General features: G+C 38.0%; 111 protein-coding genes (1 of these 111 running past the window's edge). 61 read left to right on the forward strand and 50 right to left on the reverse strand.

What is annotated here, in order from left to right; genetic code table 11:
• The first annotated feature begins 440 nt into the window (after positions 1 to 440).
• Positions 441 to 920 (forward strand): hypothetical protein, encoded by a 480-nt coding sequence (locus tag ESV24_RS02460; RefSeq protein ID WP_111814995.1) that lies wholly within the window; start codon positions 441 to 443, stop codon positions 918 to 920.
• A 49-nt stretch (positions 921 to 969) separates the two neighbouring features.
• On the opposite strand, the gene ESV24_RS02465 is transcribed toward ESV24_RS02460, so the two are convergent.
• Positions 970 to 3,810, reverse strand: coding sequence for a WD40/YVTN/BNR-like repeat-containing protein (locus tag ESV24_RS02465; protein WP_111814997.1), 2,841 nt, complete (start codon positions 3,808 to 3,810; stop codon positions 970 to 972).
• A gap of 1,006 nt (positions 3,811 to 4,816) precedes the next feature.
• Between ESV24_RS02465 and ESV24_RS02475 the strand changes: the two genes are divergently transcribed.
• The 12 genes from ESV24_RS02475 (at position 4,817) to ESV24_RS02530 (ending at position 17,102) form a co-directional block, all read left to right on the forward strand.
• Positions 4,817 to 5,251 carry a hypothetical protein gene (locus tag ESV24_RS02475; RefSeq protein ID WP_111815001.1) on the forward strand — a complete coding sequence of 145 codons (435 nt, stop codon included), beginning with the start codon at positions 4,817 to 4,819 and terminating at the stop codon, positions 5,249 to 5,251.
• A gap of 73 nt (positions 5,252 to 5,324) precedes the next feature.
• The gene (locus tag ESV24_RS02480; RefSeq protein WP_111815003.1) at positions 5,325 to 6,509 is read left to right on the forward strand and encodes a TolC family protein; all 1,185 of its coding nucleotides are present in this window, start codon (positions 5,325 to 5,327) and stop codon (positions 6,507 to 6,509) included.
• Between the two features lie 18 nt (positions 6,510 to 6,527).
• Entirely contained in the window at positions 6,528 to 6,815 is a 288-nt protein-coding gene (locus ESV24_RS02485) for a hypothetical protein (RefSeq protein ID WP_111815005.1), read from the forward strand.
• 20 nt (positions 6,816 to 6,835) lie between these two features.
• Positions 6,836 to 8,338, forward strand: coding sequence for an efflux RND transporter periplasmic adaptor subunit (locus tag ESV24_RS02490; RefSeq protein ID WP_111815007.1), 1,503 nt, complete (start codon positions 6,836 to 6,838; stop codon positions 8,336 to 8,338).
• A 28-nt stretch (positions 8,339 to 8,366) separates the two neighbouring features.
• Positions 8,367 to 8,720, forward strand: a complete 354-nt coding sequence (locus ESV24_RS02495) for a four helix bundle protein (RefSeq protein ID WP_111815009.1) — start codon at positions 8,367 to 8,369, stop codon at positions 8,718 to 8,720.
• 36 nt (positions 8,721 to 8,756) lie between these two features.
• Entirely contained in the window at positions 8,757 to 11,837 is a 3,081-nt protein-coding gene (locus ESV24_RS02500) for an efflux RND transporter permease subunit (RefSeq protein WP_111815011.1), read from the forward strand.
• Positions 11,838 to 12,365: 528 nt separating this feature from the next.
• Positions 12,366 to 12,896 (forward strand): DUF421 domain-containing protein, encoded by a 531-nt coding sequence (locus ESV24_RS02505; protein WP_111815012.1) that lies wholly within the window; start codon positions 12,366 to 12,368, stop codon positions 12,894 to 12,896.
• A 62-nt stretch (positions 12,897 to 12,958) separates the two neighbouring features.
• Positions 12,959 to 13,951, forward strand: a complete 993-nt coding sequence (locus tag ESV24_RS02510; RefSeq protein WP_111815014.1) for an endonuclease/exonuclease/phosphatase family protein — start codon at positions 12,959 to 12,961, stop codon at positions 13,949 to 13,951.
• Positions 13,952 to 14,028: 77 nt separating this feature from the next.
• A complete protein-coding gene (locus ESV24_RS15425) occupies positions 14,029 to 14,250 on the forward strand; it encodes a ZIP family metal transporter (RefSeq protein WP_200829511.1) in 222 nt (73 codons plus the stop codon).
• 373 nt (positions 14,251 to 14,623) lie between these two features.
• Positions 14,624 to 15,916 carry an aminopeptidase P family protein gene (locus tag ESV24_RS02520; RefSeq protein ID WP_111815016.1) on the forward strand — a complete coding sequence of 431 codons (1,293 nt, stop codon included), beginning with the start codon at positions 14,624 to 14,626 and terminating at the stop codon, positions 15,914 to 15,916.
• A 78-nt stretch (positions 15,917 to 15,994) separates the two neighbouring features.
• Entirely contained in the window at positions 15,995 to 16,309 is a 315-nt protein-coding gene (locus ESV24_RS02525; protein ID WP_111815018.1) for a DUF3784 domain-containing protein, read from the forward strand.
• Positions 16,310 to 16,331: 22 nt separating this feature from the next.
• A complete protein-coding gene (locus tag ESV24_RS02530) occupies positions 16,332 to 17,102 on the forward strand; it encodes an alpha/beta fold hydrolase (RefSeq protein WP_111815020.1) in 771 nt (256 codons plus the stop codon).
• Positions 17,103 to 17,486: 384 nt separating this feature from the next.
• On the opposite strand, the gene thiL is transcribed toward ESV24_RS02530, so the two are convergent.
• Positions 17,487 to 18,542, reverse strand: coding sequence for a thiamine-phosphate kinase (thiL, locus tag ESV24_RS02535; RefSeq protein ID WP_111815022.1), 1,056 nt, complete (start codon positions 18,540 to 18,542; stop codon positions 17,487 to 17,489).
• 201 nt (positions 18,543 to 18,743) lie between these two features.
• Between thiL and ESV24_RS02540 the strand changes: the two genes are divergently transcribed.
• The 15 genes from ESV24_RS02540 (at position 18,744) to ESV24_RS02610 (ending at position 32,390) form a co-directional block, all read left to right on the forward strand.
• Positions 18,744 to 20,153: a choice-of-anchor B family protein gene (locus tag ESV24_RS02540; protein ID WP_111815024.1), complete on the forward strand. Its 1,410-nt coding sequence runs from the start codon at positions 18,744 to 18,746 to the stop codon at positions 20,151 to 20,153.
• 20 nt (positions 20,154 to 20,173) lie between these two features.
• The gene (locus ESV24_RS02545) at positions 20,174 to 21,532 is read left to right on the forward strand and encodes a hypothetical protein (RefSeq protein ID WP_111815026.1); all 1,359 of its coding nucleotides are present in this window, start codon (positions 20,174 to 20,176) and stop codon (positions 21,530 to 21,532) included.
• Between the two features lie 31 nt (positions 21,533 to 21,563).
• On the forward strand, positions 21,564 to 22,478 hold the full coding sequence (locus ESV24_RS02550) for an MbnP family protein (protein ID WP_111815028.1): 915 nt from the start codon (positions 21,564 to 21,566) through the stop codon (positions 22,476 to 22,478).
• A gap of 8 nt (positions 22,479 to 22,486) precedes the next feature.
• Positions 22,487 to 23,590 carry a cytochrome-c peroxidase gene (locus ESV24_RS02555; RefSeq protein ID WP_200829512.1) on the forward strand — a complete coding sequence of 368 codons (1,104 nt, stop codon included), beginning with the start codon at positions 22,487 to 22,489 and terminating at the stop codon, positions 23,588 to 23,590.
• Between the two features lie 153 nt (positions 23,591 to 23,743).
• Positions 23,744 to 24,073 (forward strand): HesB/IscA family protein, encoded by a 330-nt coding sequence (locus ESV24_RS02560; protein ID WP_111815030.1) that lies wholly within the window; start codon positions 23,744 to 23,746, stop codon positions 24,071 to 24,073.
• A gap of 65 nt (positions 24,074 to 24,138) precedes the next feature.
• Positions 24,139 to 25,587 carry a Fe-S cluster assembly protein SufB gene (gene sufB / locus ESV24_RS02565; RefSeq protein ID WP_111815032.1) on the forward strand — a complete coding sequence of 483 codons (1,449 nt, stop codon included), beginning with the start codon at positions 24,139 to 24,141 and terminating at the stop codon, positions 25,585 to 25,587.
• A 43-nt stretch (positions 25,588 to 25,630) separates the two neighbouring features.
• Positions 25,631 to 26,038, forward strand: a complete 408-nt coding sequence (locus tag ESV24_RS02570; protein WP_111815034.1) for a hypothetical protein — start codon at positions 25,631 to 25,633, stop codon at positions 26,036 to 26,038.
• Position 26,039: 1 nt separating this feature from the next.
• Positions 26,040 to 26,789, forward strand: coding sequence for a Fe-S cluster assembly ATPase SufC (gene sufC, locus ESV24_RS02575; RefSeq protein WP_111815492.1), 750 nt, complete (start codon positions 26,040 to 26,042; stop codon positions 26,787 to 26,789).
• A 66-nt stretch (positions 26,790 to 26,855) separates the two neighbouring features.
• Positions 26,856 to 28,169 carry a Fe-S cluster assembly protein SufD gene (gene sufD, locus ESV24_RS02580; RefSeq protein WP_111815036.1) on the forward strand — a complete coding sequence of 438 codons (1,314 nt, stop codon included), beginning with the start codon at positions 26,856 to 26,858 and terminating at the stop codon, positions 28,167 to 28,169.
• Between the two features lie 94 nt (positions 28,170 to 28,263).
• Positions 28,264 to 29,481: an aminotransferase class V-fold PLP-dependent enzyme gene (locus ESV24_RS02585; protein WP_111815038.1), complete on the forward strand. Its 1,218-nt coding sequence runs from the start codon at positions 28,264 to 28,266 to the stop codon at positions 29,479 to 29,481.
• Between the two features lie 58 nt (positions 29,482 to 29,539).
• Positions 29,540 to 29,980: an META domain-containing protein gene (locus ESV24_RS02590; RefSeq protein ID WP_111815040.1), complete on the forward strand. Its 441-nt coding sequence runs from the start codon at positions 29,540 to 29,542 to the stop codon at positions 29,978 to 29,980.
• 9 nt (positions 29,981 to 29,989) lie between these two features.
• On the forward strand, positions 29,990 to 30,415 hold the full coding sequence (locus ESV24_RS02595) for a SufE family protein (protein ID WP_111815042.1): 426 nt from the start codon (positions 29,990 to 29,992) through the stop codon (positions 30,413 to 30,415).
• Positions 30,416 to 30,419: 4 nt separating this feature from the next.
• Positions 30,420 to 30,743 (forward strand): iron-sulfur cluster assembly protein, encoded by a 324-nt coding sequence (locus tag ESV24_RS02600; RefSeq protein ID WP_111815044.1) that lies wholly within the window; start codon positions 30,420 to 30,422, stop codon positions 30,741 to 30,743.
• 104 nt (positions 30,744 to 30,847) lie between these two features.
• Positions 30,848 to 31,354 (forward strand): DUF2480 family protein, encoded by a 507-nt coding sequence (locus ESV24_RS02605; protein WP_111815046.1) that lies wholly within the window; start codon positions 30,848 to 30,850, stop codon positions 31,352 to 31,354.
• Between the two features lie 109 nt (positions 31,355 to 31,463).
• Positions 31,464 to 32,390: a DUF3078 domain-containing protein gene (locus ESV24_RS02610; protein WP_111815048.1), complete on the forward strand. Its 927-nt coding sequence runs from the start codon at positions 31,464 to 31,466 to the stop codon at positions 32,388 to 32,390.
• A gap of 72 nt (positions 32,391 to 32,462) precedes the next feature.
• Here the strand turns inward: ESV24_RS02610 and hflX are convergent, their stop codons facing one another.
• Positions 32,463 to 33,674, reverse strand: a complete 1,212-nt coding sequence (hflX, locus tag ESV24_RS02615; RefSeq protein ID WP_111815050.1) for a GTPase HflX — start codon at positions 33,672 to 33,674, stop codon at positions 32,463 to 32,465.
• An 87-nt stretch (positions 33,675 to 33,761) separates the two neighbouring features.
• Here hflX and ESV24_RS02620 point away from each other — a divergent pair, with 87 nt between their 5' ends.
• On the forward strand, positions 33,762 to 34,085 hold the full coding sequence (locus tag ESV24_RS02620) for an endonuclease/exonuclease/phosphatase family protein (RefSeq protein WP_111815052.1): 324 nt from the start codon (positions 33,762 to 33,764) through the stop codon (positions 34,083 to 34,085).
• Between the two features lie 52 nt (positions 34,086 to 34,137).
• Positions 34,138 to 35,061: a PorP/SprF family type IX secretion system membrane protein gene (locus ESV24_RS02625; RefSeq protein WP_111815054.1), complete on the forward strand. Its 924-nt coding sequence runs from the start codon at positions 34,138 to 34,140 to the stop codon at positions 35,059 to 35,061.
• Positions 35,062 to 35,089: 28 nt separating this feature from the next.
• Here ESV24_RS02625 and ESV24_RS02630 read toward each other — a convergent pair whose 3' ends face one another.
• Both ESV24_RS02630 and ESV24_RS02635 read right to left on the reverse strand, forming a co-directional pair.
• Complete coding sequence (locus tag ESV24_RS02630) at positions 35,090 to 36,532, reverse strand: DUF5689 domain-containing protein (protein ID WP_146743131.1); 1,443 nt, start codon at positions 36,530 to 36,532, stop codon at positions 35,090 to 35,092.
• Between the two features lie 21 nt (positions 36,533 to 36,553).
• Entirely contained in the window at positions 36,554 to 39,388 is a 2,835-nt protein-coding gene (locus tag ESV24_RS02635; protein ID WP_111815058.1) for a carboxypeptidase-like regulatory domain-containing protein, read from the reverse strand.
• Positions 39,389 to 39,507: 119 nt separating this feature from the next.
• On the opposite strand from ESV24_RS02635, the gene ESV24_RS02640 reads away from it, so the two are divergent.
• Positions 39,508 to 40,569, forward strand: a complete 1,062-nt coding sequence (locus ESV24_RS02640; RefSeq protein ID WP_111815060.1) for an endonuclease/exonuclease/phosphatase family protein — start codon at positions 39,508 to 39,510, stop codon at positions 40,567 to 40,569.
• A gap of 86 nt (positions 40,570 to 40,655) precedes the next feature.
• On the opposite strand, the gene ESV24_RS02645 is transcribed toward ESV24_RS02640, so the two are convergent.
• The 10 genes from ESV24_RS02645 to uvrC form a co-directional block, all read right to left on the reverse strand.
• Positions 40,656 to 41,096, reverse strand: coding sequence for a hypothetical protein (locus ESV24_RS02645; RefSeq protein ID WP_111815062.1), 441 nt, complete (start codon positions 41,094 to 41,096; stop codon positions 40,656 to 40,658).
• Positions 41,097 to 41,191: 95 nt separating this feature from the next.
• Positions 41,192 to 43,825 (reverse strand): TonB-dependent receptor, encoded by a 2,634-nt coding sequence (locus tag ESV24_RS02650; RefSeq protein WP_111815064.1) that lies wholly within the window; start codon positions 43,823 to 43,825, stop codon positions 41,192 to 41,194.
• A 186-nt stretch (positions 43,826 to 44,011) separates the two neighbouring features.
• Entirely contained in the window at positions 44,012 to 45,235 is a 1,224-nt protein-coding gene (locus ESV24_RS02655) for a M23 family metallopeptidase (RefSeq protein WP_111815066.1), read from the reverse strand.
• 29 nt (positions 45,236 to 45,264) lie between these two features.
• On the reverse strand, positions 45,265 to 46,038 hold the full coding sequence (locus ESV24_RS02660) for a DUF3108 domain-containing protein (protein WP_111815068.1): 774 nt from the start codon (positions 46,036 to 46,038) through the stop codon (positions 45,265 to 45,267).
• Between the two features lie 105 nt (positions 46,039 to 46,143).
• Positions 46,144 to 47,304, reverse strand: coding sequence for a 4-hydroxyphenylpyruvate dioxygenase (hppD, locus tag ESV24_RS02665; RefSeq protein ID WP_111815070.1), 1,161 nt, complete (start codon positions 47,302 to 47,304; stop codon positions 46,144 to 46,146).
• An 83-nt stretch (positions 47,305 to 47,387) separates the two neighbouring features.
• The gene (locus tag ESV24_RS02670; RefSeq protein WP_111815072.1) at positions 47,388 to 47,621 is read right to left on the reverse strand and encodes a DUF2442 domain-containing protein; all 234 of its coding nucleotides are present in this window, start codon (positions 47,619 to 47,621) and stop codon (positions 47,388 to 47,390) included.
• A complete protein-coding gene (locus ESV24_RS02675; RefSeq protein ID WP_111815073.1) occupies positions 47,602 to 47,835 on the reverse strand; it encodes a DUF4160 domain-containing protein in 234 nt (77 codons plus the stop codon). Before ESV24_RS02675 ends, ESV24_RS02670 begins: the two co-directional genes overlap by 20 nt.
• Positions 47,836 to 47,872: 37 nt before the next feature.
• Positions 47,873 to 49,033, reverse strand: a complete 1,161-nt coding sequence (locus ESV24_RS02680) for a homogentisate 1,2-dioxygenase (protein WP_111815075.1) — start codon at positions 49,031 to 49,033, stop codon at positions 47,873 to 47,875.
• A gap of 107 nt (positions 49,034 to 49,140) precedes the next feature.
• The gene (locus ESV24_RS02685) at positions 49,141 to 51,375 is read right to left on the reverse strand and encodes a patatin-like phospholipase family protein (RefSeq protein ID WP_111815077.1); all 2,235 of its coding nucleotides are present in this window, start codon (positions 51,373 to 51,375) and stop codon (positions 49,141 to 49,143) included.
• A gap of 138 nt (positions 51,376 to 51,513) precedes the next feature.
• Positions 51,514 to 53,307, reverse strand: a complete 1,794-nt coding sequence (gene uvrC / locus ESV24_RS02690; protein WP_111815079.1) for an excinuclease ABC subunit UvrC — start codon at positions 53,305 to 53,307, stop codon at positions 51,514 to 51,516.
• A 134-nt stretch (positions 53,308 to 53,441) separates the two neighbouring features.
• Here uvrC and ESV24_RS02695 point away from each other — a divergent pair, with 134 nt between their 5' ends.
• The 7 genes from ESV24_RS02695 to ESV24_RS02725 all read left to right on the forward strand — a co-directional run bounded on the left by ESV24_RS02695 (position 53,442) and on the right by ESV24_RS02725 (position 58,113).
• Positions 53,442 to 54,314 carry an ATP-grasp domain-containing protein gene (locus ESV24_RS02695; protein WP_111815081.1) on the forward strand — a complete coding sequence of 291 codons (873 nt, stop codon included), beginning with the start codon at positions 53,442 to 53,444 and terminating at the stop codon, positions 54,312 to 54,314.
• A gap of 122 nt (positions 54,315 to 54,436) precedes the next feature.
• A complete protein-coding gene (locus tag ESV24_RS02700) occupies positions 54,437 to 54,862 on the forward strand; it encodes an ATP-dependent zinc protease family protein (RefSeq protein ID WP_111815493.1) in 426 nt (141 codons plus the stop codon).
• The gene (gene rimK / locus ESV24_RS02705) at positions 54,859 to 55,731 is read left to right on the forward strand and encodes a 30S ribosomal protein S6--L-glutamate ligase (protein WP_111815083.1); all 873 of its coding nucleotides are present in this window, start codon (positions 54,859 to 54,861) and stop codon (positions 55,729 to 55,731) included. Before ESV24_RS02700 ends, rimK begins: the two co-directional genes overlap by 4 nt.
• A gap of 2 nt (positions 55,732 to 55,733) precedes the next feature.
• Positions 55,734 to 56,735, forward strand: coding sequence for a succinylglutamate desuccinylase/aspartoacylase family protein (locus ESV24_RS02710; RefSeq protein ID WP_111815085.1), 1,002 nt, complete (start codon positions 55,734 to 55,736; stop codon positions 56,733 to 56,735).
• An 82-nt stretch (positions 56,736 to 56,817) separates the two neighbouring features.
• Complete coding sequence (locus ESV24_RS02715; protein ID WP_111815494.1) at positions 56,818 to 57,387, forward strand: 5-formyltetrahydrofolate cyclo-ligase; 570 nt, start codon at positions 56,818 to 56,820, stop codon at positions 57,385 to 57,387.
• Positions 57,388 to 57,425: 38 nt separating this feature from the next.
• Positions 57,426 to 57,713, forward strand: coding sequence for a CD225/dispanin family protein (locus tag ESV24_RS02720; protein WP_111815087.1), 288 nt, complete (start codon positions 57,426 to 57,428; stop codon positions 57,711 to 57,713).
• Positions 57,703 to 58,113, forward strand: a complete 411-nt coding sequence (locus ESV24_RS02725) for a DUF2752 domain-containing protein (RefSeq protein WP_160110588.1) — start codon at positions 57,703 to 57,705, stop codon at positions 58,111 to 58,113. The genes ESV24_RS02720 and ESV24_RS02725 overlap by 11 nt, the downstream gene beginning before the upstream one ends.
• Before the next feature lie 3 nt (positions 58,114 to 58,116).
• Here ESV24_RS02725 and ESV24_RS02730 read toward each other — a convergent pair whose 3' ends face one another.
• The 5 genes from ESV24_RS02730 to ESV24_RS02750 form a co-directional block, all read right to left on the reverse strand.
• On the reverse strand, positions 58,117 to 58,728 hold the full coding sequence (locus ESV24_RS02730; RefSeq protein WP_111815091.1) for a lipoprotein signal peptidase: 612 nt from the start codon (positions 58,726 to 58,728) through the stop codon (positions 58,117 to 58,119).
• A gap of 95 nt (positions 58,729 to 58,823) precedes the next feature.
• Positions 58,824 to 59,399 carry a DUF4097 family beta strand repeat-containing protein gene (locus ESV24_RS02735; protein WP_146743132.1) on the reverse strand — a complete coding sequence of 192 codons (576 nt, stop codon included), beginning with the start codon at positions 59,397 to 59,399 and terminating at the stop codon, positions 58,824 to 58,826.
• A 121-nt stretch (positions 59,400 to 59,520) separates the two neighbouring features.
• Positions 59,521 to 59,904, reverse strand: coding sequence for a TraR/DksA family transcriptional regulator (locus ESV24_RS02740; RefSeq protein ID WP_111815095.1), 384 nt, complete (start codon positions 59,902 to 59,904; stop codon positions 59,521 to 59,523).
• Between the two features lie 3 nt (positions 59,905 to 59,907).
• Entirely contained in the window at positions 59,908 to 63,336 is a 3,429-nt protein-coding gene (gene ileS / locus ESV24_RS02745; protein ID WP_111815097.1) for an isoleucine--tRNA ligase, read from the reverse strand.
• Between the two features lie 173 nt (positions 63,337 to 63,509).
• Positions 63,510 to 64,025: a hypothetical protein gene (locus tag ESV24_RS02750; protein ID WP_111815099.1), complete on the reverse strand. Its 516-nt coding sequence runs from the start codon at positions 64,023 to 64,025 to the stop codon at positions 63,510 to 63,512.
• A 352-nt stretch (positions 64,026 to 64,377) separates the two neighbouring features.
• Here ESV24_RS02750 and ESV24_RS02755 point away from each other — a divergent pair, with 352 nt between their 5' ends.
• The 6 genes from ESV24_RS02755 to ESV24_RS15430 all read left to right on the forward strand — a co-directional run bounded on the left by ESV24_RS02755 (position 64,378) and on the right by ESV24_RS15430 (position 70,444).
• On the forward strand, positions 64,378 to 66,450 hold the full coding sequence (locus ESV24_RS02755) for a protein-disulfide reductase DsbD family protein (RefSeq protein WP_111815101.1): 2,073 nt from the start codon (positions 64,378 to 64,380) through the stop codon (positions 66,448 to 66,450).
• 64 nt (positions 66,451 to 66,514) lie between these two features.
• Positions 66,515 to 68,005, forward strand: coding sequence for an aminotransferase class V-fold PLP-dependent enzyme (locus ESV24_RS02760; protein WP_111815103.1), 1,491 nt, complete (start codon positions 66,515 to 66,517; stop codon positions 68,003 to 68,005).
• A gap of 33 nt (positions 68,006 to 68,038) precedes the next feature.
• Entirely contained in the window at positions 68,039 to 68,959 is a 921-nt protein-coding gene (locus tag ESV24_RS02765; RefSeq protein ID WP_170227855.1) for a DUF6268 family outer membrane beta-barrel protein, read from the forward strand.
• Between the two features lie 46 nt (positions 68,960 to 69,005).
• Positions 69,006 to 69,359 (forward strand): DNA gyrase inhibitor YacG, encoded by a 354-nt coding sequence (locus ESV24_RS02770; protein WP_111815107.1) that lies wholly within the window; start codon positions 69,006 to 69,008, stop codon positions 69,357 to 69,359.
• Between the two features lie 142 nt (positions 69,360 to 69,501).
• Complete coding sequence (locus tag ESV24_RS02775) at positions 69,502 to 70,035, forward strand: lipid-binding SYLF domain-containing protein (protein WP_111815109.1); 534 nt, start codon at positions 69,502 to 69,504, stop codon at positions 70,033 to 70,035.
• A 154-nt stretch (positions 70,036 to 70,189) separates the two neighbouring features.
• Positions 70,190 to 70,444 (forward strand): hypothetical protein, encoded by a 255-nt coding sequence (locus tag ESV24_RS15430; protein ID WP_200829513.1) that lies wholly within the window; start codon positions 70,190 to 70,192, stop codon positions 70,442 to 70,444.
• A gap of 106 nt (positions 70,445 to 70,550) precedes the next feature.
• On the opposite strand, the gene ESV24_RS02785 is transcribed toward ESV24_RS15430, so the two are convergent.
• The 4 genes from ESV24_RS02785 to ESV24_RS02800 all read right to left on the reverse strand — a co-directional run bounded on the left by ESV24_RS02785 (position 70,551) and on the right by ESV24_RS02800 (position 74,134).
• Positions 70,551 to 70,988: a hypothetical protein gene (locus tag ESV24_RS02785; protein ID WP_111815111.1), complete on the reverse strand. Its 438-nt coding sequence runs from the start codon at positions 70,986 to 70,988 to the stop codon at positions 70,551 to 70,553.
• Positions 70,989 to 71,130: 142 nt separating this feature from the next.
• Positions 71,131 to 72,072, reverse strand: coding sequence for a YeiH family protein (locus tag ESV24_RS02790; RefSeq protein WP_111815113.1), 942 nt, complete (start codon positions 72,070 to 72,072; stop codon positions 71,131 to 71,133).
• Positions 72,069 to 73,199, reverse strand: coding sequence for a mechanosensitive ion channel family protein (locus ESV24_RS02795; protein ID WP_111815115.1), 1,131 nt, complete (start codon positions 73,197 to 73,199; stop codon positions 72,069 to 72,071). Before ESV24_RS02795 ends, ESV24_RS02790 begins: the two co-directional genes overlap by 4 nt.
• Positions 73,200 to 73,213: 14 nt before the next feature.
• Positions 73,214 to 74,134: a DMT family transporter gene (locus tag ESV24_RS02800; protein WP_111815117.1), complete on the reverse strand. Its 921-nt coding sequence runs from the start codon at positions 74,132 to 74,134 to the stop codon at positions 73,214 to 73,216.
• 581 nt (positions 74,135 to 74,715) lie between these two features.
• Here ESV24_RS02800 and ESV24_RS02805 point away from each other — a divergent pair.
• Complete coding sequence (locus ESV24_RS02805) at positions 74,716 to 76,806, forward strand: amino acid carrier protein (RefSeq protein ID WP_111815120.1); 2,091 nt, start codon at positions 74,716 to 74,718, stop codon at positions 76,804 to 76,806.
• A 71-nt stretch (positions 76,807 to 76,877) separates the two neighbouring features.
• Here the strand turns inward: ESV24_RS02805 and ESV24_RS02810 are convergent, their stop codons facing one another.
• The 4 genes from ESV24_RS02810 to ESV24_RS02825 form a co-directional block, all read right to left on the reverse strand.
• Positions 76,878 to 77,294 (reverse strand): DUF2141 domain-containing protein, encoded by a 417-nt coding sequence (locus ESV24_RS02810; protein WP_111815122.1) that lies wholly within the window; start codon positions 77,292 to 77,294, stop codon positions 76,878 to 76,880.
• Between the two features lie 32 nt (positions 77,295 to 77,326).
• Entirely contained in the window at positions 77,327 to 78,142 is an 816-nt protein-coding gene (locus ESV24_RS02815) for an META domain-containing protein (RefSeq protein ID WP_111815124.1), read from the reverse strand.
• 184 nt (positions 78,143 to 78,326) lie between these two features.
• Complete coding sequence (locus tag ESV24_RS02820) at positions 78,327 to 79,484, reverse strand: MFS transporter (RefSeq protein ID WP_111815125.1); 1,158 nt, start codon at positions 79,482 to 79,484, stop codon at positions 78,327 to 78,329.
• Positions 79,485 to 79,533: 49 nt separating this feature from the next.
• Positions 79,534 to 80,304, reverse strand: coding sequence for a TrkA C-terminal domain-containing protein (locus tag ESV24_RS02825; RefSeq protein WP_111815127.1), 771 nt, complete (start codon positions 80,302 to 80,304; stop codon positions 79,534 to 79,536).
• Positions 80,305 to 80,498: 194 nt separating this feature from the next.
• Between ESV24_RS02825 and ESV24_RS02830 the strand changes: the two genes are divergently transcribed.
• Entirely contained in the window at positions 80,499 to 82,067 is a 1,569-nt protein-coding gene (locus ESV24_RS02830; RefSeq protein ID WP_111815495.1) for a serine hydrolase, read from the forward strand.
• 44 nt (positions 82,068 to 82,111) lie between these two features.
• On the opposite strand, the gene ESV24_RS02835 is transcribed toward ESV24_RS02830, so the two are convergent.
• Entirely contained in the window at positions 82,112 to 82,783 is a 672-nt protein-coding gene (locus tag ESV24_RS02835) for a DNA alkylation repair protein (protein ID WP_111815129.1), read from the reverse strand.
• Positions 82,784 to 83,212: 429 nt separating this feature from the next.
• Here ESV24_RS02835 and ESV24_RS02840 point away from each other — a divergent pair, with 429 nt between their 5' ends.
• Positions 83,213 to 83,665, forward strand: a complete 453-nt coding sequence (locus ESV24_RS02840; protein ID WP_111815131.1) for a Na(+)-translocating NADH-quinone reductase subunit F — start codon at positions 83,213 to 83,215, stop codon at positions 83,663 to 83,665.
• Positions 83,666 to 83,727: 62 nt separating this feature from the next.
• On the opposite strand, the gene ESV24_RS02845 is transcribed toward ESV24_RS02840, so the two are convergent.
• The 3 genes from ESV24_RS02845 to ESV24_RS02855 form a co-directional block, all read right to left on the reverse strand.
• Complete coding sequence (locus ESV24_RS02845) at positions 83,728 to 84,228, reverse strand: pyridoxamine 5'-phosphate oxidase family protein (protein WP_111815133.1); 501 nt, start codon at positions 84,226 to 84,228, stop codon at positions 83,728 to 83,730.
• Between the two features lie 122 nt (positions 84,229 to 84,350).
• Complete coding sequence (locus ESV24_RS02850) at positions 84,351 to 85,631, reverse strand: PQQ-dependent sugar dehydrogenase (protein ID WP_111815135.1); 1,281 nt, start codon at positions 85,629 to 85,631, stop codon at positions 84,351 to 84,353.
• A 33-nt stretch (positions 85,632 to 85,664) separates the two neighbouring features.
• Positions 85,665 to 87,059, reverse strand: a complete 1,395-nt coding sequence (locus ESV24_RS02855) for an NAD-dependent succinate-semialdehyde dehydrogenase (protein WP_111815137.1) — start codon at positions 87,057 to 87,059, stop codon at positions 85,665 to 85,667.
• A 122-nt stretch (positions 87,060 to 87,181) separates the two neighbouring features.
• On the opposite strand from ESV24_RS02855, the gene ESV24_RS02860 reads away from it, so the two are divergent.
• Positions 87,182 to 87,760, forward strand: a complete 579-nt coding sequence (locus ESV24_RS02860) for a GNAT family N-acetyltransferase (RefSeq protein ID WP_111815140.1) — start codon at positions 87,182 to 87,184, stop codon at positions 87,758 to 87,760.
• Positions 87,761 to 87,782: 22 nt separating this feature from the next.
• Here ESV24_RS02860 and recO read toward each other — a convergent pair whose 3' ends face one another.
• The 3 genes from recO to gdhA form a co-directional block, all read right to left on the reverse strand.
• The gene (gene recO / locus ESV24_RS02865) at positions 87,783 to 88,502 is read right to left on the reverse strand and encodes a DNA repair protein RecO (protein WP_111815142.1); all 720 of its coding nucleotides are present in this window, start codon (positions 88,500 to 88,502) and stop codon (positions 87,783 to 87,785) included.
• Positions 88,502 to 90,799, reverse strand: a complete 2,298-nt coding sequence (gene porZ, locus ESV24_RS02870) for a type IX secretion system anionic LPS delivery protein PorZ (protein ID WP_111815144.1) — start codon at positions 90,797 to 90,799, stop codon at positions 88,502 to 88,504. The genes recO and porZ overlap by 1 nt, the downstream gene beginning before the upstream one ends.
• A 132-nt stretch (positions 90,800 to 90,931) precedes the next feature.
• Positions 90,932 to 92,275 (reverse strand): NADP-specific glutamate dehydrogenase, encoded by a 1,344-nt coding sequence (gdhA, locus tag ESV24_RS02875; protein WP_111815146.1) that lies wholly within the window; start codon positions 92,273 to 92,275, stop codon positions 90,932 to 90,934.
• Between the two features lie 258 nt (positions 92,276 to 92,533).
• On the opposite strand from gdhA, the gene ESV24_RS02880 reads away from it, so the two are divergent.
• A complete protein-coding gene (locus tag ESV24_RS02880; RefSeq protein ID WP_111815496.1) occupies positions 92,534 to 93,334 on the forward strand; it encodes a THC0290_0291 family protein in 801 nt (266 codons plus the stop codon).
• Positions 93,335 to 93,406: 72 nt separating this feature from the next.
• Here the strand turns inward: ESV24_RS02880 and ESV24_RS15470 are convergent, their stop codons facing one another.
• From ESV24_RS15470 to ESV24_RS02900, 5 genes are all read right to left on the reverse strand, one after another.
• The gene (locus tag ESV24_RS15470) at positions 93,407 to 93,670 is read right to left on the reverse strand and encodes a T9SS type A sorting domain-containing protein (RefSeq protein ID WP_235003990.1); all 264 of its coding nucleotides are present in this window, start codon (positions 93,668 to 93,670) and stop codon (positions 93,407 to 93,409) included.
• 29 nt (positions 93,671 to 93,699) lie between these two features.
• Positions 93,700 to 94,113: a hypothetical protein gene (locus ESV24_RS15475; RefSeq protein ID WP_235003991.1), complete on the reverse strand. Its 414-nt coding sequence runs from the start codon at positions 94,111 to 94,113 to the stop codon at positions 93,700 to 93,702.
• Between the two features lie 3 nt (positions 94,114 to 94,116).
• Positions 94,117 to 95,067 carry a T9SS type A sorting domain-containing protein gene (locus tag ESV24_RS02890; protein ID WP_111815148.1) on the reverse strand — a complete coding sequence of 317 codons (951 nt, stop codon included), beginning with the start codon at positions 95,065 to 95,067 and terminating at the stop codon, positions 94,117 to 94,119.
• Between the two features lie 60 nt (positions 95,068 to 95,127).
• Complete coding sequence (locus ESV24_RS02895; protein ID WP_111815150.1) at positions 95,128 to 95,562, reverse strand: hypothetical protein; 435 nt, start codon at positions 95,560 to 95,562, stop codon at positions 95,128 to 95,130.
• A 132-nt stretch (positions 95,563 to 95,694) separates the two neighbouring features.
• Positions 95,695 to 96,837 carry a cystathionine gamma-synthase gene (locus ESV24_RS02900; protein WP_111815152.1) on the reverse strand — a complete coding sequence of 381 codons (1,143 nt, stop codon included), beginning with the start codon at positions 96,835 to 96,837 and terminating at the stop codon, positions 95,695 to 95,697.
• 159 nt (positions 96,838 to 96,996) lie between these two features.
• Between ESV24_RS02900 and ESV24_RS02905 the strand changes: the two genes are divergently transcribed.
• From ESV24_RS02905 to ESV24_RS02915, 3 genes are read left to right on the forward strand one after another with little or no spacing between them, the layout of a single operon-like run.
• Positions 96,997 to 97,755, forward strand: coding sequence for a DUF3298 and DUF4163 domain-containing protein (locus ESV24_RS02905; RefSeq protein WP_111815154.1), 759 nt, complete (start codon positions 96,997 to 96,999; stop codon positions 97,753 to 97,755).
• Positions 97,756 to 97,764: 9 nt separating this feature from the next.
• Positions 97,765 to 98,121 carry an arsenate reductase family protein gene (locus ESV24_RS02910; protein ID WP_111815155.1) on the forward strand — a complete coding sequence of 119 codons (357 nt, stop codon included), beginning with the start codon at positions 97,765 to 97,767 and terminating at the stop codon, positions 98,119 to 98,121.
• Positions 98,118 to 99,020 carry a DMT family transporter gene (locus tag ESV24_RS02915; RefSeq protein ID WP_111815157.1) on the forward strand — a complete coding sequence of 301 codons (903 nt, stop codon included), beginning with the start codon at positions 98,118 to 98,120 and terminating at the stop codon, positions 99,018 to 99,020. The genes ESV24_RS02910 and ESV24_RS02915 overlap by 4 nt, the downstream gene beginning before the upstream one ends.
• Here ESV24_RS02915 and ESV24_RS02920 read toward each other — a convergent pair.
• The gene (locus ESV24_RS02920; RefSeq protein ID WP_111815159.1) at positions 99,017 to 99,490 is read right to left on the reverse strand and encodes an acyl-CoA thioesterase; all 474 of its coding nucleotides are present in this window, start codon (positions 99,488 to 99,490) and stop codon (positions 99,017 to 99,019) included. The two genes, ESV24_RS02915 and ESV24_RS02920, sit on opposite strands and share 4 nt — an antisense overlap.
• Positions 99,491 to 99,576: 86 nt before the next feature.
• Here ESV24_RS02920 and ESV24_RS02925 point away from each other — a divergent pair, with 86 nt between their 5' ends.
• The 5 genes from ESV24_RS02925 to ESV24_RS02945 all read left to right on the forward strand — a co-directional run bounded on the left by ESV24_RS02925 (position 99,577) and on the right by ESV24_RS02945 (position 104,002).
• Entirely contained in the window at positions 99,577 to 100,533 is a 957-nt protein-coding gene (locus tag ESV24_RS02925; RefSeq protein WP_111815161.1) for a YheT family hydrolase, read from the forward strand.
• Positions 100,534 to 100,612: 79 nt separating this feature from the next.
• Complete coding sequence (locus ESV24_RS02930; protein ID WP_111815162.1) at positions 100,613 to 101,470, forward strand: YicC/YloC family endoribonuclease; 858 nt, start codon at positions 100,613 to 100,615, stop codon at positions 101,468 to 101,470.
• On the forward strand, positions 101,471 to 102,082 hold the full coding sequence (gene gmk, locus ESV24_RS02935; protein WP_111815164.1) for a guanylate kinase: 612 nt from the start codon (positions 101,471 to 101,473) through the stop codon (positions 102,080 to 102,082).
• 65 nt (positions 102,083 to 102,147) lie between these two features.
• On the forward strand, positions 102,148 to 102,738 hold the full coding sequence (nadD, locus tag ESV24_RS02940; protein ID WP_111815166.1) for a nicotinate (nicotinamide) nucleotide adenylyltransferase: 591 nt from the start codon (positions 102,148 to 102,150) through the stop codon (positions 102,736 to 102,738).
• Positions 102,739 to 102,997: 259 nt separating this feature from the next.
• Positions 102,998 to 104,002 (forward strand): NAD(P)H-dependent glycerol-3-phosphate dehydrogenase, encoded by a 1,005-nt coding sequence (locus ESV24_RS02945; protein ID WP_111815168.1) that lies wholly within the window; start codon positions 102,998 to 103,000, stop codon positions 104,000 to 104,002.
• Between the two features lie 48 nt (positions 104,003 to 104,050).
• Here the strand turns inward: ESV24_RS02945 and ESV24_RS02950 are convergent, their stop codons facing one another.
• The 7 genes from ESV24_RS02950 to ESV24_RS02975 all read right to left on the reverse strand — a co-directional run bounded on the left by ESV24_RS02950 (position 104,051) and on the right by ESV24_RS02975 (position 110,316).
• Positions 104,051 to 106,213, reverse strand: coding sequence for a prolyl oligopeptidase family serine peptidase (locus ESV24_RS02950; RefSeq protein WP_111815170.1), 2,163 nt, complete (start codon positions 106,211 to 106,213; stop codon positions 104,051 to 104,053).
• 114 nt (positions 106,214 to 106,327) lie between these two features.
• Entirely contained in the window at positions 106,328 to 106,708 is a 381-nt protein-coding gene (locus tag ESV24_RS02955) for a DoxX family membrane protein (RefSeq protein WP_111815172.1), read from the reverse strand.
• Positions 106,709 to 106,824: 116 nt separating this feature from the next.
• Positions 106,825 to 107,814 (reverse strand): aspartate-semialdehyde dehydrogenase, encoded by a 990-nt coding sequence (locus ESV24_RS02960; protein ID WP_111815175.1) that lies wholly within the window; start codon positions 107,812 to 107,814, stop codon positions 106,825 to 106,827.
• Positions 107,815 to 107,979: 165 nt separating this feature from the next.
• On the reverse strand, positions 107,980 to 108,159 hold the full coding sequence (locus tag ESV24_RS15615; RefSeq protein ID WP_317046788.1) for a large conductance mechanosensitive channel protein MscL: 180 nt from the start codon (positions 108,157 to 108,159) through the stop codon (positions 107,980 to 107,982).
• Positions 108,160 to 108,200: 41 nt separating this feature from the next.
• Positions 108,201 to 108,389, reverse strand: coding sequence for a large conductance mechanosensitive channel protein MscL (locus ESV24_RS15620; RefSeq protein ID WP_317046789.1), 189 nt, complete (start codon positions 108,387 to 108,389; stop codon positions 108,201 to 108,203).
• 78 nt (positions 108,390 to 108,467) lie between these two features.
• On the reverse strand, positions 108,468 to 109,577 hold the full coding sequence (alr, locus tag ESV24_RS02970; protein WP_111815177.1) for an alanine racemase: 1,110 nt from the start codon (positions 109,575 to 109,577) through the stop codon (positions 108,468 to 108,470).
• Between the two features lie 79 nt (positions 109,578 to 109,656).
• Entirely contained in the window at positions 109,657 to 110,316 is a 660-nt protein-coding gene (locus ESV24_RS02975) for a thymidine kinase (RefSeq protein WP_111815179.1), read from the reverse strand.
• Between the two features lie 184 nt (positions 110,317 to 110,500).
• On the opposite strand from ESV24_RS02975, the gene ESV24_RS02980 reads away from it, so the two are divergent.
• From ESV24_RS02980 to rsmI, 3 genes are read left to right on the forward strand one after another with little or no spacing between them, the layout of a single operon-like run.
• Positions 110,501 to 111,292 (forward strand): hypothetical protein, encoded by a 792-nt coding sequence (locus ESV24_RS02980; RefSeq protein ID WP_111815181.1) that lies wholly within the window; start codon positions 110,501 to 110,503, stop codon positions 111,290 to 111,292.
• An 11-nt stretch (positions 111,293 to 111,303) separates the two neighbouring features.
• Positions 111,304 to 111,660, forward strand: a complete 357-nt coding sequence (locus ESV24_RS02985) for a DoxX family protein (RefSeq protein ID WP_111815183.1) — start codon at positions 111,304 to 111,306, stop codon at positions 111,658 to 111,660.
• A 3-nt stretch (positions 111,661 to 111,663) separates the two neighbouring features.
• Complete coding sequence (rsmI, locus tag ESV24_RS02990; RefSeq protein WP_111815185.1) at positions 111,664 to 112,338, forward strand: 16S rRNA (cytidine(1402)-2'-O)-methyltransferase; 675 nt, start codon at positions 111,664 to 111,666, stop codon at positions 112,336 to 112,338.
• A gap of 61 nt (positions 112,339 to 112,399) precedes the next feature.
• On the opposite strand, the gene ESV24_RS02995 is transcribed toward rsmI, so the two are convergent.
• Together ESV24_RS02995 and ESV24_RS03000 are read right to left on the reverse strand one after the other, a co-directional pair.
• The gene (locus ESV24_RS02995; protein WP_111815187.1) at positions 112,400 to 112,990 is read right to left on the reverse strand and encodes a carboxymuconolactone decarboxylase family protein; all 591 of its coding nucleotides are present in this window, start codon (positions 112,988 to 112,990) and stop codon (positions 112,400 to 112,402) included.
• A gap of 130 nt (positions 112,991 to 113,120) precedes the next feature.
• Positions 113,121 to 114,602 (reverse strand): T9SS type A sorting domain-containing protein, encoded by a 1,482-nt coding sequence (locus ESV24_RS03000; RefSeq protein WP_111815189.1) that lies wholly within the window; start codon positions 114,600 to 114,602, stop codon positions 113,121 to 113,123.
• A gap of 154 nt (positions 114,603 to 114,756) precedes the next feature.
• Between ESV24_RS03000 and recJ the strand changes: the two genes are divergently transcribed.
• Positions 114,757 to 115,343, forward strand: partial view of a single-stranded-DNA-specific exonuclease RecJ gene (recJ, locus tag ESV24_RS03005; RefSeq protein ID WP_111815191.1) — the 5' end (the start) only. Its footprint extends 1,105 nt past the window's final position; the window shows 587 of its 1,692 coding nt (coding positions 1-587); its start codon is at positions 114,757 to 114,759; its stop codon lies off the right edge, out of view.

Consider the following 115,343-nt stretch of genomic DNA (forward strand, 5'->3'; position numbering starts at 1 on the left):
ATGCGAACCGGATGATTCTCTGGAACAAGATCATCATAACTTGGAGGGAGAAGACTCAGTTGGTTCTGGCTATTGGTCTTCCAAACTACGTTGCTTTTCATAGCATGAAAGTACAAAATTTCACGCTGTTGTCAAAATTATAAAACATAAAAAAGGCTGCCCTTTTTAGACAGCCTCTTTTTTTTTATCCCTATTTTAATTACTTCAAAAATAGCATGAGCTGTTTTGCTTTCGGCTGTATCACTAAAACGTGTTCGGCAACATTGGGCAATTCCTTCGAAAACACTTCCCCAATTTTCGCCTTTATTGAAGGAAAAATAGTTGTTTTCCACAATCAAAAAACTGTTAGGTTTTTTATAAAATAAAGTTAATTGGTTAAATATTAACCACTTACTTTGATTGGAAAGAGTAGGTTTATTGAAAAACTAAAAAAGAGAACTATGAAACCACTCCGAACACTTTTAATTGCCTCTTTTGCAACCGTGTTTTTTTCTTGCGGAAATTCACAACAAGCAACAACTGCCAGTATAAACAACACGCCATATACAAAAGGAACCATCCGCGAGGTGGCCAATATGGAGGGCAACAGCTGGAACAATGAAACAAATGAGACAGCATCTACTGATAATGACATTGAGCTCTATTGGATAGAGCTGAATAAAAAAGATTGGATAAAGCTGAAGAAAAAAGATATGACGCCCATGTATGATTATGTTAACATGAGCGAAGACCAAATCCTGAAATATCAACGCGGATATGTGGGCTATATCAACAATATGCAAAACAAGCATATTAGAAAGACCTTAGACCAAAAAGACTTATTGAAGCTGCAAGATGGAATTTTATATGATATTTTAATACCAGCACAGTATGATAAGTATCAGGAATGGAAAAGAAAAAATCAAATTACTAAATTATAGTTTTACCATTTAAAAATTTAAAAAGTAGCTCACGCCTCTTTTTTTATCCCTATTTAACTTCAAAGGTAGCATGAGCTGTTTTGCTTCCTAAATTTAAATAAAGACCGTATTTGCCCTTCGGCAGATAGTATTTTCCGTTTTCGGCCTTCTTTATTTTGGTGTCGGTTTTATCAAAGATTTTACTGCCTTTTTCAGTAATAGACAGATCATATTCCAACTCATTCACACCTTTTGTAGCTTCCACAGTGAGCTGTTGCAGTTCTTTTCCATCTTCGGTTTTGATGGTTATTGTTGCCTTTCCACTTTGTGGGCTGTTAAACTGAAATTTTGCTTCCGGCTCATACACTTCGCCCCAAGTACTCCATTTGCTTCCCCAACGGGGTGAGAAATTTGCAGATTCCATTTCAGAAATAACAACTTCATTTTTATTTTTTTCATTTAGTTTTTGTAGCAAGGAAATATCTGCAACATAAAGTGATCTTCCGTGGGTTCCCAAAACCAAATCCTTTGCTTCGGGCTGTATCACTAAATCGTGAACCGCAACGTTGGGCAAATCTTTTGAAAAAACTTCCCAACTTTCACCGCGATTGAAGGAAACATAGGCGCCATTATCGGTTCCTAAATACAACAGATTTTCATTTACGGGATCTTCTTTTATAACGTTTACTGGCGAAGCTGGTAAATTACTACTGATGTCCTTCCAAGTGGCGCCATAATTTTCGCTCACATACACATAGGGCTTAAAATCATCCCAACGATAACCGTTCAGTGAAACATACACCCTTTCTTTTTTATGCGAAGATGCAATCACACGGCTAACCCAAAGATCTTTTGGGAAACTGTCTGAAATCTTGATCCAATTTGCACCTGCATCCTTTGAAACATAGACCAATCCATCATCACTTCCTGTGTATAACAATCCGAATTGAAAAGCCGATTCGCTGATTGTTGTAAGCGTTCCGTAAGCTACATTGCCCGGTTTTCCGCCCTGCGTTAAATCTGCGGAAATGGCATTCCAGTCATCCCCTTGGTTCATGCTTCGCATTAATTTATTTCCACCCAAATAGAGAATGTCTTGATTGTGCTTGCTCAGCAAAATAGGCGTCTGCCAGTTGAAACGATACGGATTGTCACCCAAATCGTGTTTCGGCTGTATATAGACAGGCTCACCGCCATCTCTGTTCAATCTATAGTAATTACCAAACTGAAATCCGGAATAAACAATTTTACTGTTTCGGTTATCGATTTCCACCTGCATACCGTCGCCACCAAAGAGAAATTCATACGGATATTTTCCATTCTGCAACCAACCTGTGTTTGCCTCATAATCATGCGGACCTACCCAAACGCCGTTGTCCTGCAAACCGCCATAAACGTTATACTCTTTTTCGTGATCTACATTCACCGCATAAAACTGGCCTACTGCAGGGGTATTGTTCTTTATCCACGTTTTACCATCATCATAACTTATGTTTACGCCGCCGTCGTTACCATCAATCAAATGCCCAGATATTTTGGGGTTTATCCATAGCGCGTGATGGTCTACGTGTACGTTATCTGCATCTATGCTTGTTAAGGTTTTTCCGCCATCGGCAGATTTTAGGATTGGTACGCCGTACACATATATTTTGTTGGCATCGCTGGGATCAACGTGTATTTTTCCGAAGTAATAGCCGTAAGAATAATATAAATCATCCAAGAAACCTTCGTGAGTTTTATTCCAAGTTTTTCCGCCGTCTGTGCTTTTGTAAACCTCTGCGCCAATTACGGGCGTATCAAAAAGTGCGCTATTGGCATTTTCGAGATATTTTGAAACATCTTCAGGTTTTATGGTGCCTACACGTATCATTTGCTTTATGTTTTCAGCACGGTATTTTTCCTGAAAACCGTTCATTTTTAGAAATTGGTTCAGCTTCTTATCATCTAAATTTAGAAAGGCCGCAACATCCATTTTCTTGAAATCGTCTTTGGTGAGGATGTCGGTTTCTTCTTTTTTTGTTTCTTCTTTTCTGTGGAATTGATTGTCAACAATTAAATAAACCGTGTTATCGTCCACCACGGCAGTGCCCATCCGGCCCATTCCCTTGCCTGTTGGCAAGCCGCTATTTTCAGTAGAAATCTTGGTCCAAGTACTGCCTGCATCGGTGCTTTTATAAACACCGCTACCCTCGCCGCTACCTTCAAAATTCCATGCTTTTCGGTCTTTATCCCAAGCGGTTGCATACATTGTGTTGAAATTTTTAGGGTTTGTGGAAATTTCAATAATTCCTGTTTCATCGTTAATAAAAAGTGTTTTGTTCCAAGTTTTACCACCGTCCACCGTTTTAAAAACACCACGTTCGGCATTGCTGGAATATAAATGCCCAACAGCACCTACGATTATCTCATCGGAATTTGATGGATTTATAAGAATACTGCTTATATGGTGGCTGTCCATTAGCCCTACATTTTGCCAAGTTTTACCTTTGTCTTCGCTTTTCAGCAAACCAATACCTGCGTATGAAGAACGGGAGGCGTTCACCTCGCCCGTGCCAACCCAGATGGTGCCGCTTTGCCAATCTACCGCAACGCAACCCACATTTTGGGTTGGGCTATTGTCCATTACTGGTGTGAAGGAAGTGCCGTTATTAATGGTATGCCAAAGTCCGCCACTGGCGTAGCCCACGTAAAATTCTATGGGATTGTTGGGGTTTACCGCAAAATCTACCACGCGGCCGCTCATAATGCTGGGGCCAATACTTTTAAAAGGCAGGTTTTCAACAGGAGAAGCTTGTGCCAGCTGTACTTTTTGTTGCAGTCCAGTCTCTAAAGCTGCTGAAGAGGTGGCTGGTTGTTGCGAAAAAGTTACTGCCGTGGCAAGGCAAAGTGCTGAAAGTAAAAGGTTTTTCATAGAAGTGGTTTTGAAAAGGGAAAGTTACTTAAATGGGGCGGGTTTTGCAATGGGTTAGTTTAGGGATGAGGAATTAGCGATTAGCGAAGAGGGGAGGGTTTTTTGGTATGTTTGGATTGAATTATATAAAAGGGGGTAAATGCTCTCGGTTATTATCCATGTATAGCAATGTTCTAAAAAAGTTGATATGAATAATGAAATTTTAATTGAACACTCCCATAAAAAAACTAGATTTTCAAATCTTATATTGGACATTGTAAGTTTTTGGGTTCTATGGATTTTACATGGCATTCTATTTGAAAATTGGATAAAATCCATAACTGGAGAAGGTTCAGTAACAAACAATATTATTTATTTCTTTGTATTTTATTTTTTATACTACTTCATCATGGAATTTCTTTTTGGGCGAACAATCGGAAAATTCTTAACTGAAGAAGCCTAATTTTAAGACTTTACTAGTAAGAAATCTATGTAGGTTAATTCTTTTTGATGCATTTTCATACCTAATTTCTGAATCTGGTTGGCATAATACGATCTCAAAAACCACTGTAATAAACACATAAAAAACATTTGCTAACAAACAATTAAGCTAAAACAAAACCTTTCTTCAATATCTCGACCCAGCTTCATCCCAACTGCTTGGTTTATCATGAACGTACTCGAAGGGTCAGTACCAAGTTTTGTCGTTATTCATTTTTTAAAGGTTTTCGTGAATGCTCTGCATTTCTTCAGGCCTAGTCCTCATGGATAGCAAACCTTGAGGCTTTAAGGGTTCAAGCCTGTCCTTAGATTAGTCGAAGGATTACCACTGCACCCTCTAGTAATTATTTATCTTTCGGTAAAAAGATGTGCTTGCTGGGCACACTCAGTAAATAAGCTATAGCTGAATCTGTGCCCACTTCAAATTTGAACTATAATCAAAAACCCGAACTGAAAAACGCCACCTCAGAAACAGCTCGCATTCAGAAAACAATAAACCAATTATAAATTATTACATTTGCAACCGATGCAAAAACACAATCACATAAAAGCACTTTTCTTTTTAGGCATATTCAGCCTATTGTTGCTGCATCAGGTTGTGCCTCATTTTCATCATCAGCATGAAGTTGAACACTCGCATAATGCTGTTTCAAATAGTGACAGTCATAGCCATCATCACGATGTTCCAGAAAAAGAAAGCTCTAAAAAAGGACTTTTAGATTTATTTTTGGAAGTTCACATACATTCTTTAGTATCTAATGAAATAGTAGTAACGCACGAAAGTAGTGTAAAGAAACACAACGTTCAAAAGGATGTAAAAACCGCTATTCCTGTTAATCATTATAGCATTCCTATATACTATGATGAAGCCGAAAAGGTAGCGGTCTATCAACCACCCAATACGTATTTCAATCCATATCTCTCTTGCCTCGATTCACGAGGCCCACCCACGTTAGGTTAATCGTTTAGGAATACATTACCTCTGCGTAAGTATTCCATTTTACAAATTCAGATTAAACCTAAAATTTCAAACAATGAATAAATACATCGTATTCGCAATTTGCGGGTGCCTGTTCTTTGTTAATAGTTACTCACAGACTAACAATATTGAGGAACTGTTAAACGAAATCGAACAGAATAATACAGAGCTAAAAGGTTATCAAGCGTTTATTGAAAGCCAGCAACTCGAAAACAAGAGCACAAACAATTTGCCCGACCCACAGCTTTCTGGGTATTATTTGCCTTTTGGCGATAATGCAACGGGAGATTATACCGAATATCAAATTTCACAATCTTTTGAATTTCCTTCGGTTTATGGGGCACGTGGCAAATGGAACGCATCCAAATCGGAGCAATTAGCATCAGCTTATTCGACAAAAAGACAAGAAGTCTTATTGCAAGCAAAGGGCATTGCTTTAGAACTCGTTTTCTTGCAAAAGCAAAAAGTGATTGTTACCGAAAGAAGAACCCAAAGTAAACAGGTTTTTGACCAAATTCAGGAGCTATTTGATAAAGAACAAGTAGGGATTTTAGATTTGAACAAGGCTAAAATTGCTTGGATTCAAGAACAATTTGTAGTTCAACAGATTGAAAGCGAAATCCAAATTCAACTGTCTAAACTCAAAACTTTGAACGGTGGAAATCCTATTGACGGAACTTCATCACAAATAGTTTTGCCCGCTGAAATTGGAACAATTGAAAATCTTTGGCAGGAAAAATTGACAACTGACCCTCGATTGCAAGAATTGAAAGCCAATGAAGAAGCTTCGCTTCAAAAAATAAAATTGGAGAAAAACAAGGTGTTGCCCAATTTAGCACTAGGATATAATTATCAGGGTGTCAGCGGCAGCAACTATTCAGGGTTTTACGGTGGTGTCTCAATTCCATTATGGAGTAGTAAAAATAAGGTAAAGGCTGCCGAAGCAAATTATGAGTATCAGCAATCCAATACCGAAGTAATAACTTCCTCGCTTTACACACAGTTTCAAGAAACCTATAATCAATACGAGTTGATGTTCGAAAAATACAACGAGTATCAAACCACAATGGGCAATTTAGATAGTGAGCAATTACTGTTTAAGGCTTATCAATTGGGCGAGTATTCGTTTATGGATTATTATCTGGAGCTTCAGTTTTATCGCAATGCTTCAGATAAAATGTTGCAAATGGAAAAAGACCTACAACTACTTCAAGCGCAAATATTAAAACATCAATTATAAATTTTAAAACATACACTAATGAAAATTTCAAAAATAATATTTACAATAGCAATAGCATCAACTTTTTTGGTAAGCTCTTGTAGAGATACAAAAACCGAAGCAACAGACGACCACGGTCACGAACACGATGCCGATGGCGGTCATATGGATGAAGAAGATGTGGAACAGGAAGAATTTGAAGTAGGAAAAGATTCTATGGAAATAAAGACAGAGGAACACGGTCACGAACACGATACCGACGGTAATCACTCAAATGATTCTGAAACTCACAAACACGATGACGATTCTGAACACCACGACCACTAAAAAATAAAAAGATATAAAAGATGAGATATATACTAATAGTGCTCGCCTTTTTGGCGATGTCTTGCAACAACAAGGCAGAAGATGCACACGCACACAACGAAGATGGAACTCACGCTGGAGAAGAAATTCCTCGATTGGACCACACCATTTGGACAAATAAAACCGAATTATTTGTAGAATTTCCTGCCTTAATTGTTGGTAGTCCCAGCAGGTTTGCAGCCCACTTTACGGCGTTGGATAAACATCAACCTATTCGCGAAGGTTCGGTTACAGTAAGTTTGATAAAAAACGATAAAGGCTTGCGCAATACTGCGGAAGAACCCTCATCACCAGGCATATTTTCGCCAACAATTCAACCTAAAGAAGCGGGAACATACCAACTTGTTTTTGAATTGAAAACCCCTGAATATTCAGATAAAATCACGATAGATGATGTTACTGTTTATGCCAATACCGACGATGCAATAAAAGCATTAGGTATTGCCGAAGAAGATGGAAGCATATCATTTTTGAAAGAGCAGGCTTGGAAAATCGATTTTCAAACTGCACCTGTAGTTTCAGGTAAAATTTATGATGTCGTGAACACTTCTGGTGTATGGATGCCCTCGCCAGGTTCTGTAAAATCGTTGGCAGCAAAATCCAATGGTGTGGTCGATTTTAAAGTAAATAATCTCACGGAAGGCACAGCAGTAAAACAAGGTCAACTTTTAATGAGCTTGAATAGTCAAGGTCTGGCTTCCAATAATTTGAGTACAGGTATCGCTTCAGCGAAAGCGAAATACCAACAAGCCAAATCTGAATTTGATAGAAAGAAAGAGTTGTACGACTCTAAAATTGTCCCAAAATCTGAATTTGAAAAAGTGGAGAGCGATTTTGAGATAGCAAAAGCGAACTACCAATCACTAACATCAGGTGTTTCAGGAGGAAGTAAACAAATTCGCGCACCTTTTGACGGCTTCATTAAGTCCATTACAGTTTCCAATGGCGATTATGTAGAGCAAGGTGTGGCGTTGGTATCAATAGGTACACATCAATCCAAAGTGCTGAAAACACAGTTAGCACCCAACTATGGACTTTCAATGGAGAATGTACAAGGCATTTGGTATCAAACCAAAGATGGACAATGGGCAAACGTAACCGATGCCGAAGGGGAAATTCTCTCTATCGGTAAAGATGTGGAGCGTGAAAACCCATTGATTTCAGTTTTCGCAAAAGTGAATGTAGAGGTCGATATGCCAGAGGGAAGCTTAACGCCTGTTCAAATAGCGATGGGAACTGCCACCCAAAACACTATGATTCCTGTGAATGCCTTATTGGAAGATTATGGAAGTTATTCGGTTATCGTCCAGCTTTCAGGTGAAAGCTTTGAAAGAAGACCTGTGAAAATTGGAAAGCGCAATGGCGAAAATGTAGAAATACTTCAAGGTCTGGAAGTGGGCGAAGTAGTTGTCACAACAGGAGCATACCAAGTTAAAATGGCTTCTATGTCGGGTTCAACTCCTGCTCACGGTCACGAACACTAATGAAATGTTGAATTATAAATTTTGAATGATGAAAAACGAAAAAGACAATATCATTTTAAATAAGTCCTTTGAATTTGCATTGCAAATTATTGAGCTTTATAAACAAATGAAAGCTCAAAATGAATATGTGCTTTCCAGACAGCTATTAAGAAGTGGGACAAGTATTGGAGCCAATGTGGAAGAAGCGACTGCAGCCATTTCCAAAAAAGATTTTACAGCCAAAATGTCTATTTCATCAAAAGAAGCAAGAGAAACAAGGTATTGGTTGAAATTGATTGATAAAAGTAATCTCGTCGATGTGAATGTAAAACTTCATTTAAACGAAGTGGAACAACTCATCAATATACTTACCGCAATTGTCAAAACTTCTCAAAATAAATAATTTAACATTTAAAATCTAACACTTAAAATTTCTTATATGTTAAACAAAATATTATCAATTTCACTTCATAATAGATTGCTCATTCTGTTGGGAGCAGTTGCATTGAGCGTGTTGGGTATTTATTATGCCCGAACAATGAACGTAGATGTATTCCCAGACCTTACAGCGCCAACGGTAACTATTCTTACCGAAGCGCACGGAATGGAGTCTGAAGAAGTAGAAAAATTAGTTACCTATCAATTGGAAACAGCCTTAAATGGTTCGCCAAATGTGCGAAGAATTCGTTCTTCATCTGCATCTGGAATTTCCATTGTTTGGGTAGAATTTGAATGGGGAACCGATATTTATCGGGCACGGCAAATTGTAAGTGAGCGCATCCCGATGGTTCGTGAAAATTTACCCGAAGGTATTGGCGCACCAACAATGGCGCCTATTTCATCCATTATGGGAGAAATTATGCTCTTGGGTGTCACGTCCGATAGTTTGTCGCCAATGGAGTTAAGAACCCTTTCCGATTGGACAATCAGACCACGTATAAAAGCGATTGGAGGTATTGCAAATGTTGTAGTTATTGGTGGCGATTATAAGCAATACCAAGTATTTGCCAACCCTGAAAAGATGAAGCATTACAATGTAAGTCTTTCAGAACTGGTAGAGCACGTTAAGGAAGCAAACACCAATGCGCCAGGAGGCGTCATCAATCAATATGGAAATCAATACATTATCAAGGGAAGCGGTAGAGCTTATGCGTTAGAAGATTTACAGGAAGCAGTTTTAAAACAAGTCAATGGCCAAACCATAAAAATCAAGGACGTGGCAACCGTTCAAATTGGTGCTGCCGATAAAATTGGAGATGGTTCATTAAATGCAAAACCAGCAGTTATTTTAACCATTTCAAAACAACCCGAAGTTAACACCTTAGAATTGACAGACCGCTTGGATGAAGCGATTACCGACCTGGAAAAGACCCTACCAAAGGGCGTCAACATCAAAAGTCAAATCTTTAGGCAGTCCGATTTTATTGATGCTTCTATTAGTAATTTGAACCAGACCTTATTGGAAGGAGCATTCTTTGTAATGATAATTCTTTTCATCTTTTTAATGAATTGGAGAACCACCTTAATATCCTTATTGGCAATTCCTATTTCATTATTGGTGTCTATCATCATTTTAAAATGGTTGGGTTATACCATCAACACAATGAGTTTGGGCGGAATGGCAATTGCAATTGGTGCTTTGGTGGACGACGCCATTATTGATGTGGAAAATGTCTATAAACGCTTGCGTGAAAATATTAGAAAACCAAAAGCAGAACGCGAATCAACTATAACGGTTGTTCGTGATGCTTCTGTAGAAATACGAAGTTCCATCATTATTGCAACTTTGATTATTATCGTATCCTTTATTCCGTTATTCTTTTTAAGCGGAATGGAAGGACGATTATTACAACCGTTAGGGATAGCATTTGTCACTTCGGTCTTGACATCGTTGATTGTTGCAGTAACAGTTACACCTATTTTATGCTCCTATTTATTGAACAACGAAAAGTTGTTGAACAAACAAGCAGACGGCACACGTGTGGAGCGTTGGTTACAAAAACATTATGGCAACCTCTTGGAACGAGCCACTAAAATTCCCAAAACCATTATTGGAACTACAGTAATTGCCTTTATCATCAGTCTTTTGGTTTTAACACAATTGGGGAGAAGTTTTTTACCTGAATTTAATGAAGGCTCTTTGGTTATTAGTGTTGTTGGCCCACCCGGAATGTCTTTGGAAGAAAGTAACAAAACAGGGAATTTAATAGAGACCATATTATTGGATTTACCCGAAGTGGAAGTTGTTACCCGAAGACAAGGGCGTGCCGAATTGGACGAACACGCACAGGGTGTAAATGCTTCCGAAATTGATGTGCCATTTGTTTTAAATGACAAAACCAAAGAAGAATTTTTCGAGGAAGTCCGAAACAAATTGAGTATTGCACCAGGTGTTAATATTACCTTGGGACAACCTATTGCGCACCGAATTGACCATATGCTTTCAGGTACACGAGCCAATATTGCAATTAAGATATTCGGTTCAGATTTGCAACGTTTGTTTGAAGTTGGTAAAAGCGTAGAGCAAAATATTAAAGACATTAATGGATTGGCAGATGTTGCGGTTGATCAACAAATTGAAGTACCACAAATACGCATCCAACCCAAACGTCAAATTCTTTCAGCTTATGGAATGACAGTTGGTAATTTAATGGAGCAAGTAGATATTGCTTTTGCAGGCGAAGAAGCAGGCGAGATTTATGAAGGACAGCAGTATTTTGATTTAGTGGTTCGCTATGAAAAACCGTTTCGAGATGATATAGAAAACATCGGCAATGCTTTAATCAGTTTACCAAAAGGTGGTCAAACCACTTTGGGCGAACTGGCAACGGTAGCTTCTGTAAGCAGTCCAAATACGATTAATCGAGAAGATGTACAACGTAAAATTGTAGTGGCTGCCAATGTTCAGGGCAGGGATTTACGTGGAGCAGTAAACGAAATAAAGGAAGTTGTTGCAAATAACGTGAATATGCCAGAAGGCTATCGAGTGCAATATGGTGGACAGTTTGAAAGCGAGTCTAAAGCATCACAGTTGCTTATGATAACCGCAATCATTGCAATAGCTATTATATTTTTGTTACTATACTATGAATTTAAAGATGTGAAATTGGCTTTTGTCGTATTGATAAATCTGCCCTTGGCTTTGATTGGAGGAATCTTGATAGTGTATTTTACATCAGGTATCATCAGTATTGCAGCAACAATTGGTTTTATTAGTTTGTTCGGTATAGCAACCCGTAATGGAATCTTATTAGTTTCTCGTTATGAGGATTTGAGAAAAGAAGGAATGAAAGGATTTCAGCTAATCAAAACAGGAGCATTGGACAGATTGAATCCAATCCTAATGACAGCCTTTACAACAGGTTTGGCATTAATACCATTGGCATTGAAAGGTGGCGAACCAGGAAGTGAAATACAAAGCCCAATGGCTGTGGTTATTTTGGGTGGTTTGTTATCGGCTACGGTGCTAAACTTGGTAGTTATTCCTTGTGTGTATCAGTTGGTAATTAGAAAAAAGTAGTTTTTATTACACAATAAAATTTAAAACAGGGCTGTTGAAAATGTAACAACAGCCCTAATTTTTTAACCGATTTTAAAACAATCTGATAACCTAACTTAAATAGACCATTTACGAAATAATTTAGTTTGACAAAGCCAACGCTAAAAGCAATACACATTTGCAATTATTCACGAATTTAATAGTGGTTCTGGTGTTAGTGAATATTTCACATTTCGCTCAATGCCAACGCTACAACAAATATTGCAAAAGAGTATATCTTGCCAACGCTCAAATCAATAATTTTTAATTGTACCTATGACGCTGGGTGCTTTAGGATATTATGTTATGTCAATTAAAAAAATTTATGAAAAAAAGCTATTGTTTTCAATTATATTCGGAATTGGTGGAATTTTAATTATTACACTTTTAAGTGGCCTTTATAGAAATTTTATAAATTTGATTTCACTAGCACTTTTGTAAAGTATGTGACTTTAACTTTTAAACGTTGTGCCTTTGCGGGCATAAAAGATAAATATTTAAATAAACAATATGAATTGGATATATAGTAGCAACGACCCGCTTTTTCAGACCTTAATAGGTTGTTTCATTATTTTTGTGGTCATCATAATTTTTACCAGGATCAGCGGTCTTAGAGCCTTTGCAAAATTTACCGCTTATGATTTTGCTTTTACCGTGGCTATTGGTAGTATTATTTCATCAACACTAACCTCATCCACATCTTTGGCTCATGGTGCTATTGCAATTGGGGGTCTTCTATTAATAACATTAATCTTTTCTTACCTACAACGAAAATTCCCAGCTTTAAGTAGATTAATATCAAACGCAGCTTTGCTTTTAATGGATGGCAACACAATTTTGCATGAGAATTTAAAAAATGCCCGAATAGAAGAGAATCAGTTAATTACTAAATTACGTGAGGCCAATGTACTCAACTATGACCAAGTTTTTGCCGTTGTGCTTGAAGCTACGGGAGATATCTCGGTGTTGCATGCAGCCGACAGTAATAAAAATGAGCGATTCGACAAAAAATTACTTTCAGGTGTGAGAAAAATACCATAATATAATTGGTTGTCCTTTACATCTATAAATAACGAAATGCGCGGTCGTAAGTTTAAGAAAAAATGAGAAAAATTCTACTTATCATATTTTATGTGATTGCAATAATTTCTGCGATTGGCTCTATACTTTCCATACTTAGGAATGCGGAAATTCGCTATTTAAAGATGCTTGATTTTCCACGCATTCAATTATTCATCGCTTCACTAATATGTTTGATAGCACTCTGGATAATTATAAAGAAGTGGAAATGGTATGATTATCTAATAATTTTCGGGCTGTTAAGTGGATTGTTTATTAATAGTACCTTCTTAATCAATTATACAAGCATAGTTCCCGTAGAAGTACCTTGGGCAAAAGATTTAAAATCTTCTAATGACCAATTCAGTCTTTTATTAGCGAATGTAAAGATGTCCAACAAAAATGCACAGCCCTTAATTGAATTGATCGACCTAAAAAAACCTGATTTGATTTTGGCAATGGAAGTAGATGAGTGGTGGAACGAAGAACTGAAAGTTCTGAAAAATGAATTTCCCTATTCTCAACACACAATCAACGAGGTTGCTTACGGCATGGTTTTGTACAGTAAATTTCCGTTAAAAGAGGTAGAAGTAGATTATTTAAACAATAAAAAAGTGCCTTCTTTTGAGACTACCATTACGCTCGTTAATGGTAAAAATATCAGTTTCCATTCGGTCCATCCTGTTCCACCTACGCATTTTAAGGACCTGCCCGACAATGCAGGTCAACAAGCAACTGCGCTACAAAAATTGGGCAAAGAAATTAAGGGTCGCAAATTCCCGACAATCGTAGCTGGAGATTTAAACGATGTAGTTTGGTCTTACGTAGATGACTTGACGGGTACAGAAAATATACTTTATGACGTTAGAGTGGGAAGAGGTTTCTTTAATAGTTATAACGCAAAGAGCTTTATAATGCGATGGCCGTTAGACCACGTTTTTGTAACCGAAGAATTTCGATTGCAAAAATTGGAACGTTTACCAAAAATTGGTTCAGACCATTTTCCAATGTTTGTGAAATTGCTATTAAAAAAATAGTTTGCCCCGAATGGTTTAAGCAAAATGTAATGCGCTTAATAAATAAAAAGAATAATTGATAAAAATCCACTAGAAAAATGATGGCAATTATTGTAGTTGCACTTATCGGCGCAAGCCCATTATCGGTTGCCGCGTTGTCAGGTTCTATACTATTATCAAATTTACCAGAAGCCGCAGGTGGAGCCAAAGAGATGTCAAAAAACGATAATTCAAAAAAGAAGGTTCTTATGTTTTGGATAGGTATTGCACTAATACTCTCCGCATCTGCGCTATTGGGCTATTGGGCTATTATTTATTAGCAGATGTTTCCCAAGAATATTTGAATTATATAAAATGTTTTGCAGGCGGAGCGGTTGTTGCATCACTAGCTTTGGAAGTTTTTCCGAAATCTTTTAAAAAGGATAAATATTAGACAGGATTAGCAACAACAATTGGTTTAATTTTGGCATTATACTTAAACACTTTAGCCCAATAAAATACTGCCGGCAAAAAGGTATCCCATAAAAGTACAGCACCTCTAACATCTCCCGTAATTAATACACTTTTAACCCTTTCCCTCGCTTCAATAACTTTGAAATAATTAATTTTGTATTTCGACTGCGCTCAGCAACCCCCATATGGTAAAGTTTAATGATTTAACAGCTAACATTATTTATTAAAAAAACACTACAAATGAAGTACGATCAAATACCCAGCAAACTCTTTATAAAAAACCGCAAAAACTTTATGGCACAGATGAAGCCCAAGAGTGTTGCGGTTTTTAACAGTAACGATATATACCCAATAGGTGCAGACAGCACCATGCCCTTTCAGCAGGCGCGCGATATTTTTTACTTAACCGGAGCTGACCAAGAGGAAACGATATTGGTTCTTTTTCCAGACGCACCAAATAAAGACCATCGCGAAATGCTCTTTGTACGTGAAACCAACGACCACATTGCCGTTTGGGAAGGTGAAAAACTAACCAAAGAAAAAGGCACTGAGGTAAGCGGAATAAAATCGGTTTACTGGTTAAAGGAATTCGACAAGATTTTCTTTGAAGTAATGACGCAGGCCGAACGCGTTTATTTCAACACTAACGAGCATTACCGACAAAGTGTGGAAACCGAAACCCGCGAAGATCGTTTCATTAAAAACACAAAAGAAAAATTCCCTGCGCACAGCTGGGAGCGCAGCAATCCAATCCTTCAGGCTTTGCGCGCCGTAAAAGATCAAGTTGAAATTGATTTAATACAGACAGCTTGCGATATTACTGAAAAAGGACTTAGAAGAGTTTTGAATTTCGTAAAACCAGGCGTTTGGGAATACGAGATTGAAGCCGAATATATGCACGAATTTTTAAGAAACCGTTCGCGCGGTTTTGCCTATACACCTATTGTAGGTAGTGGAAACAATGCAAACGTTTTACACTATGTGGTTAACAATCAACAATGTAAAAAGGGTGACTTAATATTGATGGACGTAGGCGCAGAATATGCAAATTACGCTAGCGATATGACCCGAACCATTCCCGTGAGTGGAAAATTCAGCAAACGCCAGCGCGAAGTTTATGATGCCGTAAAACGTGTAAAAGACGATGCAACAAAAATGCTTGTGCCAGGAAATTATTGGAAAGAATTTCATGAAGAAGTAGGGAAATTGATGACCAAAGAACTGCTAGGTCTAAAACTATTGGACAAGGCCGATGTTAAAAACGAAGATCCAAAATGGCCTGCCTATAAAAAATACTTTATGCACGGCACCAGCCACCATATGGGTCTTGATACGCATGATTACGGAGTGCTTTGGGAAAAAATGACCGACAATATGGTTTTCACCGTTGAACCGGGAATCTACATTCCAGAGGAAGGTTTTGGCATTCGCTTGGAAGACGATGTGGTTATCCAGAAAAAAGGCGAGCCTTTTAATTTGATGCGTAATATTCCCATTGAAGCCGAAGAGATTGAGGAAATTATGAATAAATAAAATTTAGAAAAAAGAGTGAAGAATAGAGACCTACACAGTTTATTAAGCTTGTAGGTCTTTTTTTCAAAAACAACAATTATGGACACCTCTTTTCTTTATGTTGGTATTTTTATAATCCTACTCGGAATAGTGGTAAAGCATTTCAAACTTTATTTCCTCATTGCAGGCTACAATACAATGAGCAAAGCCGATAAGAAAAAAGTGAAGATTGAAAAAGTAGCTACGCTATTAAGAAATGTATTTACTATTATAGGTGTGTCAATTATTTTATTGGGGATTACAAGTTCATATTTGGAAAACCCTGAAATGGCTAGCTATCTGTTTTTTCCAGTAGTAATAGTAAGTGTTATATACATGTTAGTCAAATCTAATTCTAAAGCCTATAAAAATTAGGTTTAATAAGCCTTTTCAAAACATGACTTTTTTCTTCAAAAACATTCCAATCTATTACAACACCTTTGGGAAAGGGCCGGCAATAGTATTGCTTCACGGATTTCTGGAAAGTTCCACTATGTGGAAACCATTACTGCCACAATTAACAGCGAATAATTTAGTGGTTACAATTGACCTACCCGGCCACGGAAAGAGCGGTGTTATTTCTGAAATCCACACTATGGAATTAATGGCTGAAGTTGTAAATGAAATATTGGAGCATTTGCAAATTACCTCGGCCACCTTCATCGGTCATTCCATGGGCGGTTATGTTGCTTTGGCCTATGCGGAACTATTTTCAGAAAAAGTGAAAAAATTAATTCTTCTCAATTCAACACCCGAGGCAGATTCTGAAGAAAGACGAGAAAATCGTAACCGGGCCTTAAAAGTTATTGATCAAAACCCAAGCGCTTTTTTTAGTATGGCTATAGGAAATCTATTTGCTGAAGCTTCAAGAGAAAAATTTAAAACTGAAATTGAAGCTTTAAAAACAGAAGCTTATTCCTTTCCCCTAGATGGCGTGAAGGCAGCAATAAAAGGTATGCGCGACCGAAAAGAACGGACAGCGATTCTGAAAAATTTTACGAAAGACAAACATTCAATTCTGGCAGACGAAGATCCTATTTTACCACTTATAGAAGCAAAGCAGTTGGCTGAGCAATGCGGGGTTTCAGTAAAAGTTATTGAAGGAGGACATATGAGTTTGATAGAAAATGTAGACCCTGTAATGGAATATTTACTTTTTATCGGATAAAACTTGCCGTTTGTCTAAAAAAACCTTATTATTGAGGTATTAATCCCAATTAATTTAACATAGATGGATAAAGTTATGCCCCAAAGCCGACCTCCAATCTTGAGCCTTATATGCACTGCATTTGGCCACGATTACATCGTAACCCGAAAAATTACAGATCACATTAGCGAATACAAATGCACCTGTTGTGGCAGGGAGGTATCAAATAGTTATTCTGGTAAATTTGAAACACTAACTTATAAGCGACGCGAAGTGAACGAATGTTTATATTCTTTTTTCAGAAAAAAGAAAAGGCTATCAATACATTAAAAGTACGAAGCTCTACTTCGAGAACAACTTTCCTTTAAATAAAGGAAACAAGGCTCGTTTGTTCATTCCGGAATTTTATTCGTTATTATTAAGCGCATTCCAACCTCTTGCAATTATAGGTATTTTGGTTCCTGCCCGGCTAATTAAATGTACTCCTTCCTTTTCGTCAGTTATATGACCAATTATAGATAGGTGTGGATTTGCTTTAATTTTTGGGAAATCTTCCGATTTAACAGTAAACAGCAATTCATAATCTTCGCCACCGCTCAAAGCTATAGTGGTACTGTCAAGATTGAACTCTTCGCAAGTAGAAATGACCTGTGGATCTAGCGGAATTTTATCTTCATATAAATTACATCCCACTTTAGAACTTTTACAGATATGTAATATTTCCGAAGATAAGCCGTCGCTAATATCAATCATCGCAGTAGGTTTCACGTCCAGTTCCTTCAGTAAATTAGGAATATCCTTCCGTGCTTCGGGTTTTAGTTGGCGTTCTACCAAATAAGAATACGGCTCCAAATCTGGCTGCGAATTAGGATTTACTTTAAACACTTCCTTTTCGCGCTCTAAGATCTGCAAACCCATATAAGCCGCGCCAAGATCGCCGGTAACTACCAATAAGTCATTTTCTTTTGAACCACTTCTGTAAACAGCTTCTCCTTTTTTCACGGTCCCCAATGCAGTGATACTTATTAACAAACCTGTGGTCGATGAGGTAGTGTCGCCACCTACTACATCTACATTATATAATTTTGCGGCGGCTTCAATACCTGCATAAAGTTCTTCTAAAGCTTCCACAGGAAATCTATTTGATGCCGCAATACTTACCGTAATCTGTTGGGGCTCGGCATTCATTGCATAAATATCAGAAAGGTTTACGATTACAGCTTTGTAGCCTAAATGTTTTAAAGGCATGTAGCTTAAGTCGAAATGCACTCCTTCCAAAAGCAGGTCTGTTGAAACAACTAGTTCCTTTTTAGAATCGCAGGCAATCACCGCAGCGTCATCGCCAATGCCTTTAACGGTTGACTTTTGTTTTATTATAAAATTTTTGGTTAGGTGGTCAATCAGACCAAATTCACCCAAATCTCCGATACTTGTGCTAGCATTATCTTTGTTCTCAAACATTTTGAATATCTATTGCTGTTTTCGGCAAAAATACACCATCACTACCAATAAAAAGAAGCTTGAAGAAGTTTTTAGAAAATACAGATTCAATAATTTAATTTTGCATACTTCTAATACTATACTAATATTTAACCTTTTGCGTTTGTAGGTTAGGTTATAATATAGTTACATTTAGCCCCTTTTAAACCTTAAACACTACAAATGAAAAGAATTTTACCAGTTTTCGTAATGCTACTAAGTACAATAGTCTTCGCACAAACACCTTGTGAAAATGGCATGGCAGGACCATATCCTTGCAATGGCTTAGACCTTTTATCTCGATTAAGCCTTAATGTTCTCGGTTCTGACAGAGGAAACGATTCTTGGGGATGGACCGATCCACAGGATGGAAAAGAATATGCCATAATGGGCTTGGGAAATGGAGCAGCATTTGTTGACATTACAGATCCTGTAAACCCAATATACCTAGGCAAACTACCAACACATACTGACCCAAGTACTTGGAGAGACATAAAAGTATACAACAACCACGCTTTCATAGTAAGCGAAGCCAGCGGTCATGGAATGCAGGTTTTTGACTTAACCCGCTTGCGCAGTGTTTCCAATGCTCCAGAAACTTTTACTGAGGATGCTCACTATAGTGGCTTTGGCAATTGCCATAATATTGTTATCAATGAAGAAACGGGTTATGCTTATGCAGTTGGAACCAGCACTTTTAGCGGAGGTCCACATTTCGTCAATATCCAAGATCCTTTAAACCCCGTTGCGGCTGGTGGTTTCAACGAAGACAATTATTGTCACGACGCACAAGTAGTTATTTATAACGGTCCTGATACAGATTATACAGGGCGCGAAATCTTTTTCGGAAGTAATGAAGACAGAATTTCTATCGTAGACGTAACAGATAAAAGTAATCCAGAAGGTATTTCAGTAGGTTTCTACGGGAGTGTGGATTATACACACCAAGGATGGCTTACTGAAGATCAGCGATATTATATAATGGGAGATGAACTAGACGAATCAACTTTCGGGTTCAACACTAGAACCATAATTTTTGATTTACTTGATTTGGACAATCCAGTGGTACATTTTGAATATGAAGCAGATGTTGCAGCAATTGATCATAACGGATACGTTAAAGGAAACGATTTTTATCTTTCCAGCTACCGCGCAGGATTGAGAATAATTGACATTAGTGATATTGACAACAGAAATATGGTTGAGACTAAATTTTTTGATACATATCCCTCTAGCAATTCTGCACGTTTTGACGGTGCTTGGAGTGTTTACCCATACTTCGCAAGCGGAAGTATAGTAATAAGCGATATCGATAGAGGTTTGTTTATTGTTAGGGATTCTACGCTAGGAATAAACGACGTTTCAACTTCCAGCTTTGCCGTTTATCCAAACCCTGCCAGTGATATGGTAAACATTACATCTAAAGGAGAGCCTATCGTTCAAGTTGAAATTTTTAATATGCTCGGACAAAAAGTGATGGATCAAAATTTTGACGAAAAACTTTCCGAAAACGTTGATGTTTCAAACCTTCAGTCGGGTATGTATGTAATGAAAATCAATTCAACTACGACTAACCGTTTATTGATAAACTAAAAAACAACTACATATCCCCTATGCTACAAGTTAAATTACAGAATTTAAAAACATTACCATTTCTTTTTGCCTTTTCCATAATTATTTTCTCCTGTGGAAAAGACGACCCTATAGACAGTCCTGAAGAACCCGAAATTAGTGGTGAAATAGAGTTTGTTAAAACCTACGGCGGAAGCGGAATAGACGAAGCCGTTTCAACGGTTGAGGCAAATGATGGAAACTACATGGTTTTTGGTACAACAAGAAGCACTGATGGAGATGTTTCTGGCAGAAGCGGGAATGATAGTGACTATTGGTTGGTTAAACTAACTAAAACTGGAGATATTATTTGGAGCAGAACTTATGGCGGCAGTGATGACGAAAGCGGCTCGCGCATTACCAAAACCAATGATGGTGGCTATCTACTTAGCGGTTATACAACAAGTGATGACGGCGACGTTTCAAACAACGCAGGATTCCAGGATTACTGGGTTCTTAAAGTAGATTCCGCCGGTAATAAGCTGTGGGACAAAAGCTTCGGATATTCTGGGAGCGATCAAGCCTATAATGCTTTTCAGACTTCAGATGGCGGATATTTCATTACAGGTTATTTTGACGTTTCAGCAAGTGGTGGAGATGGCAACGATGTTCAAAAAGGAGTGCTCCACGGGGTTGGCGAATTTTGGGGAATAAAACTAAAGGCCGATGGTACCAAAGAATGGAGACGTTACTTTGGTGGCAGCAATAATGATAGAAGCTATGATGCTATAGAAACAGCAGATGGCGGCTTCTTAATGACAGGCACTTCAGAAAGTGAAGACTTTGATAAAACAGATTCAAAAGGAAGCTACGATTATTGGGCAGTTAGGTTAACCGCTTCTGGTGATTTGGTTTGGACCAAATCTTTTGGAGGTGACGAAATTGACAATTCCTATGCTTCCATAAAAACACAAGATGGCAACTATATTATGGTTGGTGATGCCCGAAGTAGTGACCAAGACGTAACCTCTCCTCGGGGCAATGCCGATGCCTGGTTAATAAAATTTGATGACAATGGAAACAAGATTTGGCAAAAATCTGTCGGAGGAACACAATTTGATACCGCACAGAGTATTGTTCAGCGCACAAATGGAGATTATATTCTTTCTGGCCACAGCCGAAGTAACGATGGCGACTTACTAAGCAACAATGGTTTTAATGATGCCTGGATATTTGTAGTTGATGCAAACGGTGGCTTAAAATTTCAAAAAAGTGTGGGCGGTTCTGGACTTGATTTCCTTTCTGAAGCCATTGAAACAACTGACAACAAAATTTTAGCTGTGGGTAATTCAGAAAGTAATGATCTTGATATTCCTTTAAACCAAGGCTCCAAAGATTTTTTAATAGTCAAATTAAAATAAATTTAACAACTTACATCGATTCATTCAATCTATGAAAAAAATAGCTTTTTTACTCATCTTGGCATTTGGCATCTTTGGTTGTAGCAGTGACGATGATTCACAACAAGAAGTTCTAGGTTGTACCGACCCGCAATCATTAAATTACAATATATCCGCTACCAAGGACGATGGAACTTGTGAGTATGAGGTTTTAGGATGCACAGATCCCGCATCTTCAAATTATAATCCAGCCGCCAATACTGACGACGGTTCTTGTATTTATAATAAGAATGTTACCTTCAATTTTACCCAAAATTGGGATGGACAATCTGTTACCAATGCAGATTTTAATAATACAGTTTACACAAATGAATCTGGAAATTTTCTAAACATTTCAAAACTTCGTTATTTAATTTCAAGAATCTCGCTTCAGAAGGCAGATGGAACAACCGTTAATTTTGAAGAATATAAATTAATTGATTTGACAGATCCAGCTTCTCTGAACCTTACGCCAGCATTAATGGCATCCACCGGTGATTATACAGGTATTTCATTTGTTTATGGTTTTAATGAAGCAGACAACACCAGTGGTGCTTATCCAGATTTAAATGCCGCAAACTGGAACTGGCCATCTATGCTAGGCGGTGGTTACCACTTTATGCAGATGGAAGGCTCTTTTGATGATACTAGCGGCGCGCCACAACCTTACGCCTATCACAATGGGACTGCCCGTGTGAGCAATGGGGTTTTTGAGCAAAATTTTATCGCTTTTGATTTTAACCAAAATTTTACAATTACCGACGATGCTACCATTGAAATTAAAATGGACATTTCAGAATGGTACAAAAACCCACTACTATGGGATCTTAACGATCGCAGTGTAGATTTAATGATGAATTATTTGGCTCAAAAAGATATGCATAGAAATGGTGCAACCGTTTTCAGCATAGGAGCGATTACACAATAATTTTTAAAATGAAGGAACGGTCAAGAAAAATATATTTTTTATTGATGGCACTTTTGGCAATAGGTCTTTTTCCCTCCTGTTCTTCAAACGATCCAGATATTGTGGAGCCCAGTGAAGAATACGTGCCAACCCCCAAACCTTTGACCGTTCCTCCCATTTTTGCAAGGCTGTTACCTCCGCCGAATATACCGGCTGACAACCCCCAGACTGAAGAAGGAGTAGCTCTGGGAAGAAAATTGTTTTTTGACCCTATACTTTCCGGAAATGGAACACAGGCCTGCGCCTCTTGCCACAAACCGAGCAATTCTTTCACAGACGACTTGCAATTTAGCGTTGGCATAGATGGTATTGCAGGCACTCGCAATTCCATGCCAATTTATAATTTGGCCTGGAGTATAAACAATAAACTTTTTTGGGATGGCCGCGCCCAAGGCGCTGAAATTCAAGCGTTGGAACCAGTTACCAACCCAATAGAAATGCACAATACTTGGGAAAACGCCGTTGCCAGTTTACAAAGCCATGTTAATTACCCAGAACTTTTTAAAAAAGCCTTCGGAACAAATAGTATAACCAAAGAATTAACCGCCAAAGCGCTTGCACAATTTGAGCGAACACTTATTTCTGCCAATTCGCCATTTGACAAATATGTATTAAATGAAGGCACGATCACACCTCAAGAACTGAACGGTTTTCAGATATTTATGGATGAATCCCGAGGCGATTGTTTCCATTGCCACGGAAACGAGAACAGCCCGTTGTGGACCGATAATATTTTTCACAATAACGGTTTAGATGCAATTATTACAGACAAAGGCCTAGGTAATGTAAGTGGCGACCCTAATGATGACGGCTTGTTCAAATCTCCATCACTCCGCAACCTGGCCTTTACTGCGCCGTACATGCATGACGGTCGTTTTGCTACTTTAGATGATGTTATAAATCATTACAGCGAAGGTCTTGTGTATTCCAGAACAATTGACCCGTTGATGAAAGCGGTATCCCGGGGTGGAGTTCAATTAACGGCATCAGAAAAAGCCGATTTAAAAGCATTTCTTCTTTCACTTTCAGATCCATCCTTTATCAACAATCCAGATTTTCAAAATCCCAATTAATTTTAAAGTTTTTTCCGCTTCAATAAACCAATTAAAATTGGTATGTTAATTATTGTTTAAAACTATCGCTTCATAGTTTTAAAATCCCGCATCCGTATGGTTGAAAGTGCTAATTGATGTATATTTGCCCTCTAATTTAGAATTAATCTACATATGATTAAGATAAGTGAAAATGCCAAATCAAAGATTGCACAATTAATGTCTGAAGAAGGCTTCAATATTGTGCAGGACTTTGTACGAGTTGGCGTTAAAAGCGGTGGCTGCTCTGGCTTGAGTTATGAATTGAAGTTTGATCACAGCCTAGGCGAAAACGATAAGCTTTTTGAGGAGGACCAAGTAAAAATAGCCGTGGACAAAAAAAGCTTTCTATACCTAGTAGGAACAACCCTTGAATACAGCGGTGGACTGAACGGAAAAGGATTTGTTTTCAAGAATCCAAACGCTAATCGCACTTGTGGATGTGGCGAGAGTTTTTCGCTATAAAAAGTACCCCTAACCCACGTGGTAGGAACTGAATATTGATTTACTGAATACTGAATACAAACTAAATGACGAAATATACCGAAGACGATCTAAAAAAAGAATTGGAAACCAAAGAGTACGAATATGGTTTCTATACCGATATTGAATCTGACACCTTTCCCGTAGGATTGAACGAAGACATAGTTCGCGCTATTTCAATGAAAAAAGAAGAACCTGAATGGATGACTGAATGGCGCTTGGAAGCTTTTCGTTATTGGCAGACAATGGTGGAGCCAGATTGGGCTAATGTGCACTACACGAAACCGAACTTTCAAAACATATCTTACTATTCTGCTCCAAACAAAAAGCCTAAATATGATAGCATTGACGACGTAGATCCAGAGCTTTTGGATACCTTTAAACGTTTAGGGATTTCTTTGGACGAACAAAAGAAACTGGCCGGTGTCGCTGTGGATATTGTAATGGACTCCGTTTCTGTGGCAACTACGTTTAAAAAGACTCTTGGGGAAAAAGGAATCATTTTCTGCTCTATTTCCGAAGCTATAAAAGAGCATCCAGAATTAGTTAAAAAATATTTGGGAACTGTTGTTCCTCAGCGCGACAACTTTTACGCGGCTTTAAACAGTGCCGTTTTTAGTGATGGTTCTTTTTGCTACATTCCAAAAGGCGTTCGTTGCCCAATGGAACTTTCTACCTACTTCAGAATTAATCAAGCAGGAACGGGACAGTTTGAAAGAACGCTAGTTATAGCTGACGAAAGTAGCTACGTAAGTTATCTGGAAGGATGTACGGCTCCAAGCCGTGACGAAAACCAACTGCATGCGGCCGTTGTAGAATTGATTGCTTTGGATGGTGCCGAGATAAAATATTCAACGGTTCAAAACTGGTTTCCTGGTAATAAAGAAGGTAAAGGTGGTGTTTATAATTTTGTGACCAAGCGTGGAATTTGTGAGAAAAACGCAAAAATCTCTTGGACACAAGTGGAAACCGGAAGTGCTGTAACTTGGAAATACCCGAGTTGTATTTTAAAAGGAGATAATTCTATCGGTGAATTTTACTCCATTGCAGTAACCAATAATTTTCAGCAAGCAGATACGGGAACAAAGATGATACACATTGGAAAAAACACAAAAAGCACTATTATTTCCAAAGGTATTTCAGCAGGAAAATCTCAGAACAGCTATCGTGGTTTAGTAAAAATTCTGCCAAATGCCGACAATGCCCGAAACTTTTCACAATGCGATTCATTGTTGATGGGCAATAGTTGTGGTGCACACACCTTCCCCTATATTGAAGTAAAAAACAAAACCGCCCAAATAGAACACGAGGCCACGACCAGTAAAATTGGTGAGGATCAAATTTTCTATTGTAACCAACGCGGTATAGATACTGAAAAAGCCATTGCACTAATAGTGAATGGTTTTAGCAAAGAGGTGCTGAATAAACTTCCGATGGAATTTGCCGTAGAAGCGCAAAAGCTATTGGAAATCAGCCTTGAAGGATCTGTTGGATAATTTATAGTCTCAATATTTTTATAATCTAAATCAGCTATCAATTATGAAAAAAATCATTTTGTTGTTAATGCTTTCAGCAGTAGTTCTTTCTTGTAAGAATTCAGAAGAAAAAAATGAGGATGCTACAGAAGTTACTACTGAAACAGTAGAAAAACTAACAGCCTATAAAGGAGATTTTATTGATTCCAACGGCGCAATGGTGCTAATGGGAAATAATTTTATTTATGGCGTAAAACGCAACTTGCTATCTGAAGAACTTTCTAAGCAAGTGGCGGGAGTAACAAAGAGTGATTTGGACATGGTTAGTGTAATAGTTCGCGGATCAGTCTCAAAAAACACTGAAAACGACAGCGAATGGGAAGAAATATTGACAATTACTGAAATTATGAGAGTTGCCGACAAACCATCTGAAGAAGTTATTAAACTAAATGAAACAGCAAAGAAAAATTAAAATGTTAAAAATAAAAGATTTATACGCCGGAATTGAGGGAAAAGATATTCTACAGGGAATAAACCTAGAAGTGAAAGCCGGTGAAGTACACGCAATAATGGGACCCAACGGTTCTGGAAAAAGCACATTGGCATCTGTAGTTGCGGGAAAAGAAGAGTTTGAGGTTACAAGAGGCTACATCACTTTTGATAACGAAGATATTTCAGAGTTAGATCCAGAAGAGAGAGCGCACAAAGGCATATTTCTTTCGTTTCAATACCCTGTGGAAATTCCCGGTGTTTCGGTTACCAACTTCATAAAAACGGCAATTAACGAAACCCGAAAATCAAAAGGGCAGAAAGATATGCCAGCTTCTGAAATGTTGAAAATGATAAAAGAAAAGGCAGATATGCTGGAAATAGACCGAAAGTTTCTTTCGCGTTCCCTAAACGAAGGTTTTTCTGGAGGTGAAAAGAAACGCAACGAAGTATTCCAAATGGCGATGCTTGAGCCAAAACTAGCCATTCTTGACGAAACCGATTCAGGATTGGATATTGACGCGTTGAAAGTTGTAGCTAACGGCGTGAACAAACTGAAAAGCGAAGACAACGCAGTAATAGTTATTACGCACTATCAGCGCCTCTTGGATTATATAATTCCCGATTTTGTACACGTAATTATGAACGGAAAAATAGTAAAATCTGGCACCAAGGAACTTGCTTACGAGCTTGAAGAAAAAGGTTACGATTGGATTAAAGAAGAATTAGTTTAAAAATAGTTATAGCCTATGGTTTGTGTTTTTTCATAACCCATAACTCATAACTCATAACTGAAAAAGATGAGTTTTAAAGACAAATTATTATCATCATACATTGCTCTCGAAGATTACCTAGAGTTTGATTCGCCATTACACGATGTGCGGAACAACGCCATTAAAATCTTTGAGGAAAAAGGTTTTCCTACAAAAAAGGAAGAAGCTTGGAAATATACTTCGCTCAATTCACTGCTGAAACCAGATTACAGCGTATATTCAAACAAAGAACGAAATGTTGAGCTTAAAAATGTACGCAAGTATTTCCTTCATGAAATAGACACCTACAAACTTGTTTTTGTAGATGGGGTTTACAATTCCTTCCTTTCAGAAACCACGCACGATTCGCTGGATGTTTGCTTAATGTCCGCAGCACTTAACAAAAGCAAATACAAGCCAATCATTGAAACATATTTCAACAAAGCAGCAAAGAGCGACAGCCTAACTTCGCTGAATACAGCTTTCACCAAAGAAGGCGCATATATTCACATTCCGGCGCATAAAGAAGTTGAAAAGCCTATTGAAATAATCAATTTTTCTACTGGTAATGAAGCCGCGATGTTTCTGCAGCCAAGAAATTTAATCGTGGTTGGGGAAAATGCCCACGTTCAAATTATTGAGCGTCACCAAAGCCTTTCCAGCAATGAAGTTTTGACCAATTCGGTGACAGAAATTTTCGCTGAAAAACGCGCTTATGTGGATTACTATAAAATTCAAAATGACGAGCCAACTGCTTCTTTGATAGACAGTACATTTATCTCGCAGCAACGCGATACGGTTTGCCGGGTGCATACCTTCACATTTGGCGGAAATTTAGTTCGCAACAATCTCAACTTTTATCAAAACGGTGAACATTGCGATTCTACGTTAAAAGGAATTACAATTATTGAAAGAAAGCAGCACGTAGACCACAATACTTTGGTACATCACATTGCGCCAAACTGTGAAAGTCATCAAGACTACAAAGGGCTGTTTGCAGAATCATCTACAGGTGTTTTCAACGGAAAAATTGTAGTTGAAAAAGATGCCCAAAAAACAGATGCTTTTCAACAGAATAATAACATCCTTATTGACGATAAAGCCACGATTAATGCGAAGCCACAGTTAGAGATTTTTGCAGACGATGTAAAATGTTCGCACGGCTGCACTATTGGCCAATTTGATGAAGACGCTTTATTTTACTTGCGAAGCCGCGGCATCGGTTTAAAAGAAGCCAAGGCATTATTGATGTACGCTTTTGCAAACACCGTTTTGGAAAGTGTAAAAATTCCAGAACTAAAAGTGCGAATCAACAAGCTTATCGCTAATAAAATTGGGGTTAGTTTGGGGTTTCAGCTTTAAAAAAACAGCCGCGAATTCACGAATAATATAATTTATAACTCGTGAATTCGTGGCAAACCATAAGCCCTGAATTACAAATTCATAAAAATTTTAAATGCCCTTCAACATTCAAAAAATACGTAACGATTTCCCAATCCTTTCCCGAAAGGTAAATGGCTATCCGTTAGTCTATTTGGACAATGCTGCTACTTCACAAAAACCGCAGCAGGTAATTGATAGCATCGTGGATTATTACAGCAATTACAATGCAAATATTCACCGTGGTGTTCATACACTTTCACAGGAAGCTACGGATGCTTATGAAGGAGCGCGACAAAAAATCCAAACTCATTTCAATGCCAAGGAAGCCTACGAAATCATTTTCACCGCAGGAACAACGCACGGAATAAATCTAGTTGCAAACGGTTTTTCAGAAATTCTAAAAAAGGGAGATGAAATAATCGTTTCGGCGATGGAGCATCACAGCAATATTGTGCCGTGGCAAATGCTTTGTGAAAAAACTGGAGCTATTTTAAAAGTGATTCCGATGAACAAGGAAGGCGTTTTGATTTTTTCAGAATACGAAAAATTGCTTTCGGAAAAGACGAAACTTGTTTTTGTAAACCATATTTCTAACGCATTGGGAACAATAAATCCGATTGCTGAAATCATTGAAAAAGCGCGCCAAGTTGGAGCTGCTGTTTTAGTTGACGGCGCACAATCCTGTTCGCACGTAAAACCTGATTTACAAAAATTGGATGTAGACTTCTACGTTACTTCAGCACATAAAATGTGCGGGCCAACTGGCGTTGGAATTCTCTATATGAAAGAAGAATGGGGCAACAAACTACCTCCCTACCAAGGCGGTGGAGAGATGATTGCCGAAGTTACTTTTGAAAAAACTACGTATGCCGGTCTTCCGCATAAATTTGAAGCTGGAACGCCCAATATTTGTGGCGTAATTGCTTTTGGAGCCGCGATTGATTATCTAAACGCTATCGGTTTTGAGGAGATTGAAAAGTACGAGAACGAGCTTTTAAAATACGCCACCCAAAAATTATTGGAAATAGAAGGCTTGAAAATTTACGGCACAGGCCCTGAAAAAACCTCGGTAGTTTCTTTCAATATTGAAGGCATCCATCCCTATGATATCGGGACGATTGTAGACAAATTGGGTATTGCTGTGCGTACAGGCCACCACTGTGCTCAACCTATTATGGATTTTTATAAAATTCCCGGAACGGTCCGGGCATCCTTTGCATTTTACAATACTTTGGAAGAAGTGGACGCATTGGTAAACGCCGTAAAAAAAGCCAAAATGATGTTAAGTTGACGAATAGCACACATTTAAAACTTGAACTTTGAATTCTTAAACTTTAAATTAGAAACTCATGAAAACACTTGCCACATTATCCATTCTCATTTTTACAATATTTTTTACAAGCTGCGATGAAACCAAAAAAGTAATCGACGTTGCCGGAAGCGTTCAGTTAACGGGCAGTTATACCGTTTCTTCAATAAATGGAAAGAAACTTACCAATACCACAAATCCAACTTTTACGATGTCAGCTTTGGATAACTCCTTCCGAGGGACCACGGGTTGCAATTCAGTTTTTGGAAACTATACCCTTGATCTTTACAGCATCGGTTTTGGCGATTTAGCGGTTAGTGAAAAAATGTGTATGGACAAAAATATTATGAAAACCGAAAGAGATTTTTTGGACGCATTGAATAATACTGGATCTTACGATTTACAAAATGGAGTTCTAACATTTTATTCTAAAACAGACCGCAGTGTTGTGCTCAGTGCTACCAAAGACACAAACAACTAAAAAAGAACTATGACGATTGAGGCAATACAGGAAGAATTAATTGACGAGTTTTCAATGTTTGAAGACTGGATGCAGCGCTATGAATATATGATAGATCTTGGCAAATCACTTCCGCTGATTGACGAAAATTTAAAAAACGACGATAAATTAATCAAAGGCTGCCAAAGCAAAGTATGGCTAAATTCTGAATTGAAGGAGGATAAAATCATTTTCACCGCAGATAGCGATGCCATTATTACTAAAGGAATAATTGCGGTTTTGGTACGTGTTTTCTCAGATCAAAAACCACAGGCAATACTTGATGCAAATACTGATTTTATTGATGAAATAGGTTTGAAGGAGCACCTCTCGCCTACCCGTGCAAACGGTTTGGTTTCTATGATAAAACAAATGAAAATGTATGCCTTAGCGTACCAAACACAACTTAAAAATTAAAAAAATGGAAACAGAAATAGATATGGCCGAGTTGGGCGAAAAAATAGTCGCAGTTATAAAAACCATATACGATCCCGAAATTCCTGTAGATATATACGAGCTAGGATTAATATACGATGTATTTGTAAACGAGGACATGGAAGTTAAAGTACTGATGACTCTTACAACTCCAAACTGCCCAGTAGCCGAAAGTCTGCCAATGGAGGTAGAAGATAAAATTAAATCAATGAAAATGATAAAGGATGCCGAAGTAGAAATTACTTTCGATCCGCCGTGGAGCCAAGAACTTATGAGCGAAGAGGCAAAGCTGGAATTGGGGATGCTTTAAAAAAAGTGTTCAGTGTTCAGTACGCAGTATTCAGTAAATGTGAGGAGTTAAAATGGCAGGCTGAGGGTAAACTAAAGTCGAAGCCCTTGCGAGACTTAAACAATATGAACGAAGAAATAATAAATCGCGTAGCGAACAGCAAACTTGTAACATTTAATCTTGAGGAACTATACCTAAAAGGTGAGCGGGTTTCTTTTGATATTTCGCAGTGGTTGCTGGAAGGAATTGTGCTTCGCGAAAGTGAATTTCGTGAAAATGCAAAGGAGTACGACTGGACCCAATATCAAGATAAATTTGTGGCTCTTTATTGCAGCACAGATGCCATTATTCCCGGTTGGGCTTATTTACTTTTATCACTTCATTTAGCTCCTTTTGCCGCAAAAGTTACCGTTGGAAACTTGGAAGAATTGGAAAGCATACTTTTTGCAGAATTACTTCAGAATTTGGATGTTTCAGAATTTAAGGGCAAATCAATAATCATAAAAGGTTGCGCCCACAAACCCATTCCGCAGAATGCTTATGTGCTCTTGGCTCAAAAACTACAGCCCATTTCTAAAAGTATTATGTACGGTGAAGCCTGTTCTTCTGTCCCTCTCTTTAGGAGGAAGTAGGAAATCAATTTTTTCCTTTTAAGATTTCATAAAAAAATTGAATTGACTCATTTCTTTGTCAATTTTTCAAAAGAGTGAGTATTTTTGCACAAACAAAACTCCATTAAATATGAATAAACTTCTACTTCTTGCAGTTCTTTTAGCTGCACCATTGGCACTACTTGCCCAAGAAGAAGCTCCAAAAGATACAATCCCAAATGGCTGGACACGCACTGGAAATCTTTCATTATTGTTTAATCAAGCAGCTTTCAATGCTGAATGGACCGGCGGTGGAACTTCCAATTATTCTGGAAACCTTTCACTAACTTATGATTTTAATTACAAGCAGGATAAGCTTTCATGGAATAACCGCTTAACCGGGGAATATGGCATCACCAAAAACAAGGATGATAAATATTCGCGTAAGACAAACGACCGTTTGGAGTTCAATTCCATTTTAGGAAGACAGATTAAAGAAAGCAATTGGTATTATTCTTTGTTTTTGAACTTCAAAACTCAATTTGCAAAAGGGTATGAATTCAATGAAGATCTTAATCCAGACAACGAAGGTTATCGTACGGAAACCACACATATTTTATCTCCAGCATATATTCAGTTTGGCCCCGGTATATTGTGGAAGAAAAGCGACAATCTGTATGTGAACATTTCACCTGCCACTGCAAAATTTATAATGGTTGATAAAGATTTTACAACTGTAAATGAAAGTGTTCCGGGTGCTTTGGATGCTTATAACAAAAATAAATACTTTGGAGTGGACGCTAATGAAACCACCCGATTTGAGTTTGGTGCTTCAATTTCTGGGTATGCAAAATTTAATATAATGGCGAATATTTCCGCAGAGAACATTTTGAATCTTTATTCAAACTACTTGGAAGATCCACAAAATGTTGATATTGACTACACCTTTAATCTTGTGATGAAAGTAAACAAATACATCACTTCAAACGTAACTTTTCAGGCTATTTATGATGACAATGCCGTGCAGGGTTTCCAGATTCGTGAAGCTTTGGGCGTTGGGGTAACGTACGGTTTCTAGAAAAATATAACACGAAAAAGAGCCGATTAAAATAATTGAATGGCTCTTTTAACAGCTTTACGTGCGAAAGACCTACTCCTCCTCGGTATATTCATCGTACAAAAAGCTGTTGTACGGAAAGCGGGTGGTGTGTATTTCTTTCACTTTATCATAAACAAGCTTTCTGAATTCACTAAAATTTTCTTTATTCAATGCTGAAATAAAGATAGCATCGCCGTTCAGTTTTGCCATCCAGGTTTGTTTCCATTCTTCCAGAGTGTAATGTGCTTTGGTTTTTTCGGTCATTAAATCGTCTTGTTCAATCTCCTCAGCTTCGTAAACGTCAATCTTATTGAAAACCATTATTGTAGGTTTATCGGCGCTTCCTATTTCTTCTAGAATCTTATCTACGGAATCAATATGATGTTCAAATGACGGGTGTGAAATATCCACAACATGTAACAGCAAATCTGCCTCGCGAACCTCATCCAATGTGCTTTTGAAGGATTCCACAAGTTGCGTTGGCAATTTTCTGATAAAACCTACCGTATCTGTAAGCAGAAAAGGAAGATTCCCAATAACCACTTTCCGAACGGTAGTATCCAAGGTTGCAAAAAGTTTGTTTTCTGCAAAAACATCACTTTTGCTTATTACGTTCATCAACGTAGATTTTCCCACGTTTGTATAACCCACCAATGCTACGCGCACCAAAGCGCCACGATTGCCACGTTGCACTTCCATTTGACGGTCAATTTTTTTTAACTTGTCTTTTAGCAATGCAATTCGGTCACGAACAATACGTCTATCGGTTTCAATTTCTGTTTCCCCCGGACCGCGCATCCCGATTCCTCCACGCTGGCGTTCCAAGTGAGTCCACATACCTGCAAGCCGTGGCAACAAATATTGATATTGTGCAAGTTCCACTTGTGTTCGGGCATAGCTTGTTTGTGCTCGCTGAGCAAAAATATCTAGAATTAAGTTGGTACGATCCAATACTTTACAATCCAACGATTTTTGAATGTTTTTTTGTTGGCTGGGCGAAAGCTCATCATCAAAAATAACTACACCCACCCCGTGTTCTTCCACAAAATTTTTCACTTCCTCCAACTTTCCGGTACCAATAAATGTTTTGGGATTGGGAACTTCCATTTTTTGTGTAAATCGTTTCAGTACTTCCCCTCCTGCAGTGTAAGCCAAAAACTCAAGTTCGTCAAGGTATTCTTCAGATTTTATTTCGTCCTGAAATTGTGTTATCAGCCCAATTAAAACTGTTTTTTCGTATGAAATGTCCGTTTGCTCTATCATAAAGTAATTTATAGAACAAATGTACAAAACACATAGCAAGAGTTTTTCGTACTTTACAAGCAATTAACACCTTTTCACTATTTAGGAATGAAAAAACTTTACACCGCAGCATTTTACAATCTTGAAACCCTTTTTGATACTATGACAGCAAAAATATTGGATGATGATTTTACGCCAAATACTGAAATAGACTGGAAAAAGCATTACAATAAAAAGCTGAAGAAACTGGGAAGAATTATTTCGCAGATCGGTTTCGCCGAGACTACACATCCTGCCGTACTTTCATGTGTTTCCAAAGTAGAAAACGAACCTGTGGTTCTGCACACTTCGATTCACTATACGAACGAGGAATTGATACCGCGCTCCTTTTCCGAAGAAATTATTTTGAAGTTTTGTAAAATAAAACAATGACCTTATTCTATTAAAAATTTAATAAATTAAGCCTTTAAAAATATTAACACCAATGAAAGGAAAACAACACATATTCATCTTACTAATGTTGATGTTTGTGTTTTCTATTCTTAAAACCCAAGCGCAGCAAGACCCGCAGTACACACAATATATGTACAATATGAATGTGGTTAATCCTGCATATGCGGGCTCCAAAGAAAGCCTTTCCCTTACTGCACTTTACAGAAACCAGTGGTCTGGTCTGGAAGGTAATCCTGTGACGTTTACCTTTTCGGCCCATTCTCCCATCACTAAAAAAATAGGGCTTGGGCTTTCGGCAATAAAAGATGAATTGGGTCCATTTCGCGAAACAAATTTGTTTGCCGATTTTTCTTATACGCTTCAGTTGGCGAGTAGCGTAAAAGTAGCATTTGGTCTTAAGGCTGGGGTAACCTTTCAGGATGTTGGGCTGGTAAATTTAGAAGTGCAGGATCCCAACGACCCGCTCTTTTCGCAGGATATAAATAATACGTATCCCAATATTGGCGCTGGTGCTTTTCTGTATGGCGAAAAATTTTATGTAGGTTTATCTGTTCCGAATATGTTGAAATCTGTTCATTTAGACGAAAACGGCATCAAGTACGGCTCTGAGACGAATCATTATTTTATTACTGCAGGATACGTTTTCCAACTTTCTGAAAACGTCAAGCTGAAACCATCTATTATGGTGAAATCTGCTTTTAATGCGCCAGTTTCTTACGACGGAAACCTGAACGCACTATTTTATGAGAGGTTTGAACTTGGGGTATCCTACAGATTGGACGATTCCTTCAGCGGCTTGGTTGGGTTTCAGATTACCCCGAACATTCGTGTGGGATATGCTTATGACCGTGTAATTTCAGATTTGAAAGCAGAAGGCCCACATTCTCATGAAATAATACTAACTTTTGATGTTTTCTTTAGTCCGCCATCAATAATTTCACCTCGGTTTTTCTAACCAAAATTTGCTTTTCAGCAGCCGGATTTTAATTTGAATTGATAACTATTTCATCAAATTCATAGGTTCCGTCAAAATCTTCCTCACCACTTCCCACATACTTTAAAGCTATGTATCCACCACCTGTGATACACTCCAAAGAAACGTTGCCAGAAGGAAACCATCTTGCAAAAGGATCATCGTCCTGTGTAATGTATGCCGCGGACAATAAATCCCAAGTTGCAGAAGTAATATTATCTGGATTTCCGTCCCAATCACTTGAAAATAGTAATTCCAAAGTACTTCCATCAGCAAAACTGTTTGAGGTTTTAAAATTCAAGGTTTCCCCATCTTGGGCATCAAAATTTACCTGCGGTGTAATAAGCCAAGCAATATTTCGGTCATCGCCAGAGTTGAACGCCTGCATTCTCGCCGAAATACCTAAGGAAGGGTTATTTCCGCCAGCGGTGTATGCTTCCCAAGTTTCAGAGCCAGCTTCCACGTAATTGGTCCATCCATTTCCCGTAATTGGATTTCCAGGGGATTGGGTTTCAAAGAAATCGCTAAATAGAACGTTGTTTCCCGTTGAAGACGCCAAACCACAATCAATTTCCGATGGGTCGCAACGGTCTTCATTATCAAAATTTATCGTGGAAGGATCATTTACCACAACATTGAAGATTTCTCCGAAGAAATTATAGGTGAGTATGCCATCTAGAGAGCCTCTTCCGTTTGGGAGAAGCAGTGCTTTAAAATCTGCAAAAGTGCTGGTACTGAAAACGGCTGTTGCCCCAGTGACGCAACTTTCCAAAGTGCGCTCTCCATCAAACTGGTCTGATGGTTCAGCTGCAAAGGTTTTCCGGTTATTGCCCACGGCATCATTGCGGTTAAACTGCACATCGTTAAGCCTGATGTACAGATTGGTTTTTAAATCAGTAAAATCTGAAATGTTTATTGGCAAGGGTTCAATTGCTGCCACATCCACATCGCGAATCAGAAAAACGAACATTGTAGATTCCGCGATTTTCTCGATATTATTTCCGTCTCTAATTCCTAAAGTGAGTACACCGCTATCAATACCCACAGTTAGGTTATTGAGCTTCACATAAACCTTTCTTCCAAATTCGAAGGTTGTGAAAAGTGGGCTCACATCTATTAAAACCTTAACGCCTGCGCTTGGATTTGAAACGCTGTTTTGAATAATCAATTCCTCAAAAAAGTTTCCGCCCTCATCGTTGGAAATTACGTATCCAGTAATATACTTGTCGTTTTCTTCAAAAGTTAAAATGGCGTCTGGGTTGCCGGTCGCGGTCTGCTCTTGTTCCAACAAATCGCGCAAGGCTGAAATTTCAATGACATCATTTTGGTCAATATCTGGTGGGACCACTTCAGTAATTGGCACATCGTAATCATCGTCTTTCACACAAGACAGTACCATTATCAACACAAAGAATAATAGTGCGCAGAGCTTATAGAGATTTCTTGTTTTCATAATAATGGTTTTATATATCATTTAAAATCGAACATATAGGTTTAAGTAATATGTAGTTCCGTAACCAAAGAAATAACGAGTTCCGAACACTGGAGTATCCCTGTTTTGTTCTTCCCGCACCGAATGATAATCTGCCAATCGCGAATCTTCAAAACCCCCCGTTTTGTAGCTTTGATCTAAAATATTACTTACGGTTGCGAAAAAGCCAAGAAAATAATTCCTAATTCTCCACGATTTTCCACCCACCACATTTATGAGCATATAGTCCTCAAATTCTTCTTGTTTCAAAAGTGTTTTTGCGATTTCGGGATCGTAATCGTTAAATGTTTGCCCATCAGCATCAAATGTAAAAGCGTCCGACCTTCTTAAAGTACTTACATCCACATAGGCATTTGAGAAATAGTTTCCCGTTACCCCAAACCACCAAAAAGCTGGGTCGCGATATTCAAAGCCTACTTGATATGCCCTTTCTGGGCCACCGGCAAGGTGATAATCTTTCAGTTTTGTTGTTCCATCGCCAAAAGTAAGTATCTCAAAATCTTCGCTTGTTAAATACTGTTTTGGATTGTTTGTATATACGTTTTGACCAAAAGCGGCGGCGGCTTTCAGTTTAATTGTGGGCGTTATTTGTGCTTCCAAGCCAAGCTCTGCCCCTAACTTTCTTGAGTTTATACCATTAATCACCTCTTGTACAAAAGCATTGCCGTCTTCAAAACCCTGAGCAGATTCAGTAAAGAAAAAGTTGATTTCGGTCTGCTCTTGGATTGTGTTGTAATAGCCGGTTAATCGGGCTTTCACAATCGGAGAACGGAAAATATAGCTAAAATCAACGTTCTGAAATTTTTCATCTTCCAAACCAATTACAACAGTATTATTTTGCCTAGAGTTGCTGAAAGAATTTCGAAGCGATGGAGCTTTTGTGAAATATCCTGTGTTGAAATCAAGCAAATGTCTTCCGGTTACTTTAAAGGTAGCTCCTGCTTTTGCGCCAAAGTTGGTGAAGCTCAGTTTTTCACTTTCACCAAGTGATAGCTTTCCGGGGTAGTTTCCGTTTTCAAATAAACCGTTTCGCTGATAGCTGGTTTGGGATGCCGTCGCAGCTATATAAAAGTCTATCTTGCTGTATTTGAACTGTCCCTGGGCAAATCCCGAAAGTACGTTTGCATTAAGTTCAAAATTATATTTATAGCGATCGCCTTCAGTAACTATTCTGTTTCTGTTTCGCAAATCGCTTTGAGAAACATCGCCCACGATGGTATTATTCGCTCCTTCGGCAAAATAGTCTACATCTAAATAACCGGTTCCTCCCAAAAGGTCTTTCATTTCAGCAAAATTTTCGCTTTTCAGACTTCTGTAACTCGCATTGGCGTTTAAGGTGATATTTTCTGAAATGCGACTATTGAAAATGGTATTTGCGGTAAATTGTGTATCATCAGTTCTGTCCTCTTGAATAGCATAGATTGAGTTTCCGCCAGAACTTCGTGCAATGCGGTTTGCTTCATAAAGTGAATTCCAGTCCAATTGTCCATCATTTATAAATTCCTGCTCAGCCAAATATGCCAATTGATAATCATAAGCAGTTAGATCTTCAAATCGCAAAAAATAACTTGGAAGCTTTTGATAATAATTGGGAGAAGGATTTCTGGCGCCGCCAATATAGGTCTGCTGTCCATCCACTTCAACCAAACGGGTACCGCCATTGTCGATGCGGGTATTTCCAATTTTTCCAGTTTGATACCCCAAATTAGTATTCAAAGAAGTTCTATTATTAAATTGCCAATAGTGATTCAGCATAAATACAGGTTCTTTTACTTCTTTTATACGCGAGTTCCTAATCTCATCATCTTGATAGCCCCAGTTAGGATTATAACCTATCCCCTTCAAACCTTTTACTTCATCGGTAATTGCCGTTGATTTTCCCCTGCGATTTGGCGTGTAAAAAGCAGATAAATTAAGGCTGTGATTTTCATTAAGCTTCTTTTCTGCGGAAGCAAAAAAAGAATTTGCGTCGTAAATAGTTCCTTCTTGAAAACCACCCTCGCCAAAACGTCTTGAAAGCAGCACGGAATAGGCCCAGCCATTTAGCAAAAGACCACTACTGTAAGAGGCCATTACCCGACCGCGATAACTTCTGTTTGAAGTAGCGTAAGAAACTCTACCTCCCTTGCGATATTGTGAAGCGCGCATAATAATATTTGTGGTTCCAGCCACATCACCAAAAGTATAATCGTTAGCCTGAAGACCCATTGAAAATTCCTGGTTACGCTGCAAATCATTGAGTCCGCCCCAATCTGCCCATTGTGGACGACCATCGTATTGCTTGTTCATTTCTATACCGTTAATGAGCACTTTGCCGTTGGCATTGTCAAAACCACGCGGATTGAAAAAAGTAGCGCTAAAATCATAAGCCGCAGCGTTTAGAAAAGCATCGTCTGAGGCTTGCAAGAGTCCCGAAATATTATAGGATGTTCCCTCATCGTCATTAAGCTCATTATCTGAAAGGCTAATAACGCCTATTTGTTGCTCCACCTCACTCAGGTCGATTGTCATTAAGATAGGATCAAGATTGATTGGGACATCGTCCCGTATAATTATTGGAAGTTTTAAAGTTATGTAGCCCGATTTTGAAACTACCAAAATTTGTTGTCCTTGCGGAAGATTTTCCTGTAGGAAATAGAACTCGCCCAAAGCGTTAGTTACGGTATTGAAGATAGTGGTATGAATGTTCATTTCAACATCCGGAATGGGCTCATAGGAATTGGTTTCCAGCACCCGCCCTTTCACAATGACTTCTTGGGCAAATGAAGATATTTCACCCAAAAAAACCACAAAACCGATAAAAATGAAGCGTTTCATCTTTAAACTTGATTTTAATATCGGGGAGAATTTAATGGGAAGAATATAAAATTAATAAAAAAATTATTATATCTATATAAATATTATTAACTTTTTACATTATAAATTTTATTTATCTTATGAGGAAGCCTATTCAGTATTTTATTTTTCTGTTCTTGTTTTGGAGCAGCTGTGCATTTTCACAAACAGAAAAAGAGTACAAAATAATCACGATTGCTTTTTACAACCTTGAAAATCTTTTCGATTACGAAGATGATCCACTAACTTTTGACGATGACCGCACGCCGGAAGGAAAAGACCACTGGACCCAGGAAATTTATGAGGCAAAGCTGGCCAACATGGCTAAAGTACTTTCAGAAATTGGAGAAGACATTACGGGAACTTCACCAGCATTAGTTGGGGTAAGCGAAATAGAAAACCGCAGAGTACTTGAAGATTTGTTGAACCAAAAACCCTTAGTAAATAAAGACTACGGTATTGTGCATTTTGATAGCCCAGATCGCCGAGGCATTGACGTAGCGCTCCTTTATCAGAAAAAACTTTTTACACCCACCAATTACAAAGCGTATGAACTTTTAATTTTTGATGATCAGGATCGCAGCAAGCGTGTCTATACCCGCGACCAACTTTTGGTTAGTGGCATGCTCGATGGTGAAAAAATTCATATTCTTGTAAACCATTGGCCTTCGCGAAGCGGTGGTGAAGCCCGCAGCCGGCCCAAACGAATGAAAGCTGCAGCACTCAACAAAAAAATAACGGATTCATTATTCAGCGAAGATCCTTATGCTAAAATTATAACCCTGGGTGATTTGAATGACGACCCAACCAGCCCCAGCATTAAGGGTGTGCTAAAGACCAAAAATGAGCGTGAGAATATGAAGATGAAAGAATGGTACAACCCAATGGAAGAAATGTTTAAAAAGGGAATGGGAACCTTAGCGTATCGTGATGGCTGGAACCTTTTTGACCAAATTATAATTTCCACCGAATTGACAAAAAAAGACTTTTCAAGCTATCGTTTTTATAAGGCTGGGATCTTCAATAAAAATTATTTGGTAACACCCCGTGGCCAATATAAAGGTTATCCTTTCAGAAGTTTTGTTAATGGATATACGGGTGGATATAGCGATCACTTTCCAGTATTTCTTTATTTGATAAAGGAAAAAATATCGAAGAATTAAACTATATAGGCGCGCGATTAATCGCGCGCCTATAATATGATTTTTATTCCGTGAAATTATATTCACGTTTTTTCATCACTTCATTCTTAAAACCACTGCGCCCAAGGAATTCTGCTGAGCATTAAAACCAAAGCAATGGTATAAAAAATCGCTAGGGTTTTAAATTTTCCTTGCGAAAGCAATTTCTTTTTATGTTTTGAATAGCCAATCGTTATAAATACAACAGTTAAAATCATTACAAGCGGATGCTCTACAGCATAGAGTCTATATTCCGAATTTTTCATAACCTCTCCCATTCCCGAATTGGTTATGTTTTGCAAGCCCAAAGGCGAAATAAAATAGAGTATTAGCCCAATCAGCAATTGAATATGTGTTACGATGAGAGCGAAGAGCGATATTCTAAAATCTTTAGCTCCGTATTCCCTTTTTGAAAAAAATCCTGCAAGTGCATTTATCGTAGCAAGAACTACTACAAGAAGCACCAAATAAGCCCAATAAGAATGAATAAATTGAAATGTTGTATACATATTTTTCTTTTTTGAAGTGTTTCAAAGATAAGGTTTATAAATAAAAAAAATGCCCCAAAAGTTTGGGGCATTTTTCTAAAATATTAAATATTTTATTAGAAATCGTAACGTATGCTTGCGTTCCAAGTTCTTCCGTTACCATAATAGTATCCGAATGAATCTTTTTGGCTTAAATAAGCTTCGTTTGTAGCGTTGTAACAGTTTGCTCTAAGTGTAAAATCATTACCTCCAAAGTCAAATTTGTAAGTAATCCCAGCATCTAGCACGCTGTATGCAGGCAAACGCTCTGCTTGATAAATTTCACCAGCAATTGAAGCATCTACTACATCTTCCGCATCTACAAAACCATAAAGATCTGCGTAGATATTGTAATCGGCATCAATAGAAAGACCACCAATAACGTTGTATTTAAACCCAAAACCGAAAGAGGTTTGTGGGGCGTTACCAATTTTAGTTCCCGTTAGGTCAACATTACCAGACTCCAACAATACATTGGTATCATCTTCCCTTGTTTGGAAAGGAGTTTCACCGTCATATTTCCAGTTACCAATGCTTCCGAAAGCTCTAAGCATAAAATCACCTGAATATCGGTATTTACCTTCAAATTCAAACCCTTTGTGAACTTGGGTAATATCTGTAAATCTCTGGTAACGATCTTTTTGCTCAATTGGATTTGACGAAGTTGGGTCAGCTTCAATAAATCCACCTGACAAGAAACGATTACCCCATTTAGTATAATATCCGTTCAAGTCTAAGCTGAAGTTTCCTGCGCGAAGTCTATAACCAACTTCTAGGCCCAAAATTTCTTCATTATCAATTTCGTTATCACCTTCTAGAATATAGTTTGAGTTTCTAATATCTGAAAAAATGTTATCCAAGAATGGTTGTCTTGAATAATAACCTGCGTTTGCGAACAAGGTGTTGTTTTCAATAATAGTATAACCCATACCTCCTTTAAGGTTGTAACCAACTTTGTTTACTTTTTCAGATTCACCAAGGCCGTTAACGCCTTGTACTTCCCTACCTTCGGCACGACCTTCTCTTTGGTAGCTCTGTGTAGAAACTGCACCCTGTACAAAAGCAGAGAAATTATCTGTTTTGAATTCTGCTTGACCGAAACCGCCTATGTAATTAATAGTTTCTGAATAATCGTAATTGAAACGTTGTCCTTCATCCGCATAGCTGAACAAGGCAGCCCAAGGGTTTGCCTCAAAAGTTTCACTAATTGTGAAATCATCGCCTCTTGCATCGCCGTATCCACGGTTATCAGCATAGCCTTGAAGACCCAAAAGATCGTTCATTTGGTACCAGTGACTTCCTTTATAGAAACGTGTATCTGCACCAACATTTAATGTGAAATTATCACTTACAGCAGTTTCAAGATTTGTAAGGAAACCGTACCAGTTGTGGTTGTTAACGGACATTCTTCTAACAAGAGAACCTTGACCGAAGCTTCCGATACCATTTTCGGCAGACTCAATGTTGTTGTCGATAATAGCGTTAAAATCTATTTCGCCATTATTGTCGCGAATTATGTTTCTTGAGCTACCTGCAGGTCCCGTTCCGCCACCACGTCCGAATGAAGCGTACAATACAGAAGACAAGTTAGTTTTTTCACTAACATTCCAATCCCAGTTAAGGTTTACAACTGGCTTGTGATAGTAGTTTCTTCTTAAAGTATATCTTTCACCATCACGAAACCCTGAGTTACTGTTGTAACGTTTGCCGTATAGCGCATAATCCTCCAAAGATTTTGAGAAGTTTTGATCGTGGTATTGTGGTGCGCCCGTCAACAAGAAGTTGAAAGAGTGCTTATCGCTTGGTACATAACCAATACCTATAAAATAGTTTTGGCCCTGCCCAGCTGTTCCAAGAGCATATTTGTTGTGTGCTTGCCAATGGTCAAGCAAAAAAGAGTAAGCCCATTTTCCTTTTAAACCAGAATCGTAGCTTAAAGTTCCTTTAAAATAACTGTCGTTACCAGTCATAAAACGTGCAAAACCACCTTCTTTTCTACCAGCGGCTCGAGACACAATGTTTACAGTTCCACCAACTGAGGAAATAGCTAGTTTAGAAGAACCCAAACCGCGCTGAACCTGAACTGCATTTGCAACGTCAGACATACCAGACCAGTTAGACCAGTACATTCTTCCGTCTTCCATACCGTTGATTGGTTGCCCGTTCAAAAGAAATGCTGTGTTTGTTTGGTCAAAACCGCGCAAAAACATTTGCGAATCTCCAAATCCACCTGCTTGGTTAGAAACGTAAACACTTGGAGTACTTTTCATAACCTCTGGAAATTCTACGTTACCTACTGCTTTAGCCTGAATTTCAGCTGCAGAGATAGTTGAAACGGCGATAGGTGTTTGGCGATCTTTTGCCAAATCTATGATTCCCTTTCCAACGATTACTACTTCTTCAAGCGCATCGGAATCTACGGTAATTTTTACAGTTCCAAGATTCGCTGTTCCATTTACAATTTTAAAAGGAACCTTTTCAATAGTATACCCAATATATGAAATGGTAAGGGTTCCCGTTTTGGCAGAAGTTTGAAGTGTAAAATTTCCGTCAAAATCGGCAATGGCACCATTTGTTGTGCCAGTTTCAACCACGTTAGCACCTGCTAGCGGGTCGTTGGATTCAGAATCGATTACAGTTCCAGTAACCGTTGTTTGTGAAAAAGCGGCAAAACCGCCCAATAAAAAAACAAGAAGTAATAACTTTCTCATGAATTTGATTTTAGGTTTAAAATTTCGGCAAAAATACAATCTTAAATAATTTCAAACTAATAAAATTGATTAAGAAATCTTTAAGAGAAGTACTTGAGAATAAAGTTAGAAATTAACCCCTAAAACTCTGTAAATGTGATATTTATTTAATAACAATGTTATTAACATGTTAAGATAATGAAAAAATTAAAATACGATACAGTCTAATTTATCCTTCAGCGGAAGCAGATTTGCGAAATATTGCTCGTGCAATTCTTTAGGAAGAGGTTGCGAAAATGGAGTGTCTTCTTTAAAAGGATCTACTTCTTTTCCATTTTTCCAAAAACGATAACATACGTGCGGACCTCCTGTGTTTCCCGTCATCCCAATCCAACCAATAACATCGCCTTGGCTTACGTGCTCCCCTACTTTTACGTTTCTGGCTTTCATATGTAGGTATTGGGTTTCGTAAGTGCCGTTGTGCCTTATTTTTACATAGTTTCCATTACCGCCCCTTCTTTCAGACTTTGTTACCACCCCATCTGCAGTAGCCAAAATAGGGGTACCGAGGGGCGCTGCAAAGTCTGTCCCGCGGTGCGGACGCAGTTTGAAACCGTAATATTTAATACGTCTATTTAGGTTGTAGCGCGAAGATATTCTACTGAATTGTACCGGTGCCTTTAGAAAAGCACGTTTCAGATTATTTGCCAGTTCGTCATAATAACCAGAAACTTTCCCCAACGAATCTGAAGAAAACTTAAACGCGTAAAGCGGTTTGCCACGATGCTCAAAATATGCTGCCTTTATTTCCTTAAGCCCTCCGGGAATAGTATCGTCAATAAATTTTTCGGTATAGACCACTTTAAAACGATCTCCAGGTTGCAGTTTAAAAAAGTTGACAGTCCACGCATAAATACTCGCCAACTGATCGGTCATGTAAGGACTTAGATTCTGCTCCTCCATTGTTGCAGAAAGCGAGCTTGTAATAACACCTGAAGCCTCTCTTTCTTCATAACGAACTGGTTTTTGGCTATTATAGATGGATAGGCTATCCCTAAAATCCACAACGGCATAATCTATCTTGTTTGTTTCGTATATAAAAACCTGGGTTTGGCTGAGAGAGTCTTTAGAATTGAGGAGTACATAAGGTTTCCCAACGCCTATTTTCCGAACGTCAAAACTATCGCGGAATTTGGTAGCTACCTCCATTATTTTTTCTTGGGGAACACCGTTGGCATAAAGAATATCCCCAAAAGTATCGCCCTTGCGGATAGTATCTCTTATTACAATGAAATCATTTAGAACATAGCCGTATTGGTGTATAATTACTTCTTCTGCAACCTCCTTGATTTCGGCAAGATCATCTTTCGTTTTTTCACATGCGGTGGTAAGCAGGATAAAGGTTAATGTGGCTAAAATTAATTTCTTCAATGCTGGGGAATTTTCGGTATTATTTATTTTTAATCTGCAATTATTTTAAAGGAGTGTTGTAATCCCTTAAATTCGGTTAAGGTTGCTTTTAGCGAACCCACGGCCAAATCTGCCTTTACAAGCAGTGGTATTTTATTTTTATCGTCACTAATCCAGACCGTTAAGCTTTCTTTTTCCTTAAAAACACGACCCGACTGAACGTAAGGTCTAAAAATAAGTGTTCGGACGCGCCCAAAATTAGTATCTAAAACTTCTTTTCCAAGGAATTTTAGCCTGAATTTGTAATTTTCTTTATCAAAAAACATATTCATCTCCACAACGTCTCCCGTTTTAATGTTTTCAGTGTCCAATTGGTTCCGAAGGTAATAAAATGCCGAAATCATATCTTGCGTATCCTCGGGAAACGAAAAGACTGTAGTTTCATTGTGTTCTTTGTCGTTTACCGTTGCCCTTTTTGTGGAATGGTTGAAATCAATCTGGATATCTTTGGTGTAACCTCCCTCGTTTATTTTTCGAATAAAACGGTACGGAATATCCTTTTCAGTATCAATGTAGGACTGATAATCATCTTCTACATGAAAAAACCACTTTGAAACCCCTACCGTTTCGCCAAAACCACGAACATGGTATACATCCTTTCCGTTTATTGTGGCTTCTTGTACTTTAAGTGTAGCGTACCCAGCAGTAACAAAACCATAATGCACGCGAAATTTGAAATATTCACCATCGCCATAAGACCTTTCCTGTGCGGAAAAATAAAATATGTTGCTAAAAAGAATTAGAAGCGTGAGCAGCTTTTTCATATATTGAAACTTAGGGGTTTTATGGGTTCTAAAAATACAACTATCATTCCAAAAAAATAAACCCCACCTTCTGTATGACGATGGGGTTTTTAAATTGTTACATTTTTATAAGGTTCCGCGTTGCGCCTGTTCGCGCTCTATAGATTCAAAAAGTGCTTTAAAGTTTCCAGCTCCAAAACCCTTTGCTCCCATACGCTGGATTATTTCAAAAAATAGTGTTGGTCTGTCCTCTAAAGGTTTTGTGAATATTTGCAGCAAATAACCATCCTCATCAGCATCTATCATAATGGAAAGATTTTTTAGCTCGTTTATGTCTTCCTTCATCATTTTCATGTGATCACCCAATCGGCGTGGAATGTCATCGTAATAAGATTGTGGTGGCGGTGGCAAGAATTCTATGCCGCGTTCTTTCAACTGCCTTACAGTTTTAATAATGTCATCTGTTGCAACTGCTAAATGCTGCACGCCGGAATCTTCATAAAAATCTAAATATTCTTCAATCTGTGATTTTTTTATTCCCTTGGCAGGTTCGTTTATTGGGAATTTTATGCGCCCGTTGCCATTGCTCATTACCTTACTCATCAACGCAGAATATTCTGTGTGTATTTGTTTATCGTCAAACGAAAGGAAATTTACAAAGCCCATGACATCTTCGTACCATTTGACCCATTTGTTCATTTGGCCCCAGCCTACGTTGCCTACCATATGATCTATATATTTTAAGCCCGTTGAGGTTGGGTTATAGTCACTTTTCCATTCGCGGAAACCTGGCAAAAATGTTCCGTTGTAGTTTTTACGCTCTACAAACATATGTACGGTTTCGCCATAAGTGTAAATTCCACTTCGCACAACTTCGCCATGCTCGTCTTTTTCTACCGTAGGCTCCATATATGGTTTTGCTCCACGTTTGGTTGTTTCTTCAAACGCGCTTGTGGCATCATCCACCCAAAGTGCGATAACTTTTACGCCATCGCCGTGTTTCACGATATGGTCATTTATGGGCGATTTGCTATTTAAAGGGGTTGTTAAAACAAGTCTTATTTTATCCTGTTTTAAAACATAGCTCACAGAATCTCTCGACCCCGTTTCCAAGCCTTTATAGGCGTATGATTGAAATCCAAAAGCTGTTTTATAGAAATGCGCAGACTGTTTTGCGTTGCCCACGTAAAATTCAACGTAGTCAGTTCCCAATAAGGGCAGAAAATCTTCTGCGCCTTCAAATATTTTTTCCAGTCCGTAATCGACTGATTTTATTTCTTTACTCATAATTTTGTCCCCTTCTAACCTTCCCTTAAGGTAAGGGAGGAACACGAACGTGGGGTGCGTTCAGGTTATCTATTAGTATTTTATTAATTTAGAAGATTTTCAATTAGAATATCTTCATCCAAATCTTTCCAATGAATACCTTCGCCATCACCGATAAAACGCCAGTTGTTCAATTCACTTTCTGTCGCATCTCTTAATTTTGGAAACCATTCCAGTGGAATTGAAAGTTCCCTGCCATCTTCCAAAACTACTTTCATTTTGTAGTTTCCGAAGCTTAAGCTAACAGCATTGTTTGATTTAATTATTGAAATATTCATTCCATTTATTTTTGATTAACTCACTATTTTCTTCCACTAAATTACGAACTTCCTTAATCTCAGAAGCATTAAACTTTTTCGATTTGATTAGCAAAGTCGGTAAAATTTCAAATTTAGCAGTTTTGTTATCTTTCTCGATATGAATATGAATTGGCAAATGTTCGTTACTGTAAAAGAAAAAACGATACCCTTTCTGATTAAAAATTGTAGGCATATTTTTTTATATTAATTCTAAAGTCTAAACTGCAAACTTATTTCTCTAGCCAACTCTGATAATACGTACCATCTGAAAGTTTCAAGCCATCCTCCGTAACTTGTAATGGTTTAAAAGTATCTACCATAACAGCCAGTTCTTCCGTCTCTGTTTTACCGATACTCCGTTCTGCTGCCCCAGGGTGCGGTCCGTGTGGAATTCCTGCTGGATGCAGTGTAATTTGGCCAGCTTCAATGTCATTACGGCTCATAAAATCGCCATCTACATAATACAGAACCTCATCGCTATCAATATTACTGTGGTTATAAGGGGCAGGAATACTTAGTGGATGATAATCGTAAAGGCGCGGTACAAAACTACAAACTACAAATGCATCGGACTCAAACGTTTGGTGAACCGGCGGTGGTTGATGAATGCGTCCCGTAATTGGTTCAAAGTCGTGGATTGAAAAGGCGTACGGAAAGTTGTAGCCGTCATAGCCCACTACATCAAAAGGATGGCTGGCATAGACCATTTCAAAAATATCCTCGCCCTTTTTCACCTTTATAAGAAATTCTCCCTTTTCATCATTGGTTTCAAGTTCTTGTGGCTTGCGAATGTCCCGCTCACAATAAGGCGAATGTTCCAAAAGTTGCCCGAACCAATTTCTGTATCGTTTTGGAGTGTAAATGGGTCGTCGTGATTCAACAATAAAAAGACGGTTGTCTTCCGTATCAAAATCTATTTGATAGATTACTCCCCGAGGAATCAATAGGTAATCACCATATTTAAAATCGAGGTTGCCTAAGAAGGTTCGCAGTTTTCCGCTGCCTTTGTGAATGAAAATCAATTCATCAGCATTGGTGTTTTTATAAAAATAATCTCTTAATGATTCCTGTGGAGCGGCGAGGATAATACTGCAGTCGCTATTAGTGAGTACTGTTTTCCGACTGTTGAGATAATCCTTTTCAGGTTTTATGTCAAAACCTTTTAGCCGAAGCGATTCCATATTATTGGCGCGGGCAATTTTTGGAGCAACATTGTACTGCTTTTTTATTTCCTTTACTTGGGTAGGCCTGTATTCATGATATATATTGCTATACATGCCATCGAAACCTACGGTCCCAAAAAGCTGTTCTGAATAAAGACTACCGTCTGGTTTTCTGAATTGGGTATGACGTTTGGGCGGTATTTTGCCCAATTTATGATAAAAAGGCATAACTGATTTTGGATTTTAGAGTTCTGAACGGTCCTGCTCAAATAGAGCGGAAATTCGTAACCTCACAAATATCGGAAAAATATTGGAGCTAAAGGTTTAAGTTTATGCTAAAACCTATAGCCTAAAGCCACATACCATTCGCTCTTGTCGCGTTCGGGCGAATAGGAATATTTTATTTCCATCGGTCCCAGAATGGTTTCCAAACCATAGCCCACCGAAAGACCTGAATAATCTACTCCGTCTATCCACTTTCCGTCTTCAAAAAGGTCATTGCCCACGTTGGCAATATTTGCAGAAATATTAATGTGGTTCTTTCTGAAAATTTCATAGTCAAAGGTCAGCGTAGATTTTAAATAGGTATTCCCACGAAGCGAAATAGCATCATATCCCAAGAATGGAATAATATTGTTCATTTCCTCAAAACCATAACCGCCAAGTGCAAAGTCCAGCGAAGTTGTTTCTGGCCCGCCCAATTTAAAACCGCCCTCAGTGGTTAATTGTGCAGAAATGGTATTAAAAAAAGTGTGGGCGTACCCCAATTTTGCTTTTGCCAAAGAGAATGGCTCAAAATCCGTATTTCGGCCATTTGCTAAAAGATACCAGTGAAAATCTCCCGAAAAGTAAACCCCGCTCTTTGGAAAAAAACTGTTGTCGTAACTGTCGTATCTCAAAAATCCGAACGTACTGTAATAATTGGTGCTTTCAAAAACAGTTCGCGGTAGATTATTCTCATCAGTACCGATAGTTTCAGAAAGATAGCGAATGTATTTGTGCTCTCCTCCCAAGCCAAAAATAAAAGTTCTGCGGAAAAGCGTCTCAAAATAAAGCTGATTGGTAAAATCGCTATATTTTATGGAAAGGCTATTGATGGGCAATGAGAACTGGGCATCCAAATCTGCACCAATGAAACTAAGGGGTACTTCCGCTTCAAAAAAATGATATTTTGAATTGAAGCCTACGCTCCAGTAAAAGCCCTTGTCTATATAATATTCAAAATTATAACGAAGATTGTCTCCGGCAATCAAATCTAGCGAAGCAATATCGTTATTCGTCAAAAGCCTCTTTTTTGTAATATTCACCAAAGCCGCAGTTCGAAATAAATTATCATAATGCGCCGCAAAACGAAGCATCATAGATGAGTTGCTTTCGCGCAGTTGCAGTAGCAGCGTATTTTCGTTGTTATCGTCTTCAAAAAATTTGTAATTGATATCCTGAAAATTTCCAGTGGCCGAAAGGTTATTGATACCTTCACTAAAATCTTCGTACGTAACTTTATCGGGAATGCGAATTTTTAGTTTGCCCAACACATAACTGCGGGTATATTTTTCAATTCCTTCAATTATTACTTCTTTAATAAAAATTGTGTCTCGAGTTTTGATCTCAATATTTTTCTTTTCGAAGGCTTTTTGCCGTGAAGCTATTTGGCTAAGTTCTTCCCTATAAGATTCTGCCGCCGTAACGCCAGATTCTACAATATTTATAACTTCGCGAAAAGAAACTACTGAAAAATCATCAATATTTGGGTGAATGTAAATATCAGTTTTTTTGCGTTTTTCTATCATATCATTGATCGTTCGATAGTTGTTTATCTGCACCAAGACATCAAAAGCAGATTTCAAATTTTCGCGGGTTTTAAGACTGTCCTGAACATCCACGCCAATGATTACATCCATCCCTTTTGCACGCACTTCATTAACAGGGTAATTATTTACCACTCCGCCATCTATAAGCACTTTATCGTCAATAATTACCGGACTAAAAAGTGATGGCAATGCCCCACTGGCAATAACCGCACGCGGAAGATAACCACGATCCAAAATAACTTCTTTACCAGATTCTATATTTGTTGCAACGCAGAAAAAAGGAATGGGCAACTCGCTGAAATCTGAAATAGTACTAACGTGGCTGGTCAATTTTGAAAGCAGATTATATACATTTTGACCTTTTGAGAGTCCTGAGGGAAATCCTATTTTAAATTTATCAAAGGGCAGTACCAAAGCATATTTTTCCGCCTCCTGTTTTTCGTAAAAAGTCTTTGCGCTTCGCGGAATATCGTCCTGTATAAGCGTGCTAAAATTAGTTTGTTTGAAAATACTGTCCAACTCCTTCGCTGAATATCCCGAAGCATACAACGCCCCAATAATGGCACCCATACTTGTGCCGCCAATGTAATCTATACGAACGCCCGACTCCTCAATAACTTTTAAAGCGCCAATATGCGCAAGCCCTTTTGCGCCACCACCACTTAATACAAGACCAACTTTTATATCCTCCCCGCTTTTTTCCTGTGAAAAGGAAAGGATTGAAATTAGTAGGAATACTAGTAGAGGTATTTGTTTCATTAAATAGATTATTGGATTGCTGGATTATTGGATTATTGGATTATTGGATTATTGGATTATTGGATTATTGGATTATTAAAAGAGCGTCATTATTCTTTTCTCAATACTCATTGCACATTACACATTGCTAATTACATATCACTCATTACTAAAATGCCCCACTATTTTCTTTGCCCTGCTACTTCCAACTACTTTTGAAAGTTCCTCAAAACTGGCGGACGCAACGCGTTTTGTGCTTTTAAAATGCTTCAACAGCTCAACCACAGTTTTTTCGCCAATACCGGGAATGGTCTCCAGTGTTGTGTTTAAAGCCTGTTTGCTGCGCTTGCTGCGGTGAAAGGTAATGCCAAAACGGTGCGCCTCGTTGCGTAATTGCTGTATTATTTTTAAAGTTTCACTTTTTTTGTCTAAATAAAGTGGGATGGGATCGTCGGGATAAAACAATTCCTCCAAACGTTTTGCAATACCTACAATGGCTATTTTTCCGCGTAATCCCAACTTATCCAAACTTTTCAAAGAAGAAGAAAGCTGCCCTTTCCCACCATCTATGATGATTAGTTGCGGCAATGGGTGCTCCTCGTCCAGCAATCTTTTGTAACGGCGGTAAACAACTTCTTCCATCGAGGCGAAATCATCCGGACCTTCTACCGTCTTTATATTGAATTTACGATAATCCTTTTTGCTCGGTTTCCCGTTTTTGAAAACCACACAAGCTGCCACTGGGTTTGTTCCCTGAATATTACTATTGTCAAAACACTCAATATGTCGCGGCTCTTCGCTCAACCTTAAATCTTTTTTCATCTGCGCCATAATGCGCTTTTCGTGGCGGTCCGGATCCACAATTTTTGCTTGCTTAAAACGATCCATTCTGAAGTATTTTGCATTTCTTTCAGAAAGATCGAGGATTGCTTTTTTATCGCCAAGCTTCGGCACGTGTACTTTCATCTCCTCGCCAAGTTCCACTTCAAAAGGCACATAAATTTCATTTGAAAGCGAATTGAAACGTTGCCGAATTTCCACAATAGCAAGTTGAAGCAGTTCTTCGTCGGTTTCATCCAACTTCTTTTTTATTTCCAAAGTATGCGACCGAATAATAGCACCGTGCGAAAGCTGAAGAAAATTTACATACCCATAACTTTCATCAGAAATTATCGAGAATACATCAACGTTATTAATCTTCGGATTTACGACCGTAGATTTGCTTTGGTAATTCTCCAAAATATCAATCTTTTCTTTTACTCGCTGCGCATCTTCAAATTTTAAATTGGCTGCCAAATCTTTCATCTGACTTTTAAATTTATACAGCGAATCCTTAAAATTTCCTTTCACAATATTTCGGATAGCTTCAATATTTTCGTGGTATTCTTTTTCTGAATAAAGGCCTTCGCAAGGCCCTGCACAGTTTCCCAAGTGATATTCCAAACACACTTTATATTTATCTGCCCTAATTTTTTCTTCGGAAAGGTCATAATTGCAAGTGCGCAACGGGTACAAACCTTTAATTAAATCAAGCAGCGTGTGCACGGTTTTCATACTCGTGTACGGCCCATAATATTCACTACCATCTTTAATCATGCGGCGCGTTGGGAAAACCCGCGGAAAACGTTCGTTTTTAATGCAAATCCAAGGATAACTTTTATCATCTTTCAGCATCACGTTGTAGCGCGGCTGATAGTTTTTTATAAGATTGTTTTCCAGCAAAAGTGCATCGGTCTCGGTTTTTACTACGATGTGCTTTATGGTTTCTATTTTCTTAACCAGTATCCGCGTACGGTGGTTGTCGAAATTTTTAGTAAAGTAGGACGCTACTCTTTTTTTAAGGTTTTTTGCCTTTCCAACATACAGCAATTTCCCATCTTTATCGTAATATTGATAAACGCCGGGCGAATCTGGAAGTGTTGAAATTTGAAGAGTTACCGAAGCATTGGCCATAGGCTCAAAGATACTTGATTGTAAATTTTATTGGAAGTATTTGACGTTACAATATGTTAATAATGGATTAAATTTTTTGCCCCTTCAAAGCCCCGTTTCTCTTTTTTCCTAAATTGCACATACAATAACCAACTATGAACATTGCCATTTTATCGCGTGGGGAAGCGCTTTATTCCACCAAAAGTTTACTCAATGCCGGTGAAGCACGAAATCACACCATGGAGGTTTTGGATCCTTCCTATTGTAGTCTTGCCGTGGAAAACGGAAAAGCAGCACTCTATTTTCAAAATGAAAAAGTGGAAGACATTCACGCAATCATTCCCCGAATTGGCGCTTCAAACACCTATTTTGGAACCAATGTAGTTCGCCATTTTGAGGCAATGGGCGTTTTTACCGTGGCTTCTTCTGAAGGAATTATTAATAGCCGTGATAAATGGGCGTGTTTTCAAATATTGGCGAAGAATCAAATTCCCGTTCCGAGAACGGTTTACGCCTCTTTTTTTGAATTTGAGGAACAATTGAAAACCTTCAACGGCAAACCAATAATCATCAAGCTTTTGGAAGGCACACACGGCGAAGGCGTTATTCTTACTGAAAGTACGCAGAATGCATTAGCAATAATTGAAACATTGAACGCTGCTGGTGTAAAATTTCTTTTGCAGGAATATATTGAAGAAGCAAATGGCGCTGACGTTCGAGCAATTGTGGTTAACGGCGTTGTGGTTGCGGCGATGAAGCGTAAATGTAAGATTGGAGATTTCCGAAGTAATCTGCACCGCGGTGGTACTTCAGAAACAATTTCACTTTCTTCCGAAGAAGAAAAAATTGCGATAAAAGCTGCCAAAGCCTTGCGACTTGGCTTTTGCGGGGTTGATATTCTACAATCCAAAAACGGACCCTTGGTTTTGGAAATAAACAGCACACCGGGATTGGAAGGCATTGAAAATACTTCTGGGAAAAATGTTTCCAAAAGTGTGATTGGGTTTATTGAACGTAATAAAATGTAGAAACGCGATGCATCGCGTATTTACAGTTGTGGTTTTTTTTCATTTTGGAATTATTTGTTTTTTGGAATTTGCAAATTGGAATTTTTATTTTTTTACCTTGCAATTACAAAATTCCCAAAACTTTGAAAAGAAACATCGGCAGAATAGATAAAGCAGATTTTCCATTGCTGAATCTCTTCGACATTGAAGTGAAAATTGATACGGGCGCCTACACTTCTTCCATCCATTGCAAAAACATGAAGGTGGAAGATTGCTATTTAAAATGCAACTTTCTTGACGAAGAACATCCTAGCTATCACGAAAAGGAAATCATCTTTGACGAATATGATGTGAAGGTGGTAAAAAGCAGCAACGGCCAGTCTGAAGCCCGATACAGAATTAAAACTGAAATCGTTCTTTTTGGAAAAACACAGCCAATTTATTTAACTTTGAGCGATCGCGAAGAAATGCGTTTTCCCGTACTTTTGGGCAGAAATTTTCTTAGCAAGAAATTCATAGTAGATATCAACAAAACTAACCTTTCCCATAAACTAAAAACCAAAAAATGAATATCAAGATATTATCGGCAAATGCAAACCTTTACTCTACCAAACGTCTCGTGGAAGCGGCGAAGGCCAGAAAACACGACGTAGAGATTATAAATCACGCGAAGTGCGATATTGTAATTGAAAAGAAAAATCCGGTAATTATTTACAAAGGCCAAAAATTGGACCATACAGATGCTATTATCCCGAGGATTGGGGCGTCGGTAACATTTTACGGTACTGCGGTGGTGCGCCAATTTGAGATGTTGCGCGTTTTTACAACAACAGAATCTCAAGCCTTGGTTCGCTCAAGAGATAAATTGAGAAGTTTACAAATACTTTCCCGCGCCGGTTTGGGATTGCCAAAAACCGTTTTTACAAACTATTCTAAAAACGTAAAGGAAATCGTGGACCAAGCTGGTGGTGCACCCGTAATTATTAAATTGCTGGAAGGAACACAAGGTATCGGCGTTATTTTAGTAGAAAGCCGAAAAGCTGCAGAATCAGTTATTGAGGCCTTCAATAATTTGCAAGCTCGTGTAATTGTTCAAGAATTTATAAAAGAAGCCGGTGGCGCAGATATTCGTGCCTTTATTGTGGACGGACAGGTAGTTGGCGCAATGAAAAGACAGGGGAAGGAAGGTGAATTTAGAAGTAATTTGCACCGCGGTGGAACGGCTTCCGTAATAAAACTTACCGATGAAGAAGAAACCGCAGCACTTAAAGCCGCCAAAGCCATGGGGCTCGGTATTGCTGGAGTAGATATGCTTCAATCAGACCGTGGACCTCTTATTTTAGAAGTAAACTCATCACCGGGTCTGGAGGGAATTGAGACGGCAACTGGTAAGGACATAGCAAATACCATTATAAAATATATTGAGCGGAACGTATAATTATGGCTAAAAAAGAAGAACGCGATATTGTAATTTTAAATGAACATGTAGCTCTTGGCGAAAGCAAAACTATAGATTTCAGCATTGCGAAACTTTATACTTCTACCAAGGTAGAAATTCCAATTATTATTGAACGTTCCAAAATTCCTGGTCCTACGGTTTTAATTACTGCTGCCATTCACGGCGATGAAATAAATGGTGTGGAAATAGTTCGACAGCTCATTGCTCGCAAATTGAACAAGCCCAAGAGAGGCACCATTATTTGTATTCCAATTTTGAACATTTTCGGATTTTTGAACGGTGATCGGTCATTTCCTGATGGTCGAGATTTAAATAGGGTTTTTCCTGGAACTAAAAGTGGCTCATTGGCAAGTAGGGTTGCATATCATTTCACTAAAAAAGTTTTACCGCACGCAGATTATTGTCTGGATTTTCATACTGGAGGTGCTAGTCGATTCAATGCACCGCAAATTAGGATAAAACCTGGTGAAGCAAAATTACTGGAACTGGCAAAAGTCTTTAATGCACCTTTTACCGTTTATTCTAATACTCTTGAAAAATCTTATAGAAATACCTGTTACAAAATGGGTATACCCACCTTACTTTTTGAAGGTGGTAAAAGTCAGGAAAGTAATAAATATATTGCCAAAGAGGGTGTAGATGGTATTATGCGTGTATTAAAACATTTGGATATGTTAGGTAACAGGCACGCGGTACCAGCCTCAAACTCGAAAACTGTAATTATAGAAAAAAGTAAATGGATACGCGCATTCCGCAGTGGTTTGCTCCACGTAAAAATAGATTGCAATAAACACGTGGAAAAAGGGGAATTTTTGGCTACAATCACTGATCCGTATGGCAAAATGCGTTTTAAGGTTACCTCGCCCAATGAAGGTTATATCATAAATGTGAACCAATCTCCAATTGTAAACCAGGGTGATGCTATTTTTCATATTTCAACGGTAAATACTGCGAATACTTCGGATGAAGAAATGGAAGACTGAAGGCAATTTTAGACTGACGATTTTCAGATTTAACGCTTTTCCTGCAAGGTTTCCAAAACCTTATAGGCTTTTTATAAGAATTATGGCCGACAAAAAAACGCTGAGAATAAAATATAAAAAATTTCGAGAAAACCTTTCGGAAGAATCCATTGAAGAAATGAGCCTGCAGATTGCAAACCAAGCTTTAAAACTTCCTATTTGGAATCAAACCTATTACCACATTTTTCTTTCCATTTCATCAAAAAAAGAGGTGAATACTGAATATGTGATGCACATTTTACAGGGAAAGGACAAGAGTATAGTTGTCTCAAAAGCAGATTTCAATTCTGGAGAAATGATGCATTATTTACTGCAAGAAAACACGGTTTTGAAAACTTCGAAATACGGAATTCCGGAACCAGTTGCGGGAATTGAAATTTCACCAAAAATGTTAGAGGTGGTTTTTGTTCCACTTTTGGCTTATGACCAAAAAGGACATCGCGTAGGTTATGGGAAAGGATTTTACGATCGATTCCTTGAAAAATGCAGCGCTAACACAATTTTCGTGGGACTCTCTTTTTTTGATCCAGAAACAGAGATTTTTTCTGAAGCAAATGATGTTCCTTTAGATTTTTGTATCACACCAAAAAACATTTTAGATTTTAGAAAATAAGACCTTATATTTATAAAGTTGTTATTAATAGACTAATTATGGAAATACAAACCAATCAACAAATGGGAACACCGCCAGATAATAATCTGGTTTGGGCGATACTTTGCACGGTTTTATGCTGCATGCCGTTAGGTATTGTTTCGATTATTAAAGCTACAAAGGTTCGCGATCTCTGGGCTCAAGGCGATATTATGGGTGCACAAAGAGCTGCAGACGAAGCTAAGAAATGGGCTATATGGGGGGCTGTGATAGGTCCTGTAATAACATTAATATTCTGGTTTTTATATTTTATTGTCTTTGCTGGAGCCGCTGTATTTGGAAACTAATAAATTATACAAAATAGCCCTCGTAGCAGCGTTGCTTGGGGGCTTTGTAGTGGTTTATTATTTCTTCAATCCTTCCACTGCCTTTTTTATACCCTGTCCATTATATTTTACCACAGGTCTTTATTGCCCAGGTTGTGGTTCGCAACGGGCTATACATCTAATACTGCACGGAAATATTTTTGGAGCCTTTAGATTTAATCCATTAATGGTTTTAACCTTGCCTATCTTGGTTTATGGTTTGGGAATTACCATTGCCAATTGGATTTTCGGCAGCACTTATCGCTTTATGCTTTTTTACAGCAAACTATTTATTTTTGGATATTTTGGAATAGCTGTTATTTACTGGGTTTTGCGAAATTTACCTTTTTACCCTTTCAACTTGCTTGCACCTTCGAGCTAAAAACTATTCTGAAATTTCTTTCTTTGGAAATGCTTTTTTATTGAAAAGCAACAACAAAATCACTCCAGCGCTGATGGAAGAATCGGCAATATTAAAGACGGGGTCAAAGAAAGTAAAATACTCACCACCCCAAAAAGGAACCCATTCCGGCATCATACCACCGTACAGTGGAAAGTAAAGCATATCTACTACCTTTCCATGAAACAGAGTTCCGTAACCACCCGCTTCGGGAAACAAAGTAGCTACCTGATGGTGACTGTCATTAAAAATAATACCGTAAAAAACAGAATCAATAATATTTCCCAACGCGCCGGCAAAGACTAAAGCAACGCAGAAAATTAGAATATTCGGCAGGTTTTTTCGAACAGAATCCCACAGCCAGTAACCAATACCGCCAATTGCTACAATTCTAAAAAGCGTTAAAAAGAGCTTACCGTATTCACCAGGAATTTTTGCTCCCCAAGCCATTCCTTCGTTTTCAACAAAAAGAATACTGAACCAGTCAAAAACCCGGATTTCCTCGCCTAAAACAAAGTGTGTTTTAATGTAAAACTTTGAAATCTGATCTATCAGCAAAATCAGAATAATAATAATGGTGGCTTTTTTTAGGCTCATAGCTTTTTTAACTAAAACGCTCCTTCACCTAGGCGTCGGAGATTGATGGTTCTCCTTCGCTAAAGCTTTAGGGAACGTGGGCAAAAATAGCAATATTATTTGGTTTGCAGCAGCTTAATATTACCATTGATGGATTCTGCTTCAACAAAGAATTTTCCATCTGAAAAAAGTTCATTTTCCACAATTCCAAGCTCTGAAATGGCCTTTCCCGAAACACTAGTCTCCGCAAAAACTGTTATGTTTCCAGCAGCGGTTTTAAGATGGGCATTACCGCTAAAATCGTTTAAAACACAGCTTCCGTTCTCTAGTGAAACAGCTAGATTTTTAATAGCTCCAGTGGTTTCCAACGATGCTAGTACAGATTTAATTTCAATTGACATTGTTTTGGGAATTACTATCTCCATTTCCACAGCCATAACTTTATGCGCGGCGAGTTTGTCGTTTTCCAAAATAATAAAGGGAATAAATCCAGTCTTTAATTCAAGCGTTTCTTCAGAAATTTTTTCTTCAATAATCATACTTTCAGAATGTTCTCCGGAAACGTGTACTAAAACTTTAAGATTCTTTTCTTCGGATGAGTAAATTGTAATTTTATAGATGGCATTATCCACTATTGAAAGTGTATGGATTTCTTCAGAAGAAAATTCTTTTTGTATAAGTTTTTGGGCCACACAGAGAAAATTTCCGAAGAAAAGAAAAGCAATTATGAAGCTGTTTTTTAGCATAAAAAAAGCCCCGATACAGGAAAGGGGCCATTGTTTTAAATTCCCTTTCGGGAAATATTAGATAAAATTATTTCTGCAAGTTCTTTGCCTCAATGCTCAAAGTAGCGTGTGGCACAAGTTTTAAGCGTTCCTTATTAATGAGTTTACCGGTTACGCGGCAAAGACCATAGGTTTTGTTCTCAATACGTACCAAAGCATTTTTAAGGTCGCGGATAAATTTTTCCTGACGAATAGCCAATTGGGAATTTGCCTCTTTGCTCATCACCTCGCTACCTTCATCGAATGCCTTGAAAGTTGGCGAAGTATCATCGGTACCGTTGTTGCTGTCGTTTTTATAGGAACTTTGGATCAACTCCAATTGTTCACTGGCCTTTTTTATTTTATCGTTTAAAAGGGTTCTAAATTCTTCCAGCTCGGCATCTGAATATCTGGTTCTTTCTGTATCTGTCATAATCTAATGTTTTTTAATGCTTATACGTGTTTCAATATCGTCGAATGCAATTTCTGTTCCTTGTTCAATCTGTGGCTGAAACTGCAAAACTTCCGTTAATGTTTCTTCTTTTATATAATTTAGGTTTTTGCTTACCGCCTCTTCCAGTTTTTCGTTTTTCTGAATGCTAACCTCAACCCTATCCGTTACTTCAAAACCGCTATCTTTTCTCAGATTTTGGATTCTATTTACTAGCTCTCGGGCTATTCCCTCGTTTCTCAAATCGGGCGTTATTGTAACATCCAGTGCAACGGTAACTCCATTTGCATTTGCAACCAACCACCCTTCAATATCTTGTGAGCTTATTATTACGTCTGCGAGTGCCAAAATAGTACTTTTTTCATTAATAAAAACTGATATTTCCCCGTCTTTTTCCAAAACGGCAATTTGTTTTTGGTCAAAATCTGAAATGGCTGCTGCCACTGCTTTCATGTCTTTTCCAAATCGTGGGCCTAGTGCCTTGAAATCAGGTTTTATCTGTTTTACCAACATGCCCGAACCTTCATCAATCAGTTCTATTTCCTTTACGTTAACTTCACTTTTAATTAAATCTGAAACTGCCAGGATTTCTTCTTTTTCTGAATCCTCCAAAACAGGAATCATTATTTTTTGAAGCGGTTGGCGCACTTTTATCTTCTCTCTCTGTCGTAACGAAAGCACAAGTGATGATATTGTTTGCGCTTTCTGCATTTTGTGTTCCAACTTTTTATCAATAAACGAAATATCAGCTATTGGAAAATCGGTTAAATGTACCGACACTTCGGCTGCGCTCAGTGCAGGTGCTTTTTTATCTTTCGCAATTCCCTTCGTTAAGTCTATGTAAAGCCTATCCATAAAGAACGGAGCTACCGGAGCTCCCAATTTCGCTACGGTTTCCAAACAAGTATAAAGTGTTTGGTAGGCCGAAATTTTATCGTCATTATAACTACCTTTCCAGAATCTTCTTCGGCTTAAGCGCACAAACCAATTGCTCAAATTTTCTTGAACAAATTCTGAAATTACTCGAGTGGCCTTCGTGGGTTCGTAATCTGCATAATACTCATCCACTTTTTGAATAAGTGTATGCAATTCTGAAAGTATCCAGCGGTCAATTTCGGGACGCTTTTCCAGCGGAAGGTCTTTTTCAAGATACTCAAAATTATCGAGATTAGCGTAAAGGCTGAAAAAACTGTACGTATTGTAAAGTGTTCCAAAAAATTTATTGCGCACTTCTGAAATACCGTCCTGATCAAATTTCAAATTGTCCCAAGGATTGGCATTGCTTATCATATACCAACGCGTAGCATCGGGGCCAAAAACATCCAAGGTTTCAAAAGGATCTACAGCATTCCCGAGACGCTTGCTCATTTTCTGTCCGTTTTTGTCTAAAACCAGTCCATTTGAAACTACATTTTTATAGGCAACGTCATCAAAAATCATGGTCGCTATTGCGTGCAATGTGTAAAACCAGCCACGGGTTTGGTCAACGCCTTCAGCTATAAAGTCTGCTTGACGCCACGTATTTTCTACCTTTTCTTTATTTTCGAAAGGATAATGCCATTGCGCATACGGCATGCTTCCGCTGTCGAACCAAACATCTATCAAATCTGCTTCTCGCATCATTGGTTTCCCACTTGGCGAAACAAGGGTTATTCCATCAACTATATTTTTATGAAGATCCACTTTAGCGTAGTTTTCTTCGGAAAAATCGCCAGGTTTAAAACCTTCAAAAATATCCTTCTCCATCAAACCTGCGGCGACAGCTTTCTGCATTTCTGCTTTCAACTCTTCAATAGAACCGACTATAATTTCTTCCTTTCCATCCTCGGTTCTCCAAATTGGCAACGGAATTCCCCAGTAGCGCGAACGCGAAAGATTCCAATCGTTTGCATTGGCTAGCCAATTGCCAAAACGGCCTTCGCCGGTTGCTTTTGGTTTCCAGTTAATTTCTTTGTTAAGCTCAAACATTCTATCGCGGAAATCGGTCACTTTTATAAACCAGGAATCAAGCGGATAGTACAAAATGGGTTTATCGGTTCGCCAACAATTGGGGTAGCTGTGAACGTATTTTTCAACTTTGAAAGCCTTGTTTTCAGTCTTCAATTTTATGGCAAGCTCAACATCCACAGATTTCTCTGGAACATCGGCATCGTCGTAATATTCGTTTTTTACATATTTACCCGCGAGCTCCTTCATTTCTGGACGGAATTTTCCCTGTAAATCTACTAACGGAACCAGATTTCCGTTGTCGTCCATTACCAGCAGTGGCGGAATTTCTGGAGTTGCCTCCTTCGCAACTTTTGCATCGTCTGCACCAAAAGTTGGCGCTGTGTGGACTATTCCGGTTCCGTCTTCAGTGGTTACAAAATCGCCAGCTATAATTCTGAAAGCGTTTTCGGGATTATCGTGTGGTTTTGCATAATCCAGCAACTGTTCGTAACGGATTCCTAATAAATCTGCCCCTTTAAATTCCTTTGCTATAAAGTATGGAATCAATTTATCGCCCTGAGTGAAAGACTCTAAAGATTCCTCATTTGGCTTCTCTTCGAATTTATTTGCAAATTGTTCCGCGACCAAATTCTTCGCCAACACAACGTTTATGGGTTGAAAAGTGTATTGGTTGAAAGTTTTCACCAAAACATAATCAATTTTTGCACCAACGGTCAAAGCGGTATTGCTCGGTAGCGTCCAAGGCGTAGTTGTCCACGCAAGAAACCAAATGTTATTCGATTCTTCAGCAAGAAAATCTGGCAAAGTCTCTGCCATCGCCCTAAACTGGGCAACTACAGTTGTATCTGTAATATCTTGATAGGTTCCAGGCTGATTGAGCTCGTGAGAACTTAAGCCTGTTCCCGCTTTTGGGGAGTAGGGCTGAATAGTGTACCCTTTGTATATTAAATTCTTGTTGTAAATTTCTTTTAAAAGCCACCAAACGGTTTCCATATATTTGGGCTCGTAGGTAACGTATGGATCGCTCATATCTACCCAATAGCCGTAACTTTCGGTCACCTTATTCCACACGTCGGTATAACGCATCACTGCTTTTTTACAGGCTGCGTTGTAATCTTCAACCGAAATTTTTTTGCCAATGTCTTCTTTAGTTATTCCGAGTTCTTTTTCAACACCAAGTTCAATTGGTAAACCGTGGGTATCCCAACCTGCTTTTCGGTCAACTTTAAAACCTTTTTGAGTTTTGTAACGGCAGAAAATATCTTTTATAGCACGTGCCATAACGTGGTGGATTCCCGGTAGTCCGTTGGCCGATGGCGGTCCTTCAAAAAACACGAACGGCTTCGCCCCTTCGCGTATGGAAATACTCTGCTCAAAGATGTTTTCTTCTTTCCAGAAATCGAGTATTTCTTCCGCCATTTTAGGGAGGTCTAGCCCTTTGTATTCTTTAAATTTCTTGCTCATAGTTTGGGTATAACAATAAAGTGTGCAAAAGTAAGGTTTTTTGGAGAAAAAGAGCATCGCTCTTCAACATGAGTTTGCGAAGAAAACATAGTATCTTCACCTGAACTTGTTTTATAAAAAAAGGCTACCTCAAATTTGAGGTAACCTTTATAAAATGCTGTTTAAAAATTACTTTATTGTTTGGTAAATCTTAATTCTTCAGTGTAAACAGAATTGTCGCCGTTTGGTTCTGTAGTTGTTTCGGACAAACTAATTGTAAAACCTGTAGGATTAAAGTTGCTAACTTTATAAGTTGAACCGTCTATTGTCAATTCTGCGGTGGCAGCATTTGCCGAATATCCACTCGTTTCGTTATCAATATCAACAATGTATGTTTCTGTATTACTTTGACTACCTTGGGTTACAGTTTCTGTAATTCTGTAAGTTCCATCGATGGTAACGGTATTGTTAGAAGCAAAAACACTGCTAACGTTAAAAGTATCTCCAATAGAGCTAGTAGTTGTAACCACATCAAATCCACTTACATTCACGGTCTCAACTTCTCTGCTTTCGAAAAAAGTAATTTTGTAGGTGCCTGTAAGATTATCTTTAGTATACTCGTATGGAGCAGGACCATTATCATCATCTTTGCTACAGCCAATAGCCGCAATAGTAAGGACAAAAAGGAAAATTAATTTTGCAAATTTCATAATGTTAGGTTTTTTAAATTTTCGGCGAATATAGCACGATTTTTAATAGTAACATTCAAACGAGTCTTTTATTATGTTTTTGAATAAACATAACACCACATTCTTCCTTCTTTGAATTGATTTCGTTGTGGTTACGCTCTTCTTTCAAAATTTTATACCACTGAATAAAAACTTCATATTTATTTTTGAAATTTTTGATTTCTAAGGTATTTCAGCGCATAATCTTGGAGTATCTATATATTTGTGCTTAATCTTTTAAGGGTTTATGCCTAAAACTGTATCATAATTTTGATTACATCGTTTTTTACCTCAAATTTGATATCCATTTTGCGAATAAAAAATTAATTCACTAATGAAAAAAATATTCCTATTTCTTCTCCTCGCCACAATTTCATTTTCTTCCGTTCAATCACAAATTCTTGACCCAGTACAATGGTCGACAAGCGTTAAAAAAATATCGGAAACAGAGTACGATTTAATTTCGAAAGCGTCCATTGATACTAATTGGCATTTGTACTCTCAATCAGTTCCGGAAGATGGCCCATTGCCAACAGTATTTACTTTTGAAGAAAATAGCGCTTATAAAGCAATCGGGAAAATAAAGGAAAGTAAAGGTATTACTGAAATGGATCCCGTATTTGATATGGTAATCACCTTTTTCTCCAATACGGCAACTTTTACAAAACGAATAAAATTAACAGGCGATAAAGGAACCACTATAAAAGGCGAAGTAGAATTTATGGTCTGCGATGATACCCGTTGCTTGCCACCAAACTATGTAGATTTAGTTTTCAAAATACCCGCACCACAAAAAACTGAAGTGGCAATAACTCCAGAAAATACTGAAACTTCTGAAGCAACCAGTGAAGTTGTTGCAGAAAACAAAGAGGTTGATTCTGTGAAAGTAGAAGCAACCGAGGTTGTAAAAGACACGGTTCAAAATTCTTCGGAAATTTCCGAATCCGCAGTTGAACAAAACAAAAAGCAAGATAAAAAAGGGTTGTGGACCATCTTTATTTTGGCTTTTGGAGCAGGTTTTATTGCGTTGCTAACACCTTGCGTTTTTCCAATGATACCAATGACTGTTAGCTTTTTTACAAAGCAGAGTAAAACGCGTGCAACTGGAATTAGAAATGCAATTATTTACGGTGTTGCCATCATTCTAATTTACATTTTTTTAGGCGCCATTGTAACTTGGATATTTGGTGCAGATGCGCTTAATGCCCTCTCAACCAATGTGTGGTTCAATATAATTTTCTTCCTGCTTTTGGTAATATTTGCACTTTCATTTTTGGGAGCTTTTGAAATTATGCTGCCAAATTCCTGGGCAAACAAAGTAGATAAACAGGCAGATCGCGGCGGATTGATAGGCATTTTCTTTATGGCTTTGGCATTAGCGATTGTTTCATTTTCTTGTACGGGACCAATTGTGGGAACGCTTTTAGTTGAAGCAGCTTCAAAAGGCGGTATCGCTCCTTTTGTAGGTATGTTTGGGTTTTCACTCGCATTGGCATTACCTTTTGGGTTGTTTGCAGCATTCCCGGGATGGATGAATTCGCTACCAAAATCTGGCGGATGGTTAAACACCGTAAAAGTGTTTTTAGGATTTTTAGAACTTGCTTTAGCTTTCAAATTTCTATCAAATGCAGATTTGGTACTTCAGCTTCACTGGCTTGAAAGAGAAGTTTTCTTAGCAATCTGGATTGCTATTTTTGGAACTTTGGCGCTCTATCTCTTCGGAAAAATCAAGTTGCCACACGACTCGCCACTTTCGCATATTTCCGTAGGAAGATTGAGTCTTGGGCTTATAGTTTTATCATTTACAATTTACATGATTCCAGGATTATGGGGCGCGCCCTTAAAATTAATTAGCGGCTTCCCACCAGCAATGAATTATAGCGAAGCCCCATACGGTGTAGGCTACACAAAATTAGGCAGTGGCGGAAGCACCTCAACTGATGAAGAATTTCCTGAAGGAGCCTATCTAGGACCACACGATATTATTTCATTTCACGATTATGAAACAGGTTTAGCTTACGCAAAAAAAGTAGGAAAACCTGTTCTTATTGATTTTACCGGCCACGCCTGCGTAAACTGCCGAAAAATGGAAGAGCGCGTGTGGAGCGAACCAAAAATACTGAATCTGCTTAAAGAAGATATCGTACTGATTTCACTTTATGTGGATGATAAGCGGCCGTTGCCCGAAGGCGAAGAAGTAACCTCAAAAATTTCTGGAAAAAAACTACGATATATCGGCCAAAAATGGAGCGAGTTCCAAATTTTGAAATATAAAGCAAACGCTCAACCTTTCTACGTTTTAATGGGTCACGACGAAGAAAATCTAATAAAACCTGTGGGCTATACCCCAGATACTGAAGAATATTACGATTGGCTTCAAAAAGGGGTTGGCGCATTCAAAAAATAAAGATTTAAGTTGCTTGTTTTGGGAAGCATTCATTAATTTTAAGTAATTTTTAAAAAGACAAATGATGATTACTTCGGAAGAAAAAGTAAAGACCAGCTCCTTGGAAAAGTATTTTGAACCTTTCCGAAACAACATTGTGGGCATCAATCAAGAATTTGATTCTCCCTTCGGAAGAAAAAAAATTATCTATACCGATTGGACCGCGAGCGGCAGATTATACGCTCCAATCGAAGAAAAAATGCTGAAGGATTTTGGTCCTTTCGTCGCCAATACACACACCGAAACATCGGTGACCGGAACGGCAATGACAAAAGCCTATCACGAGGCTAGGGAAATTATAAAAAAGCATGTTAATGCCAACGGGAATGACGTGCTTATTACCTGCGAGAGCGGAATGACTGGCGTTATAAATAAGTTTCAGCGTATCCTCGGATTAAAAATTCCTGAAAATATTAAGCCTTACACAAAAATCCCAGATGCGATAAGACCTGTGGTTTTCGTGACACATATGGAGCACCATAGTAACCAAACTTCATGGCTTGAAACAATTGGGACAGTCGTTGTAATTCCACCCAATGACGATGTTTTGGTTTGCATGAAAACATTTGCAGAAACCGTTGAAAAATATAAAGACCATCCCATAAAAATTGCAGCGGTTACTAGCTGTTCCAACGTAACAGGGATTCAAACGCCGTATCACGAAATAGCGAAACTGATGCACAAAAATGGCGGACTTTGTTTTGTAGATTTCGCCTGTTCTGCGCCTTATGTTTCAATAGATATGCACCCAAAAGAGGAAGGTGCATATTTGGATGCTATCTTTTTTTCGCCCCATAAATTTTTGGGCGGGCCGGGTTCGAGCGGTGTTCTTGTTTTCAATAACAATCTTTATAAAAATACAGTCCCGGACAATCCCGGAGGCGGAACCGTTTCGTGGACTAATCCTTGGGGAAACCACAAATATATTGATGATATTGAAACTCGTGAGGACGGCGGAACACCCGGTTTTCTTCAAACTATTCGCACGGCGCTATCCATTCGTTTAAAAGAAAAAATGGGAATTGAAAATATTTTGAAACGCGAACACGAGCTTTTAGATATTATTTTCGACAAACTTTGTAATGTTCCCAACCTTAAAATTCTGGCACCCCAAACAAAAGATAGATTGGCGGTATTAAGTTTTTATATTGACGACTTGCACTTCAATTTGGGTGTAAAATTGCTCAATGATCGCTTCGGAATACAAACCCGCGGCGGATGTTCCTGTGCGGGAACCTATGGACACTATTTACTTCACGTTGACCAAGAAACCTCAAACAATATTACTTGCGAAATTAATGATGGGGATTTAACCCACAAACCAGGTTGGATACGCATGTCTATTCACCCAACCACCACAAATGCCGAAGTGGAATTTGTTTGTGATTCCATAAAACAATTGGCTGAAAATTTTTCGGAATGGAGTAAAGAATATAAGTACAATTCCAAAACTAATGAATTTTTCCACCAAGATGAAAAGGAGGATAACATGATGGAAACATGGTTTACTTTTTAATAAAGATTGGGCTCTAATTAACTCTTCAATAATTTGAAAAAACTTTTACTTCTAATGTTATTTTTTCCTTTTTTTAGTTCCGCACAGGAATATGTGGATATTTTAAGAATTGGTTACGGGCAAACATTTAATAATAATTTTGAAGGGACTGATAGCAGTACTTTTGTGAAATTTTTAGATGCCGGATTTACATTCCCGATTGTTATTAATGAAAAGCAAGCATTAATAACAGGAGCAGATTTCAGCAGAAATAACCTTCAGCTTTTCCCTGATGCTGAATATACAAGCCTTTTCAGTACAAACTTGAAGTTGGGACTGGCTTCCACTTGGTCAGAAAAATGGAGCTCAACAATTGTTTTACTTCCGAAAATTGCTTCCGATTACAAGAATATCTCAAATGATGATTTTTACTCTGGGGGTTTCGCTTTATTGAAATTTCAGAAAAATAAAAATCTTAAATATCGTTTTGGTGTTTACGCATCGCAGGAAGCATTCGGGCTTTTTACCACGCCTATTTTGGGCTGGTATTATTTGAGTCCGAATAAGCGGTTTGAGATGGATATGAGTTTACCAATTTCTGCAGATGTAAGTTATAAACTTGGAATTACAACTGTAGGTGTTGATTACTTCGGAATTGGGCGTAGTTATAACGTTCATTATGAAAATCGGCCCACACTGTATGCAGACCTCAGCTCTTTGGAATTTGCAGGCTATTTGCAATTCAATGCTTTGGATGAAAGTGTTTTGTTGCGAGCAAAATTAGGCTACTCCAGCAATAATTATGAAATGTATGCCGAAGGCGAAAAATTAGATTTGGGCGTTTCAGCTTTCAGTTTTGGCGACGATCGCACCCAGCTGAATCCTTCACTCAACGGAGGTGTTTTTCTGAAATTTGAAGCAATCTATAGGTTTCATATAAAGGAAACCTCGAAATCTCAAGAACCTTCCCAATAGCTATTGGGACAAATTAAGTTCCGAAAAAAAATTCTATCTTTAATTTATGGAAAAAACCTGTCCGGAATGTGGTGATAAATTAATTGGGCGCGCTGACAAAAAATTTTGTAGCGATGCTTGTCGCAATGCGCACAATAATTCGCTTAATAAGGATAATAAAAATCTGGTTCGGAATATTAATAATCGTCTTCGGAAAAACTATCGAATTCTTGAAAAACTAAACACTGAAGACAAAACGAAAACCACTAAAGACAAACTTCTGCGAGCAGGTTTCAGTTTTGATTATTTCACCGGAATTTATACCACAAAATCAGGTTCTACCTACTTCTATCTATACGATCAAGGGTATCTTCCGCTAGACAATGATTTTTATCTTTTAGTGAAAAAAGATCTTAAATAATTCTTGAAAATGAACAATTATTCCGCATTTGGGTGATTTCATGTTGAAATTTGGCAAAGTATTAAACATAATCTAACAGTCCTTTAACCTCCAACCCTTCGTTTATAGGATACCTTTGAGTTTCAAACAAAAAAACCTAAATATGAAAACGAAAGGACTTTTAACAATGATGATACTGTTTTTTAGTATCTCCATTTTTGCGCAAAACGCAGACGACAAAAAAATTATTAAAGATGCTGAAAATGCAAAAGCAGCTTTTCTCGAAGCAAATTCAAACATGCAAGGCTATTTTGATGATGCCAAAGCATACGCTATTTTTCCCAATGTTGGAAAAGGAGCGATAATAATTGGTGCAGCTTCCGGTAACGGTGCAGTTTATGAGAGAGGCGTATTAGTTGGAATGGCAAACTTGAAACAATTAGACATAGGTGCCCAAATAGGCGGAAAAGCTTTTAGCGAAGTTATTTTCTTTAAAACAGATAAGGCCGTACAGGAATTTATGGATGATGATTTCAGTTTTGGTTCAAATGTTTCAGCAGTAGCTGTAAATCAAGCACCACCTTCATTTAATATTACTTATACTGATGGTGTAGCAGTGTTCTCATTGCCCAAAGAAGGTTTGATGGCTGAAGTATCAGTTGGCGGACAGAGATTTGATTTTGAAGATTTTGACTAATTAAATTTTTCAAATATCTTTTTTTATAACAGTAAAACTGTTTAAGCTACTTAAAATAGCTTAAACAGTTTTTTATTTTAGGGGGTTGCCTCGGTTAAAACAGTCATCAACAATTCTAATTTAATACCTTTGAAAAAAGATTGATTGACCCAAAATGACACTCGAAAAAAATCTTAAGGAACGTATCAAAGAGCTTACTTGTCTGTATGAAGTATCTTCAATTATTGTAAATAACGATTATAAGGAACTGGACAAAACTCTTTATTCTGTTACACTAAGCCTTCGCAAATCCTTACAATACAGCAAGAATGCTACTGTACCTGCCAGCGTATTTATTCAAAACTATCCAAACATGCTTCGAGAAGTTCCAATTCTAAAAAATCGTGTTCGGAAGTTAAATGATGCGTGAAAAATAGCATGTTTATTTTTTCACCGACAAATTTTTCACCCCACAATTCTTGAAAAATAATTAGAAAGGCATCCTCAAGTCTATCTTGACTAACTCGTTTTAAATTTTAAGGAAGAAGAAGTAACAAATCAAAAATATCTTTTTCGGGATCCCAAGCTGTTACAGTAAAGCGCACGTCTTTTGGCCAAATGCTGAAATCATCAAAGTCAAAAGGATGGGATAAAAGTTTTGCGTCAACTTTAAATTCAGCTTGTTTAAATGCTTCGATTTCCCATTGAGATAGTGAAGGTGCGGCATCAACCAATCTATTTACGTACATAAAAAGATCCCTATTTGCGTTGCAGGAAATTGTCAATTTATACTTGCCTTTATTCTTCTTTTTGTTGAAATCGAGAATTATTTCCAGTCCCGAATGATAAGAATCCAACAGTGAAAATAAATAGTTATAAGGCTCGTGAATCTTTTCGGTATTGGGCAAATTCAAGTTGAAACGGAGTGTTTCTTCGTAGTTTTCAAATTCAGCCCAAAACTCTTTTGCAGTCATAATTACAACTTTAAGAGACTATACTTTGAAGTATAAAAACATTTCTTTCCTATAAATTTAAGAAACAGATTTGAATATAAATGTTCTTCAGAAAAATATTCGACTATCTACATTTAATTGATTTGCAATAGAAAAGCTTTTTTTAAAGCGCAAGTATCACCAAAATAGCACTCACCGAAATAAATATCCACAAAGAAAAACCTAGAATCATCGGTTTCCAACCGGCAGATTTTATTTTTTCCATAGAAAGTCCAGCACCGATTAAGAAGAGTGTAAGCACCAATAATGATTTCGAAACACTTGTAATTCCGCTAGTTAAAAATTGAGGAATTGGCAAGTAGCTATTCAGAATAATTGCCAATATGAAAAGGAAGATGAAATATGGAATTTTCACACTTTTCCCTTTTCCTTTAAATAGAAAAACGGAAAGTAAAGAAAGTGGAATAATCCAGAGTGCTCTAGCGAGTTTTACGGTTGTAGCCACCTTTAAAGCTTCTTCGCCAAAAGTGTAAGCCGCGCCAACTACCGAACTGGTATCGTGAATGGCAATGGCGCACCAAAGTCCAAATTGATGCTGGCTAAGTCCAAACAAATGCCCGAGCGGTGGAAAAACAATTAGCGCAATTGAGTTTAGTAAAAAGATTACGCCAAGCGATATTGAAATATCTTTTTCAGAAGCATTGATAATAGGTGAAACGGCTGCAATGGCACTACCCCCACAAATAGCAGTTCCCGAAGAAATAAGATGGCTGCTTTTTCGATTCATTTTTAGAAGTTTTCCCAAAAAATATCCAAGTATCAGCGTTGCGGAAATTGAAAAGACCGTAAGCAAAAAGCCATCTTTTCCAGCGGTTAAGGTTTCTTTTAAATTCATTCCAAAACCCAAACCAACAACTGCAATTTTCAGCAACCAGTTTACCGCTTGGCTATTTAGCGTAATAAATGGATGCCCAAAAAAATAGGAAAATAAAAATCCACCGACTAAAGCTATAGGACTGTTAACATAGCCCAAAATACAGAGTACCATACAAAGCACAAATAGTACTTTTACAATCGTTTCATTGCGTTTAGCCCATTCTTTCATTTGCTTTTATCCTCTTCTTCAGAATTGCTTTTTCCAGTTTCAGTCTCAACTTTGTTGTCTTTGAAAACTATAGTGCGGTGCGGATATGCCAAATCTATCCCTTCTTTATCGAAACGGTTTTTGACACTTTCCAATAAATCGCAGCGCATATTAAAAGAGTCCTCATAATTTCGTGCCCAACACCAGGCTCTTACAGTTAGCGTAGATTCGTTGATTGAAACTAATGCTGTGCGCACCATTTGGCTCCCATCCAGAATATCTATGTCCGAACGATTATCAATAATTAGCGGGTGTGCTTCACATTCCTCTTTCATTATTTTTTTAGCCAAATCTAGATTGCTTTCGTAAGAAATTTCAAATTCGATGCGTTCGCAAATTTTTAAATCGAAGAGATTATAATTAATGAGTTTTTCCTTATTAATAATGGCATTGGGAATAACAATCATTTTGTTATCAAAATTACGAAGCACGGTATGCCTCAAAGTAATATCTACCACTGTGCCTACCATAGTGTCGGTAACTTTTATAATGTCGCCTATTTTGAAGGGTTTAAAGGAAATTATAAAAACGCCTCCAACTAAATTAGCCAAAGCTTCCTGAGATGCCACACCAGCAATCAATGCTATTACACCAGCTCCTCCTAAAGCTGTTTGTGCAACTCCTTTTAAGGAAGGAAAGGCAAGAAGTGCAATTAATACTCCAATTAAATAAACTGCAAATACCGCTATATAACGTAAAAATTTGAAGGCAGTTGGATCCTCCTTATCGTTTATTTTACGTTTAATACTTTTTTTAAACCAGAAGTGAACTGAAGAAGCAATTACAATGGTAATCACCGATACAACACCTAAATACAATACTACTTGGAAATCGTGTTTAAACTTCTGGTACGCATCTTCAAAAAACAAAAAAATTAGGGCCATCAATCCCATTACTAGCCAGAGTGAATTTAAAATTCGCTTTACCAAGGTTATCGCCGTCGGCTGAATTCCAGGAACCCGCTTTTGTCCTCTTAGAACTAACCACCTATGGAAGAGGTTTGTTGCGATTCGTAATAATACAACTGCCAATATAACTCCCAATGAGTAGAAAAGTTCAGTTTTATATGTTTCTAAAAATTCAATCATAGTATTTTATATTATCAGAAATTCTGAGAATTCGTATATTTAGTTATGGGCTGAATATCTTTCTTCTTTTCCCGTATTAAATAAATGCCCCATAAGATAAGCAATCCGCCAATTACATACCATAGACTAAATTTTTCTCCATCCAATAAGCCCCAAATTACGGCTACCACTGGCAATAAATACGTAACCGTACTTGCAAAAACTGCGGAAGTCTTTTGAATTAATTTATAATACAAAATCATTGCAATTGCGGTACCAAAAACAGTCAAAATACTTAAGTAGCCCAATGCCTCCCAAGTTTCGGCTTTGGCGGTAAAATCACTAAAAAATCCAGAGAGATACAATATGATTAAAGAAGGAATCATCCAGACTGAAAACACCGCTCCCGAAAGTTGAACAGAAGGCACGTGCTGTAGTTTTTCTTTTATAATAAGACCTGCAACGGCGTAACAGGCGGTGGCCAAAACTACCAAAAGTGCGTACCCAAGTTTTGATTCTTCGGAAGTGGTTTCAGAAAAGTACATTAATATTGCCGCACCAGCAAAACCAATTATAGCTCCCAAAACTTGCAGCCATTTGCTTTTAATTCCGAAGAGAAAATATCCTAAAACTAATATAAAAACGGGAACCAAAGAATCCAAAATACCCGCCATCGAACTACTTACGCGCGTTTGAGCAATGGGAAAAAGGTACATAGGAAGAAAATTTCCGAAGAAACCTGTTAAAGCAACCCAAAATAAAGTCTTCTTTTTCATTTTGCGGAGCACCGGAAAACCAATATAACCTAATAGTAAACCCGATATACCAACTCGAAACGCACCAATTTCATAGGGCGAGAAAACCAATAGCGATTTTTTTATTAAAATGAAGGAGCTGCCCCAAGTGATAGCTATAATGATTAGTAGAAACCACTTGTTTTCGAAAACTTTTGCCATAGGCCAACAAAGATAAAAGCAATTGCGGTCTGCAATTGCTTTTTACAGAAATTTCTAAAGCTCTTTTACAAATTGAGTGTTGGTCAAAACCACAATCCACAAAAATAAATTGGCCGTTAGTCTATCACAATCAAACGGGATTGTTTTTCTGAGGTTGTGGTTTATTGCTTTTGAAATTTTTTGGAAGCTTCCAGATTGTAAACTGAAACCACTTTGTTTGCACTTTTGAGCCCGCGTATTTCGTAATTCGCCATATAGTACCCATTGCGAATATTGCAATTTTTCCCTTTAGGTTGAAAATTTTTAATGTATCCAAATTAGACAATGGATAACTAAATAAAGAATTCACTAATAATATCAATGATGAGTATTGGCAAATAATGGATTCCTGATATACCCTTAATCTGAAATTTTATTAACTTTATTGTAATTAAGCTTTTTAATAAAGTAACGCAAAAAATAATTGAGGATTTTTTAATCCTTAAAACCTCAAAACTCGAAAAAATTAAAAAATTTATTTGGAGATATTTTCCTTATAATTAATTATAGTTTTAGCAGAAACTAATAAAATCCAGTCATTAATGGTAAAACCATTTCTTTTCTTTTTACTTTCTTTCCTGTTGATAACGAGCTTCAATGCTCAAACCCCTGTTCAATCTACAGACGAAATAAAAGTCAGTATTGAGTTAAAAAACCCTTCGTCTGAGATTAATAATGGAACGGCACAATTACTGGTAGATGGAGGTAATCCGCCGTATCGCTATAAATGGACCGATCCCAGCACTTCCTTAAATTCCAACCGCGCGATAGGTTTAATAGAAGGAATGGAACACTCGGTAACCATTACTGATTCAAACGGAAATAGTGTTTCAAAATCATTCATTATTCCTGCGGAATCTATAGTCGAGGTTTTCAATAGTAATGTTCAACCAGCGGTGGATTTTCTCGGTGCTATTTTATTTTGGGATCCTTTTGCCTCCTCAGGAATTTACGATCCAGTAGTCTATATTTCCAAAGAAGACATCCCACTTCCACAATCCAATAAAACTCAACAACAATATCGTCTAAAAAAATGGCTATTGGCAGACAGGGAGTTGGTGAAAAAAGATCAAGAAATTGCACTCCTTGAAAATGATAATGAAGAAATAATAATATACGCGCAAAATGATGGGAGACTTAAATATTTATTAGAAGAAGGAACTCTTATTACATCAACTTCAGAAGAAGCAATAGTGGATGATAAGGTTTTGCTTGGCGTTATTCAGTTTAACAGTCTGAGGCCATCACTATATCCTAACGGCGATGTAGTAACAAGTACCATCCCTTTTATCGTTATTTGGTTAATTTTAGGCAGTATCTTCTTCACTTTTCGTTTAAAATTTGTGAATATCCGCGGCTTTAAGCACTCAATAGAATTAGCAAGGGGAAAATATGATGATCCCAATGCCCCTGGAAGTATAACCCACTTTCAGGCAATGGCAACAGCAGTATCTGCCACGGTAGGATTAGGAAATATTGCCGGAGTTGCCGTAGCAATTTCTTTGGGAGGTGCGGGGGCTACGTTTTGGATGTTTTTGGCTGGTTTTTTCGGGATGTCTTTAAAATTTGCCGAATGTAGCATGGGAGTGAAATATCGTTTTATTGATTCCGAAGGGCGAATTTTTGGAGGACCGATGAATTATTTACGCTATGGTCTTGAAAAAAGAAATCTCAAAACTTTAGGAAAATTTCTAGCAGCATTTTTTGCAATTTTAGGAGTAGGAGCTTCTTTTGGAGGTGGCAATATGCTTCAATCAAACCAAGCATTTAAGATAGTCTCAGAACAAATTCCGATCCTTCAAGGGCAAGGTTTTTGGTTTGGTGTTGGTTTTGCAATACTTGTTGGAATAGTAATTATTGGCGGAATAAAAAGTATCGCAAAGGTTACCGAAAAAGTCGTACCCGTTATGGCCATATTATATGTTGTGGGTTGTTTGGTCGTTATTGGGTCTAATATTGGCGGAATTGGCAACGCTTTTTTAGCGATTTATGATGGTGCTTTTTCTGCCGATGCACTAAAAGGTGGGTTTATTGGTGTACTAATCGTCGGGCTACAGCGTGCTGCTTTTTCTAGTGAAGCAGGAGTGGGATCGGCAGCAATTGCTCATAGTGCCTCCAAGACAAACCATCCAATTGCCGATGGCTTTACGTCCTTAGTTGAACCTTTTATCGATACCATGGTAGTGTGCACCATGACTGCTTTAGTATTGATCTTTACCGGAAAACACCAAGTAGGTGGGGAAATGGGAGGGGTAGAACTTACTGCTGACGCGTTTGGAAGTGTAATTTCATGGTTCCCAGTAGTTTTGGCCATCGCAGTGTTTTTATTTGCGTTCTCCACTATGGTTTCTTGGTCTTACTACGGAATGCGCTCCTGGACATATTTGTTTGGGAGAAGTAAGAAAGGCGAATTGCTGTATAAAATAATGTATTTATGCTTTGTAGTTTTAGGTGCTTCAGTGAGTCTGGGAGCCGTACTAAGTTTTGCCGATATGATGATATTAGCAATGTCTTTTCCAAACATTATAGGGTTATACATTCTCTCACCCGAGATATACGCAGATATGAATATTTATTGGGAAAAATTGAAAAAAGGAAAACTATACATTAGCGCAAAGTTTGCCAAGACTTGATGCCAGATCTTACATTAGAGGAGACAGCTGTCCAAAAGGTCTGGAATAAAAAACTTACTCTATAAAATGGATTAACCTTTTAATTTAATTTTTAAAGTTTTATTGGATTCCAAATAAAACTGACAATCCTTAAAAGTAGGAGCTGCAAATCTTGGGCGAAAGTTATTTGAAAACCCATAAGGTTCTGTGGGAATACCTAAGAAGTTCCGATTACATTCCCCGTCTGCATTTTCATCGTGATACATTGAAATAGCATAAGTGCCTTTCGGCAAATCTTCAATTATTACAGTTTCTGAGCCTGACTTCACCTTAACCGAAATGGTTTTAAGTGCTTGCCCTTCTTCCAAAAAACGCTCTCCGCTATTAAAAAGCCCAATTTCCAAAGTTCCTTTTACAGTTTCAATATTGGTTATATTTATTGTTAGAGTATGGGTATCATTAGATGGACCGACACTTAGGAAGTAAAAGATGAATAGTATAAAGTTCACAGTTTGCGAATTAAGTTAATAATCTTCTATATTTAATCAAAATAAACTGCCTCAAAAACAGCTAACGGGGATCTGCGGCCCATATTCAACGAAAGTGTATCGCCATTAATAGTGTAATTATCCGCCAGTTCAAAAAACTTTAAAAATTCTGCTTCGTTAAAATTCACATCTGGGCAGGCCATCATTGTAGTAGCCATTTGCGAAAAACGAATTCTATTGCCCTCTTCCAAGGTATAGCTTCCTGAAAACGTGTTGCAACCAGCAAAGCCGCTTACTCGATTTTCATCGGTCTTCAACATAAAGTAGGTTTCCTTTTGTTGGTTTTTTGCCATTTTTACTTCCTGTCCTTCCGAACTTTTCAGCTTCCAATATTTTTCGGTAATGGGTTCAGAAAGTTTATTCGCCTTTTTGAAAACTGCCAATGGCGCGCGTTTCCCAACATTTATTGATAATGTATTTCCATCAATAGTATAGTTGTCTGCCAATTCAAAAATCTTCAAGAATTCAGATTCGTTGAAGGCAAGATCTGGACAAGCCATTCGTGTAGAACCCAAAGCAGAAAATTTTATACGATTACCGGCTTCTAAAGCATAGCTTCCGAAAAAATTATTGCATCCGGTGTTTCCTGTAATCTTATTATCATTTTCACTTAAAGAGAAGCCTATTTCCTGTAGGCGATTTACAGAAGTTGAAACATTTTTACCTTCAAGCGTTTCTAATTTCCAATATACTTCTGTGATTGAATTTGCCGAAGCGTCTGCGTTATCCATCGCTTCATTTTGTTTTGTCGTGCCACAACTATAAATTGTGAATGCAGTTAAAGCGATTGTGATAAGTTGTAATTTCATTAATATATTATATTTATTTGCAAAAGTCTATCAATTTTAAATTAGCTGAAAACTACTGTTTTAATTTCATAAAATCCTTACTAAAAAGATAAATTAAAGGGAAGTCTTCACCACCGTTTCATCATTAAGCACAAAGCAAGCCATGAATAGGAATATACTGAAAGCATTGATATTTTGGGACAATTTAGATTTTCCGAAAAAACAAATGTGCCAGCAAAATCAAGACAGATAGTATGAGTCCGAGTATAGAAACACCTGTCCAACCATAATGTTGCCAAGCCAAAGCACCCAAAGTTGTACCAAGCGCCCCACCAATGAAAAATGAAACCATATAAACGGTATTAATCCTGTTTCTTCCTTGGGGATTTTTTGAGAAAATAATATTTTGATTGGTAATGTGAAGCGCTTGCAAACCAAGATCTACCAAAATTACTCCAACCACCAGTCCAAAAATTGAATTTCCCGAAACAAGAAAAATAGCCCATGAAACAATTAGAAGAATCGCAGAGAAAATGATAATTCTGTTTTTGTTCAGCTTATCGCTTAATTTCCCGACAACTGTTGCTCCCAATGCCCCGGCAATTCCCAGGAGTCCGAATAGTCCCGTAATAGTACTTCCATAACCAAAACTGTCTTCCATCAAAAAGACCAGAGTAGTCCACAAAGCACTCAAGCCGGCAAAAGCTAAGGCTCCGCGAAGTGAAGCAAGCCGCAATGCAGGTTCTGTTTTGAAGTAATGAAAAATGGATTTCAATAAACTCCCGTAACTCCCGGGAAAGTGTGGGTTCAATCGAGGCAATTTTACCTGCAGAATGAAAAACAACAGTATCATCAAAACAGCTGCGGCATAGTAGATAACTCGCCAGCCAAACTGTTCGCCCACAAAACCACTTATTACCCTACTTCCTAAAATTCCTATTAGGAGACCGCTCATCACGATTCCGATGGCGCGACCCCTTCCCTTTTCATCACTGAGCTGCGCAGCCATCGGTACAAAAAGTTGTGGAATGGAGGAAGTAAAACCAATAAAAAAGCTACTGATTATAAGTAATAGCAAACTGTTAGCAGTTGCCGCCGCTATTAGGGAAAGAACCATCACTAAAAAATCCAGTTTTAATATGCGGTGGTTCGAAATCTTGTCGCCAAGTGGAATAATAAACAACAGCCCAAAAGCATAACCCAGCTGGGTGCTCAGCGCTACGTTGCTAACTTCTGCTTCCGTAACGCCATAATCAGTGGCAATTTGATGCAGTAAAGGCTGGTTGTAGTAGAGGTTTGCTACTACAAGACCAGCCGAAATGCTCATTAGGTATAATACTGAATTGGTGAGTTTGGGAGTCATTGATACGTTTCAGGATTATGCAAAAAGTAAATTCCCAAATAAATTATAGTTAGTTGGAATCATCCCGATCGGCCTCTTGTTTTTCAATTCTTTCATTCTCTTTCTCAACATAGCGTTTATGAGCCATGGAAGCCACAAAATTCTGTTTACGGGAATATAAATTTTTAATTACATCCGCCTTTCCGTAAACCGTAATTACATCTTTTGGAAGAATATAAATACTACCCGTGGGCGAACCAATATAATCGCAATCAACGCGATCTATCCCCAAAATGGTAATTCCTTCGTGACGCAAATCCAGTTCTTTTAAAGTTTTGTTCGCCATCCAGTTATCTTCTTCCACTTTTTTCTCGCTAATTCTATAGTTATCTTTTAAGTGAAGAACAGCTGCATAATCCTGGATTTCTAAGTCTGTGTATTTTTTCAGCATTCTATTTATAAGTTTGGATAATGCCTTGTCTACCCATTTACTTTTTACTGCCCAATAAACTAAACTCAAGCCAACAACCACGATTACTAAACCGTACAATTTAGAAGATAAAGTATCTGGCAATACAAAGGTTAAAATCAACGATGACATAACCGTTACAAACCCTGCATTTCCTACTAGCATTAGGTGAAACACTATTTTCCGACGTACAGGATGATTCATGACTTTTTCAGATTCTGACGTGGTAAAACCAGCACCAGTATATGCTGAACGTGCTTGAAATCTAGCACTCTGTGTAGATAGCCCCGTGTGCATTAATGCAATGGTGGCAATTTTTGTAATTAATGCTGAAAGCGCTACTACTAAAAATAAGGTTACTGCTGCAATCATATACGTTCAAAATTAAGAAGAAATAGACACAGCAGCTATTCTTTATAAAAATATTATGGTTTCTGAAAAATTGTGACTTGGATGAAACTAAAGAAATAAAGCGATTTTTGGGCTACATTCAAATTCACATTACAAAAATTTATAACTTGTTCCGCTCTATTAAAGCTGATAATTCTACAATTCAAATTTTTTATATGAAAACGCTATCCTTAAAAACCATTGCCTTCGTTTTTGCATTTTTCCTTTTCAATTCAATTGTAAAAGCACAGGTTTTAAGCAGTTCCCAAATTGATAATTTGGTTCAGAAAACAATGAAAACCTTCGACGTACCGGGAATGGCAGTGGCTGTTCTAAAAGACGGCAAGATTTATCATAAAAATACTTATGGCGTTCGTTCACAAAAGACAAATGCCGAAGTAAATGAAAATACCCTTTTCGGGGTAGCCTCAAACACGAAGGCTTTTACAACCGCCGCGCTCGCACAGTTAATAGACCAAAAAAAATTGGATTGGGATACAAAAGTAACAGACATAATTCCTGAATTTAAACTTAACGACGCATACGTTACAGCTCAATTTACAGTACGCGATTTAGTAACCCACCGCAGTGGTTTGGGTCTTGGCGCGGGCGATTTAATGATTTTTCCCGCAAACAATACAACCACTAAAGCCGAAATGATCCACAACCTTCGTTATCTAAAACCTGTGTCGTCTTTCCGCTCAAAGTTTGATTATGACAATCTGCTTTATATTGTGGCTGGCGAAATTGTAGCGAGAATTTCAGGAGTGGATTATGACGATTATATTGCAAACAATTTCTTCAAACCTTTGCAGATGAAGCGATCTTTGCTTTCCATTCCAGCAATAGCGGCAGATAATAACAGAATTGATGGTCACGCTCCGGTAAATGGAAAACTGGAAATAACGGGTAACACCTTTACGCAACTTGCCACGCCCGCCGGTGGCATATATGCTTCAATTAATGATATGAGCACTTGGGTACAAGCGCAATTAGATGAAGGAAAATATGGTGAAAAATTGAAGGATAGTCTTTTCAGCAAAAAGGCCCAACGCGAAATGTGGACGCCCCAAACCCTTTTAAGAAGTGGCAAAGGCCCGTACAACACCCATTTTTCCGCTTATGGCTTAGGTTGGTTTTTGAGCGATGTTAGTGGTTATTTTCAAGTAACGCACACAGGAGGTCTGCTTGGTATTGTGAGCCAAGTAACGATAATTCCAGAGCTTGAACTTGGCATTATCGTGCTTACCAACCAGCAAAGTGGTGCGGCTTTTAGTGCAATTACCAATTCTATAAAAGATGGCTATTTCGAAATAAAAGGCGAAGATAGAATTCAGCAATATAACGAACGTCGTTTGGCTGGCGAACGTGAAGAAGATAGCATTTCTAAAAAAATAGCAGCAGATTTAAAAACACAGCTAAAAAGTAAAGCTTCAAAACCAAACCCAGCAATTGTAATAGGAAACTACAAAGATTCTTGGTTTGGAAAAGTAGCCATCAGTGACCAAAATGGAAGTCTTCGCTTTAAGGCAGAAAAATCTTTGGACTTAATTGGGACAATGACTTTTTACAAGGGAACAACTTATGTGGTACGCTGGGATGATGCTTCGCTTAAAGCAGATGCTTTTGTAAACTTTTCGTTAGATACCGAAGGAATGGCAAACGGTTTTACAATGAGCCCTATTTCACCTTTGACAGATTTCAGTTATAATTATCAGGATTTGGAGTTTGGGAGAGTGAAATAGCTAAGTCAGAAATTAATGAAAAAAAAGAGTTGTTTTTATCTCAGTTAGTTACCTGCTGGCTTTTCCGCCTGTTTCTTCAAATTCAGATAATATTCTTTTGTTTCCTTGTTGAATTTCTCAATTGCGTATCGAAGTGTAATTCTTGGCATTTCAGTTGCGTGTTTGTCAAGGAATTTTTTTAGCTTTTCTTCATTTCGCTTTCCGGCTTCCCTTATCCAACTTCCTACAGCTTTTTGAACATATTCGTCTGTATCGTGAACTAGAATTTCGGCAATTTTGAATGTATCTTCTATTTCGTTTTTTCTGATAAAATAATAAGTACTTACAATTGCCGTTCTTCGTTCCATTGGATTTTTAGATTTTGCTAAATCGTATAATGGATTTTTGTCCTTGTCATACAAATATCCGCCAACCACATAAGGTGCTGCCCTGTCTACCAAACCCCAACTATTAATCCATTTATGATTATCAATATACGCTCGGTATGTATCTTTCTTTTCTTCTACTGAAATTTTCTTATTTCGGGCTTTCCAATCTAAAATAGATACTGCTCCAAGTCGATGATTGTCATTTTTATCTTTGAGCAATTTTACAACCTCAAATACTGGAATTTGCTGATATTCTTTTGCTAATGAAAATATTTCCCTTTTCGGAATTTCTCCCGAATAATCTTGACCGATTATTTTTAAAGTTTCAATAAATTCTTTAGCATTCATTTGTTTTTATTCTTTAGAATTTAAATTTAGTACACTAAATCATAAATCAAATTGCAATAAGCCACTAAAAATGCAATGTTCTTTTTTCAGCTTGCGGGTAACTTATTTATATCTCCAACTCTATCGGTTTTATGCATTAAATAAATTTGGCTATGCCCCAGGTTTGAGCGTTTTAGGTAACATGTTTTTCAAATATAAAGAAAAACCACTATTTCCGGCATCGCTTCCTTCAGCGTTTCTAACTTTACACTCAGCAGTTTGTTTCCTAAACCCACTCAATAATGAACGTTCTCAGAAACAGAGTAGGCACTATTTAATAATTCGTGTATTCGTGGTTTCTCTTTTTCTTTAAATGTCAAAAAAAATTAAAGAAACTATCAGTCTTCTTAGCTAAATTTATTAATTTCATAGGTATAAAACTCAGTCCTTATGAAAACTACAAAAAGACTGGATGCTGCATTGGAAAAACTTTACAATGCTTTTCACAATGACACTTTAAATCCGGAATGTTGTAACCATTGCGCAGTAGGAAATATTTGCAACAATACCGATAGTTGGAAATACCTTAGCGATGATCACGGTTCGCTGCAATTGAACTATGTTGGGATAATCCATCAAAATCTGGGACGCAGGTTTTACGGCTATTCCCCGCTGGAACTTTTAAATATAGAAGCTGAATTTTTAAAAGGTTGTGGGTATATTTTGCCCTTAAATTTCAGAAATGCGAAACCAAAACATCCAACTTCCAAAGAAACTCTCTTCAACGGTCTTTGCGGTGCTGTTGCGCTTTTATGTTCTCTTGACGGAGTACAAAATGTAATGGATTATTATCCGCTATTTCAAAAAGAAACGGAAGTGTCTATTTTGGAAAATTCACAATAAAAAACCTCTACTATCGGCTTCGCCAATAAAAGAGGTTTAATAACAATATTTCTTTTTTCCAATTAAATTTTCAAGTCACCCTGTTCGCCCAAATCTGGCTCATTGCCAGTTATGGCACCTTGAGCCATTTTTAATAGGGAAAGTACTTTACCATTTTTGGTATCCCAATAATGGGCATCGTCTGGCACTACCTTAATGGCGGTAATCATCGGGTCATCTTCTCCTTCAAACCAAGCATCATCGCCACTGCCATATAGCTCCTTGATTCTATTGCGATCAGTGCTTATGTGTGCACGGCCATAAATGCTCAAAAACTCAAAGTTTCCTTTGTCTGCATAAATGAGGTGCGTTCTATTTTCTTTTTCAATATTTTGATTGTGTGTGCTAGTTTTATTGCTGAGAAACCAAATATTTCCATCGTGATCCACTTCTTTCGTACTCATTGGAATCACGTGGAAAGGTTGGCTCTTCAAATCGGTAGCCATCATTGTAAAGTCAATAGACTCTGCAAGTTCTTTAATTTTCTCTCTTGCTTCTTTACTGTAAAGATTTTTTGTGCTCATAGTTTTTTATTTTCAAGATAGGAAACTATCTACTTCTTACGTTTTAAGGAAATCATAAAGTTTATCGATACGAAAAAAGAGTGAATAAAATAATTTCGGTATAATCTGTACGGTTTGGAAATTTACTTTCCCGTGTAGGCAATCCGCCAAATATGATGGGTGGTATCATCGGTAATGAGCATAGCTCCATCTGGCAATACTACTGCGCCTACAGGTCTTCCGCGCACCTCATCCTTGTTTGGATCAACAATGAAACCCGTAAGAAAATCCGATGGTTTGCCGGCTGGTTTGCCGTTTTCAAAAGGAATAAAAACCACGCGATAGCCCGAAAGAATATCACGATTCCAAGAACCATGCTGTACTACAAAGGCTCCGTTTTTATACTTTTTCGGAAAAGAATCAGCGGTATAAAAGACCAATCCCAAGGAGGCCGTGTGCGAGCCAAGATCAACATCGGGCACGATAGCTTCCTTCAACCTAACGTTTGGCGGAATGGGCACACGCGGATCATAATGGTTGCCCCAATACGTATAGGGCCAGCCGTAATAGCCGTCTTGTTTTACAGAAGTTAAATAGTCCGGAACTAGATTGTCTCCCAATTCATCCCGCTCATTCACAGAGGTCCAAAGAGTTTTTGTGGTTGGTTCCCAATCCATTCCCACGGGATTTCTTAAACCGGAAGCATACACTTGAAGGTCGCTACCATCGGGATTCATCTCTAGAATATTGGCGCGCATCACTTCATGTTCCATTCCTTTTTCACCAATATTATCGCCGCTGCCAACGGCAATATATATTTTGGAATTATCGGCATTGGCAATAATATTGCGCGTCCAGTGTCTATTTACTTTCCCCGCAGGAAGATCCGCAATCTTTTTTCCCATCACGGTAATTTCTGTTTGTCCGGCCTTGTAAGGATAACGCAATACGGCATCGGTATTTGCAACATACAACCAATCGCCAATAACCAGCATTCCGAAAGGCTGCTTAAGACCTTCTTTTTTTGTGAGCAGCGTTTTTCGCAAATCGGGCATTCCATCGTTATTTGTGTCACGAAGTAAAGTAATAACATCAGCACTGTTTTTTAAATTGTTGGAACCGCCTGCACCAATAATTGTAGCGCCAATTTGTTTTGGAATGCTGTAATTGCTATTGCTTTCAGCTATCAAAACATCGCCGTTTGGAGTAACGTACATCCAACGTGGATTTTCAAAACCATCTGCATATTTTGTTACAACAAATCCTTCGGGAGCTTTTGGCGTTTCCCCGTCATTCCAACCAATAACGTTGGAATAATTTGAATTCGATTTTGTTGCAAATGGCTCGGGCAACTCTTTTCCATCTTTAACCTGTGAAAAAAGTGAAAGCGGAACAGCAATTAAAAATAGAAAATACGTTTTCATAATTGGTATGATTATTTATTTCAAAAATATCGATTAACGCTTAAGACGCATAATGGCCTTCTCGTTCACAAATTCCTTCATTCCGAAACCACCGTGCTCACGGCCATAACCAGAATCTTTTACCCCACCGAAAGGCATATTGGGCTGTGCAAGACCGAAAGAATTGATGAAAATCATACCAGTATCAAAATGTTTGCTGGCTAGTTCCATCGCTTTATCTTCGTCTTTGGAAAAAATTCCACCGCCTAGACCAAATCTGCTGTCGTTTGCAATTCGCATAGCATCGTCTTGGTCCTCGGCACGAATAAGTGAAGCCACCGGACCGAAAAGCTCATCGTCATAAGCGGGTTGTCCTGGTTTTACATTATCAAGAACCGTTGCTGGATAGAAGAAACCTTTGCCTGTTGGCATTTCACCTCCACAAAGTATTTTTGCGCCTTTCTTTACGCTTTTTTCTACCTGCTCATGAAGCGTCTCCCGAAGATCTTCACGCGCCATCGGGCCTATTTTTGAATCTTTATCGGTTGGGTCGCCGTGTTTTATTTTCTTCATCTGTTCTACATGCGCATCGCGAAATTGATCATAAACCTTATCTACGATCACAAAGCGTTTCGCCGCTACGCAAGTTTCGCCATTGTTGTAAATACGGCCCTGCACGCAGGTTTTTACAGCCAATTCTAAATCTGCATCCTCCAAAACAATATAGGCATCGTTGCTACCCAGTTCCATAACACTTTTCTTTAAAGCGGCTCCTGCTTTTTTAGCGATGGTTCTTCCGGCACCTGGGCTTCCCGTAAGGGTTACACCTCTAACCAATTTGTGTTCTATAATTTTATCGCTTTGATCGTGGCTAATTTTTAGAATGGTAAAGAGATTTTTTGGCAATCCTGCTTTTTCGTAAATTTTCTGAAGCATCAATCCTGTACCCGTTACGTTTTCGGCGTGTTTCAATAGAATTCCATTTCCAGCCATTAGGTTTGCGATTGAATAGCGTATAACTTGATACACGGGAAAATTCCAAGGCTGGATTCCATAAATAACACCAAGAGGAGAGTAGGTTATTACTCCTGTTCCGCCATTTGGCAGTTCACGCTCTTCGTCCTTAAAATTTTCAGGGCCATTGTCAGCCGTCCAATCACAGATGCCCGCACAAAGTTCTACTTCCTGCTTGCTCTGCTTTAGCAGCTTACCCATTTCATCAGTCATAAGTTTAGAAAGCGCATCAACATTATCTCTTAATTCCTTTCCAATTGCCTTTAGTATTTTTCCCCTTTCCTCGTGAGAGACCAAGCGCCAATCCATAAAAGCTTCGTGACATTCTTTAACTGCTTCGTCCGCTTCCTTGTCGGTCATTAATGGGTATTTCTTAATTACTTTTCCTGTGCTTGGATTGATTGTAACCAGGTCATTCTGTTCTTCCTTTTTCATAGCATTTTCTTTTTGTTGAATATATTATTTTGAAGAAGAACTGTGTCTTAAGAAACTGTTATACTTTTGAAAGCTGAAAGGATATTTAAGCTTTTGAAGCATTTCATCTTTAAAATTTCAGAATGAAAAGTCTTGAAACACAAAACATTCGCCCCGCCCGCCCTGAAGATTACAAACAGGTTGCGCCCCTCATTGTGCAGGCAATGGAAGATTTAGCATGTACTTTTGCAAATACTGCGGATACCAAACAAGCCGTTCCGTTGTTTGCCCACTTTTTTCAGCAAACTGCAAACCAATATAGCTTTGCGCATACTTTAGTATATGCTGAAGGCGACGAAATAAAGGGATCAATTACTTTTTACGATGGCCAGTTGTTGCCAAAGTACCGCGCACCGTTTCTTAAATATATAGCCGAAACCTACATGGTTAAAGATTTAGCAATTGAAGACGAAACCATTCCGGGAGAGGTTTATATAGACACATTAAGTGTTTATCCAAAGCATCAAGGGAAAGGTATTGGCAAGAAATTATTGGCCGCGGCAATCGAACACGCAAGGCAGGATGGCCATAAAAAAATTGGACTCTTGGTAGATTTCGAAAATCCCAATGCTAAAAGATTGTATGTGGCTCTGGGATTTGAAAGTATTGGTAAAAAGCAACTTGGCAATGGCATTTATGAACATTTGCAATTGAAGTTTTAGTTTTTTAGAATAATTCTATTTGTTATGAAAACAATTGATTGAGCACCGCCAACGATTTGGGTTTTTTATAGCCCTGAACGTGGAAACTGTAATAGGTCAAAATTAGTTCCAGTAAATCTTTACGCTGGTTTTTGGTGAGTTTTTCAGTGTTTAAAGTATCAAGATTTAACCCGAAGAAATGTTTGAAATTTTCTACTTGCTCACCTTCAATACAGTAATTGGATGTATTTGTCGCTTGAAAATTTCCATCAATTATATTGAAATAGCTTTCCTTAATATGTGTGGCATCGGGGAAAAATCCTAAATAAATACTTAGTTGCATCAAAAAGAAAATGTGGAAATTGGCAATGGCATCATTTTGGTCAAGCCACTGAAAAGAGCGTTCCAAAAAAGAGAAGAGTTCTTTATTTGTTTCTTCCTCGCGAATGCAGTTTTTTAGCATTTCAGCCAAAAACATAATCAATCCCGTTTTGGCAATATCTGTATGAAGTGTTTTGTAAGGATAATAAACTTTAACCTCCTTAATATACTCTAAGGTTCCTTTGTTTTTGTGATCTGCTATAAGCTCCAATTGTGTGAGCGGTTGAAAATAAGATGCCTTTAGTTTTCCTTTTCTAGATTTCAGAATATTGCGAAGAAGATAACTTTTAATTCCTGAAATTTCAGTGAAACAACTTGCAATTAAATCTGCTTCAGAATATTTGATGGCTGAAAAAACTATGGCTTTGGTAGCAACGACCATCAGCGAATAATCATGATTTTTGCAACCTTGGTTTGAAGGTTATCATCTGTTGTTACCAAAACCAAATACACCCCCGAACGAACTTTGTATTTCCCAAAAGCCGAAGTATCCCATAGTACACTGCCGCCTTCAGATGTTTGTTCAAAAACTAGGTTTCCGGTAATATCTGTAATTTTCACATTGGCCTGAGATGTAAGGCCATCAATAGTAACATTACCACTAAATTCAGGACGCACCGGATTTGGAAATGCGTGTACATTGTCTAAATTATCACTGGGCGCCGTGGCTGTACCTTTGTATGCCACAAGCCCTTGAGTGGTTGCAAAATATACAACTCCCGTAAAAGGATCTATCGCTATATCCTGCACATTGTTAGTAGGCAGCGGAGAATTGTCTTTAGTAAAACGAAGCAAGGTTTCTTGCCCATTTGGTGATAAGTAAAAAACGCCCGAGGTGGCCGTTGCAATCCATTTGTTGTTGGATCCATCTACCGCAATATCGGTTATAGATTGTTCAAATAGCAACTCTTGGGCTACACCGTCTTCAAGTATAATAATTGCTTGTGAATCTTGTGTTGGGCCTTCTTGAAAAAAACCACCCGGACTAAAGAGCACCCTAAGTCCCTTTAGCGTTCCAATCCACAATCTATTTTGTTTATCAAAAGTAAGTGCACGGGTGTTATTTGTTGGCAAATTACCGCCGCCCAAGTTATCCGTCAGTGAATTAAATTTTTTGGTCGTTGGGTTATAGCCTATAATTCCGCTTCCATAAGTACCAAAAAATACATAGCCTTCTCTACTAATAGCAAGTTCTGTAAGTGCTATTTCACCTTCATTTGCTAAAATGCTTGAAATATCCACTTTTTGGAATTGGCCGCCAGGTGTAAGCTTTATTAAACCTTCTTTTTCTTTACTTTGTACAAACCATAAATTACCCTGAGAGTCAAATTGGGAGCCAAATATGCGTATTCCCGCATCAGCGCCACCAAGAAGTATTCTTTCTAACGGGCTATTGGTTTGATCGTAAAGTATGGTTGGGGTTTCTTCCACAATTTTCAGCAAGCCCTTTTCGAATGAACTCATGAAAACTTCATTTGGGTCTTCAGGATTGATTGTAACTTTTACCAAATCTGTAGGTTCAGCACCTACGGCAGCTCTCAAATCTTCGTATTGAATGTTTGTCCAAAGCGTGTCTTTAAGATGGCTGATTCCATATTTGGAAATTGGAAATGGATTATAATCCACATCTACTTCGCCAAAGCTAACCCAGAGTTCGCCGGGTGAAGCGTCTATGGAAAACGGACTGTTTCTAAGTGGTCCATTGGGAAGTACTTGTGTAGGTTGTATACTTCCAAAGGGAACAATCAAGAGGCCGTCTTCTGCAGTTCCCAAATAAAATCTGGATCCAAAGGCATAACCGGACTGCAAGTTGAGGTCGAAATCCTGTAGGTTGGTAACCGAGGCTTCCTGTACAAAACCTTCGGAATAGGATTGAATTGAATTGTTCGTTGTAATTGTTAATAAATCATCGGCCAATCTAAATTTCTTAACATTGGATGTAAAAGATTGCACATTGGTGCGGATTCCGTCTGCGGTAAAACGTAAAATGGTATTGGAGTTATCTGCGGCATATAGTTCATTTCCCAATTTTTCCATCGCAGAAAAACCGCTACCCAGAATGGTTGTCCAGTTTTGATAATCAATCAAATCATCATCTGCAACCAACGCCCTACGAATACCGTTGAAAGCACTGGCGGCAAAAATATAAGGTTCCTGCACGGTAGTTTGCACAATGTTTATTTGGCCGCCGCCGTCACCAATAAAATAGGTGTCACCAAACTCTAAGGCCGCAAGATTGAATACTGAAATTCCATATTGGGTGGCAATGTAAATTTTGCCATCATATTCGTTGAAGTTATTGATGCGTTTTTTATCTGGTGGAATGGTTAGTTTTTCTAAAATGTCCACTACTTTCAAAATATTTTCCTCTCCGTCTTTCACTATTTCAATCAACCCGTTTTCGTAACCAATTACCAGTAGCTTGAATGCTTCGCTGTAGTGAATCGTGGTTATAAAATTTCCCGAAAGACCGTTTACCGTTGAACGGGTTTCTATTTGCTGAGTAGAAAGATCATACGTAAATACCGCATTTTCGGCTCCCACATAAATTTTGTTATCTCCCTGTGAAATATCTTTTACCGAAACGTAAGAAAAGAAACCGATCCAGCGGTCTTCAAAATTCTGGGCGCCTGCCAGAATAGGAAATAATAATAGGAAAGCAACTGCCCACCGCTTCATAGATATGTTTTTGTTTATTAACACGCTAAAATACTATTTATTGCGGTATATGAATGAAAAAGCCTTTCCATATCTTTCATTTCGAAAAAAGACAGTCGGAAAGGCTTTAACCTTATTCTTAATTTGAAGTAGTTATACTACCCCTTGCGCGAGCATTGCATCGGCTACTTTTACGAAACCTGCAACGTTTGCTCCTTTTACATAATCCACATAACCATCACCATCTTTACCATATTGAACGCAAGCAGCATGAATGTCGTTCATAATACTGTGCAATTTTTCGTCAACCTCGGCGGCTGTCCAACTTAAACGCAGTGAATTTTGAGACATTTCTAAACCAGAGGTTGCAACACCACCGGCATTTGATGCTTTTCCGGGAGAAAACAAAATTTTTGCTTTTTGGAATGCTTCAATAGCTTCTGGAGTACAGGGCATATTGGCTCCTTCGCCTACACAGATACAACCATTGTCTAAAAGCATTTTGGCTTCTTCACCATTTAATTCATTTTGGGTTGCGCAAGGCAGTGCAATATCGCATTTTACTTCCCAAGGGCGCTTTCCTTCAACATATTTTGCGCCGGTATATTTTTTAGTGTATTCTGAAATACGGCCACGTTTTTCGTTTTTCAAATCCATTACAAAAGCGAGCTTTTCTTCATTGATTCCTTCGGAGTCATAAATATATCCAGCAGAATCAGAGAAGGTAACTACTTTTCCTCCAAACTCAATTGCTTTTTCAGCAGCATACTGGGCAACGTTCCCAGAACCAGAAACAACCACTGTTTTTCCTTTAAAGCTTTCGCCTTTGGTTGCAAGCATGTTTTTTGCGAAGTAAACGTTTCCATAACCTGTTGCTTCGGGACGAATAAGCGAACCGCCATATGAACGGCCTTTTCCTGTAAGCACTCCCGTAAATTCATTGCGGATGCGTTTGTACTGGCCAAACAAAAAGCCAATTTCACGACCACCAACGCCAATATCGCCCGCGGGAACGTCGGTGTCTGGGCCAATGTGTCTGAAAAGCTCCGTCATAAAACTTTGGCAGAAACGCATTATTTCGTTGTCACTCTTTCCTTTTGGATCAAAGTTGGATCCCCCTTTTCCTCCGCCCATAGGAAGGGTGGTCAAGCTGTTTTTAAAAGTTTGTTCGAATCCTAAAAATTTAAGAATACTTAGGTTTACCGATGGGTGAAAACGTAGACCTCCTTTATACGGGCCAATTGCTGAATTGAATTGAATTCTATATCCCTTGTTAACTTGTATTTCACCTTTATCGTCGGTCCATGGCACACGGAAAAGAATGGTGCGTTCTGGCTCCACCATTCTTTCCAACAGCTTTTTGTTGGCGTATTTTTCGTTTTTTTCTATAAATGGGATTACGGTTTCAGCAACTTCTGTTACTGCCTGAAGAAATTCAGGTTCATTGGGATTGAGTTTTTCAACTTCAGAAATGAAATCTTTTATACTTTGCTTCATTGTTTAAATTTTATTTTACTTTTAGCGAATTCCTTTGGTATCTGTTTGTAGCCGTGCATTTTACAAAATATCTTAAATTTGAATTTGAAGAAAAAAATACATTAGTTAAAACATTTACATAAGGAAGCAACAAATATAAGCGTTATGATAAAAACTGTACGTCAATTTTTTACAAATTAGCTAAATAGCTTTATTAAATTTCGCTGTTAAATATGTTTTTATATATTTGTTATGTCTCAATCTAAACCCATGTTTATAATGAATACCAGATCTTTGTTATTGGTATTTTTCTTGTTTGTCTTTGCAAAACAAGAAGCTTACAGCCAATTTGGCTTTTCTCATGAAGTGGGTTTAATTACTGGCCCGGTTGTTTTCTATTCAGATTTTGGTCAGCGAAATAACTTTGAAACCAATGCCAAAAACACAGGTTTCGGTATTGGTCTTATTCATTATCTTAACTTTTCCTATCGCGCAGATTGTAATTGCTATACCCGCGATAAGTATTTTAATGACCACTTTAAGGTGCGTAATGAGATTGATTACCACAAAACAAATTTAGAACATTTTGGCCGTTGGGTAGAGCCAGACCAAACCTCATTATTTGCAGATCAACTACGTGCAATGAGCGGTTCTGTTAGTGTTTTTGAAGTTGGTTCACAACTTGAATTTTTTCCATTGAGCATTCGTGATTTTGCCGCGGGCGCCTATAAAATTGCACCATTTATAAGCTTTGGTGTGCATTATGTAAATTTCGACCCTGAAGTGGAATCATCTTTGGGACCATTAAATAGTCCTATTTCTACCCCAGATAAATATTTTAATGCCTTTCAACAGGATCCTGCATCCACTTGGGCTATGGTAGGCAGTGTTGGGATTCGTTATAAATTGACTCCCTTGAGCGATTTGATGCTGGATAGCCGCTGGGAGTATTACTTTTCAGATTATGTGGACGGCCTAAACCCAAGCCTTGAAAACAACGGAACCAAGCCGGTTCCGGAAAACAAGGCCAATGAGTGGATCTATTGGTTGAATATTGGGTATATTTATTATATAGATTAAAGTAAACTGTTTTATATGAAAAGAGGCTGATTGATTTCAGCCTCTTTTTTGTTTCTGGAGTTTTTTGTAAAACTATTCCTTGATGAACTTTTTCACTTCCACATTTCCAGTTTCATCTTCAATATTTAAAAAGTATATACCGCTTTTGAGATTGGAAACATCTATGGAGGTTTGGTCTTGAATCTCCAAATTTTCAGTGCGTATAAGTTTGCCTTCTATGTTGAGGATTTTAACTTTTAGATTGGCAGTAGGGTTTGTAGCGTTTATGTACAATCTGTTTTTAACGGGGTTGGGGTGGATTGAAAATTGTGATGCTGAAAAAATGGGTGTGGACAAGGGTTGATTGCCGTAGAATGCTTTGTTTCCTAAATCGCTTGTAAAACTAAAGACAAGTCATTACCTTGACTTTCTATTATGTATGCGAAGGTTTTATCAAGTGATTGCCATTCAAAAAAGCCATTATAATACAGATTTTGATAATCATTGCTTTCCGCTAAAACACACGGCTCGTCCGGTAATATTACAAATTCAAATACATTTATCTCATCATTAGAAATTGTCAAATTTTGACCAGATAGACTTTCACAAACATTAGTATTAAAAAAGTCTGGAAAAATATTTAATTGAATAAAATCGATTTCACTATTGTGTGGCGCTTGGTAATCTACACCATCAATATTTATCTTTTGTAGATACCAAGTATTATCAAAAAGTTGCGGGTCTTGGGCAAAAGAAATTGTGCTGATATGGAATAACAATATGTAAAATAATGTTTTCATATTTTATTCTTTTAGAAATTTTTTGATAGCCTTATTGCCGTTTTCATCTTCTATGTTTAAAAGGTAAAGGCCGCTTTTAAGATTTGAAACACCTATTGAGGTTTGGTCTTGAATCTCCAAATTTTCAGTGCGTATAAGTTTGCCTTCTATGTTGAGGATTTTAACTTTTAGATTGGCAGTAGGGTTTGTAGCGTTTATGTACAATCTGTTTGTTGCGGGGTTGGGGTATAGACTAAAGTAAATACCTTTTAAATCTGTTAAACTTAGACTACAATCCTCACTATATGAAGACCAATCATCCTTACACCACCCTTCAAGAGGAAAACCCCCACATTCTGGGTATGTAGCATTTTCATCATCAACTTGAATGCACATTAAATTTTCATTACCCGTGGAAATCATTACCGTCATATTATTATTATTGCCATTGTCAAGAAATAGACTATTAAGTTGATTATCGGTGCATTCTAAATAATCAAGCTTACTATTTCCAGACAACCCCAAACTATTTAACTGATTAAAAGAGCAACCCAATGATTCAAGGTTTACATTTCCAGAAATATCCAATTCGCTCAGTTGATTGTTATCGCAAACCAACGTTCTAAGATTTATATTTTGGGTGAGAATTAAATTATTAATTTGATTATTGCCACACCCCAATAAATGAAGGTTTATATTTTGCGACATATCCAAAATAATTAACTGATTTCCATAACATTGTAATACTTCAAGGTTAATAAAACTCTCTATTCCTTCAAGTGATGAAATATTCTTGAAATTAACATTTAAATTCACTACTACCTCGGCTTCACTAACCTGTATTTCACCGTCATTATTGGTGTCCACCCCCACTTCTATAAGAGCAATTTTAAAGTTGGCATCCGGAATATTTACAATTTGGGCATTGAGAAAGGTACTTGTCAATAAAAATATAAGTATATATAATTTTTTCATGATCTTAAATTTTAAAGGGATTATTGTTTCGCTAAGTTTTTGGAATCGACGATTTCGCCATCACATGCAAGGGATACGGAATATAGTCCGTGGATTTTCATATAATATTTCGTTATAATCATTTGGATAAAAACCTGTCAAAATAGGTTTTTCTAAGGGAATAATATTTTCAATCTCATATCTAAAAGTAAAATCTGTAAAAATTTCATTTTCACCCAGAGTAACTAAATAAACTTTTTGTAAGCGTGGTGTGGTAGAAGTTGGAAACGCTTTCTCGAAAAAATAAACTTCTTTATCATTTACAAAATTTGAGAAATCGTTTATATTAGTTGTAATTGAAATGGTTCCATCATTATTGGTGGTCTGCTGTATGGTACCCAAATTATACTCTGGCTTTATTTCAAGATAATACTCTTCAGTGTTTTGGGCAGTCAAGAAAATTGAAGAAATAACAACCACAATAAAGATGAAAATTCTGTGGGCGTGTGTTTTCATACTTTGAGCGATTAAAGTTAGTTGATTTCTTAAAATTATGCTAAAATATTTAAATAAAAAACAGGTTTTTCCCTGTTTTTTATAGAGGGTTTTACCTGTTTATAATGAAGTCTCTTTCTTACAATGAAGAAATTATCCTATCGCCTGCTCCAAATCAGCAATCAAATCATCCACGTCTTCAATACCCACGGAAAGACGAATCAAAGAATCAACAACGCCCGTTTTTTCGCGTTCCTTTTTTGGGATGCTGGCGTGCGTCATACTTGCCGGATGGCCTGCAAGACTTTCAACCCCGCCCAAGCTTTCTGCGAGAGTAAAGATTTTCAGATTTTCAACTATTTTGATGGCTTCTTCGTAATTGTTTCCTTTGGTTACAAAAGAAATCATCCCTCCAAAATCATTCATCTGTTCTTTCGCTATGGCATGATTTGGATGGCTTTCAAAACCGGGCCAATATACTTTCTCAATTTTTGGATGTTTCGCCAAATATTCCGCAACGGCCTTTCCGTTTTCGCAATGGCGTTGCATACGGATGTGAAGCGTTTTTAAACCTCGTAAAACGAGAAAGCTATCTTGTGGCCCACAAACGGCACCACTAGCGTTTTGAATAAAATATAACCTTTCCGCAAGTTCTTTGTCTTTTACAACCAAAGCACCCATAACCACATCGCTGTGCCCACCAAGATATTTTGTGGCGCTGTGCATCACGATATCTGCACCCATTTCCAAGGGTTGTTGCAAATATGGCGTTGCAAAAGTGTTATCAACAGCCAACAAGATTTTATGCTTTTTTGCAATTGAAACAGCTTTCTTTATGTCGATGATATTCATCATCGGGTTGGTTGGTGTTTCTACCCAAATGAGTTTCGTTTTATCATTTACGTGCTCTTCGATTTTATCGGCATTTTCCATTCCGATAAAGTGAAATTTAATGCCGAACCCTTCAAAAATCTTGGTAAACAAACGGTAGGTTCCCCCGTAAAGATCGTTGGTTGAAATAACCTCATCGCCGGGTTTCAAAAGTTTCATAATGGCATCAATTGCTGCAAGCCCGCTTCCAAAGGCAAGACCGAACTCACCATTTTCAATACTTGCAAAAGCACGTTCCAAGGCAGCACGTGTTGGGTTTCCGCTGCGTGAATACTCAAAACCTTTGTGGCCACCGGGCGTTGTTTGTGAATAGGTTGAGGTTTGATAGATTGGAGGCATTACCGAGCCATAAGCTGGATCTACATTGTGTTGGCCGCCGTGTATTGTTTTTGTGTTAAATTTCATAGACTTTTCGAAAATTTTAAAGTGATAATCAGCAATATCAAAACTATATTTTAGGTTTTAACATAACTTTCACAATAGCTGATTTTAAAGTTATTACTTTTGAAATGCAAATCTAAGAGTTTGATTTGTGATAGCTAACCATCCAATCCTTTTTAACCTATGAATAGCAAAATTGCGGTCGTAACATTAATTGCGCTGATAAGCGTAAGTTGCAATCGAGAAAAAAATATTGAAATTTCGTCAGAAAGTTTTACAGAAAAAGAGCTTTCAATGTGTGAAAACAGCAAGTGTCCCGAAGTAACCATCAATTATGTAGAAGTTTTTGGTGACGATGAGATATCTGAAAAAATAAATGCGAAAATAAAAAACTTTATCTTCAGCTCATTGATAATGGGCGAAGATACCATCCCCACAGCCAAAACGATACAAGAAGCCGCATCCGGTTTCATAAACGCCTACAATGCTGATAAAGCCCAATTTCCAGATATGGCCGGGGAATATTTTGCCGAAATTTCAGTGAATGAAATTTACAGATCAAAAGAACATCTTTGTTTTGAAATGCGCCAATACCTTTTCACCGGCGGGGCGCACGGTTATGGCACTACTTCATTTATGAACATAGACCCGGAAACTGGAGAGGAGCTTACTTCAAAAGAACTTTTCAAAAAAATAAAAGAATTTACTGTATTTGCGGAAAAGAAATTCCGCGATAAACAAAAAATAGCCGAAGAACAAGGAATTAACGATACTAAATTTTGGTTTGAAAATGATGCGTTCTATCTACCCGAAAGTGTCGGCTTTACTCAGGACAGCCTTATTTTTATTTACAACCAATACGATATTGCAAGCTATGCCGACGGGCCCATAGAACTAAAAATAGCCATAAAAGAAGCCGAGCCTTTTTTAAATATTGATTAATTTTGAACGATGCAAAAAGTATATTATTTATCAAGTTGTGATACTTGCAAAAGAGTGATGGAAGAAATAGAAATTCCGTCGTCATTTATAAAACAAGATATTAAGGTTCAAGGAATAACCGAAGAAGAGTTGGATGAACTTTTCAACCTTACCGATAGTTTTGAAGAACTTTTTAGCCGTAGGGCAAAGCTGTATAAAGAGAAAAATTTAAAAGGTGAAATCTTGCTGGAAGAGGACTACAAGGATCTCATCCTAGAACACTACACTTTCTTAAAGCGGCCCGTGATTGTATATAACGACGAAATATTTATAGGAAGCAGCCCAAAAACTGTTGCTGCCGCTAAAAAATCCATCCATAAAAATTGACCAACCAACGCATCTTTGCGCTTTTGGCGGCAACCACTGCCAGCACTATCTATGGCATAAACCATACTATTGCCAAAGGGTTGATGCCAGACGTAATAAAGCCGTTCGGTTTCATATTATTGCGAGTGTCTGGTGCAGCCTTGATTTTTTGGATTATAAGTCTGTTCTTCCCTTCAGAAAAAGTGGAGCGTCGCGATTGGTTTAGATTCATAGCTTGCGCATTCTTCGGAATGGTTTTAAACATGCTCGCCTTTTTTAAAGGATTAAGCCTTTCTACACCTATCAATAGTTCGGTTATCATCACAATTTCACCTGTTTTATTATTGGTGCTTTCTGCCTTTATTTTAAGGGAAAGAATAACTTGGATGAAGAGTCTTGGTATATTTTTAGGTTTGGCCGGTGCTTTGGTTTTAATTCTTTTTGGATTGAAAGAACAACCCAATGCCCCCAATATTCCGCTCGGTAATTTACTTTTTATAGTGAATGCAACCTCCTATTCTATCTATTTGATTTTAGTGAAACCCTTAGTCCCAAAATATAGCTCCATCACATTGATGAAGTTTCTTTTTCTCTTTGCTTTCCTAATAAATCTACCAATCGGAATATCAGAATTTACAGAAGTAGCTTGGAGCAGCCTTGCTTTTGAAGATATTTGGAAACTGGGCTTTGTCGTTCTTTGCACAACTGTAATGACCTATCTTCTGAATATTTACGCTTTGAAACAATTAAGCCCATCCACTATTGGTGCATTTATTTATTTACAGCCTGTAATTGCGGTGCTTTTTGCAGTACTAGTTGGCGCAGATAGCTTAACTGCATTGCGAATAGGCGCAGCAGCCTTAATATTTTTGGGCGTTTATCTTTCTACAATAAAACGTGTACGGAAGATTTCCGATTAAAGATCTTTCGGGCGCTGACTATACTTTCGGGTGTTTTCTTTGGTAAGAATTCTGAAGTCATCTGTCTTTTCCAATGAGTCAAGTTTCTCATAAAATTCCCTCGGAAGGCCTACTAGTTTTCGTTCTCTTAAATCTATCCATCCTCCCATCATTTCACAACGGGCATAGTTTTTTCCGTTTTCGTCATAAAAATTATGGAGAAATTCAAAGTAGGTTCCATCTGCTGATAAACCTTTCAATTGAAGCGAAACAGTAACCGGTTTCCCCGGAAAAAATTCACGGAAGTAGAACATATGTTCATAAAATGCCACCGCACCAATATTTTGCTTTTCCAGATTCGTAAGGTCTAGCCCACTTTCCATAAAAAAACTCATACGGGTGTGGCTCATGTAATCTATATAGGCGCTGTTGCGCAAGTGGCGATTGGCATCCACATCGCTCCAGCGTATTTCAAATTGTTTTGTGTACATCTTCAAATTTTTCTACAAATTTAAAGTACTTTTGTTATGCAAGCATAGCATTTATGTTTAGTTTCTGTTAAAATTCCTTTAAGAAAATGCCGCTGATTAAAAGCAATTACCAACCAACATTTCCTTTTAAAAACGGACACTTCTCCACTATTTATTCCGCAAAACTTCGGCCTTCACCACATTTAGTCCAACAACGTGAACGGGTGCAATTGCCCGACGGCGATTTTCTGGATATAGATTGGTCCTTCGCCAAAAAACCTTCAAGGAAAGTTGCTATAATTCTCCACGGCTTAGAGGGGAACGCACAGCGCACATATATAAAAGGGCAAGCTAAGGTTTTAAACCAAAATGGTTGGGATGCCGCGGCCGTAAATTTTCGCGGTTGCAGTGGCGAGGCTAATATTTCCTATCAATCATACAACGCAGGGAAAACCGACGATTTAGAAGCAGTGATAAATATAATTCTGAAAAAAGATAAGTACGCTGAAATTGCGCTAGTTGGTTTCAGTCTGGGCGGAAACCTACTTTTGAAATATCTAGGCGAGCGCGAATCTTTTCCGAAGGAAATAAAAAAGGCAGTCGCCATTTCTACCCCGCTGAGTTTGAAGGGTTCTTTGGAATCTTTAAATGTCTTCTCCAATTGGGTGTATCGAAATTCGTTTCTAATCAATCTTCGGAAAAAGTATAAAACAAAAATGAAGGATTTTCCAGAAAAAATGACTGCCAAAGATTACAAAAAAATCACTTCCCTTTTTGAGTTCGACAATGTTTACACCGCTCCAGCACACGGTTTTAAAAATGCTTTGGAGTATTATGAAAAGAACAGCAGCCTACAGTTTCTTCCTAATATTGAAATTCCGGTCTACATATTAAATGCTGAAAACGATAGTTTCATTTCTGAAGATTGTTACCCGATAGAGTTGGCTTCAAAAATGAAAAACCTTCATTTGGAAATTCCCAAATATGGCGGTCATGTGGGTTTTCATCAAACCAATAAATTGTATTACAGCGAAGAGCGAACCGTGCAATTCTTGACTGAATAATCCAAGTTGTTTAACTAACGTCTGCTGACTAACGACTAACGACTATTTTACTACCTTTGCCCTTCACAAAATCAGGAATATGATCCAATCCATGACGGGCTATGGCAAAGAAGTTGTTCAACTGCCTTCCAAAACAATTACCATTGAAATTAAATCGTTAAACAGCAAAGGGCTCGACCTCAACACGCGCGTGCCTTCGGCCTATCGTGAAAAGGAGCTCGAAATACGCGACCTGCTTGCAAAATCTCTGCAGCGTGGAAAAGTAGATTTTTCACTTTACATCGAGGTTACAGGCGAGGAAGTTACAACCCAACTCAACGAAGGCGTTGTAAAACAATACATGAAGCAGTTGGCAAACGTGGTAAATGGCGACTCTGTTGAGCTTTTAAAAATGGCCGTGCGTATGCCAGATGCCTTGAAAACCGAGCGTGAAGAAATTGATGAAAAGGAGTATAAAACTATTTTAAAAGGAATTGACCGAGCGCTGGAAGCCATCAATAAATATAGAACTGACGAAGGTTTGGTTTTGGAAAACGACTTTTTGGATCGCTCTAAAACCATTTCAAAATTACTTGAAGAAGTGATCGCAATTGATCCCGAACGTGTGGATGCGGTAAAAGAAAGACTTCGCAAAGCAGTTTCGGAGTTAAAAGAAAAAGTGGACGAAAACCGTTTTGAGCAGGAATTGATTTATTATCTCGAAAAATACGACATCACCGAAGAAAAAGTTCGGCTTAAAAACCACTTGGAATATTTTGAAGAAGCTTTAAAATCCCACGATTCCAATGGAAAAAAATTAGGCTTTATTACTCAGGAAATAGGGCGTGAAATCAACACCATCGGTAGCAAAGCAAATTACGCACCTATGCAGCAAGTAGTAGTGCAAATGAAGGACGAGCTTGAAAAAATTAAAGAACAAGCCTTAAACGTTTTATAGATGAAAGGAGGAAAATTGATAGTTTTTTCGGCACCCTCCGGCAGCGGAAAAACAACCATCGTACAGCATTTGCTGAAACAGGAAGATCTCAATTTAGAGTTTTCAGTTTCATGTACCTCACGCGAAGCTCGTGGCGATGAAAAGCACGGCGAGAATTATTATTTCATTTCCCTCAAAGATTTTAAGCAGCACATAAAAGATGGTGATTTTTTGGAGTGGGAAGAAGTGTACCGCGATAATTTTTACGGTACGTTAAAAAGTGAAGTAGAACGTATTTGGAGCCACGGAAAAAACGTGATTTTCGATATTGACGTAGTGGGCGGACTTCGAATTAAAAAGAAATTTCCCGAGAAGACCTTGGCTGTTTTCGTTAAACCACCGAGTATTGACGAGCTGAAAATTCGTTTAAAAAAGCGTAAAACCGAAAGTGACGAACGCATCAATATGCGTATTGCAAAAGCTTCGGTAGAGCTTGCTACGGCACCACAATTTGATTATATCATCAAAAACCACGATTTAGAAATCGCTTTGAACGAAGCGCACGATTTGGTGGAGAGTTTTATAAATTCCAAACAAGAAAATCCCAAATTCCAAATTCCAAATTCCAAATAAATTCCAAAAAAGAAAAAAACAAATTTCAAAAAATTAATATTTTAAACGCATAAACTTTTAAACTCATAAAAACTACTAAAAAAATAGGACTCTATTTCGGTACTTTCAACCCAATACACATTGGGCATTTGATTATTGCCAACCACATGGTAGAGTTCAGCGATTTGGACGAAGTTTGGTTTGTGGTTACGCCGCATAATCCATTAAAGAAGAAGAAAACATTATTGGAAGACCATCATCGATTAGCCATGGTTCGCATTGCAGTGGAAGACTATCCAAAGTTGCAAGCTAGCAATGTTGAATTTTACCTTCCACAACCCAATTACACCGTGAATACCTTGGCCCATTTGGAAGAAAAATATCCTGAAAGTAATTTCTGCTTAATTATGGGAGAAGACAATCTGAAAAGCTTTCAAAAGTGGAAAAACTATCACGTGATTTTAGACAGATATTCAATTTATATTTATCCAAGAATTTCCGAAGGAACTGTGCAAACGCAATTTGATAATCATAAAAAGATTGAAAAAGTTGGTGCGCCTATTATTCAGCTTTCTTCAACTTTTATACGCAATGGCATAAAATCTGGAAAGAACATTAGGCCCATGCTTTCTGCAGAAGTGTGGAAGTATTTGGATGAGATGAATTTTTATAAGTAGCTATTGCTGCTATTTATGAGATTCCCACTATCGTTGTAATGAAAAACCGCCCCACCAAATTAACACTTGGGGAGCGGCCTCAACTAAATAACCAACCAAAATCATTGAACCTACTTTCGTATTGAAGGGAAACCCCAACTCAATAATTAAAGGCAATAACGTGTAGAAATATAGAAACATTGCACGGTCATTCTTAAGCTACTGTTAAATGTTTCGGAAACACTAGAATTGTGTACTTTTGATATTAGAAATGAAATCAATGTCAGAAAAACCAAAATTTGCGGTCATCGGCGGTGGAAGCTGGGCCACGGCAATTGTAAAAATGCTTTGCGAAAACCTTGACGAAGTGTGTTGGTATATGCGCAGTAATTACGCCTTGGAACACCTAAAAAAACATGGCCACAATCCAAACTATTTGAGTTCGGTAGAATTCAATTTAAAGCAATTAAAACTCAGCAATGATATTAATGAAACCGTTAGCTGTGCCGATTGTCTCATTTTTGTTGTTCCGTCGGCTTTTCTTCATAAAGAGCTTGAAAAACTGTCCGTTACTTTGGAGGACAAAATAGTTTTTTCAGCGATAAAAGGTATTGTTCCCGAAACCAGTCTTATTGTTGGTGATCATTTCAATACGCATTACAAAGTTCCTTTCAATAATATTGGCGTTATATCTGGGCCTTGCCATGCGGAAGAAGTTGCGCTAGAAAGACTTTCCTACCTTACCATTGCAAGTGCTGATGACGAAAAAGCAAAAATGATTGCAAATGTTTTAAGCAGCGATTACATAAAATGCACCACCAGCGATGATGTTTTGGGGATAGAATATGCAGCAATGCTTAAAAACATATATGCCATTGCTGCGGGAATTGCCCATGGTCTTGGATATGGTGACAATTTTCAGAGTGTGCTTATGAGCAACGCCATCCGCGAGATGAAAAAGTATGTGAAAAAAGTACATAAAATGAAGCGTGACATTAATGATTCTGCTTATTTAGGAGATTTGTTGGTTACTGGTTACTCCGCATTTAGCCGAAATAGACTCTTCGGAACAATGATTGGAAAAGGTTACACAGTAAAAAGCGCACAATTGGAAATGAGTATGATTGCTGAAGGCTACTATGCTACAAATAGCGCCTATAAATTGAACCAGCAAAAAGGTAAGAAAAAAGCCAAAACCCCAATAATAAATGCCGTTTATGAGGTGCTTTACGAAAATAAAGATCCAAAAAAGACATTTAAAAAACTAACCGATAAATTGGATTAAAAAAAGCCACACACTTGTTGCTTAGCTTTTTTCTTTATTTAATGCTTTTTATTTCTTAATATCTTTATTGACGTTTTCTGGTAATTCTTCAAACCCCATATTGAAGAGAGTAAATCCAAAAATATCGGCATACTGCTCAATGGTTTTGCTCACGGGAGTTCCTGCTCCGTGGCCGGCATCGGTTTCGATTCTAATCAAAACGGGATTGTTTCCTGTTTGTTTTGACTGAAGTTCTGCTGCAAATTTAAAACTGTGCGCAGGTACTACCCTATCATCGTGATCACCTGTTGTTATTAAAGTTGCAGGATATTGAACGCCTTCTTTTACATTGTGCAAGGGTGAATACCCTTTTAGATATTCAAACATTTCCTTATTGTCTTCGGCTGTTCCATAATCATATGCCCAGCCAGCTCCAGCAGTGAAAGTGTGATAACGAAGCATATCAAGAACACCAACCGCAGGAAGTGCAACTTTCATTAAATCTGGTCGCTGCGTCATTGTTGCGCCAACAAGCAAACCACCATTTGAACCTCCACGAATTGCAAGATAATCGCTGGAAGTGTAATTGTTTTTAATTAAATATTCTGCTGCAGCTATAAAATCGTCAAACACATTTTGCTTTTTTTGCTGTGTTCCTGCATCGTGCCATTTTTTTCCATACTCACCGCCGCCGCGAAGATTTGGCACAGCGTAAATACCACCTTGTTCCATCCATACTGCATTGGCAATGCTAAAACTTGGCGTTAAACTAATATTGAAACCTCCATAACCGTAAAGAATTGTTGGGTTTTTACCGTCCATTTTCAATCCCTTTTTGTGTGTAATAATCATCGGGATTTTTGTTCCATCCTTTGAGGTGTAGAAAACTTGTTGGCTTTCATAATTTTCAGGGTTGAAATCTATTTCAGGTTTTATGAATAATTCTGAATTACCGTTTGCAATATCATATTTGTATATGCTACCCGGTGTAACGTAATTGGTGAAGGAGTAGTATAATTCAGTTTCTTCCTTTTTGGTTCCAAAACCACCTGCAGAACCTACGCCCGGAAGTTTTATTTCACGAATTAAATTGCCTTCATAATTATACTGCATCACTTTTGACACTGCATCTACCATATAATTGGCGAAAATATTGCCTCCTCCGGTACTGGGTGAAAGTACGTTTTCAGTCTCAGGAATAAAATCTTTCCAGTTTTCGGGACTTGGATTTTTAGCATCTACCGTAACAACTTTTCTGTTCGGCGCATTCATATTAGTTACAATGAAAAGTTTAGAACCTACATTTTCTAGAATGCCAGTATCGGTTTCTGTGTTGTCCAAAATTGTTACAAACTTAGCATCTGGTTTAGTAAGGTCTTTTATAAAAAGTTTGTTGCCTGAAGTTGAGGTACTCGCTCTAATTATTAAATAGTTATCGTCTTCTGTTACAGATGCTCCTATGTAGCGATGTTTCTCTTCTGGCGTTGCCCCAAATATTATTTTGTCTTCGCTTTGTGAGGTTCCCATTTTATGGTAATACACTTTGTGCTGATCGGTTTTTGCAGAAAGCTCACTGCCTTTGGGCTTATCGTAACTAGAGTAATAAAATCCTTCCTCGCCTTTCCAAGAAAGACCACTAAACTTAATATCCTTTAAGGTATCTCCTACCAATTCCCTTTTTTCGGTATTCATAACAAGCACTTTGCGCCAGTCGCTTCCACCTTCAGAAATACTGTAAGCCAATTGGCTGCCATCTTTGGAAAAACTAGTTTCACCCAATGAAATAGTACCATCTTCCTTAAATGTATTTGGATCTAGAAATATTTCAGCCGTATTTGCGTCTTCGCCTGTTTTGTAACGGTAAATAACATATTGATTTTGCAATCCATCATTTTTATAGAAGTAAGTGTAATCGCCTTCTTTGAATGGCGGTCCTACTTTTTCATAATTCCATAAATTTGAAAGTCGTTGTTTTAATTCTTCGCGGAAAGGTATTTTTTCCAAATAACCAAAGGTTACTTCGTTCTCTGCTTTTACCCAAGCCGCGGTTTCTTCGCTTCGGTCATCCTCCAGCCAGCGGTAAGGATCCTGCACGTCAACTCCGAAATAGGTGTCCACGGTATCAACTGTCTTTGTTTGAGGATATGTCACAGAAATTGTTTCTTTTTTTTGTTCTTCTTTACAGCCAATCAAGGCAAGAACAAGGATTGTAGGAACGATTGAAAATTTCATAATGTTTATTTTTTTCGAAACGTAAATGTACTGCTTTTAACTTAAAATAAAATAGTAGAAAATACAAAAAGGCCCCCGATACGGGAGCCTATAATTTAATATAACCGGAGTGTTTTAAAGAAATAAAGGTCTATAAACCTTCCAATGTTTGTAAATCAAAATAACATTTAAAACAACTATCACCAATGCTGCTATAAGGCCTGGAGTGTCCAAAAATAAATGGAAAAGTAAAATATTTACCGTTATGGGCGCTAATAGAAGTAGTGCGAAAGGTACCCACTTGTTAATAAGCAAAAGCAATCCGATAAACATTTCAAAAATTCCAACAACTTTCAGAATATAGCCAGTATCGCTCAGCGAGTCAATAAATATAGCCGCCTCTCCTGTATAGATATGCGTCGGCATAATATTGAAATGAATCAATTTGCTCAACCCAAAAAAGAGTAATCCCAAGCCTAAAATGATTCTTAGGATTTTAGTGAAAGTTGAGTTCATAAGCTCTGTATTTAGGGTTAATTTCTTAAAGATACTGAAAAATAAAAAATGCGCCTTTAATAAAAGCGCATTTTTTTAACAAATTTTTAAAAGTAATTTTATTCTAGCCTGAAAATTTAAACCAAATTGTTGTTCACTAAGTATTCTGCTATTTGTATGGCGTTTGTTGCAGCACCTTTCCGAAGGTTATCGCTTACAATCCACATATTCAAAGTATTGGGCTGTGTTTCATCGCGGCGAATGCGGCCAACAAAAACCTCATCCTTGTCGTGCGCGTAAATAGGCATAGGGTATGTATTGGTATCTGGGTTGTCCTGTACTGTAATTCCCGGAGTTTCGTGTAGTATTCTGCGTACGTCACCCAGATCAAAATCATTTTCAAACTGAACGTTCACTGACTCACTGTGGCCACCAGCTGTTGGAATCCGCACTGCAGTAGCAGTAATTGAAAACGTACGATCATCCAATATTTTTTGTGGCTCACGAGCAAGTTTCATCTCTTCTTTTGTGTATCCGTTTTCTTCAAACGTATCACAATGTGGCAACGCATTTTTATGAATTGGGTAAGGATAGGCCATTTCGCCTTTTATTCCTGCCATTTCATTCTCCATTTGTTGCACGGCCTTTATACCCGTTCCAGAAACCGATTGATAGGTAGAAACAACCACCCTTTTCATTTTATATTTTTTATGAAGCGGCGCCAAAGCCATCACCAATTGTATGGTTGAGCAATTTGGATTGGCAATAATTTTATCGTCTTTAGTCAAAAGATTCGCATTGATTTCGGGAACAATAAGTTTTTTATCGGCTTCCATGCGCCAAGCTGAAGAGTTGTCGATTACTGTGGTTCCAACCTCAGCAAATTTTGGCGCCCATTCCAGCGAAGTACTTCCACCAGCTGAGAAAATAGCGATGTTTGGTTTTGCAGCCACAGCTTCCTTTAAGCCAATCACTTTATAGTTTTTTCCTTTGAATGAAATTTCCTTTCCTACAGATCTTTCCGAAGCTACCAAAAGCAGTTCGTCAATAAGGAAATTGCGTTCACTCAAAACTCTTAACATTACCTCGCCAACCATTCCGGTGGCACCTACCAAAGCTAATTTCATATGTTTTTCCCGCGCAGGCGGGAATCTTTTAATTAATACCTATTTGTTTGCAAAAGTAGTTGATAGCAAATTATTATTTCTGAATAAAAAGCAAAAAAGAACCCTCCGAAGCTTTACGCGAAGGAGGGTTAAGGTTAAAATATGTAATGCAGCGGTGGCTGTAAATTATTTTTTTCTAAGCTCGTCACGAATTTTCATTAGAATATCTTTTTCAGATGGCCCCGGATCTGGTGCTGGAGCAGCTTCTTTTTTCTTACGTGCATTGCTGTAAGCTTTTACAATCAAGTACAAAACAAAACCAACAATAATAAGGTTGATGAGGGTATTGATCCATTTGCCATACATTATTGCATTTTCGGGTTTGGCTACTTCGCCATCGGGTCCAATTACTTCATTATCAAGAACATATTCGAATCTGCAAAGTCTATACCCCCGGCAAAATGGCCAACGATTGGCATGATCATATCATTTGTAAATCCTGTAACAACAAGCCCGACGGCTCCTGCCAGAATTACTGCAACGGTCAGGTCTACCACGTTTCCGGTCAAAATAAAATTCCTGAATTCTTTTAACATGTTGATTGGTTTTTAGGTGTTAATAGAACTAATTTACTCAAAAGAATTCATGTTTTGAATAATTTACCCAAACAGGGATCAATTCCTACAAATAACCCTTTTTACTCTTTGCGATACAGCCGTTATCAATTCATAGGAAATGGAATTGATGGCGGCAGATAATTCTTCGGCAGTGGTTGAAGGACCAAAAACGATAACTTCGTCGCCTTCTTCACAATCTATATCAGTAACATCAACCATGATCATATCCATACATACGTTTCCAAGAATGTGAGCCTTTTTACCATTTATAGTTACCCAACCTTTGCCTTTTCCATAGGAACGCGGAATACCATCTGCGTGGCCAATGGGAAGTGTGGCTGAACGGGTTGCTTTTTCAGCAATAAAACCTCGGTTGTAACCCACACTTTCACCATTTTCAACTTTGTGGATTTGTGAAATAACGGTTTTTAAAGTTCCGACAGGTTTTAAATGTTTGTTTTCTTCTTTATCGTTTCCGAAGCCATAAAGGCCAATTCCTGTGCGGACCATATCAAAATGTGCCTCGGGATAATTTATGATTCCTGAAGTATTTGCGCAATGAAGGAAAGGTTTGTAACCAATCTTGGCAATTAATTCTTCTGAAATTTTTTGGAACATTTCAATTTGACCGAGTGTGAATTCTTTCAACTTTAAATCTTCGCTTGCCGCAAGATGCGAAAATGCCGATTTTACCTTTACGCTTTTAGTTTTTGAAAGCATTTCAGCAATAAAAGGAATATCATTTTCAACGAAACCCAAACGGTTCAAACCTGTGTTGAATTTTAAATGGATTGGGTAATTGATTTGCTTTTTTTCTTCCGAGAAAGCGATAAATTCCTCCAACGTTTTCCGGGAATAAATGCTGGGTTCCAAACAGCGGTTTACAATCACTTCAAAATTAACGGGAAGTGTGTGCAATACCAAAATTGGGGTTTCAATCTTTGCATTTCTGAGTGTTTCGCCTTCATTGGCATAAGCCACAGCAAAATAATCAACACCCAACTCCACAAGTTCCTTTGCAATAACCACAGAATCGCTTCCGTAGGCAAAAGCTTTTACCACGGCCAGCACTTTGGTTCCGGGTTTTATTTTTGAAGTAAGGTATTTGTAATTATTGTCGAGTGCGTTTAGGTTTATCTCCAATAATGTTTCGGTGGCTTTGGGCATTTAATCTTGAAGTTTATGTTTTTTTCAATTATTGATTAATCCGAAAAACCCTCCATTTAGAGTAGTGGCGAAGGTTTTTCTAGGCTTGTTTTCCAGTTTTTTCGGAAGATTTGTTTTTATTAATTTCTTCGGCATCTTTCACTTCCATCTTCACTACTTTGTCGCGCATTTGTGCTTTATAAAAAGCCGCGCGACTCAAGGGTTCGTATTCTTCGGTTTCCCCGAGCAAAACCAATGCTTCACTTTTCGCTTTTCGGTAGCTGTAATGGGCAAGATTTCCGGTGCGGGTGCAAACGGCGTGTACTTTGGTAACATATTCGGCAGTTGCCATTAAAGCGGGCATCGGGCCGAATGGGTTTCCTTTATAATCCATATCAAGCCCTGCAACAATTACACGAACGCCACGATTGGCGAGGTCGTTGCAAACTTTTACAATTTCATCATCAAAAAATTGGGCTTCGTCAATGCCTACCACATCACAATTATCTGCCAAGATTGGGATGTTTGCCGCAGCGGGAACGGGTGTTGAACGAATTTTATTACTGTCGTGGCTCGTTACAGAATCTTCGCTATACCGTGTATCTATCGATGGTGTGAAAATCTCCACTTTTTGACGGGCAAATTGGGCGCGTTTCAGCCTTCTTATAAGTTCTTCTGTTTTTCCTGAAAACATAGAACCGCAGATTACTTCAATCCAGCCAAATTGTTCTTTCTGATTTACGGTATTTTCAAGAAACATAGTTTAATTTTACGCGAAACATTAAGCATCAATTCACTTTCCAAACGGATGTTCAACTCAGAGATTGCTTGAAACCATCATAAACCGAAGGATTTAAACAAGAAAACAAAAATAGTTGACGTTTACATAAAGGATGCGTAAATTTATAAAAACAAAATAGAAATTTAGGTTAATTTAAAAAGATATGAAGAAGAAACTCCGCGAGCAGATAACAGCGCTTGGAAAGCAATTAATAGAAGAAGAAAAAACGTTTAAGTCCGCATCAGTAAAGGGGTTGGTAGCTGAGCTTTATGAAAAGTTAACCGTACTTGAATATCTTGAAAACCAACTTGGCGATGACTCCGAAGCGCCAGCCGCAGCGTCTCTGGATTCAAAAAGTTTCCGCGAAGAAAACTGGTTTACAGAGCCTGAACCGGTTCCGCAACCAGATCACAAAGAAGATCTCATCGAGCCTTTAATGGAAAAAATAAAAGACATTGTAGCACAAATGCCGCAAGAAAGCGAGCGAATAGATGAATTGCTAGATGAAATGCTGCCGAAAAACCCGGAATCTGAAACCGCAGAAATACAGAAAAAGCCAACAGTAAAATATGTTAAAAATGATTTAGAGGAATTCGCCTCAAACTATCAGCAAATGCCAGAGTTTGAAAGAAAAAACTTGGAACTCTTCCCCAAATCTGTTGAAGGAACAGAGGCCAGTAAAACAATGACCGAGTCTCGAGCAAGATCTATAAACGATTCAGTCAACAAAGGATTAAACATTGGGCTGAACGACCGTTTAGCTTTTATAAAACATCTTTTTGAGGGCCAGGTGGAAGATTATACCCGCGTACTTTCACAGATAAATACAATGCAAAATTTTGAAGAAGCACAAAGTTTTATAAAAGGCAAAGTAAAACCAGATTATAACTATTGGCTTAACAAAGAAGAATATTCAGAGCGGTTTATGAATATTATTGAAAAACGTTTCAATTAAATTCCACAATTATGACTGCCCAAAAAACAATCTATTGGATAGCCACAGGGCTGCTCAGCGCGCTATTTCTTTATTCCGCTGTTATGTATTTAACCGATACTGCGGTAATTGAAGGTTATTATCAGGATTATCAATATCCCACCTATTTAGTGATCCCAATGGCCATTGCAAAAATTTCGGCAATCGTTTTTATCCTTTTGCGAAAGCCAAAATGGGTTATGGAATGGGCCTATGCCGGACTCTTTTTCGATATGGTTTTAGCGTGTTTTGCACATTATCGGATAGATGATCCTGGAATAACACTTCCTTTATTGGGAATTCTATTTTTGTTAGTTTCATATTTCTTCGGAAAAACGGCACGTCCATAAACTATGACGGGAAAACTTTACTTAGTACCCACGCCCATCGGCAATTTAAAAGATATGACCTTTCGCGCTGTTGAAGTGCTGAAAGAGGTAAATCTAATACTCGCCGAAGACACACGAAACAGCGGAAAACTTCTGAAACATTTTGAAATCGGCACCCAAATGCATTCCCATCACATGCACAACGAGCATAAAACAGTGGAAGGGATTGTAAAACGAATCCAAAATGGAGAAAACATTGCATTAATCAGTGATGCCGGAACACCAGCCATCAGCGATCCTGGCTTTTTACTGACCCGCGCCTGCGTGGAAGCAGGCATAGAAGTAGATTGCCTGCCCGGTGCCACGGCTTTCGTTCCAGCACTTGTAAATAGTGGCTTCCCAAATGATAAATTTGTTTTTGAAGGTTTTCTTCCAGTAAAAAAAGGAAGGCAAACAAGGCTAGAACTTTTAGCCGAAGAAACTCGAACCATTATTTTTTACGAATCGCCACACAAACTGCTGAAAACACTTGCACAATTTGTAGAATTTTTTGGTGCAGACAGACAAGTTTCCGTTTCGCGGGAAATCACAAAACTTCACGAAGAAACCGTCCGTGGCACTGCTGAAGAAGTTTTAAAACATTTTGAAAACAAGCCGCCGAAGGGGGAGATTGTGGTTGTTGTTTCAGGGAAGAAGTAATTATTAAAAATTAAATTCCAAAAAAAAAATCAATCTAAAATCGTATATCGTAAATCTAAAATCACAGGTGTTTGCCTTTATTCCACCCATTCTTCCCAAGATATTGCTCACCACTTTCCACCGCACCATCTTCAATAGGAGTTCCCATTGAATCATTCCAGCGATTTAAATAACCAAAGAGGGAAATAACACCCAGCATTTCCACGATTTCACCCTCGTTCCAATATTTGTAAAGTCTTTGTTTAATTTCGTCATCCACCGCATTTGGCACTTGGCTGGCAGCCAAAGAAAAATCGAGCGCAGCGCGTTCACCTTCTGAAAATGACGAATGTGTTCTGTATTCCCAAATGTTATCCAACTGTTCCTGCTCCGCCCCATAACGTTCTGCAGCACGAATGGCATGTGCTTGACAGTAACGGCAACCAGTTGCATTGCTGCTCACCCAAGCAATCATTCGTTTTAAAGCTGAAGTAGCGCGACCCTCATTCGCCATTACGGCTTTGTTGAGATTGATAAACGCTTTACTGATTGCTGGGCGGTGCTGCATAGTTAGCACGCTGTTGGGGCAAAAGCCGAGGGTTTCGTTGAAAAATTCAGCCAATTGCTTTGTATCTGCATCATGGTCTGGGGAAAGTGGAGTTACTAATGACATAGCTTAAGAATGTTTGAAATCCGAAAGTACAAAATGCCATTTGCAAATTTCAAATTACAAGCTCCAAATAAAAAATAAAATATTCAATATTCAAATCTGTCATACTGAGCGCAGCCGAAGTACAAAAAAATCAATTCTTCAGCAATCTGAAAACGCTATTTGAAGTTCTCAAAAAATAAATCCCGCTTTGGGTCGTGGAAAGATTTATTTGTGATTGTTTATCTGCCAATTCACCAATGGCAATAGTTTTTCCCGTAATATCCGTAATTTGGTAAGCATTGTTTTCAGAAAATAGTTCACGTTCAATCGTGAAAATTCCGTTTGATGGGTTTGGGTAAATGGTTAATTTTTGGTCTTCGAATTCTGGAAGCAACAAGGTACTGTTGTTGTGACGGAGTAGCACAATATCTTCCATACCATCATACCAAAATGTATTTCCTACACTAACAATCTTTCCATCTGCCTGCATAATTGTCTTATAATGGTCAAATCCTAGGGATGCACCATTAAACGAATTGTCTATATACCCTCCTTCAAAATATCTGCTTACCACATAAATGCTGCCTTCAAAACAATCCAGTAATTTTCCGCTCACAATCATTCTTTGATTTTCTTGTACAAATAGTTGAGAGATGCTGAAACCGGAAACAGGAAGAAGAACAGTTCCATCATTTCCAAAATCTGGATCAGGCATGCCATCATTTTGGTATCTTATAAAATAGGGTTGCATAACTGGCTCGAAAAGGTCAACACAAGCTCCGCAACTTCCCGCAATAACTATTTTATTATCATTAGTAAAATCAATACTAGCACTGCTAAAATTCATTGGGTTCAAGGCATCAATGTTTTTTGTTACCATTCCGTTATTTCCAAAGTTGGCGTCTAAATAACCGTTTGGCTGAAACTTCATCAAAATGATGTCTGCATTCGCATTATTATCTCGCGTTCCAACGAGATAGAAGTTATTCTCTCCGTCAATCTTAAATTCTCCACTCATAAAAATACCGCCAGAAAAGTTGGAAGACGCTGCGCCATTTACACCAAAGTTGGTATCCAAATCCCCATTAGAGAGGTAGTGATTGATTGTAATTTCATCGCTTCCGCTGAATTTCAAAAGCATCATGGATCCATCATCCAGAAGTGTCATTGCAGCATAATTTCCGTTTGGAATGGTTAGAATTCCACTATTTCCAAAAGTGTTATCTAAATCTCCGTTATCCAGATATTTTGCAATAACAAAAATTGAACTTTGGGCTTTTGGTCCAGCGGCAATAATATGTTGTTGATTATCTATAAATAAATATTTGTAGTCATAAAACCCAGTACCATTGCTGGAAATTACTATACCATCCGAACCAAAGGCAGTATCTACCATTCCATCAGGCATATATCTTATCAAATACGGATAAAAATTGTTAGAATCTGGACTCGTTATTCCAGATACAACCAATTTTTGATCGGCTTGCTCTACAGCATTCAAGACCAAGTCAAAACTATTATCTATATCTGTCACCACTATTCCCCCGTCGCCAAAAGAAGTATCCAAACTCCCATCCTGCGCAAAAGATAGAAGTGAAGCTAATCCTACTAAAAAAAGTAAAAGTGTTTTCATAATTTAAAGGTTACGGGGGAGAATATTTCCTACAAGATAGTAAATTATCAATTACGAAAATCAGCTTTTCACTAATTGAAATTTTGTAATTTTACAACTCTCCCCTTTTAGATTCACTTTACACCAAAATATAAATTTGGAATTTTTATAGTATATGCGCTGGACCCTAAAACCAAAACCCGATCCCCAAAAAGTGAACTCACTTTCAAAAGCATTGAAGGTTGAACCCATTATTGCTTCACTTTTAGTTCAGCGTGGCGTGGAAACTTTTGAGGAAGCCGAAAAATTTTTCCGCCCAAGTTTGGAAGACCTGCACGATCCGTTCTTGATGAAGGATATGGATAAAGCCGTTCTGAGAATTCAAAAAGCAATCGAAAACGAAGAAAATATTTTAATCTATGGTGATTATGATGTGGATGGAACCACGAGCGTTGCATTGCTTTCTTCCTATTTAAAAAGCTACTACCCAAACATTTCAACCTACATTCCAGATAGATATGATGAAGGCTACGGCGTTTCATACAAAGGAATTGACTATGCCGAAGACAATGATTTTTCACTTATTATCGCTTTGGACTGCGGTATAAAAGCAATAGAAAAAGTTGCATACGCGTCCGATAAAAACATCGATTTCATAATCTGCGACCACCATCGCCCGGGCAAAGAAATACCAAAAGCCATTGCGGTGCTCGATCCAAAACGGGAAGATTGCGAATATCCTTACAAAGAGCTTTGCGGTTG

The organism is Aequorivita lipolytica (assembly GCF_007997135.1).
Lineage (GTDB): Bacteria > Bacteroidota > Bacteroidia > Flavobacteriales > Flavobacteriaceae > Aequorivita > Aequorivita lipolytica.

Coding starts and splice junctions, on each gene's coding strand:
- ESV24_RS02790 (WP_111815113.1), bottom strand. CDS start 72,072: ATGAAAGAATGGGCTAAACGCAATGAAACGATTGTAAAAGTACTATTT.
- ESV24_RS02660 (WP_111815068.1), bottom strand. CDS start 46,038: ATGAAAAAGCTGCTCACGCTTCTAATTCTTTTTAGCAACATATTTTAT.
- ESV24_RS02625 (WP_111815054.1), top strand. CDS start 34,138: ATGAAAGGAAAACAACACATATTCATCTTACTAATGTTGATGTTTGTG.
- ESV24_RS02495 (WP_111815009.1), top strand. CDS start 8,367: ATGAAAAACGAAAAAGACAATATCATTTTAAATAAGTCCTTTGAATTT.
- ESV24_RS02715 (WP_111815494.1), top strand. CDS start 56,818: ATGGCCGACAAAAAAACGCTGAGAATAAAATATAAAAAATTTCGAGAA.
- ESV24_RS02550 (WP_111815028.1), top strand. CDS start 21,564: ATGAAAAAAATAGCTTTTTTACTCATCTTGGCATTTGGCATCTTTGGT.
- ESV24_RS02800 (WP_111815117.1), bottom strand. CDS start 74,134: ATGGCAAAAGTTTTCGAAAACAAGTGGTTTCTACTAATCATTATAGCT.
- ESV24_RS15430 (WP_200829513.1), top strand. CDS start 70,190: ATGACACTCGAAAAAAATCTTAAGGAACGTATCAAAGAGCTTACTTGT.
- ESV24_RS02600 (WP_111815044.1), top strand. CDS start 30,420: ATGGAAACAGAAATAGATATGGCCGAGTTGGGCGAAAAAATAGTCGCA.
- ESV24_RS15620 (WP_317046789.1), bottom strand. CDS start 108,389: ATGTTAAAAGAATTCAGGAATTTTATTTTGACCGGAAACGTGGTAGAC.
- ESV24_RS02905 (WP_111815154.1), top strand. CDS start 96,997: ATGAATAGCAAAATTGCGGTCGTAACATTAATTGCGCTGATAAGCGTA.
- ESV24_RS02995 (WP_111815187.1), bottom strand. CDS start 112,990: ATGTCATTAGTAACTCCACTTTCCCCAGACCATGATGCAGATACAAAG.
- ESV24_RS02590 (WP_111815040.1), top strand. CDS start 29,540: ATGAAAACACTTGCCACATTATCCATTCTCATTTTTACAATATTTTTT.
- ESV24_RS02795 (WP_111815115.1), bottom strand. CDS start 73,199: ATGATTGAATTTTTAGAAACATATAAAACTGAACTTTTCTACTCATTG.
- ESV24_RS02685 (WP_111815077.1), bottom strand. CDS start 51,375: ATGAAACAAATACCTCTACTAGTATTCCTACTAATTTCAATCCTTTCC.
- ESV24_RS02560 (WP_111815030.1), top strand. CDS start 23,744: ATGATTAAGATAAGTGAAAATGCCAAATCAAAGATTGCACAATTAATG.
- ESV24_RS02740 (WP_111815095.1), bottom strand. CDS start 59,904: ATGACAGATACAGAAAGAACCAGATATTCAGATGCCGAGCTGGAAGAA.
- thiL (WP_111815022.1), bottom strand. CDS start 18,542: ATGTTTGAGAACAAAGATAATGCTAGCACAAGTATCGGAGATTTGGGT.
- ESV24_RS02680 (WP_111815075.1), bottom strand. CDS start 49,033: ATGCCTTTTTATCATAAATTGGGCAAAATACCGCCCAAACGTCATACC.
- ESV24_RS02960 (WP_111815175.1), bottom strand. CDS start 107,814: ATGAAATTAGCTTTGGTAGGTGCCACCGGAATGGTTGGCGAGGTAATG.
- ESV24_RS02525 (WP_111815018.1), top strand. CDS start 15,995: ATGGACACCTCTTTTCTTTATGTTGGTATTTTTATAATCCTACTCGGA.
- ESV24_RS02585 (WP_111815038.1), top strand. CDS start 28,264: ATGCCCTTCAACATTCAAAAAATACGTAACGATTTCCCAATCCTTTCC.
- ESV24_RS02635 (WP_111815058.1), bottom strand. CDS start 39,388: ATGAAACGCTTCATTTTTATCGGTTTTGTGGTTTTTTTGGGTGAAATA.
- ESV24_RS02595 (WP_111815042.1), top strand. CDS start 29,990: ATGACGATTGAGGCAATACAGGAAGAATTAATTGACGAGTTTTCAATG.
- ESV24_RS15475 (WP_235003991.1), bottom strand. CDS start 94,113: ATGAAAACATTATTTTACATATTGTTATTCCATATCAGCACAATTTCT.
- ESV24_RS02805 (WP_111815120.1), top strand. CDS start 74,716: ATGGTAAAACCATTTCTTTTCTTTTTACTTTCTTTCCTGTTGATAACG.
- ESV24_RS02520 (WP_111815016.1), top strand. CDS start 14,624: ATGAAGTACGATCAAATACCCAGCAAACTCTTTATAAAAAACCGCAAA.
- ileS (WP_111815097.1), bottom strand. CDS start 63,336: ATGAGCAAGAAATTTAAAGAATACAAAGGGCTAGACCTCCCTAAAATG.
- ESV24_RS02835 (WP_111815129.1), bottom strand. CDS start 82,783: ATGAATGCTAAAGAATTTATTGAAACTTTAAAAATAATCGGTCAAGAT.
- ESV24_RS02830 (WP_111815495.1), top strand. CDS start 80,499: ATGAAAACGCTATCCTTAAAAACCATTGCCTTCGTTTTTGCATTTTTC.
- ESV24_RS02500 (WP_111815011.1), top strand. CDS start 8,757: ATGTTAAACAAAATATTATCAATTTCACTTCATAATAGATTGCTCATT.
- hppD (WP_111815070.1), bottom strand. CDS start 47,304: ATGAGTAAAGAAATAAAATCAGTCGATTACGGACTGGAAAAAATATTT.
- ESV24_RS02555 (WP_200829512.1), top strand. CDS start 22,487: ATGAAGGAACGGTCAAGAAAAATATATTTTTTATTGATGGCACTTTTG.
- ESV24_RS02610 (WP_111815048.1), top strand. CDS start 31,464: ATGAATAAACTTCTACTTCTTGCAGTTCTTTTAGCTGCACCATTGGCA.
- ESV24_RS02910 (WP_111815155.1), top strand. CDS start 97,765: ATGCAAAAAGTATATTATTTATCAAGTTGTGATACTTGCAAAAGAGTG.
- gdhA (WP_111815146.1), bottom strand. CDS start 92,275: ATGAAGCAAAGTATAAAAGATTTCATTTCTGAAGTTGAAAAACTCAAT.
- ESV24_RS02825 (WP_111815127.1), bottom strand. CDS start 80,304: ATGATTGCAGCAGTAACCTTATTTTTAGTAGTAGCGCTTTCAGCATTA.
- alr (WP_111815177.1), bottom strand. CDS start 109,577: ATGCCCAAAGCCACCGAAACATTATTGGAGATAAACCTAAACGCACTC.
- ESV24_RS02490 (WP_111815007.1), top strand. CDS start 6,836: ATGAGATATATACTAATAGTGCTCGCCTTTTTGGCGATGTCTTGCAAC.
- ESV24_RS02770 (WP_111815107.1), top strand. CDS start 69,006: ATGGAAAAAACCTGTCCGGAATGTGGTGATAAATTAATTGGGCGCGCT.
- ESV24_RS03000 (WP_111815189.1), bottom strand. CDS start 114,602: ATGAAAACACTTTTACTTTTTTTAGTAGGATTAGCTTCACTTCTATCT.
- ESV24_RS02695 (WP_111815081.1), top strand. CDS start 53,442: ATGAACATTGCCATTTTATCGCGTGGGGAAGCGCTTTATTCCACCAAA.
- ESV24_RS02710 (WP_111815085.1), top strand. CDS start 55,734: ATGGCTAAAAAAGAAGAACGCGATATTGTAATTTTAAATGAACATGTA.
- ESV24_RS02775 (WP_111815109.1), top strand. CDS start 69,502: ATGAAAACGAAAGGACTTTTAACAATGATGATACTGTTTTTTAGTATC.
- ESV24_RS02975 (WP_111815179.1), bottom strand. CDS start 110,316: ATGTTTCTTGAAAATACCGTAAATCAGAAAGAACAATTTGGCTGGATT.
- ESV24_RS02820 (WP_111815125.1), bottom strand. CDS start 79,484: ATGACTCCCAAACTCACCAATTCAGTATTATACCTAATGAGCATTTCG.
- ESV24_RS02480 (WP_111815003.1), top strand. CDS start 5,325: ATGAATAAATACATCGTATTCGCAATTTGCGGGTGCCTGTTCTTTGTT.
- ESV24_RS02930 (WP_111815162.1), top strand. CDS start 100,613: ATGATCCAATCCATGACGGGCTATGGCAAAGAAGTTGTTCAACTGCCT.
- sufC (WP_111815492.1), top strand. CDS start 26,040: ATGTTAAAAATAAAAGATTTATACGCCGGAATTGAGGGAAAAGATATT.
- ESV24_RS02485 (WP_111815005.1), top strand. CDS start 6,528: ATGAAAATTTCAAAAATAATATTTACAATAGCAATAGCATCAACTTTT.
- ESV24_RS02505 (WP_111815012.1), top strand. CDS start 12,366: ATGAATTGGATATATAGTAGCAACGACCCGCTTTTTCAGACCTTAATA.
- porZ (WP_111815144.1), bottom strand. CDS start 90,799: ATGAAGCGGTGGGCAGTTGCTTTCCTATTATTATTTCCTATTCTGGCA.
- ESV24_RS02950 (WP_111815170.1), bottom strand. CDS start 106,213: ATGAAATTTTCAATCGTTCCTACAATCCTTGTTCTTGCCTTGATTGGC.
- ESV24_RS02640 (WP_111815060.1), top strand. CDS start 39,508: ATGAGGAAGCCTATTCAGTATTTTATTTTTCTGTTCTTGTTTTGGAGC.
- ESV24_RS02675 (WP_111815073.1), bottom strand. CDS start 47,835: ATGCCTACAATTTTTAATCAGAAAGGGTATCGTTTTTTCTTTTACAGT.
- ESV24_RS02855 (WP_111815137.1), bottom strand. CDS start 87,059: ATGAAAAAGGAAGAACAGAATGACCTGGTTACAATCAATCCAAGCACA.
- ESV24_RS02545 (WP_111815026.1), top strand. CDS start 20,174: ATGCTACAAGTTAAATTACAGAATTTAAAAACATTACCATTTCTTTTT.
- ESV24_RS02530 (WP_111815020.1), top strand. CDS start 16,332: ATGACTTTTTTCTTCAAAAACATTCCAATCTATTACAACACCTTTGGG.
- ESV24_RS02840 (WP_111815131.1), top strand. CDS start 83,213: ATGAAAACTACAAAAAGACTGGATGCTGCATTGGAAAAACTTTACAAT.
- sufB (WP_111815032.1), top strand. CDS start 24,139: ATGACGAAATATACCGAAGACGATCTAAAAAAAGAATTGGAAACCAAA.
- ESV24_RS02945 (WP_111815168.1), top strand. CDS start 102,998: ATGTCAGAAAAACCAAAATTTGCGGTCATCGGCGGTGGAAGCTGGGCC.
- ESV24_RS02630 (WP_146743131.1), bottom strand. CDS start 36,532: ATGAAAACAAGAAATCTCTATAAGCTCTGCGCACTATTATTCTTTGTG.
- ESV24_RS02920 (WP_111815159.1), bottom strand. CDS start 99,490: ATGTACACAAAACAATTTGAAATACGCTGGAGCGATGTGGATGCCAAT.
- ESV24_RS02860 (WP_111815140.1), top strand. CDS start 87,182: ATGAAAAGTCTTGAAACACAAAACATTCGCCCCGCCCGCCCTGAAGAT.
- uvrC (WP_111815079.1), bottom strand. CDS start 53,307: ATGGCCAATGCTTCGGTAACTCTTCAAATTTCAACACTTCCAGATTCG.
- ESV24_RS02570 (WP_111815034.1), top strand. CDS start 25,631: ATGAAAAAAATCATTTTGTTGTTAATGCTTTCAGCAGTAGTTCTTTCT.
- ESV24_RS02645 (WP_111815062.1), bottom strand. CDS start 41,096: ATGTATACAACATTTCAATTTATTCATTCTTATTGGGCTTATTTGGTG.
- ESV24_RS02460 (WP_111814995.1), top strand. CDS start 441: ATGAAACCACTCCGAACACTTTTAATTGCCTCTTTTGCAACCGTGTTT.
- ESV24_RS02605 (WP_111815046.1), top strand. CDS start 30,848: ATGAACGAAGAAATAATAAATCGCGTAGCGAACAGCAAACTTGTAACA.
- ESV24_RS02465 (WP_111814997.1), bottom strand. CDS start 3,810: ATGAAAAACCTTTTACTTTCAGCACTTTGCCTTGCCACGGCAGTAACT.
- ESV24_RS02925 (WP_111815161.1), top strand. CDS start 99,577: ATGCCGCTGATTAAAAGCAATTACCAACCAACATTTCCTTTTAAAAAC.
- ESV24_RS02510 (WP_111815014.1), top strand. CDS start 12,959: ATGAGAAAAATTCTACTTATCATATTTTATGTGATTGCAATAATTTCT.
- ESV24_RS02895 (WP_111815150.1), bottom strand. CDS start 95,562: ATGAAAACACACGCCCACAGAATTTTCATCTTTATTGTGGTTGTTATT.
- ESV24_RS02760 (WP_111815103.1), top strand. CDS start 66,515: ATGATTACTTCGGAAGAAAAAGTAAAGACCAGCTCCTTGGAAAAGTAT.
- ESV24_RS02755 (WP_111815101.1), top strand. CDS start 64,378: ATGAAAAAAATATTCCTATTTCTTCTCCTCGCCACAATTTCATTTTCT.
- recO (WP_111815142.1), bottom strand. CDS start 88,502: ATGGTCGTTGCTACCAAAGCCATAGTTTTTTCAGCCATCAAATATTCT.
- ESV24_RS02850 (WP_111815135.1), bottom strand. CDS start 85,631: ATGAAAACGTATTTTCTATTTTTAATTGCTGTTCCGCTTTCACTTTTT.
- ESV24_RS02785 (WP_111815111.1), bottom strand. CDS start 70,988: ATGACTGCAAAAGAGTTTTGGGCTGAATTTGAAAACTACGAAGAAACA.
- ESV24_RS02720 (WP_111815087.1), top strand. CDS start 57,426: ATGGAAATACAAACCAATCAACAAATGGGAACACCGCCAGATAATAAT.
- ESV24_RS02750 (WP_111815099.1), bottom strand. CDS start 64,025: ATGAAATTTGCAAAATTAATTTTCCTTTTTGTCCTTACTATTGCGGCT.
- ESV24_RS02980 (WP_111815181.1), top strand. CDS start 110,501: ATGAAGAAGAAACTCCGCGAGCAGATAACAGCGCTTGGAAAGCAATTA.
- sufD (WP_111815036.1), top strand. CDS start 26,856: ATGAGTTTTAAAGACAAATTATTATCATCATACATTGCTCTCGAAGAT.
- rimK (WP_111815083.1), top strand. CDS start 54,859: ATGAATATCAAGATATTATCGGCAAATGCAAACCTTTACTCTACCAAA.
- ESV24_RS02845 (WP_111815133.1), bottom strand. CDS start 84,228: ATGAGCACAAAAAATCTTTACAGTAAAGAAGCAAGAGAGAAAATTAAA.
- ESV24_RS02670 (WP_111815072.1), bottom strand. CDS start 47,621: ATGAATATTTCAATAATTAAATCAAACAATGCTGTTAGCTTAAGCTTC.
- ESV24_RS02890 (WP_111815148.1), bottom strand. CDS start 95,067: ATGAAAAAATTATATATACTTATATTTTTATTGACAAGTACCTTTCTC.
- ESV24_RS02880 (WP_111815496.1), top strand. CDS start 92,534: ATGAATACCAGATCTTTGTTATTGGTATTTTTCTTGTTTGTCTTTGCA.
- ESV24_RS02955 (WP_111815172.1), bottom strand. CDS start 106,708: ATGAACTCAACTTTCACTAAAATCCTAAGAATCATTTTAGGCTTGGGA.
- ESV24_RS02540 (WP_111815024.1), top strand. CDS start 18,744: ATGAAAAGAATTTTACCAGTTTTCGTAATGCTACTAAGTACAATAGTC.
- ESV24_RS02620 (WP_111815052.1), top strand. CDS start 33,762: ATGAAAAAACTTTACACCGCAGCATTTTACAATCTTGAAACCCTTTTT.
- rsmI (WP_111815185.1), top strand. CDS start 111,664: ATGACGGGAAAACTTTACTTAGTACCCACGCCCATCGGCAATTTAAAA.
- ESV24_RS02650 (WP_111815064.1), bottom strand. CDS start 43,825: ATGAGAAAGTTATTACTTCTTGTTTTTTTATTGGGCGGTTTTGCCGCT.
- ESV24_RS15425 (WP_200829511.1), top strand. CDS start 14,029: ATGATGGCAATTATTGTAGTTGCACTTATCGGCGCAAGCCCATTATCG.
- ESV24_RS02475 (WP_111815001.1), top strand. CDS start 4,817: ATGCAAAAACACAATCACATAAAAGCACTTTTCTTTTTAGGCATATTC.
- ESV24_RS15615 (WP_317046788.1), bottom strand. CDS start 108,159: ATGTATGGCAAATGGATCAATACCCTCATCAACCTTATTATTGTTGGT.
- ESV24_RS02730 (WP_111815091.1), bottom strand. CDS start 58,728: ATGAGCCTAAAAAAAGCCACCATTATTATTATTCTGATTTTGCTGATA.
- hflX (WP_111815050.1), bottom strand. CDS start 33,674: ATGATAGAGCAAACGGACATTTCATACGAAAAAACAGTTTTAATTGGG.
- ESV24_RS02985 (WP_111815183.1), top strand. CDS start 111,304: ATGACTGCCCAAAAAACAATCTATTGGATAGCCACAGGGCTGCTCAGC.
- ESV24_RS02815 (WP_111815124.1), bottom strand. CDS start 78,142: ATGAAATTACAACTTATCACAATCGCTTTAACTGCATTCACAATTTAT.
- gmk (WP_111815164.1), top strand. CDS start 101,471: ATGAAAGGAGGAAAATTGATAGTTTTTTCGGCACCCTCCGGCAGCGGA.
- ESV24_RS02900 (WP_111815152.1), bottom strand. CDS start 96,837: ATGAAATTTAACACAAAAACAATACACGGCGGCCAACACAATGTAGAT.